94 protein-coding genes and 11 pseudogenes (1 of these 105 running past the window's edge) are annotated in these 115343 nt (G+C 58.5%); 37 read left to right on the top strand and 68 right to left on the bottom strand.

All coding sequences use genetic code 11. From position 1 onward, the window contains the following. Positions 1 to 79, bottom strand: a pseudogene (gene lysM, locus U3654_RS19890) (peptidoglycan-binding protein LysM); its annotated part reaches 290 nt to the left of the window's first position; the annotation flags it as partial. Between the two features lie 439 nt (positions 80 to 518). Between lysM and U3654_RS19885 the strand changes: the two are divergent. From U3654_RS19885 to U3654_RS19865, 5 genes are all read left to right on the top strand, one after another. Then, on the top strand, positions 519 to 1463 hold the full coding sequence (locus U3654_RS19885) for a glycosyltransferase family 2 protein (RefSeq protein ID WP_324753258.1): 945 nt from the start codon (positions 519 to 521) through the stop codon (positions 1461 to 1463). Continuing rightward, positions 1456 to 2061, top strand: coding sequence for a serine acetyltransferase (locus tag U3654_RS19880; RefSeq protein WP_324753257.1), 606 nt, complete (start codon positions 1456 to 1458; stop codon positions 2059 to 2061). The genes U3654_RS19885 and U3654_RS19880 overlap by 8 nt, the downstream gene beginning before the upstream one ends. A gap of 471 nt (positions 2062 to 2532) precedes the next feature. After that, positions 2533 to 3057, top strand: coding sequence for a flavodoxin domain-containing protein (locus tag U3654_RS19875; RefSeq protein WP_324753256.1), 525 nt, complete (start codon positions 2533 to 2535; stop codon positions 3055 to 3057). 486 nt (positions 3058 to 3543) lie between these two features. Further along, the gene (locus tag U3654_RS19870; RefSeq protein ID WP_324753255.1) at positions 3544 to 4494 is read left to right on the top strand and encodes a formate/nitrite transporter family protein; all 951 of its coding nucleotides are present in this window, start codon (positions 3544 to 3546) and stop codon (positions 4492 to 4494) included. Between the two features lie 477 nt (positions 4495 to 4971). Beyond that, a complete protein-coding gene (locus U3654_RS19865) occupies positions 4972 to 6414 on the top strand; it encodes an amidase (RefSeq protein WP_324753254.1) in 1443 nt (480 codons plus the stop codon). Positions 6415 to 6571: 157 nt separating this feature from the next. Here U3654_RS19865 and U3654_RS19860 read toward each other — a convergent pair whose 3' ends face one another. From U3654_RS19860 to U3654_RS19835, 6 genes are all read right to left on the bottom strand, one after another. Then, complete coding sequence (locus U3654_RS19860) at positions 6572 to 7702, bottom strand: M20 family metallopeptidase (RefSeq protein WP_324753253.1); 1131 nt, start codon at positions 7700 to 7702, stop codon at positions 6572 to 6574. An 18-nt stretch (positions 7703 to 7720) separates the two neighbouring features. Further along, complete coding sequence (locus U3654_RS19855; RefSeq protein WP_324753252.1) at positions 7721 to 8701, bottom strand: dipeptide ABC transporter ATP-binding protein; 981 nt, start codon at positions 8699 to 8701, stop codon at positions 7721 to 7723. Then, on the bottom strand, positions 8698 to 9747 hold the full coding sequence (locus U3654_RS19850; protein ID WP_324753251.1) for an ABC transporter ATP-binding protein: 1050 nt from the start codon (positions 9745 to 9747) through the stop codon (positions 8698 to 8700). Before U3654_RS19850 ends, U3654_RS19855 begins: the two co-directional genes overlap by 4 nt. Before the next feature lie 3 nt (positions 9748 to 9750). Further along, entirely contained in the window at positions 9751 to 10635 is an 885-nt protein-coding gene (locus U3654_RS19845) for an ABC transporter permease (protein WP_324753249.1), read from the bottom strand. Positions 10636 to 10666: 31 nt separating this feature from the next. After that, on the bottom strand, positions 10667 to 11608 hold the full coding sequence (locus U3654_RS19840; protein WP_324753248.1) for an ABC transporter permease: 942 nt from the start codon (positions 11606 to 11608) through the stop codon (positions 10667 to 10669). A gap of 71 nt (positions 11609 to 11679) precedes the next feature. Then, entirely contained in the window at positions 11680 to 13293 is a 1614-nt protein-coding gene (locus U3654_RS19835) for an ABC transporter substrate-binding protein (RefSeq protein ID WP_324753247.1), read from the bottom strand. Positions 13294 to 13528: 235 nt separating this feature from the next. On the opposite strand from U3654_RS19835, the gene U3654_RS19830 reads away from it, so the two are divergent. The 5 genes from U3654_RS19830 to U3654_RS19810 all read left to right on the top strand — a co-directional run bounded on the left by U3654_RS19830 (position 13529) and on the right by U3654_RS19810 (position 17106). Continuing rightward, on the top strand, positions 13529 to 14080 hold the full coding sequence (locus U3654_RS19830; protein ID WP_324753246.1) for a cupin domain-containing protein: 552 nt from the start codon (positions 13529 to 13531) through the stop codon (positions 14078 to 14080). 80 nt (positions 14081 to 14160) lie between these two features. Further along, positions 14161 to 14283: a hypothetical protein gene (locus U3654_RS19825; RefSeq protein ID WP_324753245.1), complete on the top strand. Its 123-nt coding sequence runs from the start codon at positions 14161 to 14163 to the stop codon at positions 14281 to 14283. A 273-nt stretch (positions 14284 to 14556) separates the two neighbouring features. Then, positions 14557 to 15990, top strand: coding sequence for a mechanosensitive ion channel family protein (locus U3654_RS19820; RefSeq protein WP_324753244.1), 1434 nt, complete (start codon positions 14557 to 14559; stop codon positions 15988 to 15990). A 410-nt stretch (positions 15991 to 16400) separates the two neighbouring features. Beyond that, positions 16401 to 16556: a hypothetical protein gene (locus tag U3654_RS19815; protein WP_324753243.1), complete on the top strand. Its 156-nt coding sequence runs from the start codon at positions 16401 to 16403 to the stop codon at positions 16554 to 16556. Between the two features lie 313 nt (positions 16557 to 16869). Beyond that, the gene (locus tag U3654_RS19810; protein ID WP_324753242.1) at positions 16870 to 17106 is read left to right on the top strand and encodes a hypothetical protein; all 237 of its coding nucleotides are present in this window, start codon (positions 16870 to 16872) and stop codon (positions 17104 to 17106) included. Between the two features lie 420 nt (positions 17107 to 17526). On the opposite strand, the gene U3654_RS19805 is transcribed toward U3654_RS19810, so the two are convergent. From U3654_RS19805 to U3654_RS19780, 6 genes are all read right to left on the bottom strand, one after another. Continuing rightward, entirely contained in the window at positions 17527 to 18486 is a 960-nt protein-coding gene (locus U3654_RS19805) for a D-glycerate dehydrogenase (RefSeq protein ID WP_324753241.1), read from the bottom strand. 4 nt (positions 18487 to 18490) lie between these two features. Further along, positions 18491 to 18652: a hypothetical protein gene (locus U3654_RS19800; protein WP_324753240.1), complete on the bottom strand. Its 162-nt coding sequence runs from the start codon at positions 18650 to 18652 to the stop codon at positions 18491 to 18493. Between the two features lie 13 nt (positions 18653 to 18665). Beyond that, the gene (locus tag U3654_RS19795) at positions 18666 to 20039 is read right to left on the bottom strand and encodes an amidase (RefSeq protein WP_324753239.1); all 1374 of its coding nucleotides are present in this window, start codon (positions 20037 to 20039) and stop codon (positions 18666 to 18668) included. Next, on the bottom strand, positions 20029 to 21447 hold the full coding sequence (locus U3654_RS19790) for a TRAP transporter large permease subunit (RefSeq protein ID WP_324753238.1): 1419 nt from the start codon (positions 21445 to 21447) through the stop codon (positions 20029 to 20031). The genes U3654_RS19795 and U3654_RS19790 overlap by 11 nt, the downstream gene beginning before the upstream one ends. Continuing rightward, a complete protein-coding gene (locus tag U3654_RS19785) occupies positions 21444 to 22028 on the bottom strand; it encodes a TRAP transporter small permease subunit (protein ID WP_324753237.1) in 585 nt (194 codons plus the stop codon). Before U3654_RS19785 ends, U3654_RS19790 begins: the two co-directional genes overlap by 4 nt. Before the next feature lie 74 nt (positions 22029 to 22102). After that, the gene (locus tag U3654_RS19780) at positions 22103 to 23233 is read right to left on the bottom strand and encodes a TRAP transporter substrate-binding protein (RefSeq protein ID WP_324753236.1); all 1131 of its coding nucleotides are present in this window, start codon (positions 23231 to 23233) and stop codon (positions 22103 to 22105) included. Positions 23234 to 23516: 283 nt separating this feature from the next. Between U3654_RS19780 and U3654_RS19775 the strand changes: the two genes are divergently transcribed. Together U3654_RS19775 and U3654_RS19770 are read left to right on the top strand one after the other, a co-directional pair. Further along, positions 23517 to 23945, top strand: a complete 429-nt coding sequence (locus U3654_RS19775) for an erythromycin esterase family protein (RefSeq protein ID WP_324753235.1) — start codon at positions 23517 to 23519, stop codon at positions 23943 to 23945. Between the two features lie 34 nt (positions 23946 to 23979). Continuing rightward, positions 23980 to 24315 carry a TraR/DksA family transcriptional regulator gene (locus U3654_RS19770; protein ID WP_324753234.1) on the top strand — a complete coding sequence of 112 codons (336 nt, stop codon included), beginning with the start codon at positions 23980 to 23982 and terminating at the stop codon, positions 24313 to 24315. A 163-nt stretch (positions 24316 to 24478) separates the two neighbouring features. Here the strand turns inward: U3654_RS19770 and U3654_RS19765 are convergent, their stop codons facing one another. From U3654_RS19765 to U3654_RS19750, 4 genes are all read right to left on the bottom strand, one after another. Then, positions 24479 to 25603, bottom strand: a complete 1125-nt coding sequence (locus U3654_RS19765; protein ID WP_324753233.1) for an ABC transporter permease — start codon at positions 25601 to 25603, stop codon at positions 24479 to 24481. Position 25604: 1 nt separating this feature from the next. Further along, positions 25605 to 28325, bottom strand: coding sequence for a ribosome-associated ATPase/putative transporter RbbA (rbbA, locus tag U3654_RS19760; protein WP_324753232.1), 2721 nt, complete (start codon positions 28323 to 28325; stop codon positions 25605 to 25607). Further along, entirely contained in the window at positions 28322 to 29305 is a 984-nt protein-coding gene (locus U3654_RS19755) for an HlyD family secretion protein (RefSeq protein WP_324753231.1), read from the bottom strand. Before U3654_RS19755 ends, rbbA begins: the two co-directional genes overlap by 4 nt. A gap of 276 nt (positions 29306 to 29581) precedes the next feature. Continuing rightward, positions 29582 to 30235, bottom strand: a complete 654-nt coding sequence (locus tag U3654_RS19750; protein ID WP_324753230.1) for a hypothetical protein — start codon at positions 30233 to 30235, stop codon at positions 29582 to 29584. 351 nt (positions 30236 to 30586) lie between these two features. Between U3654_RS19750 and U3654_RS19745 the strand changes: the two genes are divergently transcribed. Further along, positions 30587 to 31938, top strand: a protein-coding gene (locus tag U3654_RS19745) for an IS3 family transposase (protein ID WP_324751533.1) whose coding sequence is annotated in 2 segments (ribosomal slippage) — positions 30587 to 30923 and positions 30923 to 31938 — 1353 coding nt in all. Because the reading frame shifts where the segments join, the coding sequence is not laid out codon by codon here. A gap of 654 nt (positions 31939 to 32592) precedes the next feature. Here U3654_RS19745 and U3654_RS19740 read toward each other — a convergent pair. After that, a complete protein-coding gene (locus U3654_RS19740; RefSeq protein WP_324753229.1) occupies positions 32593 to 33723 on the bottom strand; it encodes an AI-2E family transporter in 1131 nt (376 codons plus the stop codon). 488 nt (positions 33724 to 34211) lie between these two features. On the opposite strand from U3654_RS19740, the gene U3654_RS19735 reads away from it, so the two are divergent. Next, positions 34212 to 37055 carry a peptidoglycan-binding domain-containing protein gene (locus U3654_RS19735; protein ID WP_324753228.1) on the top strand — a complete coding sequence of 948 codons (2844 nt, stop codon included), beginning with the start codon at positions 34212 to 34214 and terminating at the stop codon, positions 37053 to 37055. 209 nt (positions 37056 to 37264) lie between these two features. Here the strand turns inward: U3654_RS19735 and U3654_RS19730 are convergent, their stop codons facing one another. Continuing rightward, the gene (locus U3654_RS19730; RefSeq protein WP_324753227.1) at positions 37265 to 38044 is read right to left on the bottom strand and encodes a cyclase family protein; all 780 of its coding nucleotides are present in this window, start codon (positions 38042 to 38044) and stop codon (positions 37265 to 37267) included. 844 nt (positions 38045 to 38888) lie between these two features. On the opposite strand from U3654_RS19730, the pseudogene U3654_RS20525 reads away from it, so the two are divergent. Both U3654_RS20525 and U3654_RS19720 read left to right on the top strand, forming a co-directional pair. Continuing rightward, positions 38889 to 39182: pseudogene (locus U3654_RS20525) on the top strand (hypothetical protein); the annotation flags it as partial. Between the two features lie 26 nt (positions 39183 to 39208). Beyond that, a pseudogene (locus U3654_RS19720) lies at positions 39209 to 39322 on the top strand (IS5/IS1182 family transposase); the annotation flags it as partial. A gap of 10 nt (positions 39323 to 39332) precedes the next feature. Here the strand turns inward: U3654_RS19720 and U3654_RS19715 are convergent. The 11 genes and pseudogenes from U3654_RS19715 to torT all read right to left on the bottom strand — a co-directional run. Further along, positions 39333 to 39581 (bottom strand): annotated as a pseudogene (locus U3654_RS19715) (transposase); the annotation flags it as partial. Between the two features lie 215 nt (positions 39582 to 39796). Continuing rightward, a complete protein-coding gene (locus U3654_RS19710; RefSeq protein WP_324753225.1) occupies positions 39797 to 42142 on the bottom strand; it encodes a xanthine dehydrogenase family protein molybdopterin-binding subunit in 2346 nt (781 codons plus the stop codon). Beyond that, positions 42139 to 42609 carry a (2Fe-2S)-binding protein gene (locus tag U3654_RS19705; RefSeq protein ID WP_324753224.1) on the bottom strand — a complete coding sequence of 157 codons (471 nt, stop codon included), beginning with the start codon at positions 42607 to 42609 and terminating at the stop codon, positions 42139 to 42141. The genes U3654_RS19710 and U3654_RS19705 overlap by 4 nt, the downstream gene beginning before the upstream one ends. Then, positions 42610 to 43464: an FAD binding domain-containing protein gene (locus tag U3654_RS19700; RefSeq protein ID WP_324753223.1), complete on the bottom strand. Its 855-nt coding sequence runs from the start codon at positions 43462 to 43464 to the stop codon at positions 42610 to 42612. 83 nt (positions 43465 to 43547) lie between these two features. Beyond that, a complete protein-coding gene (locus tag U3654_RS19695) occupies positions 43548 to 45509 on the bottom strand; it encodes a hydantoinase B/oxoprolinase family protein (protein ID WP_324753222.1) in 1962 nt (653 codons plus the stop codon). 3 nt (positions 45510 to 45512) lie between these two features. Continuing rightward, positions 45513 to 47540 (bottom strand): hydantoinase/oxoprolinase family protein, encoded by a 2028-nt coding sequence (locus tag U3654_RS19690; RefSeq protein ID WP_324753221.1) that lies wholly within the window; start codon positions 47538 to 47540, stop codon positions 45513 to 45515. A 109-nt stretch (positions 47541 to 47649) separates the two neighbouring features. Next, positions 47650 to 48816 carry a helix-turn-helix domain-containing protein gene (locus U3654_RS19685; protein ID WP_324753220.1) on the bottom strand — a complete coding sequence of 389 codons (1167 nt, stop codon included), beginning with the start codon at positions 48814 to 48816 and terminating at the stop codon, positions 47650 to 47652. Further along, positions 48791 to 49774 (bottom strand): ABC transporter permease, encoded by a 984-nt coding sequence (locus U3654_RS19680; RefSeq protein WP_324753219.1) that lies wholly within the window; start codon positions 49772 to 49774, stop codon positions 48791 to 48793. The genes U3654_RS19685 and U3654_RS19680 overlap by 26 nt, the downstream gene beginning before the upstream one ends. Further along, positions 49767 to 50771: an ABC transporter permease gene (locus U3654_RS19675; protein WP_324753218.1), complete on the bottom strand. Its 1005-nt coding sequence runs from the start codon at positions 50769 to 50771 to the stop codon at positions 49767 to 49769. Before U3654_RS19675 ends, U3654_RS19680 begins: the two co-directional genes overlap by 8 nt. Continuing rightward, positions 50768 to 52348, bottom strand: coding sequence for a sugar ABC transporter ATP-binding protein (locus tag U3654_RS19670; protein ID WP_324753217.1), 1581 nt, complete (start codon positions 52346 to 52348; stop codon positions 50768 to 50770). Before U3654_RS19670 ends, U3654_RS19675 begins: the two co-directional genes overlap by 4 nt. A gap of 6 nt (positions 52349 to 52354) precedes the next feature. Continuing rightward, a complete protein-coding gene (torT, locus tag U3654_RS19665) occupies positions 52355 to 53377 on the bottom strand; it encodes a TMAO reductase system periplasmic protein TorT (protein WP_324753215.1) in 1023 nt (340 codons plus the stop codon). Positions 53378 to 53605: 228 nt separating this feature from the next. Here torT and U3654_RS19660 point away from each other — a divergent pair, with 228 nt between their 5' ends. Next, positions 53606 to 53752, top strand: a complete 147-nt coding sequence (locus U3654_RS19660) for a DDE-type integrase/transposase/recombinase (RefSeq protein WP_324753214.1) — start codon at positions 53606 to 53608, stop codon at positions 53750 to 53752. A gap of 256 nt (positions 53753 to 54008) precedes the next feature. Here the strand turns inward: U3654_RS19660 and U3654_RS19655 are convergent, their stop codons facing one another. The 5 genes from U3654_RS19655 to U3654_RS19635 form a co-directional block, all read right to left on the bottom strand. After that, positions 54009 to 55823 carry an amidohydrolase gene (locus U3654_RS19655; protein WP_324753213.1) on the bottom strand — a complete coding sequence of 605 codons (1815 nt, stop codon included), beginning with the start codon at positions 55821 to 55823 and terminating at the stop codon, positions 54009 to 54011. Between the two features lie 88 nt (positions 55824 to 55911). Beyond that, positions 55912 to 56703, bottom strand: coding sequence for an isochorismatase family protein (locus U3654_RS19650; RefSeq protein WP_324753212.1), 792 nt, complete (start codon positions 56701 to 56703; stop codon positions 55912 to 55914). Between the two features lie 243 nt (positions 56704 to 56946). Next, positions 56947 to 57549 (bottom strand): NAD(P)H:quinone oxidoreductase, encoded by a 603-nt coding sequence (gene wrbA / locus U3654_RS19645; protein ID WP_324753211.1) that lies wholly within the window; start codon positions 57547 to 57549, stop codon positions 56947 to 56949. A 121-nt stretch (positions 57550 to 57670) separates the two neighbouring features. Beyond that, on the bottom strand, positions 57671 to 58072 hold the full coding sequence (locus U3654_RS19640) for a DoxX family protein (protein WP_324753210.1): 402 nt from the start codon (positions 58070 to 58072) through the stop codon (positions 57671 to 57673). A gap of 68 nt (positions 58073 to 58140) precedes the next feature. Then, positions 58141 to 59073 (bottom strand): ring-cleaving dioxygenase, encoded by a 933-nt coding sequence (locus U3654_RS19635; RefSeq protein ID WP_324753209.1) that lies wholly within the window; start codon positions 59071 to 59073, stop codon positions 58141 to 58143. A 113-nt stretch (positions 59074 to 59186) separates the two neighbouring features. Between U3654_RS19635 and U3654_RS19630 the strand changes: the two genes are divergently transcribed. Beyond that, complete coding sequence (locus tag U3654_RS19630; RefSeq protein WP_324753208.1) at positions 59187 to 60086, top strand: LysR family transcriptional regulator; 900 nt, start codon at positions 59187 to 59189, stop codon at positions 60084 to 60086. Here the strand turns inward: U3654_RS19630 and U3654_RS19625 are convergent. Next, positions 60014 to 60256: a DUF5996 family protein gene (locus tag U3654_RS19625; protein WP_416384608.1), complete on the bottom strand. Its 243-nt coding sequence runs from the start codon at positions 60254 to 60256 to the stop codon at positions 60014 to 60016. The two genes, U3654_RS19630 and U3654_RS19625, sit on opposite strands and share 73 nt — an antisense overlap. Before the next feature lie 78 nt (positions 60257 to 60334). Here U3654_RS19625 and U3654_RS19620 point away from each other — a divergent pair. After that, a pseudogene (locus U3654_RS19620) lies at positions 60335 to 60610 on the top strand (MYG1 family protein); the annotation flags it as partial. 302 nt (positions 60611 to 60912) lie between these two features. Here the strand turns inward: U3654_RS19620 and U3654_RS19615 are convergent. Both U3654_RS19615 and U3654_RS19610 read right to left on the bottom strand, forming a co-directional pair. Next, positions 60913 to 61740 carry an NAD(P)-dependent oxidoreductase gene (locus U3654_RS19615; protein WP_324753206.1) on the bottom strand — a complete coding sequence of 276 codons (828 nt, stop codon included), beginning with the start codon at positions 61738 to 61740 and terminating at the stop codon, positions 60913 to 60915. Between the two features lie 188 nt (positions 61741 to 61928). After that, a complete protein-coding gene (locus U3654_RS19610) occupies positions 61929 to 62105 on the bottom strand; it encodes a hypothetical protein (protein ID WP_324753205.1) in 177 nt (58 codons plus the stop codon). 176 nt (positions 62106 to 62281) lie between these two features. Here U3654_RS19610 and U3654_RS19605 point away from each other — a divergent pair, with 176 nt between their 5' ends. Then, positions 62282 to 62611 carry an arsenate reductase family protein gene (locus U3654_RS19605; protein WP_324753204.1) on the top strand — a complete coding sequence of 110 codons (330 nt, stop codon included), beginning with the start codon at positions 62282 to 62284 and terminating at the stop codon, positions 62609 to 62611. Between the two features lie 255 nt (positions 62612 to 62866). Here U3654_RS19605 and U3654_RS19600 read toward each other — a convergent pair whose 3' ends face one another. Further along, complete coding sequence (locus tag U3654_RS19600) at positions 62867 to 63097, bottom strand: hypothetical protein (protein ID WP_324753203.1); 231 nt, start codon at positions 63095 to 63097, stop codon at positions 62867 to 62869. A 247-nt stretch (positions 63098 to 63344) separates the two neighbouring features. Here U3654_RS19600 and U3654_RS19595 point away from each other — a divergent pair, with 247 nt between their 5' ends. Genes U3654_RS19595 through U3654_RS19585 form a run of 3 tightly spaced genes read left to right on the top strand, consistent with a single transcriptional unit; the run spans position 63345 to position 65699 of the window. Continuing rightward, positions 63345 to 64874: a tetratricopeptide repeat protein gene (locus U3654_RS19595; RefSeq protein WP_324753202.1), complete on the top strand. Its 1530-nt coding sequence runs from the start codon at positions 63345 to 63347 to the stop codon at positions 64872 to 64874. A gap of 16 nt (positions 64875 to 64890) precedes the next feature. Further along, entirely contained in the window at positions 64891 to 65292 is a 402-nt protein-coding gene (locus tag U3654_RS19590; protein WP_324753201.1) for a GyrI-like domain-containing protein, read from the top strand. After that, positions 65289 to 65699 carry a DUF1801 domain-containing protein gene (locus tag U3654_RS19585; protein ID WP_324753200.1) on the top strand — a complete coding sequence of 137 codons (411 nt, stop codon included), beginning with the start codon at positions 65289 to 65291 and terminating at the stop codon, positions 65697 to 65699. Before U3654_RS19590 ends, U3654_RS19585 begins: the two co-directional genes overlap by 4 nt. A 461-nt stretch (positions 65700 to 66160) precedes the next feature. On the opposite strand, the gene U3654_RS19580 is transcribed toward U3654_RS19585, so the two are convergent. After that, positions 66161 to 66571 (bottom strand): hypothetical protein, encoded by a 411-nt coding sequence (locus U3654_RS19580; RefSeq protein ID WP_324753199.1) that lies wholly within the window; start codon positions 66569 to 66571, stop codon positions 66161 to 66163. A 520-nt stretch (positions 66572 to 67091) separates the two neighbouring features. Here U3654_RS19580 and U3654_RS19575 point away from each other — a divergent pair. Next, positions 67092 to 67274, top strand: a pseudogene (locus U3654_RS19575) (IS701 family transposase); the annotation flags it as partial. A gap of 258 nt (positions 67275 to 67532) precedes the next feature. Here U3654_RS19575 and U3654_RS19570 read toward each other — a convergent pair. Continuing rightward, positions 67533 to 68588: a substrate-binding periplasmic protein gene (locus U3654_RS19570; RefSeq protein WP_324753198.1), complete on the bottom strand. Its 1056-nt coding sequence runs from the start codon at positions 68586 to 68588 to the stop codon at positions 67533 to 67535. Between the two features lie 9 nt (positions 68589 to 68597). After that, positions 68598 to 70505 carry a hypothetical protein gene (locus U3654_RS19565; RefSeq protein ID WP_324753196.1) on the bottom strand — a complete coding sequence of 636 codons (1908 nt, stop codon included), beginning with the start codon at positions 70503 to 70505 and terminating at the stop codon, positions 68598 to 68600. A 771-nt stretch (positions 70506 to 71276) separates the two neighbouring features. Here U3654_RS19565 and U3654_RS19560 point away from each other — a divergent pair. Next, positions 71277 to 73493, top strand: coding sequence for a C1 family peptidase (locus U3654_RS19560; protein WP_324753195.1), 2217 nt, complete (start codon positions 71277 to 71279; stop codon positions 73491 to 73493). 25 nt (positions 73494 to 73518) lie between these two features. Beyond that, positions 73519 to 76905 carry a D-Ala-D-Ala carboxypeptidase family metallohydrolase gene (locus tag U3654_RS19555; protein ID WP_324753194.1) on the top strand — a complete coding sequence of 1129 codons (3387 nt, stop codon included), beginning with the start codon at positions 73519 to 73521 and terminating at the stop codon, positions 76903 to 76905. Here U3654_RS19555 and U3654_RS19550 read toward each other — a convergent pair. Next, complete coding sequence (locus U3654_RS19550; RefSeq protein ID WP_324753193.1) at positions 76855 to 77202, bottom strand: transposase; 348 nt, start codon at positions 77200 to 77202, stop codon at positions 76855 to 76857. The genes U3654_RS19555 and U3654_RS19550 overlap by 51 nt on opposite strands. A gap of 239 nt (positions 77203 to 77441) precedes the next feature. Between U3654_RS19550 and U3654_RS19545 the strand changes: the two genes are divergently transcribed. From U3654_RS19545 to U3654_RS19535, 3 genes are read left to right on the top strand one after another with little or no spacing between them, the layout of a single operon-like run. Continuing rightward, entirely contained in the window at positions 77442 to 79172 is a 1731-nt protein-coding gene (locus tag U3654_RS19545) for a thiamine pyrophosphate-binding protein (RefSeq protein ID WP_324753192.1), read from the top strand. 40 nt (positions 79173 to 79212) lie between these two features. Next, complete coding sequence (locus U3654_RS19540; protein WP_324753191.1) at positions 79213 to 82029, top strand: peroxidase family protein; 2817 nt, start codon at positions 79213 to 79215, stop codon at positions 82027 to 82029. 10 nt (positions 82030 to 82039) lie between these two features. Next, positions 82040 to 83422, top strand: coding sequence for a hypothetical protein (locus U3654_RS19535; RefSeq protein ID WP_324753190.1), 1383 nt, complete (start codon positions 82040 to 82042; stop codon positions 83420 to 83422). A 178-nt stretch (positions 83423 to 83600) separates the two neighbouring features. Here U3654_RS19535 and U3654_RS19530 read toward each other — a convergent pair. The 18 genes and pseudogenes from U3654_RS19530 to U3654_RS19445 form a co-directional block, all read right to left on the bottom strand. Further along, a pseudogene (locus U3654_RS19530) lies at positions 83601 to 83774 on the bottom strand (DDE-type integrase/transposase/recombinase); the annotation flags it as partial. 281 nt (positions 83775 to 84055) lie between these two features. Continuing rightward, positions 84056 to 84958 carry a permease gene (locus tag U3654_RS19525; protein WP_324753189.1) on the bottom strand — a complete coding sequence of 301 codons (903 nt, stop codon included), beginning with the start codon at positions 84956 to 84958 and terminating at the stop codon, positions 84056 to 84058. Between the two features lie 88 nt (positions 84959 to 85046). Then, positions 85047 to 85688 (bottom strand): annotated as a pseudogene (locus U3654_RS19520) (DDE-type integrase/transposase/recombinase); the annotation flags it as partial. Beyond that, complete coding sequence (locus tag U3654_RS19515) at positions 85670 to 86563, bottom strand: IS481 family transposase (RefSeq protein ID WP_324753188.1); 894 nt, start codon at positions 86561 to 86563, stop codon at positions 85670 to 85672. The pseudogene U3654_RS19520 and the gene U3654_RS19515, both read right to left, overlap by 19 nt. A 155-nt stretch (positions 86564 to 86718) precedes the next feature. Beyond that, positions 86719 to 87492, bottom strand: a complete 774-nt coding sequence (locus U3654_RS19510) for a crotonase/enoyl-CoA hydratase family protein (protein WP_324755338.1) — start codon at positions 87490 to 87492, stop codon at positions 86719 to 86721. Next, positions 87485 to 88345, bottom strand: a complete 861-nt coding sequence (locus U3654_RS19505) for a hydroxymethylglutaryl-CoA lyase (RefSeq protein WP_324753187.1) — start codon at positions 88343 to 88345, stop codon at positions 87485 to 87487. The genes U3654_RS19510 and U3654_RS19505 overlap by 8 nt, the downstream gene beginning before the upstream one ends. 23 nt (positions 88346 to 88368) lie before the next feature. Continuing rightward, positions 88369 to 90354, bottom strand: coding sequence for an acetyl/propionyl/methylcrotonyl-CoA carboxylase subunit alpha (locus tag U3654_RS19500; protein ID WP_324755337.1), 1986 nt, complete (start codon positions 90352 to 90354; stop codon positions 88369 to 88371). A 31-nt stretch (positions 90355 to 90385) separates the two neighbouring features. Continuing rightward, positions 90386 to 91984 carry a carboxyl transferase domain-containing protein gene (locus tag U3654_RS19495; protein WP_324753186.1) on the bottom strand — a complete coding sequence of 533 codons (1599 nt, stop codon included), beginning with the start codon at positions 91982 to 91984 and terminating at the stop codon, positions 90386 to 90388. Continuing rightward, the gene (locus tag U3654_RS19490) at positions 91981 to 93144 is read right to left on the bottom strand and encodes an isovaleryl-CoA dehydrogenase (protein ID WP_324753185.1); all 1164 of its coding nucleotides are present in this window, start codon (positions 93142 to 93144) and stop codon (positions 91981 to 91983) included. Before U3654_RS19490 ends, U3654_RS19495 begins: the two co-directional genes overlap by 4 nt. Positions 93145 to 93232: 88 nt before the next feature. Further along, positions 93233 to 93478 (bottom strand): annotated as a pseudogene (locus tag U3654_RS19485) (NAD-binding protein); the annotation flags it as partial. Between the two features lie 37 nt (positions 93479 to 93515). Continuing rightward, the gene (locus tag U3654_RS19480) at positions 93516 to 94547 is read right to left on the bottom strand and encodes an enoyl-CoA hydratase/isomerase family protein (RefSeq protein WP_324753184.1); all 1032 of its coding nucleotides are present in this window, start codon (positions 94545 to 94547) and stop codon (positions 93516 to 93518) included. Next, the gene (locus U3654_RS19475) at positions 94544 to 95683 is read right to left on the bottom strand and encodes an acyl-CoA dehydrogenase family protein (protein ID WP_324753183.1); all 1140 of its coding nucleotides are present in this window, start codon (positions 95681 to 95683) and stop codon (positions 94544 to 94546) included. Before U3654_RS19475 ends, U3654_RS19480 begins: the two co-directional genes overlap by 4 nt. 11 nt (positions 95684 to 95694) lie before the next feature. Beyond that, positions 95695 to 96873 (bottom strand): thiolase family protein, encoded by a 1179-nt coding sequence (locus U3654_RS19470; RefSeq protein WP_324755336.1) that lies wholly within the window; start codon positions 96871 to 96873, stop codon positions 95695 to 95697. Further along, complete coding sequence (locus tag U3654_RS19465) at positions 96870 to 97004, bottom strand: hypothetical protein (protein ID WP_324753182.1); 135 nt, start codon at positions 97002 to 97004, stop codon at positions 96870 to 96872. The genes U3654_RS19470 and U3654_RS19465 overlap by 4 nt, the downstream gene beginning before the upstream one ends. A 115-nt stretch (positions 97005 to 97119) precedes the next feature. After that, positions 97120 to 98565, bottom strand: a complete 1446-nt coding sequence (locus U3654_RS19460) for a dihydrolipoyl dehydrogenase (protein WP_324753181.1) — start codon at positions 98563 to 98565, stop codon at positions 97120 to 97122. Between the two features lie 2 nt (positions 98566 to 98567). Beyond that, positions 98568 to 99854 carry a dihydrolipoamide acetyltransferase family protein gene (locus tag U3654_RS19455; protein WP_324753180.1) on the bottom strand — a complete coding sequence of 429 codons (1287 nt, stop codon included), beginning with the start codon at positions 99852 to 99854 and terminating at the stop codon, positions 98568 to 98570. Beyond that, positions 99855 to 100859, bottom strand: coding sequence for an alpha-ketoacid dehydrogenase subunit beta (locus U3654_RS19450; protein WP_416384607.1), 1005 nt, complete (start codon positions 100857 to 100859; stop codon positions 99855 to 99857). A 10-nt stretch (positions 100860 to 100869) separates the two neighbouring features. After that, complete coding sequence (locus U3654_RS19445) at positions 100870 to 102102, bottom strand: thiamine pyrophosphate-dependent enzyme (RefSeq protein ID WP_324753178.1); 1233 nt, start codon at positions 102100 to 102102, stop codon at positions 100870 to 100872. Positions 102103 to 102347: 245 nt separating this feature from the next. Between U3654_RS19445 and U3654_RS19440 the strand changes: the two are divergent. Together U3654_RS19440 and U3654_RS19435 are read left to right on the top strand one after the other, a co-directional pair. Then, a pseudogene (locus U3654_RS19440) lies at positions 102348 to 102533 on the top strand (ISKra4 family transposase); the annotation flags it as partial. Positions 102534 to 102596: 63 nt separating this feature from the next. Next, a pseudogene (locus tag U3654_RS19435) lies at positions 102597 to 103342 on the top strand (IS3 family transposase); the annotation flags it as partial. 53 nt (positions 103343 to 103395) lie between these two features. On the opposite strand, the gene U3654_RS19430 reads toward U3654_RS19435, so the two are convergent. Next, positions 103396 to 103614: a helix-turn-helix transcriptional regulator gene (locus U3654_RS19430; protein WP_324755335.1), complete on the bottom strand. Its 219-nt coding sequence runs from the start codon at positions 103612 to 103614 to the stop codon at positions 103396 to 103398. A 128-nt stretch (positions 103615 to 103742) separates the two neighbouring features. Here U3654_RS19430 and U3654_RS19425 point away from each other — a divergent pair, with 128 nt between their 5' ends. The 5 genes from U3654_RS19425 (at position 103743) to U3654_RS19405 (ending at position 108621) form a co-directional block, all read left to right on the top strand. Continuing rightward, a complete protein-coding gene (locus tag U3654_RS19425) occupies positions 103743 to 103925 on the top strand; it encodes a hypothetical protein (RefSeq protein WP_324753177.1) in 183 nt (60 codons plus the stop codon). Positions 103926 to 103945: 20 nt separating this feature from the next. After that, entirely contained in the window at positions 103946 to 104365 is a 420-nt protein-coding gene (locus tag U3654_RS19420) for a hypothetical protein (RefSeq protein ID WP_324753176.1), read from the top strand. 112 nt (positions 104366 to 104477) lie between these two features. Next, positions 104478 to 105464 (top strand): GIY-YIG nuclease family protein, encoded by a 987-nt coding sequence (locus U3654_RS19415; protein ID WP_324753175.1) that lies wholly within the window; start codon positions 104478 to 104480, stop codon positions 105462 to 105464. A 130-nt stretch (positions 105465 to 105594) separates the two neighbouring features. Then, positions 105595 to 107847 (top strand): AAA family ATPase, encoded by a 2253-nt coding sequence (locus tag U3654_RS19410; protein WP_324753174.1) that lies wholly within the window; start codon positions 105595 to 105597, stop codon positions 107845 to 107847. 342 nt (positions 107848 to 108189) lie between these two features. After that, positions 108190 to 108621: a hypothetical protein gene (locus U3654_RS19405; protein ID WP_324753173.1), complete on the top strand. Its 432-nt coding sequence runs from the start codon at positions 108190 to 108192 to the stop codon at positions 108619 to 108621. A gap of 295 nt (positions 108622 to 108916) precedes the next feature. On the opposite strand, the gene U3654_RS19400 is transcribed toward U3654_RS19405, so the two are convergent. The 6 genes from U3654_RS19400 to U3654_RS19375 form a co-directional block, all read right to left on the bottom strand. Beyond that, positions 108917 to 109906 carry a glutathione S-transferase family protein gene (locus U3654_RS19400; protein WP_324755334.1) on the bottom strand — a complete coding sequence of 330 codons (990 nt, stop codon included), beginning with the start codon at positions 109904 to 109906 and terminating at the stop codon, positions 108917 to 108919. A gap of 10 nt (positions 109907 to 109916) precedes the next feature. After that, positions 109917 to 110780 carry a VOC family protein gene (locus tag U3654_RS19395; protein ID WP_324753172.1) on the bottom strand — a complete coding sequence of 288 codons (864 nt, stop codon included), beginning with the start codon at positions 110778 to 110780 and terminating at the stop codon, positions 109917 to 109919. Between the two features lie 61 nt (positions 110781 to 110841). Next, positions 110842 to 111285 carry a DoxX family protein gene (locus U3654_RS19390; protein WP_324753171.1) on the bottom strand — a complete coding sequence of 148 codons (444 nt, stop codon included), beginning with the start codon at positions 111283 to 111285 and terminating at the stop codon, positions 110842 to 110844. A 116-nt stretch (positions 111286 to 111401) separates the two neighbouring features. Further along, positions 111402 to 112313 carry a LysR family transcriptional regulator gene (locus U3654_RS19385; RefSeq protein WP_324753170.1) on the bottom strand — a complete coding sequence of 304 codons (912 nt, stop codon included), beginning with the start codon at positions 112311 to 112313 and terminating at the stop codon, positions 111402 to 111404. 360 nt (positions 112314 to 112673) lie between these two features. Beyond that, the gene (locus tag U3654_RS19380; RefSeq protein WP_324753169.1) at positions 112674 to 113036 is read right to left on the bottom strand and encodes a nuclear transport factor 2 family protein; all 363 of its coding nucleotides are present in this window, start codon (positions 113034 to 113036) and stop codon (positions 112674 to 112676) included. Positions 113037 to 113298: 262 nt separating this feature from the next. Next, a complete protein-coding gene (locus U3654_RS19375) occupies positions 113299 to 114093 on the bottom strand; it encodes a methyltransferase domain-containing protein (RefSeq protein ID WP_324753168.1) in 795 nt (264 codons plus the stop codon). 73 nt (positions 114094 to 114166) lie between these two features. Here U3654_RS19375 and U3654_RS19370 point away from each other — a divergent pair, with 73 nt between their 5' ends. Continuing rightward, positions 114167 to 115276 carry an AraC family transcriptional regulator gene (locus U3654_RS19370; protein ID WP_324753167.1) on the top strand — a complete coding sequence of 370 codons (1110 nt, stop codon included), beginning with the start codon at positions 114167 to 114169 and terminating at the stop codon, positions 115274 to 115276. The last annotated feature ends 67 nt before the right edge of the window (positions 115277 to 115343 follow it).

The raw sequence follows: 115343 nt of genomic DNA, 5'->3' as shown, positions 1-115343 counted from the left end.
CCTCGACCGAAATGTCGAGACTTTTGGCGTCCAGACCAAGATCCGCGACCTCCTTATTTAGAGCATCTGCTGTTGGGTGATCCGCAACATTCTTGCCGGATTTCTTTCAGAAATTAAACAGTCCCATTCGTCTCTCCTTTTGACGGCTAATCCATTAAATACAATCACTTTGGCGGGACGTATAGCATGTCTTGGGGGGAACCATTTTGCTGTGATGCCACCGATTCTTGGAAGCCGGTCCCTGTTGATCACGCAAAGGTAAAAGGAATCAGGCTTTCTGTTCTGGGAATGCATTTCCCCTCGACCGTAACGAACGCGAGAATCTGGACAGCGCCGCATATGGGACGTCCCGCAAACAGCTGGAACAAATCAGGTTGTCGCAGCCAGTCATCCTGCGGTACGCATCAACGAGCTCATGCCTTGGAACTTCTACAAGCCAGTTTTGTTGGATATGCGCGCGACGCTACCAGACAAATTTTGCAATTCTTCCGAGGTCGACAGACATGCCATCGACAGCTGTGATTATCATCAACTATGGAACTGCTGCGCTGGCGATTGCGGCTGTGCAAAGTGTCCTGAACTTGGCTTTGGACGATGTAACTGTGCATCTGCTTGATAACGCGTCACCCGGTGATGACGCTGACACACTCACACGCGCCCACAGCGATGAGGACTGGGCCGCGCATGTCATACTTCACCCAGAAACCCAGAACCATGGATTTGGACGCGGCAACAACCTTGTTCTGCAAAAGCTTGCCGCTCAAGATGTCCCTCCAGACAGAGTTTTGCTGCTGAATCCCGACGCGCAGCTTGAGAACGATGTGATCACGCGAATGGGGGCCTTTTTGGATTCCCACCACGATGTCGGCATGGTTGGCGCGGGTATCACCCAGCCAGACGGTAACCCTGTGACAGCCGCGTTCCGCTTTCCCAGTATCGCCGATACTTTCGCCACGCAGTGCAATTTCGGCCCAATCACCAGACTGTTGCACCGCTGGCAAGTGCCGCTGTCGCCCGATCACCCTACTGGCCAAGTCGATTGGGTTGCTGGAGCGGCGGTGATCTGTCGGATGAAGGCATTGCGCGATGTCGGTTTCTTTGACCCCGGTTTCTTTCTTTACTTCGAAGAGGTCGATCTGATGCGCCGGGCCCGGCGCATCGGATGGAAGACGTGGTATTTGCCCGAAGCCCGCGTGATCCATGTAGAGGGCGCCGCAACAGGCGTAAAAAGCGAAAACCGCAATCGCAGACCTGCATATTGGTATCACTCTTGGCAGTATTACCACATCAACGCGCATGGGCGGATAGGTGCGACTCTAGCGGCTTTGGCGTTTGTCGCGGGAACGGCAAGCGGCTACATAGTGGCGAAATTACGTGGTAGATCGAACAGTTCCACGGAAAATGTCATACCTGACTTCTGGCGCTACGCCGTTGGTCCACTGTTGCGAGCGCCCCGTGGCTAAAGATCTGATAAATACAAATGCGATCTTTGGTGAAGTAAGCCTTCAGAAACGAAATCCGGGCCGTCATAACGCGAACCCGGATGGGGTCGGGTTCTGGACACTGGTGCGCGAAGATTTCATCACCCATGATCGTGAATTTTTCGCCCAAGGGTTTTGGGCGCTGTTCTGGCACCGCTTTGGCAACTGGCGCATGTCGATAAAGCCACGGGTTGTACGGATGCCTCTAAGCCTGTTTTACAGGGTGATGTTCAAGGCTTGTCAGTGGTTCGCAGGTATCGAGCTGCCCTACACGACCTATGTTGGACGACGAGTGAAGCTTGAGCATTTCGGCGGTATGATACTGGTTGCACATAGAATTGGGGACGATGTCATCATCCGGCAGAACACTACCTTTGGCGTTGTCCGGACCAATAGCGAGGCTGGGCGACCGGTTATTGGCGACAGGGTCGATATTGGTGCCGGTGCCGTGCTGATCGGCAAAATCATCGTTGGTGACGACGTAACAATTGGGGCAAATGCAGTCGTGCTAGATGATGTCGAGGCCGGTTGCGTGGCGGTTGGTGTGCCAGCACGCGTCAGTAGACGGCAGAACGACTAAACCATACCCAAGATTTCTAGATAGCGTCCGTCCAAAGATTGCCTGACAATAATTAGACGCTGCCTTTGGCAAAGATATACGAAAGCCTCGCTGCGGCCATTCAGGCGCGCTCAACAAGCACTCAGGTCCGGAACGGCCACCTCTGGGTCAGATTTTTGCTATCATAAACCTCCGTTGGCACCTCTGGAGGGCCACCGCAAACACCCAACAATCGCACTGTTCGCTGATGCTTCGGCAAATGGAGACGTGTTGTTAACGCTGTTAAAGACGTTGGCCTTGCTGTTTGACCTAAGTCAACGACCCATGAACCCGTCCGCCATATGTGTAGACCAGATGCCAACTGCAAGTTCGGGCACTCACTGCGTGCGGAGCCATCGCGCAGGGCCAATTTCTTCTCGGCCCGCAGCGCCAAGCTCAGCCTCCGAGACCGGGCACGGAGTCCGGCTCTGATCCTGACAGGAGGAGGTCCAGATGAAGGTACTCATCATTTACGCAACGGTTGAGGGGCAAACATTCAAAATTGCCCGTTTCGCCGCCGAGCATATCAAAGAATTGGGGCATGAAGCTGTGCTGGCCAACGCTGATGATCCCACAAAACTTGATTTTGAGAGTATGGACGCCGTTATTCTCGCGGCACCAGTCCACCAACGGCGGCACCCCAAGACCTTCGAAGCACTTTTTGAAGCCTCGCGAAGCGCGCTGGAGCAGCGCAAAACACTTCTGATGTCGGTTAGCCTGAACGCCGCATTCCCCGAAGGCCTGAGCGAAGCCAAAAACTACGTAAGTGAACTTAAAATTAGCACGGGCTTTACACCTGATGTCGAAATGTTGGTAGCGGGCGCTGTTCGCATCGGCGAATACGACTACTTCGCCACGCAGGTTATCCAGCATGTTGTTCTCCGTGATCGGGACTACGACCTGAGTGCCGGAGAACACGAGTTCACCGACTGGCAAGCCGTGTCATCAGAGATTTCCAAGTTTTTAGAGAGTGAGTAGCGGGAACTCTGCGAGCCACTAACCGGCTATTCATTATCCCTGTCAACTGTTGCCCTGCAGTGGTTTGCTGGCGAACTACAAGAGAGACGTTGATCAGTCACCTGCCTGTCGCCCGGCAAGGCATGTTTACATGCGCGAGAGTAGCCTGCGTCTCTCAGCGAGGCGGCAACCATGCGATAGCCATAAACTGTCTCATCGCGTGGACAGCCCCCAGCTGAGGCAGTTTTCGGGTGTAGTTTGGCACGAATGGTTGCAGGACATACAACCGCCGTCAATTGCGGCAGATTGATGCGAAAAAGGACAGCGGCGGTGCCGAAAATTCAACTTGAAAAACAATGCTGACGCCCCATTTCAACGCGCTACTAGATGGACCGGCAAGCTTTAGACCGCAGGCGGACAGTCTTCTCGTTTTTCAATGGCAGGGCTACCGCGCGACTACATAAATCTGAAAGAGCTCTAGCTCTCCATCACTTGGCAAAATTCTCTATGAAAAAGGACAGCACTATCGTCGACAAGATCGAAAATAACGACACCTCGTCTGATGAACCCTCAAAGGATCGGAAGCGCGACGATGACACCCGTGCCAAGAAGGAAAGGCGGGAGTCTCGTGAGGAGATGCCGACGCAAACCGAAAAATCGCTGACCAAGGACGAACGAGAGGCTGTTGCCGACCACGGCAAACTGTCAGCGTTAAGTGTCTATTCGGTCATTCTGCGCGAAGGCGAAGAGGAGCTGGATCGTCCCAAAACGTCGCTTTGGTGGTCGGGTGTCGCGGCGGGTATCGGAATTTCGACGTCTGTCCTGACCGAGGGTGTCATCCGGTCCGGCGTGGGGGGCGACTCGCCTTATCTGACGGTCATCGAAAGCTTCGGCTACACATTCGGGTTCGTTTTGGTGATTATGTGCAGGCTTCAACTGTTCACTGAAAATACGATAACCGTCGTGCTACCTGTTCTGGCCAGCCCAACGCGACATCATTTTTACCGCACCGCGCGCCTGTGGGGTATTGTCTTTGCTGCAAACATGTTTGGAACGTTCTTTACGGCCGCCATCGCTGTGCATGGTGGCATTCTCACAGACGAAGTACTGTCTGCGATTTTCGAGATATCCCATCATCTTGCAGATTTGCCTCCATCAACAACGCTATTGCGTGGCATTCCAGCGGGCTTTTTCATCGCGGCATTAGTGTGGATGCTGCCCTCAACAAAAGGCTCTGAGGTGGTCGTTATCATCTTATTCACATGGCTGATCGCGGCGGGTGGATTTACCCATGTCGTTGCAGGATCAAATGAGATTTTCAATCTGGTGCTGATCGGCGAGATGAATATCTTTACCGCTTTTATCAACCATATATTCCCGATGCTCATCGGCAATATACTGGGTGGTACGGGGCTGTTTGCCCTGTTGGCCTATGGTCAAGTAAAGCAAGAGTTGTGAGATGACCCGTTCCATTTGAGCGGATTTCGCAACACGGCAAGGGCTGGACAAACTATACTTGGGCCTTGAAGAAGCATGGTTCGCTGTCGATCCGCTGCCCGGCAGAGCAGTGCGCAGCACTGTCGCGAGAGGGTGGCCTGACGCCGAGATGATTTGGAAGGGCAGACAACGGGTCTCGCGAGCGGCCGCACCTGACGCTTACAGCGATACACTCGATCCTTGAGTAAATTCACCATCCAAATTAGTGCGTTGCCAGCCAAAAAAATCATGTAGTGAGCCGGATAGTCCCGTCGGTCCGCGACCTACCCTGCTGGTCCACACTTGAGTACATTCGGCTGCTGGAGTGAAATGCTGAGTTGGCCTTACCTGCAAATCAAACCCTCGCTTGCCCTCACAACGCGCCCTTGCCCCCTGACACCTTCTCTGCCTACCTTGCTGCGATCGACGCCACAGCGCGCCGACAGCCAGGAGGATGCCATGAAATCGCCCGTAGCTCACCCTTTCAGCGGGCCGGATCTCTGCGCGTACGAGGCGCATCAGATCGTCGCCCTTTTGCGCAAGGGCGAGATCGCACCGCGCGATTTGCTGGACGCCGCGCGTGCCCGCACGCAAGCGGTCGAACCGCAGATCAACGCAATGCCGACGACCTGCTGGGACCGGGCCGATGCGGCAATTTCCGCTCTTGAAGGGGCCGGGCATGACACGCCCGGCTGGCTGGCCGGCCTGCCCATCGCCATCAAGGATCTGACCCCGGTCGCCGGCGTGCGCACGACCTTCGGCACGAAGGGCCTGGCTGACTACATCCCCGATGCCAGCGATCCACTGGTCGAGCGACTGGAGGCGCGCGGCGCGCTGGTGGTGGGCAAGACCAACACCCCCGAAATGGGCGCCGGGGCCAATACATTCAACAAGGTATTTGGCGCGACTGTGAATCCCTGGAACACGTCGATGAACGCGGGCGGCTCCTCCGGCGGGGCGGCGGCGGGTTTGGCGACGGGCGAAGTGTGGCTCAGCCACGGGTCCGATCACGGCGGCTCGCTACGCACGCCTGCGGCTTATTGCGGTGTCGTCGGGATGCGGCCCAGCCCCGGTCGGGCGGGCGGCGCATCGCTAAATGCAGGGTATCTGATCGAGAGCGTTCAGGGCCCGATGGCGCGCTCTGTCACAGACTGCGCGCTGTTCCTCGACGCGATGGCTGGGTTTGAGCCGCGCTTTCCCATTTCATATCCGGCGCCGGACAAGCCGTTTCAAGAGGCCGTGCGAAGGGCGGAGGGCAAGCTGCGCATCGGGTACGCACCCAATCTGGGCGGTTTTAGCCCAGTCGATGCCGAAATGGCTGATCATCTGAGCGGCGCGATGAAGCAGCTGGAGCGCAGCGGCGCGACCGTCGAAGAGGCCTGCCCCGATGTTACGGGATTGGAGCGGACCTATCATATCCTGCGCGGCATCAGCTGGGTCACGGCATCGCGGACGATGGACCCCGCGGTGCGCCAGCATTTCAAGCCGACGCTGGAAGAGAACACCCGCTTTGGCGAGGGCCTGACAATTCAGGACGTGGCCGAGGCAGAGGTGGGTCGCACGACGATCTTCAACGCAATGCTGACCTTCTTTGAGCGGTTCGATGTGTTGGCCCTACCAGTCGTCGGCTGTATGCCACACCCGCAATCCGAGGAATGGGTGCGCGAGATCGGCGGTCAGACGCTGACGGGCTACATGGATTGGCTGCGCTTTGCCTTTCTCGCTACAACGGCAGGCCTGCCCGCGATGTCCGTGCCGGTGGGCCTGGGTCCGCGCAACATGCCCGTCGGCCTGCAACTGGTCGGCAAGCCGCGAGGCGAGGCGGGATTGCTCGCTGCGGCGCGATTTGTCGAGATGGCGATGGGCGGGCCGCTGGGCCCGATTGATCCGGTGGCGGGCTAAAGCAGGATTGCCGCCAGCGCCGCTATTATCAGCGCGCCGACGAGGACCGCCAGACCGATGGTGCCACCCAGACGGCGCTGCGGCTGGACCGTGCCGCATGATTTGCAATAAGTCGCAGAGCGGCTGATCTTAGCGCCGCAAATCAGGCAATGCGCCATCAGGCGACGTGATCGCGGCCGAGGCGAGCAAAGACGTCGATGCAGGGATCGAGTAGATCGACCTCGCAATATTCATCCGTCTGATGCGCCATCGCCATTGTGCCCGGTCCCATGATCAGGGTCGGCGGATTGCCCATCGCAGGTTTCAGAACCGAGGCGTCGGTGAAATAAGTCGCCGTTGCAACTTCGGGCGCAGTGCCAAGGATTTCTTCGGTCGTGGCAAAGACCTGTTTCATCCAAGGATCGTCGAAATCGGTATAGACGTTGTCCATATCGGTCAGCGCCTCCAGCCGCACGTCAGCACCCAAAAGGCGCTGCAAATCCTCGCGAATTTCCGCGTTTGTCTGCCCCACGACCGAGCGGATATCGACGCCGACGCGCGCCAGATCCGGAACCGAATTGATGTTCAGCCCCGCCTGCATGTTGCCCACGTTCAGCGTCGGCCCGCCCATCACCTGATGCGGTTTGATCCCGAAATCATGACTGCGCAGCCTTTCGATGCTCTCGACTGCGGCGAAAATCGCGTTGCGCCCCTTTTCGGGCATGGAGCCATGTGCGGCCACGCCCTCATGCACCAAATTCATCCAGAGCGCGCCCTTGTGCCCACACAGCGCGCGGTTGTCCGTCGGCTCGGCGATGACCAGCGCGGCGCAATCGGACAAGAGGTCTGACTCGGCCAGTGCCAGCGCACCTTCACAGCCGGTTTCTTCGCCAGAGGTGATAATCAACTGGATCTCGGCATGACGCGTTTCGATCTTTGCCAGACGCAACGCGGCGACGACGAACGCAGCAACGCCCGCCTTCATGTCGGACGTCCCGCGCCCATACAGGCGACCATCCTTGATCTCGCCCGCGAAGGGATCGACGCTCCATTTTGCCTGCCCCAAAGGCACAGTATCGACATGACCCGAATAGACCAGCGGCGCACGTTTCGCAGGCTCGGTTGCGGGCAAACGCACAATCAGGTTGGGCCGGTTTGGGCGCCAATCGTGCCAAGTCAGCTCGTATCCGGCGGGCTCCAACAGGCTTGCCAGATACTTGAAACAATCCGCCTCGTTGCCCGGCGGGTTGATCGTGTCGAAGGCAATCAGGCGTTTGGTCAGCTCAACGCCGGTGATGGTGTCGCTCATGTGATAGCTCCGGTTAAATCAGGCGGCATCGCGCAGGTGGCAGGCGGCCATATGGCCCGGCGCGACCTCTTGCAGCTTTGGCTCGTCATGGAAGCAACGCTCAAACGCGAACGGGCAGCGGGTATTGAAGCTGCACCCCTTTGGCGGATTCAGCGGGCTTGGAACATCGCCTTTCAGCACGGTGCGCGCACGCCGTTTACGCGGGTCCGGCACGGGGACCGACTCTAGCAGCGCCTGCGTATAGGGGTGCTGCGGGTCACGAAAGAGGCTGCGTTTGTCGGTGATTTCCACCATCTTGCCTAGATACATCACGCCGATGCGGTGGCTGATATGCTGAACGATCGCCAGATCATGTGCGATGAAAAGATAGGACAGACCCATTTCCTCCTGCAGATCCATCATCAGGTTGATGACCTGCGCCTGAACCGACACATCCAGCGCCGACACGGGTTCATCCGCGATGATGATTTCAGGGTTCAGCGCGAGCGCCCGCGCGATACCAAGCCGCTGACGCTGCCCGCCCGAAAACTCGTAAGGAAAGCGGTGCATCGCATCGGGGCGCAGCCCGACGCGCGCAAAGAGGTCGGCGACCTTCTCCAGACGCGCGCGGCGTGATCCAGTGTCGAAATTACCCAAAGGCTCGGCCACGATATCCTGCGCGCGCATGCGTTGGTTGAGGGACGCGTAGGGATCTTGAAAAATCACCTGCATCTCGCGGCGGTGCTGCAACATCTTTTTGCGGCTGAGATGGGTGATGTCCTTGCCCTTGAGCAGGATTTGCCCCTCGGTGGGGTCCTCCAGCCTGAGGATCGTCTTGCCTACGGTGGACTTGCCACAGCCGGATTCGCCCACGATGCCCAGCGTTTCGCCCGCGCGGACGCTGAACGAAATGCCGTCGACGGCATAGACGCGCGCCTGCTCGCGGTTCAGCAATCCCCCCTTGATCGGGAAATGCTTGGCCAGATTCCTGACCTCCAGCAGTGGGGTGCCGTCGCTCATGCTGTCCACTCCGGCAGATTGGCGCTTTCCCAGCAGGCGGCCAGATGGCCCGGCTTCTTTGCCTCCAACGGGGGGTATTCGGCGCGGCATTGATCGGTCGCAAACTTGCACCGCGCAGCAAAGGTGCAGCCCGGTGGCAGGGCAGTCAGCGCCGGAACGATGCCGGGAATTTCCGACAGGCGCGCTCCGTGCTCGGGTGCCTCGTCGCCGGTGATGCGCGGCACCGAACGCATGAGGCCACGCGTATAGGGATGCTGCGGGCGCTCGAAAATCTCGATCACATCGGCCTCTTCGACCTTGCGCCCGGCATACATGACCAGCACGCGGTCACACATTTCGGCCACGACGCCTAGATCGTGTGTGATGAGGATAATCGCCGTCTTGGTCTTGTCACGGATATCTTCCATCAGCGCCAGAATCTGCGCCTGAATGGTCACGTCCAGCGCTGTCGTCGGCTCATCCGCGATCAGTACCGAGGGGTTGCACGACAGGGCCATCGCGATCATCACCCGCTGGCGCATTCCGCCCGATAGCTGGTGGGGATACTCACCCAGACGGCGGCGCGGTTCGGGGATCTGCACCAGTTCCATCATCTCCTGCGCGTGGTCCAGCGCCGGTTTGCGCGCGAGGCCCTGATGCAGCATGATCGCCTCGGTTAGCTGATCTCCAATGGTCAGCACCGGGTTCAACGACGACATCGGATCCTGAAAGATCATTGAGATTTCGTTGCCCCGAATACGCCGCATATCGGCCTCGCTAGCCTTGAGCAGATCGCGCCCCTTGTAGCGGATTTCACCGGACGCGTAGCGCGCTGGCGGACTTGGGACCAACTGCATTACGGATAGCGAGGTAATCGACTTGCCGCAGCCGGATTCGCCCACGATGCCTAGGATTTCGCCCGGGCGCACGGCAAAGCTGAGGCCATCAACGGCCTTGACCACGCCATCACGGGTGTCGAAATAGGTGCGCAGATCGTCCAGCTCCAGCACCGGATCGACGCTGCGGTCGATGATGCGGGGGGCGTCTATCGTTTCCGTATCGGCCATGGTTCAGACGCTCCTTTGCATACGCGGATCGAGCGAGTCGCGCAGACCATCGCCGAAGGTGTTGATCGCGAAAACGGTGATGGCGAGGAAAGCACCGGGATAGAGGATGATGCCCGGCGACTGAAAGAAAAACATGCGCCCTTCGGCCATGATGTTGCCCCAGCTGGGGATCTCGGGCGGCGTCCCGGCCCCGACAAAGCTGAGATACGCCTCAAAAATCACTGCCTGCGCGCAGATATATGTCGCCTGCACGATCAGCGGCGGAATGGTGTTCGGTAGGATGTGGCGGATCAAAATACGCGGGGTCGAGGTGCCAGCGGCGATAGCGGCCTGCACATAGAGCTGGTCGCGCAGCATCAGAACGACCGAGCGGACCAACCGCACGACACGCGGAATTTCGGGGATCGTGAGGGCAAGGATCACGTTCGGCACGCTGCTGCCCCAAAGAGCGACCAGCGCGATGGCCAAGAGGATCGAGGGGATCGACATCAGCGCATCCATGAAGCGCATGAGGATCGCATCGACCCGCCGCATGAACCCGGTAACGAGGCCGATAGCCAGCCCAAATCCGGTCGAGAGGGCGGCGACCGACAACCCCACCACCAGCGACACCTGACCGCCATGCAGCACACGGCTGAACAGATCGCGGCCATACATATCCGTGCCAAAGAACGCTTCGCCCGAGGGCGATTGCAGGCGGTTACGTGGCGATTGCTCCATCGGGCTGGGCAGGCCCAGCCACGGCGCAATGAACGACAGCAGCGCCATGACCACCAGCACGCTCAGGCCAAACAGCATCGTGGGATTGCGCCTCAGGCTTTCGCCGATTACGCCCGCGCGGTGGCGCAGCCGGGCGGATAGCGGCGGATCATTGATGGTGTCAGTCATGCAAATGGCCCCCTCAGGCAATCAAGCCGCATCAGTAACGAATGCGCGGATCGAACAGCACATAGCTGAGATCGACCAACAGATTCAAAAGGACGTAGGTGAACGAAAAGACGAGGATAACGCCCTGAATGACGGGGTAATCGGTGCGTAAAACGGCATCGACGGTCAGGCGCCCGAGGCCGGGAATGGCAAAGACCGTCTCGGTCACGACAACGCCTCCGATCAGCAGCGCGACGCCAAGGCCGATGGTCGTACTAATTGGCACCATGGCGTTTTTCAGCGCGTGTTTGACCAGCACCTTGCGCGTCGCCAACCCCTTGGCATAGGCGGTGCGCACGTAATCCTCGTTCAACACTTCAAGCATGGTCGCGCGGGTCATGCGCGCGATCAGGGCCATATAGACCGCGCCGAGCGCCAATGCTGGCAGTGTGATATGCGACACGAACCCGCCAAAATCCTCAAAAATGCTGGTGTAGCCTTGCACCGGGAACCAGCCCAGTTTGCGAGAGCCACCAAGAATAAGGAGGTAGCCAATCACAAACACCGGCACCGAAAAGCCGAAGACGGCCAGCGTCATCACCGTCCGGTCGATCCATGTGCCCACCTTCCACGCGGCGATCACGCCCAGCGGAATGGCCAGCACGATCGCGATCAACATGGTGCAAAGCGTCAGCATCAAGGTCGGCTCGACCCGCTGGCCGATGAGGGTGGTGACTGGCAGACCGGAATAGATCGATTTTCCCATATCGCCCTGTAGCAGATTGCCCGCCCAATGCAGGAATTGCTGGTAGAGCGGTGCATTCAGGCCCAGTTGCCGGCGGATTTCATCCACCTGTTCAGGCGTGGCAAAATCGCCTGCGATAATCAGCGCCGGATCGCTGGGGCTGAGATGCAGCAGCATAAAGACGAAGACGGCGACCAGCGCCATGATCGGGATCGTGGCCAGCAAACGGCGGATGATATAGGCGATCATGGCGGGATCCTATCCGATAAAAAAATGGCGGCACGTGCAGTATGCCCCGCGCCGCCAGTCTCAGGGAGAGTTTATTCGACCGAGATGTTCCAGAAGAACGGAACAGGCGCCTTCAACACGCCGCTGACATTGTCGCGATAGGCTGTCGGCTGGTAGTATTGACCGGTCGGGATGTAGGGGACAAAGTCATAGAGTTCGATCTGAAGCTCTTCGACGATGGCCTTTTGCTTTTCCAGATCGGTCTCCTTGGCAAAGGCGTTGCGCAGATCCTCAATCTTCTGGTTTTCGGGCCAGCCAAACCATGCGTTTTCACCTGATGCCGCGACCGAGATGTTGGTGATCGGGTTCAGCTGATCGGCTGCCAGCCACCATGTCGGAAAGATGTTCCAGCCACCGTTTTCCGGCGACTCCCGCACCGCGCGGCGCGAGGTCATAGTCGCCCAGTCCAGCGCGGATAGCTCGACATTCATGCCGATATCGCGCAGCGCCTGCGCCGTTACCAGCGCCTGACCATGCGCAACCGGCACATCGGTCGGGTCCAGGATCACGACGGGCGTGCCGTCGTAGCCAGCTTCGGCCAGAAGGGCTTTGGCCTTTTCGATGTCCTTCTCGCGCAGCAGTTCGCTGCCCACGTCGGTCTCGTAGGGGCCGCCGCACATGAAATAGGCGCCGCAGAATTCCTCGAAATACTGGGGGTCACCCATGATCGCGTACATGTAGTCGGCCTGCTGGACGGACCACATCGCGGCCTGACGCACCAGCTTGTTGTCGAAGGGCGGATACTTGAAGTTGAAGCGTATGACGCCTTGCGTTCCCAGCGGGTCCACCGTTTCGACCTTGATGCCGGGGTCCGACTGGATCATCGGCAGCAGATCGACGGCGGGCTGTTCGTAGTAGTCCACCTCACCGGCCATCAGCGCCTGACTGGCCGTCGCCGCGTCGGGGATATAGCGCCATTCGATGCGGTCGACATTTGCGACCTTGCCGCCCGCAGCATAGCTGGCAGGTTCGTCGCGCGGGACGTATTCGGCGAATTTTTCGTAGATCACCTGATTGCCGGGCTGCCATTCATCAGCCACGAATTTGAATGGGCCAGAGCCGATGATTTCCTCGATCTGAGCATTCGGATCGGTGTCGGCCAGCCGCTTGGGCATGATGAACGGCACGTTCGACGAAATTTTGCCGAGTGACGCCAGCACCAGGCCATAGGGCTCGGACAGGGTCAGTTTCAGGGTCTTGTCATCGACGGCCACGATGCTTTCGGTCACGCGCATCAGCTTTTGGCCCATACCGTCGCGCTGGCCCCAGCGTTTGATCGACGCGACCGCGTCCTCGGCCTTGACCGGCGCGCCATCGTGGAACAGCAGGCCGTCGCGCAGGGTGATGGTGTAGGTCAGGCCGTCTTCGCTGACCTCATAGCCTTCGGCCATCTGCGGCTGCACTTCGAGGTTTTCGTCCATCGCAAACAGCGTGTCGAACACCAGGTAGCCGTGGTTTCGGGTGATATAGGCAGTTGTCCAGATCGGGTCGATGTTACGCAGATCGGCATGCGGCACCATCTTCAACACGGATTCGGCCAGCGCGGGCGCGGCCATGCCCAGACCGGCGGCGGCGGCGACCGTGCCGGCCAGTGCCAGACGGCGCATCGGCGCAGCCAAATAATTGAAACCGTTATGTTTCGTCATTTTCATTCTCCCTGTTATCCGGACCATTTACGCACTGAATATATGCAGCGCCTGCCCCGTTTTGCGTCGCGCACCTCCTCAAGAGCGCGTCCTCCTGATTTCAGCCTATGCGCAACTTACCCGAGCATGCAAGTATCTTGCATGAGAATCGCGCAGCGGTCTGATATTGGGCTTGAAACGCTGACACAGCCTGTTTTTAACGCTATGCGGTAGGCCCAGCACGAAGGAACATCCGATGATCGGACCGCGGATCAAGTCGGCAAGACGGCTCAGGAACATGACGCTCAAGGAGTTGGCCGGAAGCAGCGGCATCTCTGAAGGCCACATGTCCAAGATCGAAAACGACAAGACCGAGGCGTCATTGGCGCTACTGCACCGGGTCGCTCAGACGTTGGGGATGAACCTCGATTTATTCTTTGACGAACCGGACGCGCCTGAACGATCGGTATCGCGCGCCGGCGAGCGCCCGGTGCTGGAGATCGACGCGGTGCGCCAAGGCACCGGTCTTAGCCTCGAACGGGTGATCCCCTGCACGCCTGATCACATGCTGCAATGCAACATCCACATCGTTGAGCCGGGCGGATCCAGCGACGGACAGATCGACCATGTGGGCGAAGAAATGGGCTTTGTCCTTGATGGGCAGATTGAGTTGCTGCTGGACGACGAGACGTTCCTCTTGGGTGCTGGCGACGCGTTTCATTTCAAGTCACACCGCAAACACGGCTATCGCAACCCCGGAAAGACGCGCGCGCGGATTCTGTGGGCGAACACGCCGCCGACCTTCTGAGCTCAAGCCGCGGTGCGAGAAATGGACCGCACGGGCGGCGACCTTGCCTCCTCAGCGGCAACATCGGGGGAGTGCGCGGTGTGACGTCTACGACCAAGCGATCGCGGCGGGAGTTCGGAACTGTCGGCATCTGCGCGACCGTCTTGGTAGAGGATGCGCAGCACACCCACAAACCGCTGGAACGTGTCGGCCCGAACGCCTGATCAACGTGATCGAACGGCACCGGATTTTCGGCGGCAAAGTGCAGGTCGAGATCGGATGCCGAATGGACTTGCTTGATGGGTTCGGGCACGATTGAAATTCGAGCTTGCTGATGGCCTCGAAATTTCGAGGGAATGGGTTTTAGCTAAGGCACTCCGACGGAGTTTTCACCAAGTAAGGATCCGTCCTTGCACAGTGCCAAATTGCTGAGTGATTGATGAGTTGCGATGGCGAGATGATGATTGATCGTCATCCACCAAAGGCTAGGAGATTTCATGAAGTCAGGTCACACACGCTGCAACGGCAATGTTTTGAAAACCATCCGTTGCTTGGCAATGACGGTCGCGCTTGCGCTTGTGTTTGCTGGTGGGCCTGCTCAAACGCAGACATCGCTCAACACTCTTGATTCAGTCGCGAGCGACCCGGAAAAAGCGATCTCAGTTGCGCCTGAGGTACGCGACTCAGAGATCGCGGATCGCCTCAGACGTATTCTGCTCGCCAGTGAATGGTTCAATCCCCTGACCGTCTCGGTGCGTGAAGGCATCGTATTTCTCGATGGTCAGGTCGAAACCGAAGAGCGAAAGGAGTGGGCACGTCAATTGGCGCTGAGAACCGAGTATGTTGTCGCAGTCGTCAACCGGATAGATGTGAAGCCGCAGATCAGCTGGGATTTGACACCGACTTGGCGCGAGATCGGAAAGCTGGCCGACCGTGTTCAGTGGTTTGCGCCGCTTTTGGTTGTTTCGCTACTGGTTCTTTTTCTGGCATGGATGCTGTCGCGCGGCGTAGCTGCCTTGGCGCGTCGTTGGCTACGCAAACGTATCGCATCGCCGCTGCTGCTCCAACTGGCAGCGCGCGCACTGGCGATACCCGTGATATTGATTGGCATTTACCTTGTCCTTCAGATTGCAGGCCTGACGCGACTGGCATTGACCGTTTTGGGTGGTACCGGACTCATCGGCATTGTCTTGGGCCTTGCGTTTCGAGAGATTGCAGAGAACTCTCTCGCCAGCATTCTTCTCAGCATCCGAAATCCATTCAGGGCGGGCGATTGGATAGAAGTGGGCGAGAACCAGGGCATCGTTCAGAACTTGAATATGCGCACGACGGTACTGCTTACCTTGGACGGCAACCATGTGCAGATCCCCAACGCGCTGGTTTTCAAAAGCATCATCAAGAATTTCTCGACCAATCCAAATCGCCGGACGGAGTTCCAAGTCGGTATAGGATACGACGATTCCGTGCTGAACGCGCAGACTGTCATCATCCAGGCACTTCGCGCTCATCCTGCCGTGCTGGACGACCCCGAGCCGAGCGCTCTGGTTGATGAACTTGGGTCTTCGACCGTAACCATTCGCGTGCAGTTCTGGTTCGACGGCAAATCCTACTCGATTTTCAAGGTCCGCTCGGCACTCATGCGGCAGGTCAAACGGGCGCTTCAGGATGCCGGAATCTCGATGCCCGACGAGGCGCGCGAGATCATTTTCCCGGACGGCGTACCCATTCGGCGGATTCGGACCGAAGAGCGTGAGGCAGGGGCTGATCTTCAGCGTCCTACCGCCGGCGAGGGCGACGCCGCCATTGCCACGGCCGGCGAAGGTGACCTGCTCTCTGAACAAGACGAGCTTGAGCGTCAAGCTGACGCCGCCGATCTGTCCGATGCAGGTGAAAACCTGCTGGCATCAGCGAAAAATGGGGAAACGACCTGACGTCAAAGTGCGCCATTCTCGAACGGATATCCTGGAAGACTCGGGGTTTGGCTTCATCAAAGAAGGCGCTAAGTGAAGTAAGCACGGGCTGCACCGCGCCTATCAGAACCGGGACAATATCCCGGAAATGTTTTCGATTCGTGATGATTCAGGCGGGCCTTCAACCAGCGGACGCCCGGAAGGTGAGAAAGCACAGGGCCGATGGTCAACCTGGAATGTCAACATGATCGGCTCGGGTCCATCACCACGATGACCGAGAAACTAGTCAATCACGGACAGAACTGACTCGGGAGTTTCGAGGATAGCCGGGCCTTCGCCTGATACCGGTGACCGCCGGGAACGAATTTCGTACGGGGGTGGTTCAAGCTAGAAAAAGTCACACATCCGTGCAGCAATCGGCGATAGATCCAATGAGCGGCGACAAACTCGACAAGGGCCGCGTGCCGCACCAGCCGACCACGGATCGTGAGCGTAGGATGACCACCGCGCAGGGCGGGCCCATCGCGGTGGATCAGAACTCGCTCACCGCAGGCCCGCGTAGTCCGGTACTGCGAAGCCCCTGCTAAAGGCAGCGGGCATGACGATGGACGATGGCATGTTCGATCTGACTGGAGAGGGAGCTGCTGATTTTGTGGCGCTGGGTCGCAAGCTGCCATCGGCCGCGTGAGACAGCGTAAAAGCACCGGCACGCACCATCGCCAACCCGCGCACCCGGCAATCAATCATCTATGACAAGCGGGCCGAGGTGACCCAGCAGCATAAGCCGCATTGGTGGTTTATTTGGAATCAAACGCGCAAGGCGCTGGGAATTCCTCTGGTCCGGCGCCAAGCGACAGCAACCGCGCGCGTTGGCCCAATCGTTTGATCTGGGAAACCGCCTTGGGCGAGATCAACACCGATTTGATTGAGATGTTCAAAGGGCCGGGCCCGAACCCTATCAAAGAGGTGCAGCGCGAGCATCACATCAGCACACTCTTGCAAAACATCAAGGGCAGCACGATCATACTGGCCGCGCTTGAAGGAATCGAAATAGACGATTTGCAATGGCTCTTCGGCGATACTGTCGATCATTTGGAGCGGGAGCTGCAGGCCAACCCGAAGCACACCGCCAAGTAACTGCGCGATTAGGGGGGATCGCTATGTTTTCATTATCCCGGCGAAAACAAACGCTCCGCCAGAACGGCAAGAGAATTAATCGCGCTATCAGGCCGGGCGGTAGGTGCTGTCGCACGGCTGTGCCGCGAGATGAACCAGACTGAAGACGTGCACTTGTCACAGGACATCTGCGTGACCATTTTCATCGGTCGCCCACCCCATCCAACGTCGGACTTAAAGGGCAGTTTCTGACATTCGCTGCAGGCGCACGATCGGCGACTTGATGTGATAAATCCGGACATTCCTGCATTGTAAAATGCCGTTATCGCCCACAATCGACTCGACCGGCGAGACACCTACGGCAGTTCATCCCTCCAAATACGTTCATAAAGCCGCTTCGATGCGCTTCGCTCGAAATGATCCCTGATCATGGTGCCCCGTTCAAAGCCGATCTGGTGGTTCGTCACCGCGAAAGAAGGCGTCGAGATTGTCGAGCGCCTTGAACCCCATAGCATCGCGGGTTTTGAGGGTTGCGCTGCCGACATGCGGCATCATTACAATATTTTCATGTGTCGCGAAGGCAGGGTTGCCGCCGGGCTCAGTTGCAAAACAGTCCAGACCCGCCGCGCCGACATGCGCGGTCTCGATCGCCGCCAGCAATGCCGTCTCGTCGATCAGATTGCCACGCGCGGTGTTCACGATCACGCAGCCCTTGGGCAGGCGGGCAAGGCGGTCATTGTTCATCAGGCCGATCGTCTCTGGCGTGGCGGGGCAGTGCAGCGACAGGAAGTCGGATATTGCCAGAAGATCGTCCAGACTCTCGTGATAGACAGCCCCGGCCTCATCCTCCGGAGGAAGCTGGTGGCGGTTGTGGTAGTGGATTTCCATATCGAAACCGCGCGCCTTGCGGGCCAAAGCGCGTCCAACGCCCCCCATGCCGATGATCCCCAAACGGGCCCCGGTCACCTGTTTCCCGACAAGAAATGCCGGAGACCAACTATCCCATTCGCCCGAGCGCACGATGCGATCGCCGGTCACTGCATGACGCGCCGCGCCCAGCATCAGCATCATCGCCAGCTCAGCCGTGGCATCGGACAAGACGCCGGGCGTATTGGTGACGGTTATGCCCTTGGATTTGAGCGCAGGCAAATCGCAATGATCCACGCCCACCGAATGGTTCGCCACGATCTGCAGGCGGGGGTCCAGCTGCGCCACCACATCTGCGGTGAAATGTTCAGAATGACAGGGTATGATCCCATCCACCTTTGCGCTCATCGCGATAATATCCTCGGCACTGCCGGGCGCATCGGCGGCATCCCAGATAACCTCGTAGTCACGCGCAGCCCGTTCAAGCGTCGCGTTAGACAGGGTGCGGGTGACCCAGATGACTGGTTTGGCCACCGGATCAGTCCTGCTTGTTGCGACTTGACGTGGCAAAGTCATAGGCCACGAATGCCAACGTGATAACGATTATGATCACCAGGTCGGGGCTGGGCACCTTGAACGCGAGGATCAACACGAATACCGCCAACGTGACGAAGGCAAAGAGCGCAAGTATCCGGTTCATGTTTCTCTACCCTTCATTGTGATGCACCATCTGCCCAGTCGAACAGCCATTGCGCGGTGCGCATCAGCCGTGCGTCATTGCCGCGCGCGCCGACCAGTTGGACACCCATGGGCAGCCCCTCTTGCGAGGTCAGCAACGGCAAGCTGATGCAGGGCGTGCCACAGAGCGTCCAAAGGCCATTGAAAATCGGATCGCCCGTTGTGTCCAGCCCCTTGGGGGCCGGGCCTGTCGCGGAAGGGCACAGGATCGCATCGCAGCGTGTCAGCATCTCGTCCAGTGCGGCATTCAGCAGCTTGGGCATATCAAGCGCCGACAGGTAGTCGCGGGCGAGCGTGGCGTTTCCCTGTTCGATCGCGTCGCTGGTCGCCTTGCCCAATTGGTCCGGCCCATCCCGCCAATAGGGATAAAAGTGATACGACATCTCGGCGAAATTAATCAGCTTGCGTTGCTCGGCGGCAGTATCAAAAAGGGCCGGGAGCGGCAATTCGAACGCCTGATCGCCCAGCGCTTCCAGCAACTCGTTGAACGCATCCCGAAGTTGTGGATCCGCGCCCTCCCATCCCGGGGGGCGCACAAAGCCGAAAACAGGCGTCAGCGGCGGCTTGGATGTGGCGGCGGCAAACAGCGCGGGTGCGGGTTCCGGATGGGTCGCCGTGTCTTCGGCGTCGTGGCCAAAGAGGACCTCTGCAAGCAAGGCGGCTCCGATCGGATCGCTTGCGAATACGCCGACAGTGTCCAGCGAGGATGATTGCGTCAGGATGCCCCGGCGCGGGATCGCGCCGAACGTCGGTTTGTAGCCCGTGACCCCGCAATACGAGGCTGGCCTGATTATGGAGCCGTTCGTCTGCGTGCCGATCGCCAGCGGCACCATGCCGTCGGCCACCGCTGCGGCCGAGCCTTGGGACGACCCGCCCGGCGTGTGGGCCAGATCATGAGGGTTGGCGGTCTTGCCCGGATGCATGAAGGCAAGCTCGGTCGTGACCGTCTTGCCCATGATGATCGCGCCCTCATTCTTGAGCCGCTCAACAACAAAGGCGTCCCGTAGTGGCACCCGCCCGGCATCCCGCACACAGCCATTCTCGGTCGGGACGCGGGCGGTGTCTATGATGTCCTTGAGGCCCACCGGCAGCCCATGCAAACGCCCCAATGGGCGGCCTGCGCGGCGGTGTGCATCCAGCGTGCGAGCCTGCGTGCGGACAAATTCGGGATCAAACCATGCCCATGCGCCCACATCTGGTTCGCGCGCTTCGATCCGCGAAATGTAGGCTTCTGCCAAGGTGATCGCGTCCAGCGCCCCGGATGCCAGCCTTTCTCGCAGCAGCGCAACACTGGGAGGCTTGCTGGGGGCCGGTGCAATAGCGCCTGAATGTCCTGCCTCAGCCCCCATAGAACAGCTCCGGCAAATAGAACACGATGGACGGGAAGATATACATCAGAACCATCGACACGATCACGCAGAACAGAAACGGCATCACGCCCTTAAAGATCTGCGTCAGGCGCAATTCCGGCGGTGCAATTCCCTTGAGATAGTAGGCCGACATGGCCATGGGCGGCGTTAAGAAACTGGTCTGCAGGTTGAGCGCCACGAGGATGCCGAAAAACAGCGGATCAATCTCAAAGATGGCCAGCAGCGGCAGGAATATCGGCACGAAGATGATGATAATCTCGGACCATTCCAGCGGCCAGCCCAGCAAGAAGATGATCAACTGCGCCAGGATCAGGAACATGATCGGTGACAGATCCAGCGACTGTACGAATTCCGAGATCACCTGCTCGCCGCCAAGATACGAAAATACTGCGGAAAACGTGTAGGAGCCGACAAACAGCCAACAAACCATCGCCGTGGTGCGCACCGTCAGATAGACGCTTTCGCGCATCCGCTGCCACGTCATTGCGCGGTAGACGAAGGCCAGAAATATCCCGCCCAATGCCCCGATCGAAGCCGCCTCGGTTGGGGTAGCAAGGCCAAACAGGATAGACCCCAGCACCGCAAAGATCAGGAAGGCGAGCGGCACAAAGGACGTGGCGATCATCAACAACAGCTTGCCCATCGGTATATCGGGCACCTCGTCATCGGTGGGGCGTGGGGCCGAGGACGGCTGAAGGATCGACCGGCCGATGATATAGACCAGATAAAGGCCAACCAGCGTCAGCCCCGGCAGCAAGGCCGCAGCATATAGCCGCACGATGGAAACATTGGTTGCCGCCGCATAGACGATCAGCATGATCGAGGGCGGTATCAGGATGCCCAGCGTACCGCCGGCACAGATGATGCCCGCAGCAAAAGAAGGATCATAGCGCGCCTTGAGCATCGCCGGCAGCGCCAGCAGACCCATCAGCGTCACCACTGCACCCACGATTCCCGTGGCCGTGGCAAAGAGCGCACAGGTGATCAAGGCGGCCACACCCATTGATCCGGGTACATTTTTGGAGGCGACATTAAGCGTCGAAAAGAGCCGGTCAACGATGTTCGCGCGTTCCACGATATAGCCCATGAACAGAAACAGGGGCACGGCTGTCAGCACTTCGTTAGACATCACCGTGAACGTCTGGTTTACAAAGAGATCGAATATTCGGTTGTTCAACAACCCCTCGAACCAGGTCGACCATTGCTCCCACTGCCCCGCGGTTTCATCCAGCCGGTCAAAGCTGCGCCACATGCGGCGCGCGTCAAAATAGGCGTAATAACCAAAGCCTATGCCCATCGCCATCAGCGTGAAGGCAATCGGAAAGCCAAGGAAAACGAAGACGATGAACAGCCCCAGCATCATCAAGGCGATTTGCGGATCTGTCATGTGATATGATCTTTCTCGGCCGTGTTGGCCGCCCGCATTATGAGGTCTTCGGTTTCGAAGACGTCCTCATCCGCTTCCAGCCAGTAATTGTCGCGCATCGCTAGGATGCATCGGCACACTTGCGCCATTCCCTGAATGAACAGCAAGATGCCCGCAGCTACAATCACCGCCTTGAACTGGTAGATTGGTACGCCTGCCGGGCTGTTGACCGACACTTCGCCGTATTGCCATGATCGGGCGGCATACTTCCAGCCTGATAGAATGAGTGCCGTCACGCCGGGAAAAAAGAAGATCAGATACAGCACCAAGTCGATCTTGGCCTGTGTCCTGGGTTGCAAAAGCCGGTAGAGAAAATCCCCCCGCACATGCCCGCCGCGCGACAGGGTATAGGCGCCGCCCATCATAAACAGCGTCCCATACATAATGAACGACACGTCCAGCGCCCAGGCAGTCGGGTTGTTCATCACGTAGCGGACGAAAACTTCGTAACCCGTCCCCAGAGACATCAAAAGGATCAGCCAAGCAAAAGCCTTTCCGAACCATGCGGAAAGATTATCGGCGAACCGAATGAATGATTCCATATTGCCCCTGTCTCTCGCAGGTGAACCCCGGCACGAATTGTGCCGAGAGTCGCTTCACATATCGCCCAGCAGGTTCAGAGTTTGACCTTGCCGGGGAAATAATGCTCGTAAGCCAGTCCGTAATCGGGTGCGTTCATCAGCTCGTAGTATGAAACACGGCTGACCCAGTCACGCTGGCTGTCGAGGCACTTTTTCATGAACGGATCAGCTTCCAGTTCCGGAATCACTTCGTCCCACGCCTTGAGCTGCGCATCGAGGATTTCCTTCGACGTGCGGTGAACAGTGACCCCGGCATCATTTTGCAGGAACTGAAGGTCCGCCGAATACCGATCCATCGCCTTGGCGGTGTTTGCTGTCGACACAGCTTCGACCCCGTACTTCAGGATGGCCTGAAGGTCCGGATCCAAATCTTCGAGGAAGGTCTTGGAGAACAGGAATTCGAAACTTTCGGAGGCCTGATGGTAGGATGAAAGATAGTAGTTCTTTGCCACATCCTGCGCGCCGAAATCCTTGTCCGACGACGGGTTGTTGAACTCGAACGCGTCAATCACGCCACGCTCCATCGCGGGCACGATCTCACCGCCCGGCAACTGCGCCACGGACATGCCCAGTTTTGCCATCAGATCGGCCGCAAGGCCCACGGTCCGGTATTTGAACCCCTGCAGGTCAGCAACGGTGTTCACCTCCTCCTTGAACCAGCCGAAAGGCTGCGCAAACATCGGAAAGCCCATGTAGCCAACCACATCAAGATCCATGATATCCTGGGTCAATTCGTTGTAGAGCGCCTGGCCTCCGCCTTCGTAAAACCACGACAGCATTGTCGTGGCAGAGCCGCCGAACACCGGGCCGGTGCCGAACAGCGACGCGGCCTTGTTCTTGCCGTACCAATAGACGGGAACCGAATGTGCCGCATCGATCAGTCCGTCATTCACGGCGTCCAGCACCTGAAACGCAGCAACCACAGCACCAGCGGGCAACACATCCACTTTGAGCCGTCCACCTGACATCTCTTCGATGCGAGTGGCATAATCACGCGCGAAATCCTGCCAGATATTGGCGTCGTTCCACGATGTCTGCATCTTGATGACAATCGGCGCCTGCGCAAGAACGGCAGGAGCGGCAAGCACACCCCCGGTTGCAACACCCCCGGCAAGGGCCGATTTAGTCAGAAACGATCGCCGGCTAAAATTATGATTATTCGACATGTTTTCTCCTCCCAGAGCGATCGCACGTTCATTTTTTTGCAAGGCAGTCAAGCGACGACGATCTAACATTTTATCCTAACGCCTCTATCATGCTTGGCAAGTAAACAGCCGCGAGAAGATGAAAAAAGCTCTGTAACGTTCACCTACTCTGCGTCTTGATCGCTGGCGGCTGAGGATCTGCTGGACGTATCCGCGCCGACGCTGCTGATCCTCGGCAGTCTGGATCATGACGTGATCGCCTTGAATGATCAGGCGCTGGTCGTCTTGAATGACGGACTGATCGATGCCGCATATTCGGTTCCGGTCTATTGGCTATGGCAAGCACACGACCGCCCTGATCAGTTTTGGCACTGCATCCGGCACGGTTGCGGCAGCCTCTGACTGGGACGCCCCGGTGGAGATTAAGACCCTGCGCCCGCCCCGGCCCGACAGTTTCGAGGCCTTGCTGCATGACGTCGATCAGCACCGTTTCCTGTTCGACTTTCGCAAGGCCAGCAACGAGGCGCTACGCCGCATATTGGCGCAACCGCGCCTGCAGCGCTACATTGGCGTCATCTACCGACCCGAAAGTGAACGGGCGAGCCATTACAGCCCGGCAAGCCTATCTGATCAATATGACGCGTTTGTCTGGTTTGACAAAACAAGCGCGGTAACCCTGTTGGCGACTATGGCCGGCAAAGGCGAAGACGAAACCTATCCTTTCGGACTTTGATCTCTCACCGCACCTTTCAACCTTGGAGAATAACATGCTGGATATCGAGCGACACAAACAACAAATCGAGGCCCGTCTGCAAGAACTCAACGAGCGCCTGAGGAACGTAGACGACGCGCTGGATGTAACGGCCGATCCGGATCTGGCAGATCAGGCGATCGAGTTGCAGGATGACGAGGTATTGGAAGGCCTCGGGCGTGCAGGGGAGCGGGAAATCCAACTTCTGGGCCGAGCTCTGGTGCGCATTTCGAATGGGACATACGGAATATGCAAAAAATGCGACGAAGAGATCGCCACAGAACGTCTTGATGTCATTCCCTATGCTGTCTTGTGCCGAGATTGCGCGGGCGCGGGGCCATCGAAATCATAACTGTTTCGAAAGGGTCTTTTGGTTGAGAATTACCAAGGCCGATCCACAAAATTTCTGAGCGCCGTCACACGCGAGGGCCGGAAACGGTGGTGATCTTCTGGTTGCAGGCAGGGCTGCGATCCCACCGCATCCGGTCCCGCTGCCGCCTCCGGTTTTGCGCCTGCTATGCGCTGGCCATCGTCTTTCTAAACCGCATCAGCGCAATGAGGAAGAAGACGGCGCTCAGCACGCCCATTGTCACGAGGCTGGGCCAGACTATCGCAATTCCGGCGCCGCGATAGAGGATCGCCTGCGCGAAGGCGACAAAGTGCGTGGAGGGTGCTGCCTGCATGACGATGCGCAGCCAGTCGGGGATGCTCTCGATCGGGGTCGTGCTGCCCGACAGAAGGTTCATGACGACAAGAACCGGCAGGGCCAGCAGGCCAAACTGCGGCATCGAGGTGGTGAAGGTTGCGAGCAGTATTCCCAAGCCGGTGACGGAGACCATGTAGATCACCGCGCCAACAACGAAAAGCAGGATGGAACCGGTGATCGGAACACCAAGCACCAGTTGCACGACGAGCAAAAGCGACAGGATCGCGGCCGCGACGATCGCAAGCCCATTGGCCCAGATTTTCGCGACCATGATCTCGGACGGGGTGACCGGCATCACCAATAGGTGCTCGATCGTGCCGTGTTCGCGTTCGCGGATCAGCGCGGCGCCGGTCAGAAGGACCGACAGGATCGTCACGTTGTTGATCACTTGCATGATGGATGAAAACCACGACGAATTCAGGTTCGGGTTGAACGCCGCACGGACGACCAGATTGATCGGCAGGACGGTCGCATCGTCGCTGCGGCTGATAAATTTCGCAACCTCCTCCTGAATGATGTGGCGCAGGAAGACTGCGCCATTACCGGCGTGTGCCATTGCGGTCGCATCGACGACAAGCTGAATTTCCGGCTGCCGCCCCGTAAGCACGTCGGCCTCGAAACGGGGCGGGAAGGTCAGGACAAAGACAAAGCGGCTGTTGTTGAGGGCCGCCTCGACCTCGTCGGCGTCGATTTCCTCAGGTTGCTCAAATTCCGGCGGCAGGACTGCCCCCAGAATACGCCCGCTCAGCTCTGAACGGTCCTCATCGACATAGCCAACGGCGGCGTTTTCAACTTCCAGCTTGGCGCCGGTTGCGACGGCATAGACCGCGTAGCTGAAGATATAGATGATGAGCAGCAGGATAACCGGATCGGCACCCAGACTGCGCAGCTCTTTCAGGCCCAGACGCCAGACATTTGCGAACCATTGGGTCACCTCACTTCTCCTGCTTTTTCAGCACGACGACCGCGAGGCCGATAAACAACAGCGCAAAGAAGGTAAGAGCCGCGAAGTTGTGCCACAGGTCGCCAAAGCCGAGGCCCTTGGTAAAGGCGCCAACGCTGATTTGTTGATACCAGGAGGACGGGAAGGCAAGGCCGGTAAGCCGCCCAATTCCCGAAAGCGACGACACCGGCACCAGCAAACCAGAGAAGCTGACCGACGGAACCAGCGCGATCACGATCGCCGCAAAAATCGCCGCAACCTGCGTTTGGGTAAAGGTCGACACCAGCAGCCCGAAACCCGTCGCCGCGAACAGATACAACAGGGAGCCGCTGATCAGCGCCGCCATTGAGCCGGTGACAGGCACGCCAAACATGAAATACGCCAGCGCCAGAAGCGTGAAGAAACTCAGGAAGAATATCGTCACATAGGGCAGTTGCTTGCCCAGCAGGAACTCTGTCCGCGTCACCGGGGTTGCGCGGAAATTGGCGATAGAGCCGGTTTCCTTTTCGCGCACGATCCCCATCGCGGTCATCGCCCCCGGGATCAGGATCAGCGTCAGCATGATCACCGACGGGACCACGGCAAAGACGCTTTTGAATGCCTGATTATAGCTGAACCGCGTGGCCAGCCCCGCTGCGGTCGGGTCAACCACCCGGCCCTGTTTGCGCTCGATCTGATCGAAAAAATAGCTGAGCGCGAGGCCCTGGACATACCCGCGCACCGTCTCGCCGCGAAACGGCATGGCGCCGTCTATGGTGATTTCCAGCTCAGGCTGTTCCTGCCGCAGCAGCGCCTTGCCAAAGCCGGGCGGCACTTCGATGGCAAGCGCCAACTCGCCACTTTTCAGTCGCGCATCCAGCTCCGAGCCACTAGAGGCCGGAAGGCGTTCCTGAAAGTATCGAGAGCCGGCAAACGCCTCAAGCAGCTCGCGGCTTTCGGCGGTCTGGTCGCGGTCCAGCGCCGCATAGGGCAGATCCTCGACATCGAATGAAATGCCGTAGCCCACCGTCAGCATCACCGAAATCGGGCCGATAAAGGCAAAGACCAGCCGCATGGGATCGCGCAGGATTTCGGTCGTTTCGCGGCGGGCGAACGCCCAGAGCCGCATAATGTCGAACCGGCGCTTGCGCCTTGGCGCCTTGGTGAATGTGGGCCGGGACGCGCCTTCGGAGGCATCTCCCGTGGCGTCAGTCGCCTCGCGAAGATAGCTGACAAATGCGGCCTCCAGAGTGCTTTCCCCCTTTGAGGCGATTAATTCATCGGGCGTTCCCACCGCCAGAACACGGCCTGCATGCATGAACGAAATCCGGTCGCAGCGTTCTCCCTCGATCATGAAGTGGGTCGAAAGAAAGATCGTTACGCCATCCTCGCGCGACAGCGCGATGAGGTACTGCCAAAAGGCATCACGCGCCACCGGATCGACGCCCGATGTCGGCTCGTCAAGGATAAGCACCTCGGGCTTGTGGATGACTGCCACGGCAAGTTGCAGGCGCTGGCGGATGCCAAGCGGCAGGTTGCCCGGGCGCTGGTCGGCCGCGTCTTGCAGATCGAAGGCCGCCAACATCTCGGCGACGCGCGGGGCGCGTTCGGCGATTGGCAGCCGGTAAAGCTCGGCGTGCAGGTCCAGGTTTTGGCGCACCGTCAGTTCGGAATACAGCGAGAAGGATTGGGACATGTAGCCGACGCGCAATCGCGTCGCCATGTCGTCCGGGTTCAGCGGCTGACCGAACAGCAGCGCGCGCCCCTCGGTTACAGGGATGAGTCCGGTCAGCATTTTCATAGTGACGCTTTTGCCGCATCCGTTCGAGCCCAGAAAGCCGAAGATTTCGCCGGGGGCGATCTGAAACTCGACATTGTCCACGGCGGTGAAGGTGCCGAACCGTTTGGTCAGGCCCTGCGCCTCGATCGCGGGCGGGCCATCCGTAGCCGTGCGCGGCGGCACAAACACCTCGACGTGACCCTTGCGCACGGCTTCGGGAAGCAGCGCGACGAACGCCTTTTCAAGCGATGTCTCGCCCGATGCTTCGCGGATTTCACTGGGCGATCCGGTCGTGATCACGCGCCCGTCCGTCATGGCAGCGATCCAGTCAAAGCGCTCGGCCTCATCCATATAGGCCGTGGCGACGATGACGCTCATCAAGGGCCGATCTTGGCGGATGCTGTCGATGAGATCCCAAAACTGCTCGCGCGCAAGCGCATCGACGCCGGTTGACGGCTCATCCAAGATTAACAGGTCTGGGTCATGGATCAACGCCGAGCAAAGCGAGAGCTTCTGTTTCATTCCGCCCGACAGCTTGCCTGCCGGGCGGTCTGCGAACGGGCTAAGGCCAGTGGCACCCAGAAGGTCGTCGATACGTGCTGCGCGCTCGGCCTCGCCCTGGCCAAACAGGCGCCCAAAGAAATCAAGGTTTTCATGGACCGACAGCGTCGGGTAGAGATTGCGCCCCAATCCCTGCGGCATGTAGGCGATCCGATGATTGCAGACCTGGCGATGCACGGCGTCGGCGATATCACCGCCAAGCACCTGCGCTGTGCCCTGCTGGATCTGGCGTACGCCCGCAACGATGGCAAGAAGCGTCGACTTGCCGACCCCGTCGGGCCCGATCAGCCCGGCCATGCAACCGGCAGGAATGTCCAGTGTCACGTCATCAAGCGCGGTGACCGCGCCGTATGACTGACAAAGACCCCTGAGACTGGCAACCGGGGCGGTCATTTCGGCAACGCCACGTCCAGTTCCGGTGGCCATTCGACAGACGGATCGGAGCGGACATAGCCAATACCGGCAACGCCCGCCTTCACGCGATCCTGGAACTTCACCAGCAGATCCTTGGGTAGTTGCAGCTTGACGCGGAACATCAACTTGTCACGTTCTTCGGTCGTCTCTACCGATTTTGGCGTAAACTGGGCGGAACTCGAGACGAACGTTACCGCCGCCGGGATCACGTAGTTGGGGATGGGATCAAGAATAATGCGCGCCTCGTCGCCCATCTGCAACAACCCCGCATCGCGTGCGGGCAGGAAGATCGTCATGTAGATATCCGTGAGATCGGTGATCGTCACGACCTTGCCGCCTGCTGGCAGCACCTCGCCTTCCTGTGCCAGACGGTATTGCACACGCCCGCCACGCGGCGCGAAAAGGTCAGCATCGGTCAGCGTCGCCTCAAGCTGGCGGACGACTGCCTGCGACGAAGAGATGACAGCGCCGGCCTGCGCGACAGCCGCCTCGGCGGCACCGACTGCGGCCTTCGCAATGTCGCGCGATGTACGGCGCCGATCGACCATATCCTGCGAAACGGCATCGCGCTCGACCAAAGTTGCAGCGCGGCTGTATTCCAGCTCAGCGAAGTCAAGCTCGGCCCGGCGCAACTCCAATTGCGCTTCGGCCTGCAATTTCCCCTGCTCGGCTTGGATCACCATCGCCTTGCCCTTATCCAATTGGGCCTGCAACTCCACTGCGTCCATCTGCGCGACGAGCTGGCCCGCCTCGACCATGTCACCTTCGGCGACAAGATTGGCCGCGACCCGGCCCGGCAGCTTGGTTGCGACATCAATCCGCTCGGCCTCAATCCGCCCATTTGCCGACGCTATTCCTGCTGGTAGCGCTGCTGGGGTGAACTTTTGCCATGCAAAATAGCCGACTACAGCCAAGACGGCAGCCAAGGCCGCCCCGATAAACAATTTCTTTGAATTCATTTTCTGTCCTTTGGTACAGATAAACCATGTGTACGCAGATATATATCCACGGAATGCCGTGACGACTGGTCGAGGTATATCGTGTTCGCGCTGACTGAAATTGACGCGGGTTAATCGCTCGTTCGAATGGTTCCACGCACTGTTGATCGTCGGCATCAGCTTGGTTGCCTGATATCCCCAGAAACGTACCACGCAGGATGGCCTGACGGGGCGATCCCCAGTCAGATGCTGGCAACGGCATCTACGTCGCGTTTGTCCATGAGTGTTATTTAAATGTTAACGGTCGAGCGATGGTTCCGCGATGAGGAGCGGTTCAGCAAGCAGGAAGTCTGCGTAAGATTGGTTCGGCAAGTACCTAAGACCGAGGTCGTCGACCGCTTGTGCGGCGGAACTTGGATCAGGATCTTCAACCGCTACGGTCATCCAAGACCGTTGGTCTAACCTCACATGGGTGATTTCGGCCACGCAGGTTCCGCGTCGAAACAACAGACGGGACTTCTGTACGATCCGCGCTTTAACTCTGTTGGGGGGCCGAAGAAGGTTGGCAACCAAGTGAGCCGGCGACAAACCTGCGCTAGAAGGTAGAGCCTCTGACAACGCAAATGTGGCTGCAAGCTGGTCAAGCGCACTTGGGACAAGCAGAAAGTCCTGCGACAAGGCAACCTGCCAGTATTGCAAGCCCATGTGATCGCGACCGCGTCGTTTGATTTCCAGCCGGGTCCCATTGCGCAGCTTGACCAGCTCGGGCATCGCATGGGCGCCAAGCAGGTAGATATCCGCACGTTTCTCAGCAAATTCGAGCGTCCAGTCGCGGTGTAAGTCCGAGATCGCCGGCAAAGCCCTACGCGGCCAAACGCGATACTCGTACCGACCGCCTGCGGACGGCATGCCCAAGCTTTCCTTGCGTAGTACAAATGCAAATGATGTCATGGTGCCGTCGCCTCCCTCTGGTGCGTCGATGGGTGTGTGGTCGTCGCGGCGACCGGACTGGGCCGAACCTGCGCAGCAATCAGTGCTGTGCAACAATCGCCATCAACCAACGCTGCAAGGTCTTTTGTGGCTTCCAGCAGACCCTGTCGGCGGGCGTCGGCGAGCGGCTTGTCGTCAGCAAAAGGGTTGTGTTTTGACCACGCCGCCTGCGTCTCGCGAAGGGAAATATCTGCCCTCATCTCGCTGATGCCGTTGCAAGCCCTCACTGTCTGACGTCAGCGCCTGTGGGACAGATTTGAGGAATTGAACAACGGAGGATTTCTGGTTCATCGTAACCTTCATGGAGTGAAGATGAACAAGAAATCCGGAACGTCTAAGGACGCAGCTGACAAGCTGGTCAAGAACATCCGCCGCAAGACCCGTCAGACCTATTCGGCTGAGGAGAAGATCCGCATCGTCTTGGCGGGTCTGCGAGGCGAAGAGAGCATTTCGGTGCTCTGTCGCCGTGAAGGCATCGCCGAAAGCCTATATTACAGCTGGTCGAAGGAATTCCTTGAGGCTGGCAAGCGGCGATTGTCCGGCGACACGGCCCGGCAGGCAACGTCGCCAGAAGTCAAAGATCTGCGCTCGGAGTCACTTGCCCTGAAGGAATGCGTGGCAGACCTGACCCTTGAGAACCGTCTGCTCAAAAAAAGCATGACAGGGGCTGGGGAGGCAGAGAAATGAGGTATCCCGCGTCCGAGAAGCTGGAAATCATCCGAACGGTTGAAGGCTCACATCTACCGGCCAGGCAGACCCTCGACATGCTGGGCATCCCGCGCGCGACCTTCTACCGTTGGTATGATCGTTATGTCGACGGCGGCCTTGATGCCCTGGCGGACCACGCACCCCGTCCAGGTTCTGTCTGGAACCGTATTCCACAGGATCGGCGCGATGATTTGATCGAGTTCGCGCTGGAATTTGAGGCCCTGACGACACGGGAGCTGGCGGTGAAATACACCGACGAGAAGCGGTATTTTATATCTGAATCATCAGCATATCGTATTCTGAAGGAAGCTGACCTGATCACGGCGCCCGCGCATGTGGTGATCAAGGCGGCCGACGAGTTTAAAGACAAAACCACGGCAATCAACCAGATGTGGCAGACCGATTTCACCTACTTCAAGATCATCGGGTGGGGCTGGTATTACCTCAGCACGATCCTGGACGATTACAGCCGCTACATCATTGCGTGGAAGCTCTGCAGCACCATGCGTGCTGCCGATGTGACCGACACTATCGAGTTGGCTCTGGCGGAATCGGGTTGCGACCAGGCGGTCGTGCGCCACAAGCCGCGGCTGCTCAGCGACAACGGCTCATGCTATATCTCTGGCGATCTGGCCGATTGGCTGGAGGATCACAAAATGACGCACGTCCGCGGGGCGCCATTCCACCCACAGACACAAGGCAAGATCGAACGCTGGCACCAAACTATGAAGAACCGGGTTCTGCTGGAGAATTACTACCTGCCCGGCGATCTCGAGCAGCAGATCGGGGCCTTCGTCGAATATTACAATAACCAACGATACCACGAGAGTCTGAACAACGTCACACCCGCCGACGTCTACTTCGGCCGCGATAAAGCCATTCTCAGGGAAAGGGAGAAGATCAAGAAACAGACAATCCGACAGCGCCGCTTGCAACACCAGAAACAAGCCGCATAATCAATCACACGAACGAGCCAGAGCCTCCAATGCTCAAGCCGCTCTGATGTCCCATTTTATTTGACGACGGACAATCGCCAAAGCCAAAGCCAAGGACTACCGCATTGATCGGCGTATCCTCGATCGTTTACATATCGCGCTCGAATACCTCAGTTGCGGTGCGCATACCGTGCAAAAGGTCTATACGCTGCGCAGCGCCCAGCCTGCTTATGGCGGTTGCCAGATAGCAAATTAATTGTGGCGGCTGCGGTGAATGCTGGTCGGCGGCGCCGAGCGCGCTTTACATGATGCGCTTTGGGGGTGCCGGCGCTGGACCGCCTCGTCAAGCTTGGCTATTCAATATTTGGGGGCGGGTGTTTGCGGATACACGATGCCCTAGTCCGATGCGCTGCCGAATCTGGGCACCAGCCGGATTCGGCTGAACCACCAACGTAAAATGCCACCTGGAGACGGCTGTTAACACATTGATGTTGCGTTCTTTTATTTGCTTTCAGGAGGACGCAACCGTCGTCAATTGCCAACTATTTGATGCTGATGTTCAAAGCAGACACTCTCGGCCCGTTGTCTGGTCTCATACTCCACTCCTCAGCGGCGACGATGAGCTGAGAAAGCTATCTTATCAGACGCGGATATTTCGACCACTAAGAGCTGACGTCAGACATCTGCTCTCTGCACCGCATCGTCTGCATCTAAGCCATGTGGCTCCTCCGATTCTTCAGGATTGACCACCTCGCCTGACAGAAAATTACCGATGGTGTGCAACGCTTCGAAGTTTTCACAGACCACCTTGAACACAACCAGAAACGGCACCGCAACAAGTGCGCCGGGGATGCCCCAGAGCCAGCCCCAGAACACCACCGTGAGAAAGACCGCGACCGTGTTCAATCTAAGCCGACGACCCACTAGCCAGGGCGTAATCAGCTGGCCTTCGATCCCGGTCAGTATCTGATACCCCAGCGGTGCCAGCAGCGCATAGCCCAGTGAATCGAAGGTCACGATGGAAAACGCGCCGACCAGCACGGCGCCGATGAAGCCACCAAGATAGGGAAGGAAATTTAACAAAAATGCCGCGATGCCCCAGATGTAGGCATTTGGCAGTCCCAGCGCCGCCAAATAAAGCCCGATAGCGAACCCCAGACCGGCGTTGATGATAGTGATCGTCAAAAGATACCGCGAGACGCGCCGCTCGACGTCGTAAACGGTGCTAAGCGCGCGTTTCTTTTCCGCCATTGTCGGCATTGCCTGCACCAGCTTGAGATAGAACAACTGGCCTGAGGACAGCAGGAACAACGCAAGGATCAAGGTAACTGCGAGGGTTGCACCAAACTGGGTGGCTGTGTCGAAAGCACTGCTGAGCAGGGTCGGTGCTTTTACGACCACCTCCTGTACTTCCTGCGTCTCGGCGCCGTTTCCTTCCTTTCCGATCTTCTCAACTTCGGCTGTGGCGGCGCGAACCTCCTCCACGGCGTCGGACATGCCGCGTAGCTTTTGCTGTATCTCGACACCCATCTTGGGGATTTCATCGCTCCATAGAGCAACGGTTCCGGCCGATCCGCCGATGATCCCAAGGATGAGAACGGCTGTCGCGGATATGAGCACGAAACCCGAAGCCGCATGTGGCACGCCCGCTCGGTATAACCCGCGTGAAACAGGGCTGAGCGTTAGCGCAAGGAGAAACCCAAGGACGATGGGCAGGATCAGGTCCCGTGCGAAATAGGCTGTCACGAACAAGGCTATCAGCACCAAAACCTGTAGAGATCGGCGAATGGATGGCAGGTCGTCCATGGCAAAGCCTCCGGGGCATGTGTTGGATATAGATCAAAGCATAACGCCTGGGATGGTGAAAGGTTCAAACACTAAACCACCTTCGAAAATCGCCGATATTGGTTATGATTTTATGATGTATTTGACGACCAAAGGTCAGCATTTCTCAAGCAGACGCAGCTTGGCTCGCTCTCGTTTAATCACGTTCGGAGAAGGTGATACGGCGTGAACCTGAAGGCCAGCTCTTAGCACCTCATGCTCTCCTCGCCGAGAACGATCTTCAGGCGGGATCGAGATTAGCCTGATAGGTCGAGTATGTATCAACATTCGCGCCTCGGACTTAGTCGGGGCTTGAGAAGCCAACCCTCGCGGCGATGGGCGGTGCTGCATGAACGGCCGACTGTAAACCTTGGGTGCGCCAATCACCGGATACCGTTATTGGCAGTAGCTGCCGCTAGGACATACGAGGCGCGGTTGACAGGTTCGGAAGTTTTATAGTCAATAATTGGATGAATATTTCACCACGCTCTTTTTCCAGCGCCAGCATGTTTCGATTTGCTTTCGTCATTTTGAATTTTGCTTTGCCAAGCGCTGTGGCGGCGCAGATCAACTTACTTGATGTCATTGGTAAGAAAATTGAGGACGAAATTGGGAGGCAAATTGAGCAAGGCAGCGCACAGCAACAGCAAAGCGCCACACCACAGCAGCCCGCGCTGCAACTTAACCGCAGCCAAAGGCAAGTCGCGCAATCGGCGCTTAATCTTTTGGGGTACAATGCTGGGGTTGAGGACGGTGTATTCGGCAAAGGCACTCGGTCGGCTATCGCCAGTTATCAGCGAAACACCGGCCAATCATCTTCTGGCAACCTAACTCAGCAGCAGTTTACCGCGCTTCAGAAAGTCTACAAAAACGCGGTCCAAACTGGGAATCCAAACCTTTCAAGGCCGCTGACCAAGGCAGAGTTAGTCCAGTTTCAACAGAACCTTAAAACGCTCGGCTACTACTCCGGCGCCATAGACGGGATTGCAGGGGGTGGGACATCTCAAGCAATAGTGGGGTTCTTGTCTGCAGAGGGCCGTGACGCAAATGCGATTTCTACGGCGGACGCTTTTGAACTCTCGAAAGCAGCAGTTGCAAGACAGACATTGGCTATCCCAAACGACAACACCATAGACCTTCTGCCCATACTGGAGCAGATTCTCGCAACTGGGATATCAGGAACAGTCACACAAAAACCGGCGACTGAATATCGTGTCGTAATTTCGTTCGTCCCGCGTAGATGGGTCATCAGCTATCCCGAACTAGGCTGCTCAGGCACCCTGCATATAGAAAGCGAAAGCAAGAATTCAGTACTCTTCAAAGAGGACTTATCAGAAGGCGTAAGCACTTGCGGCCGCGGCGGCTACGTCTCACTGCGCAGATCCCAGGATGTTGGCTATGCCTTTGAATGGAGACAAAGCGCCAATACGGGCCCGATCGTGGAGGGCGTGCTACTGGTTGGAATGGATCGCACAAGGGATGATCTTACTGTTCCTCAGACAGACACTCCAGCAAACCGCCTGTCGGAAGTTGATCCTGAACCCGCAAGAGAGCCGGAAGCCAGTAAAAAGGATATCGAGAGGGAGCTTTCGCGGAATGAAATTGCTCAACTGCAGCGCCTTTTGACGCGGCAGGGTATCACGGGAATTACACCCGACGGAGTTATGGATACCCAAACCCTGGCTGGGGCGAAAAAACTTGTAGAGGGCAAACGCAAGTTTCGAAGCGTAGGCGTTTCCATCGATAATGGAGAGGTGCTAGATGCTGGCTATGGCCCAGCATGGACCGCGTACGTACTTCTGGACGGGCCAAGCACTATTCCCCCTTCGATCGAAGCGAATAGCAGCAAAGATGTTACCGGCCCAACTGATCCTCTCGAAAAACTGACAATAAATAATCTTGGCGGCGTCTGGATCGAGGCTTCTGCGTCGGTGGACCGCTCAAACGCCCTTCAGCCCGGTCTTCGAAAGTCAATGAGCCGCGAGGAGGTTATCTTTATTCCGATAAGTGCAGGTCAATATCGAGTCGAAAAACGTAAGTCTGGCGTGGTAATTGCAAGTGCAGAAATGAAATCTAGCACTACAACTGCCGACGAATTTTTACTCAGGTTTAGTAGCAATGCACAAAATTATACCCAAGGCTTCCGGTTTCGCGCGCCTAGCCCGAAAGTTTCCAGGAATGGTGTTGATATCCTTGGGTCCAAGAACAATTTCCTCGTACGCTTTCGTCCGACAGAGGCTGCAGAGGAATTGGGAGTAAAAACGAAAATACCTACTGATTTTTGCTCTGGACCCGCGCGGGAGATTTCACGCAGTGCGTTGCGTGAAATTGGCATAGCCGAAAAATTACCGGAAAACGCGCCCGACATCCTGAGTAACTACGAGCCATCAGCAGGTTCGAAAATCGCATTGTTTGGTAGCCAGATCTTCGAGGAGTCATTTGGAAAGCCATTCAATGAGCTTTCCTTGTCCGCTAAGACCGAATTGTTTGAACGCCTGAGAACATGCGCATTGCTGGCAAACTCGCCGGAGGTTGACCGGGCGTTGGAAGCTACAATCCTGTCCGAGATTGACGTCGTAAGCGTAGATTCTGATCTGGGCTTTACTATTGGCCGCGCCAGAAACGCTGGGGTCATATTCATCACACGGCCGACAGAGGTCAGTAGCTTAGTTTTGGCGTCCAGAAATTCACTAAGACAACTACAAGCCCGAATTTCTGAAATTGACGCGAGTGAAGCGGACGAGAGCGCCAAGCTGTCCCAGAAGATTGGGGCGGTTCGCCGGAGCGCAGCGCAAATGCTACCTTCCGACGTCGAAGCCATTGCGATTTCTTTGCAAGACGCTTCGAAAAAATATCAAGATGCAAAACAGGCCGAGATGGAACGGAACTCCGCACCGTTGCCCGAAAACACGTTGCTTCTCAACGCCACGAATAAATTCTTTACTGACAATTGCAGCCGGGCATTTCTCGCGGTTCAAGCAATTAACGGCGGGGGAAACGGTCTCTCGACGCTACTTGCGCGGAGCTTTGAGGCGCGTGGGGATACGTGTGTGGTAAACCTAACGACGCACCTTTTCACATTTAATTTGGACCGTGTAGTGACGAGTTCTTGTGAAGGGGTGGAGTCCTACGAATGTTCTTTCGTCGGGAAGTTCTGGTGTAAATACGAACTTAATCCAGAATTTGGATTCTCATCCAGCACCGCTGACATTGATCCGGTGTGCCCAGCGGTCAGTGCCGTTCCACAGAGTTTCGAGGGTAATTTTGTTCTGGTTTCTCCGGTAAGATGGCAGGCAACTCGTATCGATTGGTGAGAACATCACACTTTCTGTGCGGCTGAAAGAAGTTTAAAAATCAACCTTTATACTTGAGAACTTGCCAGGTCAGCCGCGTGTGATCGAGGCTGTTCTCATTCACCGCATCGGGTTAGCCTCAGGCGCAGCCAGTATATAGCGACGCTCTCGGCTGGACGTCTTGAAACCTGTATCTGTTTCTTATCGGCGCTCTCAGATCTGACGTAATCTCAAGGTAAATGCGCTATTATGCGCAGGGGTCCTCCGGAACCACCTTCGATCTTCATGGGCATTGCGATGATCGTACTTCCAGTGCTCGGCAGTGCGCTCATGTCTGCCACATTCTCAAAGGCGGCGACGTTATTCGTCATAAGTTCTACGTGACTCGCGAAGTCCGTTGACTGCCCGTAGTCGATAGAGGGCGTATCGAGGCCCACCGCACCGATACCACGCTCCACGAGAAGTTTTGCGCCGTCGAGTCCAAGGCCCGGAAAATGCAGATCAGCAACTGCCTCCTGCCCGCGGGCAGCAGTGCCCATATAGGTCTCGCGATCGGGATAAAGCCCGGCCCGACCGGTATTCAGAAGAACAATAGCACCCTCTGGAATTTTGCCATGCTCGGCTTCGAAGGCTTCGATATCAGCCGCCGACACCAGATAGTCGACATCATCCCCAGACTGCTTGGTAACGTCGATGACGAACCCCGGCCCAATCAACTGTTCAACCGGAATCTCATCAGAGGAGTGCGCCCCTTCTGCGAAATGCACCGGCGCGTCCAGATGCGTCCCGCCATGCTCGGAAGATGCGAAATCGTAGGAAGAGTAGTAATAGCCGCCATCGGTGTGACCCGCAAAAACTTCGGTCAGCTCGAACATTTTCGCCGTGGGCCAATAGACTGATTCAGAATTAAACGAATGGGTCAGGTCGACCCAGGTCCCTTTGGTCAGGTCCTGCGCGCTGGCGGACGATGCAAGCAACGCGGCGATGAGGGTGATTGCTGGTCTAATCATGGGCTCAATCCTTTTTCAATTCATGGCTTTCGTCAAGGTTACGGACATGCACAGAGTGCGGCAACCTTTTTTAACTCTGCCCCCAGAACCACGCGACCTCAGCTTTTCAAGACGGGTTTCATCGGCGTTGCAATCGACGCGTCTGAGGTCTGTTGGGCAGCTACCCCCTTACGGTAAGGGTTGATTTTTGAGTGGTGTACGGCGTCGGATCGCACCGAAGGCATCCGAATTGCGGACGGATGAATTATTGGCCTTGGTCTGACGTGAAACACGCGCAGCACCGCCACCGTCGCCTCGGTTTCGGCATAGACCACGATGTGGTTGGGCCGTGTAGTTGGACCGGATAACCAACTCGCGTGTGCCTTCCACTCTACCTGAGCAGCAGCGTTTTGCGTGAGCAGGCAACTGCACGACCTTGCTCTAGATTACTTCCAACAGTGCAAGGGCTGCGTTCGGGTCTTCGCCGTGCTGGCGGAGACACAAGCGGGCCTCAAACAAAAGCTGCCCTCCGGACCTGCCCCTGAACAGGAACAGCTTCGCGGTGCGCCGTGTCTCCTCCTCGCCGCAGAGACGGGCGACCAATTAGAGGCGAGGTCGGTCCACGTAGCACTGCCGACGGAAGTGACAATTCGGCGTTCGGTAGCCACTTGATCTTCCCGCAGTTTTGAGGCGCTCTCTTGTCTCGTGAGGGCCTGGACCACTTGACGACGGCGTCCTTAAATCTGCCCAAGAGGTGCTGACGTCAGACAAGTCGGGGGGATGATCTGCTTAGGCTCAGGACCCATTGAATGGCTTGAGGCTGCCTCTCGCCTGCGTGAGTCAAGCTCCCGAACTGTGGGGCGTTATGAGCAATTTGTATCGGCTGACCGATGAGCAGATGGCCCGACTTCGGCCCTATCTCCCGAAGAACCATGGGAAGCCACGTGTCGATGATCCGTTACGCGGCAACGGTTTGCCTTCAGACCGCGAGAGGGTCAAAGCGCACAGCCCGCCCCAAGCCTGAGGTCAAAAAAGGGGAGAGTGGCCGTCTAATTGGGCGGACCAAAGGCGGCATGAAGCATTGCCCGGCAGGCGATTAGAACAATCGACGAGAGGGACGAAGTTACATGTCGTCACGGACACCAACGGCCGCCTGATAGGACAAGCGCCGCTACAATATCCGCGATCATGTTTGGCCGCCTGGAGGAGTGGCGACGTGTGGCCATACTATACGACCAGTGCCCCAAGGTGTTCCTGTGCTCCATCACCCTCGCAGCAGCCGTGATTTTCTGGTTATGAGTCCGGTGCCTAGGCCGGTAAGCCGCAACAGGCTTTCGACAAAGCCGGTCGTCTGGAGCAGCGCCGCCCCGAACAGCACTTTGATCGTCAGGCAGGTCTTGCATCGCAGCGTTGCTGTAACTCAGCTGTCGGCCACGCGCCGGTAGGCGTCGCGCCCCACACCATGTCATCGTCGAACCACATCGCCAGAGAGCCTAAGCGCTTCATTATGGGCTGGCCAATTCTTGGCCTTGTAGGTCGGAAGGGGTGGTTTGCTCATGATTTCCGGTTATCACCCTAGACTCATGACATGAATCACCTAAGCCGATTTGCGCAACAGAGCCGTGTGTGCCTGTCAATAAAGCAGCCCCAACAGTATCATGTCCAAGGATCACGTTATCTCAACCCACCCGGACACCCGCGACAGAACCGAGATCTGTGGTTTGTATCCAGAGAATTGCAAAAAATCTGGCAGCCCCGGTCATCAGGCCGGATCTATTTCCTGGCCCAGTTCAAGCTGACGTGGCTCATTTCAGGTGCCGACAATTTACCGTCGATCAGGTCGGCAACGCGCGGTGGCGTCAGGGGCAGCGAGTTGACCGGTTTGCCGGTCGCATTGGCCACGGCGCAGCCGATCGCCGCTGCGACGTTCAGTATTGGCACTTCTCCCGCGCCTTTGGTGCCCAACGGACCAATAGATGGTGCGCCTTCGTAAAGGTCGAATTCGATGGGTATCACGTCACCCGCCAAAGGCATGCGATAGTTTTCAAACCCGGTCTGATCGAACGCACCCTGTGCGTTGATCGTGATTTCTTCGGTCAGCGCATAACCAAGCCCTTGAACCACACCACCTTGAATCTGCCCATGGATCGCACGACGGTTCAGGGCGCGCCCGACGTCCTGCACCACCCGGTAGGACAGGATTTCGACATGGCCGGTGATCGCGTCGACCGCGACCTCACAATCATGCACTGCGAAAACCGGTACGTCGATCGCGTCAATGAAGTGTCCGGCGGCACATCCCGGCATCGCTGGCACGCCGGGGGCGGTAAATGCACCGCTGCCCGACACGGGACCAATGGCCAGCTCTGCCTGCTGCACGATCTTTTCAATCGTTGCCCCCGATCCGGGGCGACCCTTGATCTCGACCCGTCCACCTGCCAGCACCAGATCATCCGCAGGGGTCTGAAGGAGTTCACTTGCCACCCCCAGCAACTTGTCACGCACCTGCGCACAAGCGGCTTCGCTGGCGGCACCGATGGAAACAGTCGTGCGTCCGCCGCCGACCCCCAGATCACGACCCGCCGCATCGGTGTCTGCGGTTTTCACGATCACCTTATCGGGATGAATGCCCAGATTGGCAGCCACGATCTGCGGCAGCGATTGCATCATCGTGCCAGACCCGATCTCTACGCCCGCGGTCACCAGCGTGGCACTGCCGTCGGCATTGAGATTGACCGTGGCGGATGACGGCCCGACAAAGATGAACCAGGTTCCGACCGTCGTGGAGCGCCCAAACAACCGCCCATCCGGCAAGGTGGCACTGCGCGCCTCGATGGGGTGTTTTGCGATCATACGATCCAGCATCGGACCAAGGACGTCACCCTCAAACTTCTGCCCTGTTGCGCCTAGATCCTGATCTGCCACCACATTTCGGCGGCGAAAACTAAGCGGGTCCATCGCGATGGCCTTGCAGATTTCATCCGTGTGCCGTTCAAGCGCGAAAGTATTGTAAACACCGTTGCAGGCCCGGAATGCCCCGTTGGGTGGCGTGTTGGTGTAGACTGCCTTGGTACATAACCGGACCGCGCCCAGTCGGTAATTTCCACCCAATGTATGTGCCGTCATCGTGGTCAGGAACACTTGTTCACCGCCATAGGCCCCGCAATCCATCAGGACCGTTGCCTCGCGCCCGACAATATCACCGTCTTTGGTGACGGCAGACCTGATGCGGATGTCCGCATTCTCGCGGCACAAACAGGTCATCATCTCTTCCTTGCGGGAATTGATCAGTGACACGGACCTGCCGGTCTTGCGGGCAAGCACGGCAGCGTATGGTTCGAGCGAGCAGTCGAATTTCAGGCCAAAACCACCGCCCACCGCCGGTACGGTGACCCGGACGGCTGATTCCGGCACGCCCAGAACCTTGGCTGTGACACTTTTGACCGTCCAAGGTGCCTGCGTCGAAGTGTGGACATGATAGCGCCCATCCTCATAGGCGGCGATAACTGCGCGAGGTTCAAACGGCACTTGGTTCTGCCGCCCCACCTGATAGGTGCCTTCGACAATCGTTACGTCGTCGCGGGCGAACGCCTTATCCGTGTCGCCCCGTTCGATCGTCGCCTGCCAAGCCACGTTGCCACCGCGCTGAGCGCCTTCAAACAGGATTTCGTAGTCCCGCCAACCCGGATGGACCAACGGCGCGTCATTCGCTAGTGCCTCTGCCATAGTCAGGACGGCGGGCAGGGGATCATATTCCACCACAATTGCCGCTGCGGCGGCGCGAGCCTGCGCGACGGTTTCGGCAGCGATCGCCGCGATCGGTTCACCATGATAGCGGACCGTGTCATCGGCAAAGATCGGGTGATCCGCAATGCCAAGGCCATGCAGCCCCGGCGCATCCTTACAGGTGGCAATGCCCAGAACTCCGGGCATGTTCAACGCGGGTCCGACATCCATGTTCCTGATCCGCGCACTTGCCCTGTCCGAGCGCAGCAAAGCCGCGTGAATCACATCCGACCCACCCGCATCGACGGTGTATTTCGTCCGCCCTTGCAGCTTGTCGCGCGCATCGCGGCGCGGCAGGTCCATCACGGCTGGGTTTTGCGTCGGCTCGCTCATTCCAGGGGCTCCACGCTGTTGTGAAGCGACATCACCGCATCGATGATCCGTTCATATCCCGTACAGCGACAGATATTTCCGACCAGCGCCGATTTCACTTGGTCCCGGCTGGGGTGTGGATTGCCCCTCAGAAAATGCGTGAGCGTCATCACCATGCCCGGAAAACACATGCCACATTGAACAACGTCAAAATCGACAAATGCCTGCTGGACCGGGTTCAGCGTTTCAACGCTGCCAATCCCTTCGATTGTCGTGATTTCAGCCCCCTCCAGCGCGCCCACAGGTTGCAGGCAGGATACCTTTGGCGCGCCGTCCACATAGACGATACAGGCGCCACAGAACCCCTCACCACAAACGTCCTTGGCACCGGTCAGACGAAATTCATCCCGCAAAGCAACCAGCAAAGACGTTCGAGGATCGCCGGAATAACTGCGCTGCCTGTCATTGAGCGTAAAGGACACGGGCATCTAGGTTCCTTCCTGCATCTGTTTCGCTATGTCCGCAAATACATGTTCGGCCAGCCGAGGCAGAATACGCAGGCGGTACTTTCCTGGTGAATCGACACCGTCGCGGGGTGTGAAGTCGCCCAGATGGTCCAGCGCAATGTTGCCAAGGCAAACGGCGTCAATTGGCTGGCCGACCAACGCGTTTTCCAGGCTCTGCCATCGTCGCGGCACTGGTTCGACCGCGCCGACTGCGATGCGGGCCGAGTTTATCGTTCCGCCATCATCCGCGTCTATAAAAGCACTGACATTCGCGACCGGATACTCTCCGGCCTGCCGCAACAGCCCTCTGGCATGGGCAGACCAACCGGATTGCCGCGTAACCTGAATACCTGTCAGGATTTCATCTGACGGGCGCGTGGGGCGGGCCAACAGATAGTCCTCGATGTCCAGCGTTTCGGCCCCGACCTTTGATCGAACTTCGACCGTCGCGTTCAGCGCGATCAGCGCCGGAACCAGATCGGGTGCCGCGAACCCTTGGGCGCAAATGTTACCCCCCAAGGTCGCTACGCGACGAATGGCGGGGTTTGCCGACATTGCAGCCGCCTGCGCCAAAGCTCCCATTTCCGCCAATCCAGTTAGCGCTGCCCCAAGTCCGTCATGAGTGACGAGCGATCCAATACGCAGCACATTCTCATCGTGCTGAACCTCGCTCAATTCCGCAATTCGCGATAGCGAGACTAGGACGCGGTCGTTGCTTTCGTCGCGCAAGTTTGCGCGCATCACCCAAGTTGCCCCCGCAACCAACACCGCGTCACCAGTCAGCGCCGCGATTGCGGCGTCGACGCTTTGTGGAAGGTGGAAAGGACTAGTTGTCATCTAATGGCACCACACCCTGATCTTCAGATGCGTGAATACCGCCCCGCCAAACTGACGGGACGGGTTTCACGAACCGGTCGCTGTCATGCCCAGTGTGATACCGAGCGGCGCTCAAAGCTCTCACGGAACTGCTCGGTGGATTTCGGCATCAGTTCCCCGGTGCCCCAATCCATGATCACGGCGTATTTTCGCACGGCGTCCATCTCGTCGATTTCACCGTCTTTATACATTTGCGAAACCTTCTCGGGATTCATCCGCGCCCATTCGACACGGTTTGCCCGGATGTGCGCCCGTGCCTTGTCAGTCGCTGCCTTGTCGACCTCGTAATCCAGCATGTCGCGGTCAATCACCTTGATCACCACGCCATAGTCCTTTTCGGCGCGCCCGACCGAGACATAATCGTCGATCACGTCTTCCAAAACGTGATCGGGATCACGCTCCATCGGATCACCATAGCCGCCGCCGCCAGCGGTCGGGCGGGTGAATTTGTCACCGCTCTTGATCTTGTAGTTGGAAAACACCGATCCCAGCCATGTTTCCTCTCCGGTGTCAGCGTGCTTGACCAATAGCCCGTGCGGCATCGACGGCAGGCCACCCTCGACGCCCCAGACCACGGCCCTTTCGCGGTCGCAGATGTAGGACATCACCGTGTTGTCTGCCTCAAGCAGCGTGGATGCCTTGATGACGCCCGCCCCGCCCCGCCATTTGCCCGGTCCGGGGCTGTCTTGCTTGATCTCGAAAACATCGGCGCGTGTTGGGTTCACACGCTCATTACCCTCAGAAGGCTGTGACATCAGGCCGGTGCCGAAACATGCCGTCGTGACATCGCTGCCATCCTTGCCGTTGCGCCCGCCCCAGCCGCCGGGCAGCCATTCGTAGAACATGTAGATCGGCTTTTCCGGTTTGCGCAGGTCATTGCCACCGGCAAGCAGATATTCAAGGTTGAACGCACAGGCGATGGCGCGCTCGGGCATGATCTGTGACCACATCTCAAAAATCGCGTTCATGATCTTTTCGAACGGCATCAGGAAACCGGTAACGGCAATGGGCCATTCCGCACTGACGACACTGTTTTTCGGGGTCTTGATCTCGACCATGCGATAAAAGCCACTGTTCATCGGCAGATCCGGAAAGAACGTTTTCATCCCGGCGACAACAGCCGAGAACGTCGCCCCATGCGCGGAGTTATAGATCGAAGAGATCGTCGGATGGCTGCCCTCGAAATCATAAACGATCTGATCGCCTTTGATCGTCATCTTGATGTGGATCGGGATCATGCCCTCTCCAGCGCCGGGGTCACGGTCGATGTAGTCGACCGCTTCCCAGGTTCCATCTGGCAGGTCGGAAATCCGCTGGCGGACCGACCGTTCAACGTAGTCCTGCACTTCGTCCATGCCTTGAGTGACTTGATCGCGGCCATATTTGCCTACCAGCCGCTGTAGTTCCCGCTCTGCCACTTGGGTCGCCTGCGCTTGCGAATGAATGTCGCCGATGATGGACGCAGGATCGCGCGTATTGGCCGCAATCATGTTCGCCACGTCAGAGCAAAACTTGCCCTTGTGGAACAGGCGGATCGGCGTAATACGCACCGCCTCGCCAAACATCTCGTGAGCAGTCACGTTGAACGATCCGGGGACAGAGCCGCCCAAATCGGACCAGTGGCCATTTGACTGCGAAAACCCAATCAGCGTTTCCTCGTCAAAGATCGGGCGCACCAGGCGCACGTCACTAAAGTGGGTTCCCCCTGCGTAAGGGTCGTTGATGGCATACACATCGCCGGGATACATATCGTCTTTAAAGACGCGGATCACATCCTTGCAAGTGTAGTGCAGCGTGCCGACGTGGACGGCGATATCCGCGTTGCCCTGTGCCACGCAATTGCCCTCGGCATCATGCAAACCGTTGGAGAAGTCGCGATTGTAGATCACAAAGGAATAGCAGGTGCGCAGCATCTGTTCGGCCATCTGATCGACCGAGGTGATGAAAGAATTCTTGAGAACCTCGAAAGTGACCGGGTCCAGTTCCTGTTTTGTCGTGCTGTCCATGGCTCAGCCCTCCACGCGGATATGAATGTTCATGTATTGATCGACCCATGCAGTTGTGTTCGGCGGAACGACCACGGTTGAATCGACCTGCTCGACAATTGCCGGACCGGTGAATTCGGCACCTGCCTTGAAATCGATACGATGATAAACGTCGGTCTTGCATCGCTCACCGTCAAACCAGGCATCGCGTTGACCGGCGGGCTTTGGCGTATTCTTGACCACTTCATGCGACGGCAATTCGGCCTTTGGCACCACACCGGTCGCTTTGATGCCGACCCTAAAGATGCTTACGGGTGCGTCATCGCGGCGGAAATTATATTCCTGTTCGTGCTGGTTGTGAAAGCCATGGATCAGATCGTCTGTGCTGGTAATCTTGGCCGGTGCCGACACCGCAAGAGACCGCCACTGGCCCTGATACATCATCTCGACTGTGCGTTGCAGCACGGTGTTCTCGGGTGCCACGCCTTCGTGGCGCAATTGCTCGACCGCCTCGGCCTCGATTGTCTGAAATGCCGCCTCAAGGTCTTTGGGTTCGGTGGTTGCCGCATCCGCCATGAAGCTGTCGGAGAAATCATGCTGGATATCCACCAGCAGGCATCCCATAGCCGAGGTTACGCCGGGGTTGGGCGGCACTATGACGACCGGGATCGCCAGCTCCTTTGCCACTTCTGCCCCATGCAGCGCGCCTGCCCCGCCAAATGCGATCAGCGCGAAATCGCGAGGATCATGCCCGCGCGAGATCGACAGCAGCCGCACCGCATTCGCCATGTTCGCATTGGCCACGTCGATGATCGCTTCGGCCGCCTCGTGCAGCTCCATGTCAAAAGGCTCCGCGACCGTTTCGCGCACGGCCTTTTCCGCCAGCTTGGGATCAAGCGTGATGTCGCCGCCCGCAAGGCTGGTGCCCAGACGCCCCAGAACCACGTTGGCGTCGCTGTTCGTAGCAACCCCGTTACCGTTGGAATAGCACGCCGGCCCCGGATTGGCGCCCGCCGATTGCGGCCCGTTGCGCAGGCTACCGCCTTCGTCCTTCCATGCCAGTGAGCCGCCACCGGCCCCGATGGTCAGAACTTCGATGCTGGGGAACCGGATCGGATAGCCGAATTCAATATACCAGTCCTTCGTTACGATCGATTCACCCTGATAGGCCAAGGACACGTCGGTGCTGGTGCCGCCCATGTCGAATCCGATGGAATTCTCATAGCCGCACAGGTTGCCAATGAACCGGCTGGCGATCGCACCCGCCGCGATCCCCGATCCCGCTAGGCGAGCCGCGAAATCCTTGACGCTGGCCGGGGTCATCACACCGCCGCCTGTGTGCAACAACAGAAGGTCGCGGTTGTAGCCACCATCAGAGAGCTTGTCGCTCAACCGGGACACATAATCGACCACCACGGGCGACACCGCCGCGTTCACCATCGTTGTCGAAAACCGCTCGTGTTCAAAGATCTCGGGCATGATCTGGGACGAGATCGAGATATGCACATCTGGCATCGCCTCTTGCAGGATCTCTTTCATCCGCCGTTCGTTCTGGCCGTTGACGTAAGAGTTGATGAAGCAGACTGCGATGGCTTTGACGTCGCGCTTCTTGAGGATTTCGGCCACCTTGCGGGCCTCATCCTCGTCCAGTTCGTGAAGGATCTTTCCAGCCGCATCAATGCGTTCCTTGACCGTCAACCGATCCCGGCGCGGGATATAGGGCTTGGCGACATCCTTGTAGGTGTCCCAAAGATCCTCCTTGTTGGACCGACGAATTTCGACGACATCCCGAAACCCTTCGGTGCACACCATCGCCGTCCGGGGCAGCTTGCGGGTGATCAGAGCGTTGGTTGCCACGGTCGTTCCGTGCGAAAACATCGACACATCGCTCAGATCTACCTTCGCATCCGCGACGCCGATCATGATGGCGCGCATCGGATCATCAGGGGTCGATGGCGTCTTTTCGATGCGGATTTCGCCGGTATCCTCGTCCATGATGCAAACGTCGGTAAACGTACCGCCGACATCAACTGCAACTCTGGTTTTTGTCATTGTCTATTCCTGTTTTGAATGTCTTTGACCGGCTGCTGGGAGATCACAGCCGATCGCCAAAAAAGAGGCTGTCGAAGGGGTTCAGGGCCTCGTTGGTCAAAGGCCGGCTTTAGTTCCCAACAGCGGCCTCTAGCCTGCTTTTCTTGCGAGTATCCGTCGGCGTGCAGCCGAAACGATTGCGGTAGTGCCTGCAGAACTGCGCCTGGTCATAAAACCCCCATTTGTAGGCGATATTGGCTACGGTCGACGTGTCATTGACCATCTTCAACGCTTCGTCACACCGCGTCAGGCGTTTGTCGCGGATGTAGCCAACGATGGAATGGTCATTCTCTGCAAACAGCCGTTGCAGATACCTCAGGGAAATGCCGCAGGATTCAGCAACCAATTGCGAATTGAGGTTTGGGTTCGCCAAGCTATCGCGAATGAACTGTTCAGCCCGCTGCAGATGGGCCGAACGGATTGTCGAGGACGAGCAGTCAAGAATGCGGTCGTCGCTGCGCATGGTCAGGCAAAGCAAATCCAGCAGATGCTGCCCCGCCATATCCCGCGCGGCGTGGTTGATATTGTCGATACACTCGATCGCGTTGCGCACAGCGCCGACAAAAAACGAACCCACTCCGGTCGTCGCATCGAACGTCAACGCACCCAGCCGGTCAGTGGCGCCCAACCTGGACCGCACACTTGCCGTCGGCACCTTTAGCACCCACAATTTGTTGCGCTTGCCGTGCCAGAACTCATACGGCATATCGCCCCGTTCCACCAAAAATCCACCGGGGCCGCATTTTGTATCGCGCGACGCCTGGTGGAAGTTCACGTCCACTTTGTGTGGAATGGTGATCAAAAGGCTGTTGTCGTTCTCATTGGCAAAATGGTTATTCCGGCGACGGTAAAGCACCCCGTCGCATTCCATCTCTGACAATCCGATGACACCCAAAGACCAGGATTTCAGCTGTCCCTGGAACTCTGATGCATTGTGACATTCGGCAGCGAGGGGAAAGTAAGTCTCGGACAAGGTCTTGGCCCACACCTCGTTCTTGTCCAAACCCTCATGTTGGTTCGTCGAAAAATGCATATTCTCCCCCCTGTTTTCTACAATCCGCCGGATACAGTCTGACATCTTGGCGAATTGCGTATAAACCTTTGGATAGCACTGCCCCCTACACGCAACCGCCTTGGCCGATGCACCTTGCAGTTCCCGCACCCAACCCGGGCGCTCATTTCCCAAACCTCCCGTTCGGGTCTGCAAATATTCATCGCGCTTTCGTGCGATAGGCATCCAGTGCCGCCCCAAAGATCAGGATAGCACCAATGACCACAGGCTGCAGAGATCCGTTGATCTGTTGCAGATTCATGCCGATCGACAGGCACACAATCAGCAGGGAACCGTAGATCGGTGCCGAAATTCCACCGGTGCCGCCGCGCAGGGACGCCCCCCCGATCACAGCCGCCGCGATACTGTTCAGCACCAGCGAAGTTCCCAGGTTCGGCTCTCCCGATCCGGTCTGTGCCGTCATCAGTAACCCCGCCACCGACGCCAGCACGCCGCTGGTGATATAGGCCAAAAACAAATGTTCCTTGACGCGCCGCCCGCCGACATGCGCCACTTCGTTGCTATCACCAAGCACATAGAGCACCCGCCCATGCACCGTTCTGGTCAGTGAGAAATGAAGCCCGTAAGCAACCAAAGCGGCGATGATCAACGGAATTGGAAGCATCAGGACCGTCATTTGGTTCAAGGCAAAACTGAACGTTTCCGGCAGATTGAAAATCGGAAATCCACCCGAGATTGTGGTCGCCACACCGGTGAAAATGCTCATCGTGGCCAATGTGACGATGAACGGATTGATCCGGCCATAAGCGACCAGAACGCCATTCACCGCGCCGATAGACGCACCTATCAGCAGCCCAGCCATCACGCCAACAGCGATGCTGGTTCCAGGCCCCAGTACCGGAACCAGAGCGGTCATGATCATGGACGACGCCACCGAGACCAGCGACACATTGGCCCCCACAGATAGGTCAAACCCACGGGTGATGATGACGACCAGCTGCGCACAGGCTACGAAGAAAAACAGGGACGACTGCTTCATGATGTTCACGACATTGTCGCCTGACAACATGGCCGGTTGCAGCAGGGCAAAAATCAGAACGACTGCGACAATCGCGAAGGGCAGCAACAAATGTGGCCCCAATGCGCGGAAATTTATGCCTGCTGTCTCGGCGTTCTCAGACATGTGCGCCCCTCCGGCTTTCACGGTAGCTCTCTGCGGCGACCGCAATCACAATGACCAAACCAATGATGATGATGTGGTATTTGCTGTCGATCCGCGCCAGACTCATCCCGTTGCTCAGCACCGACAAGAAAATCGCACTGAGTGCGACCATCTGTATCCGCCCGACGCCCCCTTTTAGTGCGACACCACCGATGACGGCGACGGAAATGCTCTCGAGCATCAGGCTGCTGCCAAGTGTCGCCTCGCCTGATCCGACCCGCGCGGTTAGGAAAATGCCGACGATGCCGGCCAGCAGCGCGCTCAGAACATAGGCCAGCCAGATATATTTGCGCGTGTTCAGCCCCGATAGGCGCGACGCCTTTTCATTGCCACCGACGGCGTAGAAATAGCGCCCCAGCCGCGTTTCGGTCTGCATGTACCAAAGCACCAGCAGCACGATCGCCGCTGCATAGACGACATAAGGCAGCCCAAGGGCCTTGCCGCGCCCGATCTCACGGGTGAAAAGCTCGGGCATGTCATAGATCGGCGTGCCTCCCGTGACGTACCCGGCAATGCCTGCGGCGATAGTCATGGTGCCGATCGTCACCATGAACGGGGAAATCTTGAGCACGCTGACAAGAAACCCGTTGGCAACGCCCACGATCAGTGCGGGGATCAGCCCGGCCAGACAGCCAAGCAAAATGATCACTGGCGCAGACTCAAACCCCATTGAGGCAAGCCCGGCCATGGACAGCGCCGAACTCACACTGGTCAGGGCCACAATCGCACCGACGGAAATGTCAAAACCACCGACGATGATTACCAGCATCTGCCCCGCAGAGATTATCATCAGAAACGACGCATTGCGCAAAACGTTGACCAGATTGGATGTCCGCAGAAAACGCGGCTCGTAGAGCGCCAGTAGAACGCAGGTCAGCACCAACACAAACGGCAGGATACCGATGGCTTTCAAAATGTTGCTGGCGCGGCGCGGCTGGCTTGCGGCTGATACGTTCATGTTGCGCGTTGTCCTTGTTCGTGGTCCACGTCGACATGGTCAAAGAAATGCGACAGCACTGCATCTTCGGTAATGTCATCGCCATCCAGTTCACCGACAATCCGGCCCTCCCGCATGACGATCACGCGATGCGACATGTGCATGACCTCGGCCAGTTCGGACGACGCGATCACTACCGCTTTGCCGTCTTCCGTCAGCGTCTTGATAACGTCGTAAATTTCCAGCTTGGCCTGAATGTCGACGCCTACGGTCGGCTCATCGAACAGGAACACGTCGAATTCCCGTGACAGCCCGCGCGCGATCATAAGCTTTTGCTTGTTCCCGCCAGAAAGCTGATCGGCCTTTGCGTTCAATCCCGGTGTGCGGATCTTTAGCTTGTCGATCATCGTTTCGGTGAATCCGCGTTCCGCGCGCCGGTTGAGTAGGGTTTTCTTGCGCGAGAATACGGGATCATCCAGTGCGGCAATGGTGCTGTTGGAGATCAGACTTTGATGCATTGCCAACCCTTCGGTCGATCGATCAGACGGAAAGTAGCATATCCTGTTGCGCAGCGCCTTGCGCGGGTTGTGTTTGTCGAGCGTTGCACCGTTGGCAGTAATCGTGCCACTTCTGACCGCTTCCAGCCCAAAGGCTGCCCGCAATACTTCGGATTTGCCGCACCCAGCAAGTCCGGCAAAACCCAGCACCTCACCGCGTCGCACCGAAAAGCTCAGGTTTTCGGCCAGCCCGCTCTGCAATGTCACATCGTCGAATGACAATACAGTTTCGCCGGGATCACGATGAATTTGGGGGAAGAACTCGTCGAACGTCCGGCCGGTCATCAGCTGGACTAACTCCTTTTCGGACGTATCCGCGTTGTTCACCGTCGCGATGAACTTACCATCGCGCAGAACTGTGACACGGTCCGCCAGACGGGTAATTTCCGGCATGCGGTGCGAGACATAAATGATGCCCAGCCCTTCGCTGCGCAACTGCTCGATGATGTCGAATAGCTGTGCCGCTTCCTGATCTGTCAATGACGCGGTCGGCTCGTCCAGGATCAGAACCCGACAATCCCAGAGCAGCGCCTTGGCGATTTCAACCATCTGCTGATTTGCGCGTCGCAATGTGCTGACGCGTGCCGCGGGATCAAGCTGAAACCCCAGACGGTCCAGTACCGCCTGCACCTTCTTGCGCATTTGCGATTTCGCAAGACGCCCGCCACTGGTTATTTCATGCCCCAGAAACAGGTTTTCCTCGACCGTCATGTCGGGGATCAGGCTGAATTCCTGAAAGACGATGCTGACGCCCTTTTCATGGGCCACTGCTGGCGTCAGCCCTGTCAGCGTCTCGCCGAAAAGGCGATACTCGCCTTTGTCATAGCCCTGCACGCCGCAGATGATCTGGATCAGCGTCGATTTACCTGCACCGTTTTCTCCAAACAGCACGTGAACTTCGCCGGCGCGTAGCTCAAACTGCATGTCCTCCAGCGCCTTGAATGCGCCATAAGATTTGTCCAGATGCGCAATTTCGATCAGCGGTTCTGCGGAGGTGCCGGGCGCAAGCGATGCGCCCGGTCCTTTTGTCGTTCCGGTCATGTAAATCTACTCAACCGAATACACCGGGTCCCAATCCGCTGGCGCGAACGCACGGCTGAGGTCCAGACCGTCAATATTGTCCTTGGTCACCACGGTCATGGACGGGCGCAGATTGGACAGGTGGTCTTGACCTTCAAGGATGCGCACTGCCATGTCCATCGCGATGCGGGCCTCCATCACCGGAGATTCCGTCACGGTCGCCGTCACAACGCCGGATCTGACCAGATCAACCATGCCTTCGTTGGAATAATAGGCAGCGACAATAGCATCGTCGTTCCCCGCCTCTTCCAGTGCCTGTGCTGCAACTTCGGCGGTTACGGCGGTGCCGTAAACGATGTTCACATCGTCATAGGCCTGCAGGGCATCCTCGACCAGTTGGAGCTGGATGCTTTTGCCGGTGTCACCGTACTTGGCCTCGAGCAGTTCGATGCTACTACCTTCAATTCCGCGCTCGACGCCTTCGGTGGATGCTTCTGCCCAACCGGATCCTTGAGGGCCGGGAAAATGCACCATGCGCATCGGCGTGTCGCCCACCAGCTCCGTCAGGAACTTGGCACCGGCTTCGGCCGCGTCGTCATAATTGGCGAATATCCGGGCGTCGGCCACTTCGCTCATGGGGTTGATCACGCCAACCTGAACGATGCCCTTTTCCTTGCCTTCCGACATGCTCTTGGCAAGCCCGGCCTCGGAAATCGCGGCGATCACGATCGCATCGACGCCTAGGGCAAGACAGTCGTTATACTGTGACACCTGCTTGGCCGCTTCTGTATAACCACCCGCTTCGAAGATCGTCGCCTTGACGCCCAGCGTGCGGGCCTGATCGACGATGCCATAATTTACGCCAACCCAATAGCTATCCTTCATGTGGGGAAACAAAACGCAGATGTGCCACGGCTTTTCAGCCTTTTCCAGGCCGGTATAGGGCGTGATTTCCGCGTTGCCGTCCGCGGCGTTGACGACGTCGAACGGCCATAATGCGCCTTCTGCGGATACCATCGACGTCAGCGATGCAATAACGATTGCAGACATCGATACCCTTGTCATCAGCTTCTTCATAGTGAACCTCCCAGTTCGATTTGTTCTATTTTTTTTGTTTATTCTACGGTCACCTCGTAGAGACATTCAATCTGAACGCCGAGGATACCGATCCTACGCCGCACTATCTTGAGCACGCAAGCGACATTATTGGCTCTCAGCGGCCTATTTGGGCTGAAAGAACGAACATAGTACGAAGTTTATCGTAAGATCATCCAGGATATGAACCACCGCTACGATCCGCATTTCGACAGCATTGCGCATGTCGATCAAAAGTGGCGCAATAACCGCATCGAGAGCGATCATGCCGCTCTCAAACGCTACTCGGGACAACGCAGTCGTTCCGATCCATGCGCTCTGCCAAGGTGATGCTCGTGGCGATCGAGGCGTTCAGGAGCATCAAGAACGGCCACGTTGAAAACAAGCGGCCAAGCGTTCGCGGCGAGACCGCCTTTGTCCGTAATCTGTTCAGCTCGGCGACGTGAAGAACAACACAACGCGCTGAACTTGCCCAAGCGCTCAACAACGCAACAGTCCCCTCATCAGACGTCTGAAGGCTGGGTTGAACCGGGGAGTATGAACCGGCAAAGTGCCGCCGCGCCAGTATCGACGCGGCAGCGATATATCAGCGCGCTTCGAGCGCAGTCTGGTAGGTCACTACAGGCGACCATTCGGGGCTGACCGCGGGAAGAGCTTCGGGAGCATGCTCGGCAAAGCTGTCCGTGGCATAGACGATGTTGCCACCCGTCACGGTGAGTACCGCTTCCAGTGATTTGATGTCCTCCTCGGGAACCGAAAAGTAGTCGCCCGCCAGGATCGCAAAATCGGCATACATGCCCTCGGCGATCTTGCCTTTCACATCCTCTTCCTGAGAGAACCACGCACTGCCGGAGGTGAAAATATCCAGGGCCTCTTCACGGCTAAGTTTGTTCGCATCGTCCCAAAGCTGCAGGCCGCCGACGGTCTTGCCCGACACCAGCCAGTAGAGCGAAACCCACGGGTTGTAGCTGCTGACGCGGGTGCCATCGGTTCCGGCGCCGACCGGAATGCCCATGTCCAGCATCTTGCGCACCGGAGGTGCGGCCAATGCTGCCTCGGCCCCGTAGCGGTCGACGAAATATTCGCCCGCAAAGGCCATGCGGTTCTGAATCGCGATTCCTCCGCCAAGCGCCTTGATGCGCTCAAGTTCGGCATCCTCGACCGTTTCGGCATGGTCGATGGCCCATCGTGGGGCAAAGCCGCCCTGTTCTTCGTTCACACGCTCAAATACGTCCATGATCAGTTTGATGCTGGCGCCATAGGTTGCGTGCTGGCGCAGCGGCCATCCGGCTTCTACCAATTGGGTCGCGACCTTGTGCAAGTCCCCCTCGGGATCCTGCCCATTTGCTTTGCGCTCTTCGAGGTCCGGAGCCGGGGCCAGGAAATTTTCCCAGTCGCCGACGCTGTGGACCAGAAATTCGCCCGCGCCATCCAATTCATAGCCATGATCAAGATGGACGTCCTCGTTCACGCCCACTTCATTATTGGCGATCCATTCGCCAAAGTCCTCGGCTTCCTTGCCAGCCTCCTGTGCAAAGAGATAGTAACTCATCCGCAATGGCAGGCCATCATTGGTCGCGATGTTGCGCGAGCCGACGTAGTCCTTGGGAAATACATGCCCGCCGCCACCTGCGTCAACGGATGAGGTCAGGCCGAGGCGGTTAAGCTCGCGGTAGTACTGCTTGGTTGAGTTGATCTGGTCCTCTTCGGACATCTGCGGCAACGCACCGATGGTCTTATAAAGGATCGAGGGGTTCGGCTCTGCGTGCAGAATCGCGCCGCCGCCGTCCAGAAACTCGACGCGGCTGCCGTCGGCCGTCTCCATGCCCGGTTCATAGCCGAGCGCCTCTACTCCGGCTTGGTTCAGGAACCCTTGGCTGTAAAGAAACAGCACAAAGACGGGTGTGTCGGGGGCAGCCTCATTCAGCTCCTCGACGGTCGGCATGCGCCGTTCTTCAAACTGATAGGGCGACCACCCGCCGATAACGCGCACCCATTCGTCCTCAGGGGCGCGGCCGGCTTCGGTGCGGACCAGATCCAGCGCAGCTTTCAAAGAACGTATGCCGTCCCAGCGCGTCTCGAGGTTGAAGAAACGCCCGCCCCGGATCTGGTGGGAATGTGAGTCGTTGAGGCCGGGGATCACCGTACGGCCATCCGCGTCGATGACCTGCGTGTCGTCGCCGCGGAAGGTTTCGATATCGGCATCATTACCGATTTCGACGAACAGCCCGTCCTGAACGGCAAACGCCGTTGCCTCAGCCTGCTCGGGGTCTCCGGTAAAGACTTTTCCGGCATTCATGACGATAAGATCGGCAGGTTGCTGGTTCTGTGCGAGCGCGGGGGCGCCAGCCAGAAGGGCGGCAAGGGCAACCTGCGGCGCGAATTTCTTGAACGTTAACATCGTTTCCTCCTTTTCGGGTGGAGGTGACCGCGCCGCGGCGCGACCACCCTTGGTATCAAGTGAGCAATTGGCTGGGATAACCGGCGCCTTATTCTGCCTTGGTCGCGGCTTCTTGCGCGCGGTTGTAGCTTTCGGTCACTGCGCGGTACGCCGGCGAAACCTCGCCATAGAGGGCGCCCCATTCAGCGGCATCCGGACGGTTCCAAGTACGGTGCGTTTCGCTCAGGATGGTGTTGGTAGTGACCGGAACGATCCCCTCGGCGACCATTCGCTGAAGCGCCACATCCGAGGCCATTTTGCTGACATCACCCGACGCATCCATCACGACGAACACATCATAACCTTCGGCATGTGCTTGCAAAGCCGGGAAAGCGACGCAGACGCTTGTCCAGACACCCGCGATTACCAGAGTCTTGCGGCCGGTTGCTTCGACAGCGGCAACGAAATCGGCATTGTCCCACGAGCTGACCTCGCCCTGACGCGCGACGTATTGCGCGCTGGGCATGGCTGCGGGCAGCTCTTCCATGATCGGTCCGTTGGACCCATCAGGCTCGGACGCGGTGTAGATGATCGGAATATTCGCCTGTTCGGCGATCTTGGCAAGCGCGACCGTATTGCGGCGCAGCTCGGCGATTTCGATGTCGTTCACGGTCTGGAACAGGCCCGTCTGATGATCAAGCAGCAGAAGAACCGCGTCATTGGGATCAAACAGCGAATTGTTTGCAGCTTCGGTTGGTGTACGCGAAAGGCCATCGAGGTGAAGCGTCGAGGGTGCTTCTTGCGCGTGCGCAACGGTGGTAAACGCGACAGGCTGCATGACCATCGCGGCTCCTGCCGCAAAGGCGAGAAAGGTCTTTTTCATGGTCTTCAGGGGGTTCATAATAGTCTCCTTGGGAGGTTTGGGGATTTCCCTCGCGGCCCACCCGGTCGAGAGCCGCTGAGGAATGAACTTGCCGCTGGAAACATTCGTTCCGATTGCAACGATGTTTCTGACTGCAAGTTTCTTGCGCTGCCGGTTACCGGGTAGTGTCACTGGCAGGCGTTTCAGATGTTCAGGCCGCTAGGGCGTCACGCACCGACGGCGATCTCGAAGTCGGTGTTAGCGACGCCTGATCAAAGCGCATTAGGCATCGCTTCCGCTCAGCTTTCCCGCGATCTCTACCAGACGGCGTGCCTGATGGCCGATGGCCAATTTCACCTCGTCGGTGAACTTCGCGCCCTGCGTGTGGCTATAGCCATAGGGGTTGCCGCCGGTTTTGAAGATGACCTCATCGGTATAGCCGGGTGCGACGACGAACCCGCCCCAGTGCATGACGGTGGTATAAAGCGACAGCAAAGTGGACTCCTGCCCGCCATGCGTATTCTGGGCGGAGGTCATCGCCGATACCGGCTTGTTCGCCAGCCCGCCCTTGGACCAGACACCGCCGAGCGTATCGATGAAGGCACGCATCTGGCTGGCCATCACGCCAAAGCGGGTTCCGGCCGAGATCAAATAGGCGTTTGCCCACTCCATGTCTTCGGCGGTTGCCTCGGGGATTCCGGCCGTGCTTTCGGCATGCGCTTTCCAGGCATCGACGCTGGCGACGACATCGGCAGGGGCAGTCTCAGGCGCTTTCAACAGCCTCACTTCTGCACCTGCGGCCTTTGCCGTCTCGGCCGCGATGGTGGCCATCTCGTAGTTGGTGCCGTAGCTGGAATAATAGATGATTGCGAGTTTGACGGTCATGGTCTTTCTCCTGTCAGTTGGGTTAATTTATGGTGGTTTCGTGCTGAGGATTTACCGAGAGCGTCGCCGGTCGACGCCTGTGCAGCGCCCGGCCACATTCTGTGTCAGGTAGCCGCTCTGCTTACGCCGAACGCTGACGGCGCGTGGCGTCGACACTCCAAGGACCTGGACCAGCGAAGACGAGATAGAGGAACACAAAGCAGTAAAGGATCGCTGCATCCCCGCCGTTCAGGGCAGGGAAAAAACTCTGCGGCAAATGCGCGATGAAGTAGGCGACCGCCATCTGACCAGAGAGAACAAAGGCGACCGGGCGGGTGAACAAGCCAGCGACCAGCAGGGCGCCTCCGAACAGCTCCAGCACCCCCGCGATCCATCCCATCGTGAAGGGGTCAGGCATACCGTCTGACGCGGGAAAACCGAGTAGCTTTTGCGATCCGTGCGCGAGAAAGATCAGTGCAGTCACGATCCGCAAGACACTGAGCATACGTGGGGCCCAGACAGTTTCGAGTTCACGGGTGTTCATCTTGATTTCCTATTCTTTGTCAGTGGAAAGATTGGTATTCGCGACGGTGGTAGGTCCGGCTGCTTGGCCTAGCCTGCGATGACCGGCAGAGTTTTTTCCAGACGCGCGCGCAGATGGGCGTGCTGTTCGGGCAGCTTCAACGCCTCGCCCAGATGCGCTGCGTCCTCGTCCCGATCAAAACCTGGCTCGCTTGTTGCGATCTCGAACAGAATCCCGCCGGGGGTGCGGAAATAGATCGCCCAAAAGTAGTCGCGATCAATGACCGGCGTGACGTGCGCGCCAGCGTCAATCAGTGCCTTGCGGACCTCAGCCTGCATTGCGCGATTCTCGACCGCGAAGGCGACGTGATGGACCGACCCTGCGCCCTCGCGCGCCTGTGTTTCATCGGGGCGGACCTCAAGGTCGATCACGTCGGCACCATTGCCGCCCTCGATCGCCATACGGATCAGCGGGCCCTCTCGGTCTACCTCATGGTATCCCATAAACGTCAGAAGCTTGGCCGTGGCGGCCCCGTCGCGCAGGCGCATGGTCACGCCACGAAAGCCGTGGATGCCCTTGCTCGCTGGGACCGGACTGCCGTTGTAAGGAGCACGTGGATCCCCCGGAACCTCGACCAATGCAAAGCCATCGCCGTCAGGCCCGGCAAAGCGCAGGCGCTTTTCGTCGAACTGAACCAGTTCTTCGATGATACGGACCCCCGCAAGAGCAAGGCGGTCGCGCCAGTAATTGAGCGAGCCTTCTGGAACGGCAAACGCAGTCTCAGACACCTCGCCCGTGCCACGTCGACCCTTCACGATATGTGGGAAGGGAAAGTAGGTCATCACTGAGCCCGGCGTGCCGGTCTCGTCACCGTAATAGAGATGATAGACATCGGGTGCATCGAAGTTGACGGTCTTCTTTACCCGGCGCATGCCGAGGAGTTTGGTGAAGAAATCGTTGTTTTTCTGCGCATCCGCCGCCATCGACGTGACATGGTGCAGGCCTTTGATCTGGGTGAGCATGACGGGCTCCTTCGTGGCTGATCTTGCTTGATCCCGAACATAAGGCACGCGGTCATTCACTAGAACAGGTATAATCTTGCATTCACCATTGCGCTTGACGTAATAATAGCGGCATGGGTGAACTGGAATCTATTCGCGTCTTTCTTGCCGTGACCGAACTGGAAAGTTTCGCCGGGGCGGCCCGTCAGCTTGGCATGACGCCTGCCTCGGTCACGCGGACCATTGCGGCCCTTGAGGACAATCTGGGCTTGCAGCTTCTGGTGCGCACGACGCGGCGGGTGTCGCTGACATCTGCCGGTGCGCTTTATGCCGCAAGGGTGACGCCGTTGGCGCAGGGACTGGCAGAAGCAGTGGAGGAAACGCGCGAAGCACAGGGCATGACCGCGGGTCGCATCCGCATCAGCGCGCCCATGTCGCTGGGGTTGAAGGTGCTGCCTACCGTCCTGTCGCAGTTCGCAACGCTGCATCCGCAGACGCATGTCGCCGTCAACCTCTCGGACAGCTTCGTCGATATCGTCGAGGAGGATTACGACCTCGCCATCCGGGTTTCGGGGCCGCCAACCGACAAGTCCACGATCTGGCGCAAAATCTGCAAAGTGCCGCGGGTTCTGGTGGCGCCCCCCGATTACATCGCCGCCAAGGGCCGCCCGCAGACACCTGAAGACCTCGCGGGCTTTGCCTGCCTCAGTTACCAGTCAGACGCTCAGGAAGAGGTTTGGGAGCTTTCCAAAGGGGCAAATCACCTTAGCCATAAGGCCAAAGGCATCATCAGCGCCAACAACGGTGATTTTTTGGCGCAACTGGTGCTGAACGGTGAAGGCATCGCGCTTTTGCCGCGCTTTATCGTGGCGGGCGATCTGGACGCGGGGCGGTTGATCGAAATTCTGCCTGACTGGGCGATATCCGAAGTCTGGCTGACGCTATACTACCCGCCCTACAATCAACTTCCACTGCGGGTGGCAACATTCTCTGAGTTCTTCGAGACCCATGTCAAAGAAACATGCGCGCTTTGAGTACAACTGAAAGCATTCCTTCCTACTCCTGCGTATAGCGCGGGGGGCGCGCCCGGTTTGCCAAGCTCACACTCCAGTGCGGCGCGGTCCCAATTCCCGATCTTGGCCGCAGCCGCATAGGTAGATTGAAGGAATGACATCAACATTGCTTCGGGGTCATCGGTGGCGATGACAATAATGGAGTGCCCCCATCGGGTGGTCCAGATTGAAAGTTAGTGCATGATCGGCCTTTGGTCCATCGGTACGATGTGGAAAAGGCTGGCGCTGACCACCTGCTGTTCGTGATCCACCCGCGTGGCACCGATTGGGCGCTGACCACGATCCGCCTGGACGACGACACGTTCGACAACCGCGCTGATCTACCTGCCACGTGGGCGGGATTGACCGACGACCAACTTGGAGCTGTCAGCGGTGTCTCGGGGACGAAGCTTTGCCACAACGGGCGGTTCATCGCGGTAGCCAGCAGCCGGGAGGCTGTACTGAAAATGGCGGATATCGCGGTGGCTGAAGCTTTTGCTGGGTGAGCTTTGGGTCTGGCCTGGGCACTTGAAGGGCTGAACACGTTATCTCGTAGCTGTGCTGCTGGGACGATACCTCGATTGATCGTACGGGCGCGACTAGCCCCGCAGTCAGGGTTCAGCTTGAGCAGTTAGGGCGGGATGCCGCCATTCGCAGCAGAGATGAGATTTCTATCCAGTGGCTTTGGAATGAACATTCAAAAGATTCGAGTATTAACAACTCGTCCTTGCTTTCCAAACGCACGCAACACTCTTGTCGCGCGCTGCGTTTCGCGAAAAGCTGTGATACGGGTTTTTCGCGAAACGCTTTAGGTATCAATGTAAAGGTCAATCATGAGATCCTTACAGGCCGGGTCATTCTTGTAATGATCGAATTCTGTCATTCCGTGATCTCTGAGGAACGGCTCATCAACGAGGCATTCACCGCTCAGCTCCCGACTGTTAGTCGTCAAAATGGCATGTGCCGCATCGGCCATGATGGCCGGTGTTCGGGAGCGGGCCAACAGTGATTTGTCGAGGGCAAACTCGATCGCAGCCGTGGCAATCGTCGTTTTTGGCCATAGCGTGTTGGACGCAATACCGTCGCCGCGCAATTCTTCGGCCAAGCCCAGCGCCAACAGCGTCATCCCATACTTCGTGACAGTGTAGGGAATATAACCGCCAAGCCAGTTCTGACCCAAATTGATCGGGGGAGCCAGGGTCAGGATATGTGGGTTTTCACCCTCTTTCAGATAGGGGGCTGCGGTTTTTGAACATAGAAGTGTGCCGCGGGTATTGATCGAATGAATGAGATCAAAGCGTTTCATGTCCGTCTGCTGCACCGGGCCCAGAAAGATCGCGCTGGCATTGTTAACCAGAATGTCGATGCCACCGCAGGCATCCGCCGCATGTGCCATCGCTGCCTGCACGTTTTCATCGTCGCGTACGTCGAGTTTTATCGGGAAGGCCTTGCCGCCTGCGGCTTCGACCTCATCCGCGACCGTGTGGATCGTGCCGGGAAGCTTGGGATGCGGTTGATCGGATTTTGCGGCAATTACAACATTGGCCCCGTCACGCGCACAGCGCAGAGCGATCGCCCGCCCAATGCCGCGGCTTGCGCCGGTGATGAAAACTGTCTTTTCGGAAAGAGTCGGCATCAGTGTGATCTCCGGAAAACTCGCGTTGACTGACCCTGGTCGCTCGGGCTGTTTAACTGAACCGGTATTCTCCAGGTGGCTGGACGACCTGTAAGTTGCACTGCACTGTTTAACTCCCTTTCCGAGGTCGGGTGTGGGCCGGAAACGGCAGGGGTCTTCACGGAACGATCACGATCCACCTTGAACCATCACTTCTTATCGCGCGCGGCCTTTTGTTTTCTGGTCAGCTTGTTGTTCCATGCATTGTTACTCAAACCCAGCTCACTAGGAAGGGGTTTGGTCTTCCCGATGCTGACCTTGCCCCCATTGTTCAGGAACTCCTGAACAAGTGCATCATGTGCGGTTTCCTTGGGAATCTTTTTCATGGCCGCAACATACCAGATCGGGCGCATTGGTGTCTCGCACCATCTGGAAGTACATTGATCAGCTGCACATCTTTCGGCAGAACCAGTCGAATCCTGCCTCGGGCACGCACCGAATTGGTTGCGCCGTAGGCTTGGATGCATGAAGCTGCATGATTATCACCAGAGGAAATTGCGACATGAAGATCTACGGATTGAACACCTGCGCAATTTGTCAAAAGGCCCGCAAGGCGTTGGAGGCTGAGGGCAGGGATGTCAGTTTCCGCGATGTTCGGGCCGAGCCTTTGAGCGAGGTTGAATTGGCTGAGCTGATTGCAGAGTTTGGGGATCGGCTGGTGGATCGAAAAACGAACGACTACCGAGGGCTCAGTGATTGGCTGAAAAATTCAGAGGCAGAAGCGCAGATATCAGCTCAACCCAAGGTGATGGCGCGTCCGATAATACATGACAAGACTATGTTTTACATAGGATGGGATGAAGCAGTTCAAAAAGCTCTGCTATCTAGTTGACCTCCTGTCCCAAAAATTCAAAAATTAGCTGACTGAAACCCAAATGAAATACTGCGGGATCGGAGAATGGCAGCAACGCGAAAACTGCGTCGCAGCGATTGCCGGGACCGTCAGCGTCTCCTTTGGGCCGGAATTGTGGGATCTGCCCTCGACATTGCGGGCGGAAATTGGCCTTGCGGCGTAGCAGTATGTTCAAAGGCAATGACCGCGGTAACAAAACCGAACTAGACCATATACGAGCACTCAGCGACGATGTTACCATAGGTCAGCAGGTGGTAAGAGCCCAGCTTCTCCGCTTGTGCGCCGGTTAGCGTCGGTTGTCGCGGGAATGCCCATGTCGGCGAGGCGCTCGACAGGCAATCGCGAGAGAGTCTCGTGATCGCGGCGAGAAAGCTGGTTTTCGCGGCCGGCGGCAAGCCAACGGACAAGGAAATTGTCCCATGCGGTTGTGTGAGTAACGGTGCGGTTTGGGATGATTTTGGTCATGGTGAAAGTCCTCCGGTTGTGGATGTGAACAGTCCCAAGTCTGACCGATGCTCATAAGATCATCGTAAATTGGCTCGGTGCCCAGACCGCCTTTAATGCAATAATTTCGTCAAAACCAACTGACGCACCGTAAATTATCCCTTAGATTGAACACATGCCGAAGCTCATAGTGCATCTCAATGGCTCCTTTCGGACAACGGACTCGGACGGGCGGGCGCATGTCGGGCTTAGCCGCAGGGCGCAGGGTATGCTCGCCTATCTGGCCTGTCAGCCCGGCTTTCGTGCCGAACGCGCCCTGTTGGCTGATCTGCTCTGGTCAGACCGCAGCGAGAAACAGGCGCGCGCGTCGCTGCGGCAGGAATTATCGACGTTACGGCGGCTTTTGCCAGAGGGCCTTTTGTCCGCGGACCGTCAGGCAGTCTGGCTCGGTTCCGATCTATTGGCCTGTGAGCGCGGTGACGGGGACTTTCTTCAGGGCTTCGATCTTCCCTCTGAAGGATTCGAGGACTGGCTACGCACCGAACGAGCGCGCACGGACGTGCCCTCCAAGTCGGATCCAACTTCAGCCGCACATGATCGAACCGAACAGCCCGCGCTTGCAGTTATGCCCTTCGACGAACTGGGCGTGAAACAGGGAGACATGTTCGCGGAGGGCGTGGTTGAAGAGATCACGGGCGCGTTGAGTCGAATCCAAGCGTTTCATGTAATCGCGCGTCAATCGGTGTTCGCGCTGCCGAAATTTACGATTTCGGCTCCGGACGCGGCCTTGGCGCTGGGTGTCGACTATTTGCTGGAAGGAAGTGTGAGGCGGACCCGAGACAGGGTGCGTATCTCGATACAACTCGTAGATGGGAAAAGCGGTCATGCGCTCTGGTCAGGGCGATTCGACGACCGCATCGATGATCTGTTCGATCTTCAGGACCGGATAGCCGCACAGGTGGCCGGCCAAATTCTGCCAAATCTACGTTCCGCAGAAATAGCACGTGCTCGCAGGCATCTGCCTGAGGCGCGGTCCGCATACGAGCTTATGCTGACCGCTTTTCCACATTTTTGGGTTCACGACAGCCTTGAGAACGAGCGCGCGGTCACCTTGCTCGACGCAGCGGTAGAAAAGGCCCCGGATTTTGGCCCCGCGCTTGCGCAACGGGCATGGTGCCACTCTCACCGATGCTGCTATCTCTGGACCTTGCAGCCCGAGGCGGCGCGGCAATTGGCGCGCGCGGATTTTGACTCGGCGCTGCAGTTGGTCGACGATCACGCGCCGGCATTGACGGCGCTCAGTGCAACGGCCGCTCTTGCGCTGAAGGATTTCAGGTTGTCCGAGGAGCTTGCGCTGCGTGCCCTCGACATCGATCCAAATAATGCCTGGGGCTGGTTGAGGCTGGGATGGGTTACTTGCTACCTTGGTCGGCCCCACGCGGCACTCGAGCATTTCGACCGCGCCGAGGCCCTGAGTCCACTCGATCCGTTTCTATTCAACATTGAGTTCGGCCGCTCCGCCTGCCTCAGGGCGTTGAAGGACTACGATGGCTCAATAGCCCGGATTGAGAAGGGCCTGCGTGCCGCGCCGCGTGCGCAATGGGCATACCGGATGCTGTTCGGAACGTTGTGGCTGAAGGGCGACAAGAAGGGAGCCATCACAGCCGGAAAAAGGTGGCTCGCCGCCCATCCAGGACTGTCGAAACAGGTTCTGCTTGATGGTATTCCTTCTTGGAACCACGACCCGGACTATCTGGATGTGCTTACGCGGTTTGACGAAATTATCGCCGATGGCTGAGCCCGCATAGGGCTACATGGATGTCGATCATAATCAGCTTTCGTCAGGGAAGAAGTTAGGCCGCAACGTCGTCGCCATTAATAGGCTTCCGACAGACGTGACCGATACTGGCAGTAATCTTGTCGCTCAGGACGATCTGCGGTCTGCTGCATGCTCACCGTGCTCTGATAAGCTTGAGTTGCCTGAAGGAACTGAAGAACTTCGGCGTCCCGCAGGTATCTATGCAAAGCTGGAATACAAAGGCCCCTACGCAGATATGAAAGATACATACCGTTGGCTCTACGGCGTCTGGTTGCCAAAATCCGGCTTTGAAATTTCCGAACGCCCCGCCTCTGAAGCCTACCTCAACTCGCCGGTCGATACCAAGCCGGAAGATCTACGCAGCGACATGTTCCTGCCAGTGGAGAGCCAGTCATGAGCTATATGAAAACCATTCCGCCCAACGTCCTACAGGCGTTCCAAGAGGTCTCACCACCACACCGCAAAGCCCTGCTTGACGTCCGCCAGTTGATATTTGACGTTGCCGGCAATGACCCGCGCATCGGACCGATTGAAGAGACCCTACGTTGGGGCGAACCGGCCTACGTCACGACCAAGAACAAGACTGGAAGTACGATCCGACTTGGTATCGAAAAGATCTCTAGCATGCCTGCGCTGTTCTTCAACTGCAACACCACTTTGGTTGAGGAGTTTCGTCAACAATTCGGTGGGTCTCTGACATTCTCAAAGAACCGAGCGGTTATTCTTGACGGTGAACTGGGTCCGCTCAGTTGCGCCCTTAAAACATGTATCGCGGCGGCATTGACCTACCACCTACGAGACTAGCCCAAGCAGCGTTTACACAATGCCAAGGCCGGACCTTGGTTTCAAAAATTCGAAGGTCCTCTTGGTCCCGCTGTGCAGACCTTCATGGTCGGCGCAGCGAACGGCAGGATCGAGCTCGTTGTGTCCGTCGTCAGACTTTTGGAACCAATGGCTGCCTAAACCAAGAGAGCGTCTAGCTCACGCAGGCTTGCGCCGCAGTGCCACGCCGGGGACTTTCGCTATATCGCCTGTTGCGAGAAACTGAATGCCCTGCCCTTCAAGCGCTGAGCGCAGAGCGTCTGAAGAACGCATCTGCAGACCACCTTTGCCGCTTTCAAACCGGCTGATGGTTGCGGGGGCTACATCTGCCAATTCAGCCAATTCGCGGACGCCTAACGGCACCGGAACCCGTGAGTTGGGGCTCGTCACTCGCGCAGTATGTGCAATACTATATGAAGGAAACCCTTGAACCGGAGCGCCTGTCAGCGCCGTTTGTGCAATTCTTTATCAATAATTGCACCAGATTTGGGCGCGATGGCGTTCAGCAGTGCGCTTCGGAATCGCGCAGATATCCGATTCAACAGCGCGTCGTCTGGAAGGGTCGCAACCTGTGCCACCGAAAGATAGTTAAAACCCCGTCCCTGTGCCACCTTACGGACTGCCTCATATGCAACACGGGCATCGGCGGACCTCCCATCAACCTTGGCCTGCCAATGGTCAAGCTGCGCCTGCCAGACGCCAGCCGCCTTATCCCGTGCCAACCGATGAGAATCTGTTTCAAGTGAGATTGACACAATACGCTTACGGGTCTCAACCACTTCAAACCGCTTCGGGATGCGCCTCACAAGGTCCCAGACACCGCGCCGGTTCGTCAGGTCCAAGTCTTTTTGCATCGCGAAACCCGATCACATGGACTCCACATTTATGGACTGATGTCACACAAAATGTCATGCAATTGGTTAAAGCCAAAACACGGCAATCTCGAAATTTTTCTTTGAATTTAAAGATTTAAATGGATTTTAAGGGGGTCGTCTTGGCGGACCGAGGAGGATTCTCAATCATCAAGAATTTTACGTAACGTATTGATAATAAGTAATATTATAAATAAAAGTCATGCGAAATGTCATGCAAATTGTCATGCAAGACTTCGAGCTAACATCGCCCAACTTGGCACTCGAAGGCATCCCGTGGAGTATTTCCGTAAAGTGTGTTGGTTGCGGGAGCATGCAACAGCCGTCAATTGCCAATCATAAGATACTGGTAAAACACTGTAATATCTGTTCCCACAAGTCGCTTCAAGCGTTTGGCGCAAGAGTATTGGCGACGGCAATCAAGGTGCTGGACTGACGCCGACAGAGAAGTTCACTGAATTTGCTGCCGCGATCGTTTGAATTACGCTGAAACCGACCGCGGACGATCGAGGAATGCTTCCTGCGCGCCAAGGATGATCTGGGCCTCGATCATTGCGAGGCGCGCTCATGGCACGGATGGCATCGCCACATGAGCCTGGTGATGGCTGCAAGCGCGTTGCTTGTGAGGCTCAGCGCAAATCAGCGCCAAACGGCTTTCAGCAAACCGAACAAAACGAGTCCGTAGAACTAACCGGAAGTAGCATGATCGCCCAGCTCCGAAACACGCTGACCACATCGGAAATTCGCCACCTGACCACACGCCCCATGCCCCGACCGATGCTGACCGCCGCCTTCATCTGGGACTGGTCGCGATAGCGACGGAAACACCAAACTGTCGCCGCTGTCGCACATCGGAAATTTCGCCCCAATACGCACTCAATACGCAACTGTAGTACTAATAGGGTCGGCAACAGCGATCTTTGAATTAGGTCAGTGAGTCTCTTTAAGGTTGCTCCTGCGGCGTTCCGGGGGGCAGACTGTTGATGCGGAACAGGGTGTTCAGGAATTGCGATTTTCTTTTATCCGGGAAGTGCCCGTCGAAGAGCCGGTCGATCGAGCCATCACTGAACATCCCGTAAAGCGCGTGGTCAAACTCTTCGGGCAACGTCCGGAATCTGCTGCCCGACACTACGAAGGCATAAGGCTCATAACTGCCCCCTGCCGTTGGCTTGAAATCGGCCTCGCATTTGGTGCCGCCAGTTGCAGGGACCTCTTCGATGGCGGCCCGGACGATCTCGACGTCACCGTAATAACGGGCAAGCCGCCCGGCGCAGAACTCCCTTGCCGCCTCCGCGTGCGTAGCTAAGGGCCTGGGACAGATCGTGACTTGGTCGGCAGACCGTTTGATCGCCCTGTCAACGATGCCCTTGCTGGTCGTACCGTCGACATATCCCCATATTTCGTATTTGTTTTCCACGGAGGCCGGAGCGTTGTCCGGCGGCAACATCTGGATGGGAATCCTGCTGGCCAGCCTCTGAAGAAAGCCGGACTCTTCCGGGGGCTCGGGTGCGGTCGACTTTTTCTCTCCCGCGATCGCCTCGGCGCAGCCGACGATCCGCTCATCGAATTGGCCAAAGCCACCCGCCGTTGACGGGTGCTGGGCCGACAAGACGTAGGACCCGTTTGCCACAAAAACGATGGGTGAAAACCGCAGGCGTTTTCCATTATTCAGATCGATGAACTCCTTTATCCGGCTCAGCGTGATGGTCGTGGGATCGCAAAGCAGGTCGAAAATCCCTTCCCCGGTCTCCAGGAACTGCTTGCGCGTGGCGGCGTCGATCTGCTGCGCTTCGAACTTGTAGCCCGCGCGGGTGACAGCATCGGTGCAGATGTCCCAGAAGAAACCCAGATATTCTTTTGTCACCGCGTCTTGCCAGATAAAGGGGCGACCATCGATGCGTGCGCCGATCATGACCGTCGACCTTTCCCCGACTTGGGCTGTCTGCGCGGACAGTCCGGTCGGCAGCACCAGAATGATCGACCAGATGAGAAACATCATCCTCATATTTCATTCCCCCGCCGTAGGTGCAGTGTCGGCACTCGCTTTGGATCGCAAGCGTGTCGGGTTACGCAAGTCAGAACCGACGCGTGCGCTTCTGATCGCCTCAGCGAGGCAGAAGATCACGACAAAGCCGATGATAGCCGCGAGAATAGCTGCGTATGAGATGAGTCCATAATCAATCTCGTCCAGCTTGGGTCGCGAGCTGCGGGCCAGAGCGGCCAGCGACATTGCATAGCGGGTAATCATACCGCAAACTGCCATGATTGCCGCTGACCATGTGGCCCAACGAAAGCTCGACGCCATCCGATCGTCGTCATTCGATGCAGGCCAATCAAGAAGACACAGCGCGATCCAGGCCAGAATAGCGCCTCGGAAGGCGGACGGCGCATTGTACTCGAAGGTGGCCCGCAGAGTTTTCCACACGCGCTCGGAATTGGCTTCCCAGCTTTGATCGAGCGCGGACTGCCAAAGACCCAGGCCTATGATGATCAATGCGGCCACGGCCCAAGAGACGGATATGACGACTGCGGCCTGGGGCAAACCCGTCGTCCAGTGTGACGCCCAGATATTGTTCCATCGCTCAGATTGCAGGGCGCCGTCACGGATCATCAGCGCCACAAGCATCGGGATGCAATACTGATTGAAAGCGCCCAGAATATAGGTTGTCGCGCGGGAATAGCCGCTGCCCGGATTTCCGAACTGCAGCGCGGTTTCAAGTCTGCCGGGCAACATGCTCCAGAGCAGCGCGACGACGAGCACAACCGCCATAGTCCAGAACCAGACGGTCATGGTCGAGAGCGGAAGCCGACCGGACGCGGTCCGATCAGCAAGCATCGATCCCAGAAAATCCTGAAGCTTCTTACGGGCGAGGACGCGCTGGCGTGCGATGTCTTTCTGCCCGGCTTTGGCGGCTGGAGTCATCTCTTGGGTCGTGATGATCTCGTGCTCTACATAAAGCGCCAGAAGGATGTGGAGGTCGTTGGCAAGATCGGCGGTTTCGCCAGCTAGCCGGTCCCAGCTTTCACGCAGCAATTCGATGGGACCGTCATCGTCTTTTCGCACGCCGCCGAGGCCTTCTGCGCCCTCCGAGTCTTTCGCTACTGCAAACGGCGTGATGTGGCCCGGGCGGTAGCCCGTCTTTTCATCTAGATCTTGAATCAATGACGCGATGCGCTGTCGCAGGTTGTTTTCCAGCGCATCGAAATCCCGGCGCCCACTGGAATTGGCAAGCTTGAGCTTGCGGTCCAGAATCCAGGACGCGCTGGCGAAGATGATCTCAAGATCGTGGTGAAACTCATCCGGCGCGGTCAGCTTGCCCTTGGCGCCGATCTGATACTGCATCATCCTCTCCCAGGACCCCTGAGGGATCAGTAGCAGATCGGTGGGCATCTTGTTTTCGTCCAAAGGCAGTATGCCCAAGGCATTGCGGCTGAGATCCTCGCTGGCACCTATGACCCAGGTGGGAATGCCGGCCAACCTATGCGCGGTCAGACGGATCCAGTTCTCGACCCTTTGCAGGGCCGGAAAACTGGGGGCAAGCCCGACGATGATCAGGGCCACGGTCAAGGAAACAGCCGGATCGATGCCCAGGCGCTTGCCTTGCGCCTCGGGAATAGCCACGTCCGAGATTTGTTGATCCCCCGGCGTGTCCGACGGATTGAACCCGGTTGTCAGCTGAGACGTCACGTCGACGCCCGCAACGGGAATTCCGCTTGCTCCCATAGCCTCGCCATTCAGGGCAGGCCCGCCGACAAGCGGCAAAAGCTCGGCATAGGCACACATAAACAGGTAGATTATAAGAAGCGCGAGTGCATAAAAGACATACGCGCGCAATACAACACGCCGCGCGCGCATCTTATTGGGCGACAACAGGCTTACCACGCGCTCAAGCTGTCGACCGCCTTGATGGGTCACTCTATCAAAGCGGTCGTAAGAGAAAAACGCTATAATGGCAGCCCCTATAAAGAGGGCTAGACCATCGGGCATGTCATCGGCTTTTGGCTCTTGTCACGATCCATCAGCGACAGACCTGGACTTCAGGATTACAGGTCGCCTGAGCTAGCGCAACGTTGGTGGTCGAAAGAGAAATAGCAGCAGTAAAAATAATAACAAAAAATTTCATGACGATTCTCCAAATATGAAGACGCCGCTAATCTAGCATAAACGAACACAAAATTCAACGTTGAAGCGAAGTGCAGATTCTGGGCATAGGCCTCTCGAGGTATGCAAAAGCCCTGTTTCAAGGCCACTGACGAGCCTGAGCAAGGCCGCTTGAAAATAACATCTCCAAGCGTCCCGGCTGGCAACCTTGCCCATGTGTTTCGCAAAATTATGGTGCAGGAGACGGGACGACTCCCGACCCTGAACACCAACGGGAATCGCGACGCAAACGTCGACCGCACACGCTGAACCTTATGGTCGCGCCTTCATAGCCTGATCGTAATCAGGCAATGTATTCAGATTCGGTGACGCTCTTTTGCCCAGTCATTTCATGACCAATCTCTGGGTCGGACCAGAAAGGAAACTTCTACACGTCACGCGTCAACACCGCCAGAAATGCTGCCCTGGCTACGACCTTTCCCCATGGTTCACTCAGCTTTCTCTCCACTCACATTGCGATCCATGCTACGCTGCTACAAAAAAAATTCATTTTTATGATCAATTTCAAGTTTAGTGATCGCAACTATGGACTTTGAAAAATTCATAAAAAAAGGCTCTGTTCGTGCAGATTGGATCGATTTGCGCGATCAAAACTATATTCCGAATCTGTCAGTGCTGCGGGATGTCGTAACGATCGATCCGAAACTGGTTTCGCTTGATCCCGAAACCAATCTGCACATGCCTATATTTGGTGTCCGAAACCAAGGTCAGAGCGGACGTTGCGTTGGCTTTGCCCTTGCAAATTTGATCGACATCCAGCGCAATTTACAGTGGTTACGGCGCGCCGGAAAAACCTCTGCCGCCACGTTTGACGGGACCAAACCATTCCTGCCGGATATCGTTAGCGCAGATATGCTGTACCGGATGGCATTTTTTCACGACCGTTACCCTGATCTGGAAGACCAGGAAACCCAGTCTATCGAGGGCGTGCGTACGCTGCGCTCGGCAATCAAAGGGTTTTATCACCACGGCGTTTGCATGGACTGGCCACTGTGCGAGGACGCGATTGAACCAGATCGTTGGCAAAGCAGCTCTTACAACCAGACCAGCAAAGACGGCTCACGGCTGTTTCCGACCGTTGATCAGGCCAAAGCAGCCCGCAATGTGGGCTTGGGCGCCTATTTTCGGTTGGCTTCGGTTCTCAACCATTTTCATGCGGCCCTGAACGATGCCGAAGCGATCCTGACGACCGCCAACATTCATGATGGCTGGGCCGATCCCAACCCAGAGCAGGGCGGTGAGATCACATGGCCACCCAAACAAGGCGTCACCGGGACGCATGCGTTCGTGTTGACCGGGTATGACGAAAAGGGTTTTCATGTCCTGAACTCATGGGGTCCGAAATGGGGCGGCTACAATGGACTGGCAGGCATCGCCCTGTGGTCTTATGCCGATTGGGCGCAGAATGTGGTCGACAGCTGGATACTGCGGCTGGCTGTCTATGCGCCGACTGCTTTCGGTGCATCTGTTGGCGAGAAGGGGATCAAGGGCATACATGGCAAGATCCAGACAGGCTCGACGCCATGCTCGGAACTCGTCGGCCATTACATGCATCTCGATGACGGGTTTCAGGTCTCGACCGGGTCCTATCCGTCGTTTTCGGACGGCTGGACCCGGACCCGCCAATATCTGGAAAAGCAATTTGACCCCAAGGCAAGCCCAGAGGAAAAAGCCGGATCCTACAAGGGCGTTCTGGTCTGGATTCCGGGCAGCCTGGAAGGGACGAAGAAGGCCTTCGAGGCCGCCGTCCAGCGCAAGGCCCTCATCAAGGGTCTGGATCTGTATCCCTATTCGATTTTCTGGTGCAACAACTTCGTCGAGAAATCCATGGAGGTTCTTCAGGGGCTTTTCGACAGTTGCCAGGCGCAGGCGGGCGAGCATGCAACCCACCTTGACGACCTGATCGAAAACCGCGTGCGCGGGGTCGGGCGCGCCTTCTGGCGGGACATCGAAATGGGCGCGCGGCGGGCGATACGTGGCAGTGGGGAATTGCCGTTCGAGCCTGCCGAACTCGACAAGCTGCAGCGCATCAAACAGGGCTTTGCCAAGCTTTGCCTTGTTGATCTGATCAAGCTCAGACAAGACACGGGTTGCGAGATTCACATTGTTGCCGAAGGCGCCGGGGTCCTGATGGTCCATGAGATTCTTGCCGCGCTGGACGAGGATTCCAAGGCCCGGGATCGCGCCCATAGCGCAGTTGGAAACTGGCGCTCGAAGGATTTGTTCGACACGGTTCACCTGATCCACCCCGCCATCGGAATGCCGCGCGCCGAAAAATTACTGATTCCGTTCATCGAAAAAATGAACGGGCCCATTGAGGGCAGGACACGCCGCAAAAGCACTTCAAGGAAGCCGAAAGTAAGCCCGGTCATAGATAGCAACGCCGATCCACGCGCCCGCATCTATATCCCGGATCACGGTCTGGAAGGCAGGGTGCATTTCGGAATTTACGGGAAATCCATAATCCATCTTGTGTCGCGCGCCTTTGAAGATCGCTACCTCGCATCGTCCAGTTCCAAAGACAACGATGTGCCGATATTCAGCGCGGCCCGGCCGTTTCTGGGGATGGCGAAAATTGCCGATGACCCAAAATTCAGCGCGCGCGGCGCCTTGTTTCAGCTGAACGAAATTTCAATGCCCCGGCGCGAGAACGACCGCGTTTCACAGGTGGAATTAGCCGACGACCAAACCATCACCTCTGATATCTTCGAGACGATCAGACGCCATCGAGAAAACCAGTAAGTGAATAATCATCAAGGAGTTGATCATGTCGAAAATTACTGTTGAACAGCTGATGTCGAAGATGTCCAACCTTGGTGCCGAAGACGACGCATTGGCCAAGTACTTCATCGTCGACGTCGAAAATTCCGGGCCCTTCTCCCCGCGCCTCAAGTTCAATCCGGCAACTGTGCAGATTCCGCGCGGTGCAGGTGCCGCCGAACGCTCTGCGATGGCGATGAATTCCGCCAACTGGATGGCGCGCTGGAACCGCAAGGCTCTTTACCAACGGAAAATCGCAGCTGGTTATGACGGCCCGCTCATTGTCTCGGAAGGCGATAGCTGGTTCCAGTATCCGATCCTTTTGATAGATACGATCGACTATCTGATGAACCCCTACGCGATCTACTCGCTTGGGGCAGCGGGCGATTTGCTGAAGAATATGGCAGACAAGAAGGAGTACCTTCGTGCCCTGCGTGACACCGGCGCCGAGATTTTGCTGTTGTCGGGTGGCGGCAATGATCTGGTCGCAGGCGGCGCACTGGCGCCCCACCTTGAAGAGTTCGACCCCGATTTTGCGCCCGAGGACTATCTTCTGCCGTCGTTTCAGGCGTTGCTGGATGATGCGCTTACGCATTACAGCCGGATGTTTCGCCAGGTGCATCAACATTTTCCGCACGTCAACATTTTGTGTCACGGCTATGACTATCCGGTTCCCAACAAGGACCGCTGGCTGGGCAAACCGATGGAATCTCGCGGGATCCGCGACAAGTCGCTGCAAAAGGCTATTGCGCGCTGCATGATGGACCAGTTCAATCGCAGGCTGCGGCGTGCGGCCAAGGCCATGCCGAACGTGACCTATATCGATTGCCGCACGGTGGTTGGTGATGATCGCTGGCACGATGGCCTGCACCCCAACAACGCGGGTTACGCGGATGTCGCGCGCAAATTTGCTCGTGAAATTGCCAGGATCGCCAATGCGCGCAGCGGTCCGCGGCCGATCATCAGCGGCCCGTTCGGTTCCGCGTCCGAGCTTTCGCGCGCCATGCAATCGCCCGCCGTCATTGCCGGCGGCATGCCCAAAGGCATGTCGCTACACGTGGGTCTGAACGCGGTCGACCCCGGGCATTATGATGGCTGGGACGGCAAGCTGACCGCCTGCGAGGCGGACGCCCATTCCATGCTGGCACTTGCCAGTGGCGAAGGGCTTGCGCCAGACCTGCTGCTGACGCAGGACGCCACGCGACAAAACGTCGTGGAGCACATTCAAAAGGCGGCGCGCGATCTAAACGCTGGCGATATGTTCCTGTTCAGTGTCTCCGCCCACGGCGGTCGCCTGCCGGACTTCAATCAGGACGAGGACCATGACGGCGACATCAAGATGGACGAGACTCTGTGTCTTTATGACTTCCAGATTGCCGATGACGAACTTTACATGCTCTGGACCGAGTTCCGGGCGGGCGTGCGCGTCCTGATCGTACCCGACACCTGCCACTCGGGGTCTATGGCGCGGATGGGCAGCGCCCCGATGCCGATCCAATTATGGGGCCGCGAGATTCAAACGGGCCCGGCCACCCGCGCCATGCCGCACTATGTGGAAGACCGCGTCTGGCGCGCCAACGAGGCCGCCTATCGCACGGCCTCCAAGTCATACAGCGCCCTCAAGGAAAGCGTGATGACTGCGCCATTGTCATCGCCCATCCAGGCGTCAGTTCTCAACCTCGGGGCCTGTAAGGACGATCAATTCGCTATGGACGGGGCGCAAAACGGTGCGTTCACCGGCGCACTTCTGGATGTGTGGGACAACGGGCGATTCAACGGCGGCTATCGGGCTTTTCGCGCCGCCATCGAGGCGCGGATCGACAGCCCGTCGCAAACCCCGCAGCTCTTTGAAGTACTGGTGCGGGAGCCGGAATTCGTAAAGGAGCGGCCCTTCACCCTGCAACCTTATCTGCACAACGTTGCAAGCGTCGGCACAGCCGCGCCGCCCGTCAGACCGTCCAGTTCTCCTCAGATTGATGAAGGCGAAGGGGATGAAGACGACCCACTGCCTGACGCAGAGGTCTCGCGGATTTTCGAAGCTAAATCGCGCGGTGCGGGCATGCGATCATCCGCAGCGGCGCATTGGTCTGACTACGCAGATTTCGACGCGTTCATCAAATCCCTCGGCTTAAAAAACTTCGCCACCGACGAATTCCTGGTCCTCGGCGGTGGCCACAGTAGCCCGGGTAGCGCCTGTGCAGGCAAGAACACTTACCCCCCGCGCGGGCTTTGGACGAATATCGCCAAGACCGCTCAGGTGCTCGACCACCTCAGGGACCGCTTGAGCAAGCCGATTGCCATTACCAACTCCTATCGCGCGCCAGCTTACAATGCGTGTATTGGCGGTGCGACCGGCAGCCAGCACCTGAATTTCAACGCGTTGGATTTCCAAGTGTGCGGCATGGCGGCCCCTGACGTGGCGCAGGCGTTGCGTTGGTTGCGCGATAAAGAAGGCTTCTTTCAGGGTGGTGTCGGGCGCTACAACGGCTTTACCCATGTCGACACACGCGGACACAGCACGACCTGGCCCAAGGCCTTTGCAAATTCAGGCGGCCCGTCCAACTCACCACTTCTGGACCGCGCCCCACGTGATCTGACAGAGCGTCTGGCGATCATCAACTCAACAGAACTCGCCGCGCCGCGGGGTGGCCTTCCACGCAGCGCGACTGTGTCCTCGTCCTTTGCGACAGCATCGACACGCGCTGGCGACCCGTTCGACCCCACATCCCAGGTCGCGGCCCATCAACAAAGCTTGAAGGCCGCAGTCAGCGCCTCCAGCGTCATTTCCTTCGTGGAAAACCTGACACCGGGCCAAAAGGAAGACGTGCTGCTGTCCACCTTGTTCGCCCAACGAGCGGCAGACGCCAAGGCGGACCCGATTGGCGAGCGGGCGAACTGGTTTGATATCTACTCGAACGTGCTGTCGTCCCTTGGCTGGATTCGTGAAAACACGCCTTTTGAGGCGTCCCAGAAGATGCAGGCCAAGGGCAGCTTTGACAAAGTTATCCTGACCACCCTGGCTCAGGTCGCAACGGGCAATCAATTCAAGATCATAGAAAGCGCGATCAAAGCTCTGCGCGGGTTGACTGCGGATGACGGCAAGATTCGATTGTTCGACCTCGAGACATCCAGCACCACAGGCGGCAATTTTCAGATCGGTAGTGCCGAAGCAACCGGCGATGTGATTAGCATGGCCATCGGCGCTTTCAACTTTAACCATTCGGACAAAAAGCAGAATATCCTCTTCGTATCGTGGGGCAAGAACGAGCTCGATTACTGGCTGTCAGCCCAGCAAATGACGCTAAGCCCCGCGATCTACAACGATGTCCGCGAACTAGTGAAATCAAGGCTTGCGGACACAAGACGTGCGCTCATCGCTGATATCATAATCTGACAAGGTAAAGCTGCGCCTCAAGGGGGTGTGAACGGCGGAACAATACTCGGCCACCTTGGCCTGCAGCCGCGCGATCTCGTCATCACGCGCGTCACGCCCGCGCTCCCTCAGCGCGCTCTCCGCCCCCAGCAAGACCTTGTCACGCCACTCCGACACCTGATGAAACGGGACGTTCAGGTTCCGCGACACCGCTTCCAGGCTCTGCCCGCGCACCAGCCGCTGAACCGCCGCAAGCTTTCGCTTCGCAGAAAAGCGCTTCGTACTATCGCCAGATGTCGAGCTGTTCTGGTCGTCCATGTCCTATTCTCGTTCGATGGAAAAATAGCGCTATGAACTGTCTTAGGAAACCGTGCCCCAACCCACGTTCCCTTTGCAATCGATCCCGCCCGGCGACGGGCCGGATAAGTGCCGTTCTACTTTTCCGAGCATTTTTCATTCTCATAACAGGCGTTTCGTGGTATCAAGAGATATTATTGGGGAAGTATTTCTCGGCGCTTTGGCGCCGCCTTCTGTAGTCTCAATTTGTTGAGAACCCGATGCGAACATATGAAGCAATTGTTGCCGCCCTCGAGTCGCTCGGCGTGGATGCCGCCTTCGGAGGTGCGGGGGAAAACGCGGCAGGTCTGATGCTGGCGCTTGACGCCTCGGACAAGATCCGGCCGGTGATTGCCAAGAACGAACAAGGCGCGTCGTTCATGGCCTGCGGCTATGCAATGTTCACGGACAAGCTGGGTGTGTGTTTCGCAACTGCGGGACCGGGCGCGTTCAACCTGATTTCCGGGATGTCGGTCGCGTTGACGGACTCCTATCCGCTCTTGGCAATCAGCGGCTATTCGACGGTGGCGTGGACGGGGCGCGGCGGGTTGAATGAAACCTCGGGGCTGGCGCGGACACCGGATTCGTCGATGATCTTTGACGCGGTCTGCAAGAAAGATTCGGCGACGGGCAGGCCCGCAAACTATCTTGTGACCGATCCGGACGATGTCATCGGGACGCTGGAAAAGGCGCTGCGCGTGGCGTTCGAAGGGCGGCCCGGTCCGGTACACATCGCAATTGCCGAAGACATCACCGACCCAAAGATCGAGATCACCAATTATCGCCCGATCACGGTCCATTCGGACCCGTCGGCGCCCGATCCCGCCCGCATCGAGGCTGCGGCGGTGGACTTGGCCAATGCGATCAACGCGGGTAAGCGCGTGGTTGTTCTGTCGGGTTTCGGGGCAATCCGTAGTCAGGCTTATGTTGAAACCCGCGCTTTCATCGAACGATTTCAAATCCCGCTTCTGACGACGATGGATGGCAAAGGCATCGTGGCCGAGGAACACCCGCTGGCCATCGGCCTGTTCTGCGATTCCGGGCACAAGGCAGCGTGGGATCTGTTCAACAAGGCCGACATCGTCATCGCGGTGGGCAATTCCTTTGCCCAGCATGCCACATTCGATTTCGATGACGAGCTTTTCGTGGACAAGAAACTTGTGCACATCAACATCGACCCCGGCGAAATCGACAAGGTTTACCGCGTCGATCACGCGATTATCGGCGATGCAAGATTATCATTCACGGCCCTGCACGAAAGTATGGATGCGAAAATCGGGCCTATTCCCGCAAAGGACTATCGGCCCAAGGATTACGACGAACGGTTTATCATCGCGCCGCAGAAGAAGCTGCATCCGGGCGAGATGGTGCAGGCGATTTCGCGCAACCTGCCCGAACGCGGTGTCGTGCTGACCGACGCTGGCGCGCATGCGGCCTGGACAGGTTATTATATTGAACTCAAAGACGGCCAAAATTTCCGCAAGCCCGGCACTTACGGCCCGATGGGGATAGGGGTGTGCGGTGCGATGGGCGTCAAGTTCGGCGAGATGGATCGCCCGGTGGTCGCAGCCGTAGGCGACGGCTCCTACCTGATGACCGGTTTTGAATTGATGACGGCGGTTCAGTACGACATCCCGGTCATTTGGGTCATTTTCAACGACGCGGAATTCAAACTGATAAAGCTTTATCAACTGTCGGCATTCCTGAAGACGGGATTGGTCGAATTCGACAACCCGGACTATGCCGCATACGCGCGCGCATGCGGGGCTGGCGGATTTACCGTCGACCGGTTGGATGAATTTGAACCAGCATTCAAAGCGGCGTTGGTATCAGGTCGCCCAACACTCATCGACGCGCGGATTACCCGGCTCGCCCTGCCTCATTACAGCCCCGATCCCGAGGGCGTTTTGTCGGCAATTTGGGAAGGAATACGCAAACGCGTCGGAGTCTGATCACTTGTCATAGCATTGTAACGAGCGAGGTGGAGAGTTCGTGGCCAAGTGGAAAGAAATATATGCGGGCGGCTCGCCCGAGGCCGAGCGCGTCAGTTTTGGTGAACTTGCCGAATTGATGCTGGAGGCACAGCTTAAATCCAAGAAAGCTGCTGGGGCGAAAGCGGTCGATCGCGCCTTTCACGCCAAGTCCATTGCTGCTTTTGGTGGGGCAACTCTTCGAATCGTGGATGATCTGCCGCCGGATCTGCAGGTGGGATTTGCCCGGCCGGGGGCCGAGTATCCGGTCGAGGTCCGCTTTTCCAACGCGGCATCCACGTTGAAATCCGACGACGAAAAGGACCTGCGGGGTCTCGCTCTGCGGGTTGCCGTGTCGAAGGACGAACATCACGATCTTCTGGCCACGAATTTTGCCGTTCCACACGCCCGCGATGCCTATCAGTTCGTGACGTTCGCCCACGCGGTTGCAGGCGGCACGCTATCGCGCGGGCTTGGCATCGCGCGGCTGTTCTTTGTCTTCGGCCCCTCCGAAACCCTTAGGATCATCCGCAATCTGCGCGCGGCATTGCGGATCTGCGAGAGCCTCGCGCTCGAGACGTATTGGAGCCGTGGCGCAATACGATGGGGCGACGAAGCAGTCCGGTATTTTCTGCGACCGATCAACCCGAATTCAGTATTGGGCGAATTCACTGGTCCGGGCAGGTTGGAAGCGGAGTTCGCCGCACGACTGGCAATGGACGATGTTCAGTTCGAGCTTTGCGTGCAGCGTTTCGTCGATGAAACCAAGACGCCAATCGAGGATGCGGCGACCGAGTGGCGCGATGTCGACAGCCCGCCGGTTCGCGTCGCGGTCCTGACCCTGCCACAGCGCGATCTGAGCGACGCCGAGGCAATCGCTGAGCGGCGCAGGATCGAGGATACCGGGTTCAATCCCTGGAACACGACCGAGAAATTCCGACCGCTTGGCAATCTGAACCGGGCGCGCAAGGCGGCATATGACGCATCACTTGCGCATCGGCAGCGCAGGCGGTGGAAACAGCCGCCCGCTCCTGTCCACAACCGGCTGATCGGCGGCTCGGTCCGCGCCGTTCTGAGGCGCGCAAACCGGCGCGTTCCCTGGCATCGGCTGCCCTATCTGATCAGCCTGCTGAACCTCGATGCGCTGCGCCACGATCTGCGCAAGCATAACCTGATCGATACGCAGCCCCGCGAGGCACCACCCGCAGCGCGCGCGGTGCCGGGCAACGTCTCGGCCGAAAACCTATGTTTCCGAAGTTATTCCGGAGATTTCAACGACATGTCCGATACGGCCATGGGCGCGCGCGGTTCGACCTTTGGCCGCAACATGCCGCCCGAGCCCCAACCCGAGGACGATCCGAACCCGGTGTTGGTTGCCCGCGAGCTGATGGACCGAAAAAGCTTTATCCCTGCCCGAAGCCTCAATGTTCTGGCGGCAGCATGGATACAGTTTCAGGTCCATGACTGGGTCAGTCACGCACGCAAGAAGCTGGGCGAGAACGACACGCGCGTCACGATCCCCGACAGATACCCGGATTGGAAGAACGAACCCGGCGCAACCGCCGGACGGGACATGCGGATTGCCGGAAACATCCCCCACCCGTCATTGTCGGACGTGTGGTTGGCGGCAAACGACACGTCACACTGGTGGGATGGCTCGGAGGTCTACGGCACGAACCGGGCCAATGCCAACAAGCTGCGCGAGAGTAACGGCAAGGGAGAGATGGGCAGTCGCCTGCGGCTGGACGGCGAGGGATACTTGCCGACGAACGTGCATGGCTTCGAGGCGACCGGATTCAACGAAAGCTGGTGGCTGGGTCTGTCGGCCATGCACACATTGTTCGCACGCGAACACAACGTCATTTGCGCAGAGCTGGAGCGCGCCTACCCGCTTTGGTCACCGGAACGGGTCTACCAGACCGCGCGGCTGATCGTTTCGGCGCTGATTGCCAAGATCCACACAATCGAATGGACTCCCGCGATCCTCGGCACCAAGGCGCTCGAGATCGGCATGAGTACCAATTGGTACGGCCCGCCGTCCAATGCCTGGTTCACGCGCCTTGGTCTGTGGCTGACGGACACGCATGCGCTGAAAGGGATCCCGAAGACCTACCCGATACACCACTCTGCCCCCTATTCGCTGACCGAGGAATTCGCGACCGTTTACCGGATGCACCCACTGATCCCAGATGACTACGTCTTTTACAACTACGAGACGGGGGCGGAAACGGAACGGACCGATTTTCTCAGCATCCAGGGTGCTAGAACGGACGAGAAAATGCGCGCGCTTGGTCTGCGCAACACGCTTTATTCGCTTGGTATCGCGTATCCCGGCGCAATCACGCTGCACAATTTCCCGAAGGCGTTGCAGAACATGGAGCGCTCGGGCGAACTGATCGACCTTTCGGTTGTCGATATCGTGCGCACCCGCGCCCGCCACGTGCCCCGCTACAACGGGTTTCGCAAGGGTCTGCACATGCCGCCGATCACACGGTTTGAAGACATGACCGCGAGCCCGGAAACCAACCGCATCCTCAAGGATGTCTATGGCCATGTCGACAAGGTCGACACCGTGATCGGTCTGCTGGGCGAGACGCCCCCGGACGGGTTCGGCTTTAGCGACACAGCGTTCCGCATCTTTATCCTGATGGCATCACGGCGGCTGCAAAGCGATCGGTTCCTCAACGCCGATTTCCGCCCTGAAATCTATTCACCGCTGGGCATGGACTGGGTCGAGAACAACACCATGACGACCGTGCTGCTGCGCCATTGTCCCGAGCTGGGCGCGGTCCTGCCGACGTCAGCGTCTACCTTCGCGCCGTGGCGGCCAGTGAATTGAGGAGAACCCCATGGCAGATCACGATGGACTAAGCGCATTTCTGAAGGAGCCTCTGGCCGAAACGCTCTGGACCCGGCGCACGCGGCGGGTGAGCCGGGGAAGCTCGGTTTCTGCGGGTTCGATGAGCTATACATCGGACGCAGAACGCGAGCCGCTTGGACCGCTCGAAGAGGCAATCCTGATCGCGGCGACGGGCGCAACGGGATTGACCATGCCCGATCGTCCTTTCAACGACCCCGACAGCGGCGAGAAGATCATGGCAAAGCCCAATCTGCTGATGGAGGGACGTACCGCCGGCAGTCCCGACAACGCGCAGGGCACGCATTTTTTCATGATCAATGACGAGGGCACGTATTTCCTGCGCCGCCTGAAACCGCTTGAAGGCGGGATCGACGGCTGGACGCCCGATGTACTGATCGCACGGGCCAAGGAAGCCAAGGTGCGGGTGCTCGACCGACGCATCGACGTGCCGGGGGAAATGCGCGACTTTCCCGCATACCTCGATTCCAACAGGTTCCTGTCAAACCTTCCCGGCACCACGATCTTCTTTCCGGTGGTCGACCTGTCGCATCAATATATCAACGGGTTAATGTATCTTCTGACGCAGCCCCGCAACGCCCGGCCCGTCTTCGTCGATGACCGCAATTTCTATCAACCCGCGGGAGTGAAGAAGTGGATCAAGAGCGGCTTCTTGAATAAAGACATCAAGGTCCCGCTTGGCGTCATTCAGCAGATGCGAACGCAGATAGAGGCTGACCTGCTGGTTCAGAATTTGTTTCTAGTGACAGAGGCCATGGGGCTTGGCGCTTGGATTCACGGTTCTATTTCGCCACCGGTCCTTATGGGCGATCCGAAATTCCGGGACGCCTATGGCAATATGCTGGGCTTCGATTATGTGTCGCCGAAGTGGAAGTTCATGGACCTTTTGCGTTGGCACACGCTGCCGATTACGGCGATGAAACATGTCCGTTCTCATGCTATCGGATTGCGCCATCACGGCGAATATCTGATCAAGGCGAAGTGTCCGCCCAACTATCCCACGATGTCCGATGCAGTTGATGCCGTTATCGCCGGTAAGTTCGGCGCTGGCGGGGTTTACAAGGACAGCGAGGTTTTCAAGCGCATCTACAAGGCAGATTTCGCCGATCGCTATTTGGCGGAGGCTGCTGAATACGACAGCGAAGTCATCGAATGCGCACGGGCGATCTGCACGTATATTCATGACACGCACGGCCGCTTCCCCGCCCACTGCGAAGCCATCCAGGCGCCAGGCATCTGGCTGCAGGCCCATCATATCGACAACGCGTATTACGAGCGATTCTTTCAGAATGGAATGACGCGCAGACAGGCGTCGCACGATGCGGTGTGGCATATTCAGACAAAGAGCCAGTGACGCGGCAGGCGGAATGGCCGCGCGAGGGATATGACGAAGATTTAATCAAGCTTTGTGCAAGCTCTTGGCTGGGTGCTGTCAGACCAATGCGAACACGTCTCTGCAAGGGCAGTATAGCTGTCGCTTATGCCGCACCAAGATCGCGCCACTCGGCCAGAGCGGCGACGCGGTTGAGCTTCTAGTTGTCGCGTGAATAGAGGTGGCGTTCCTGATTGAAATAGTTGTGAACGGAAGAATGAACAGAGGCAAATTTCTGCAAACTTCGCATCCCTTTGAAGCGCAGCATGGCTCGCTCTCGTCGTCGGAATGGCAGGTGGTCAATCTCCGCTCGATTGTTTAGCCAGCGACCGGAACAAAATGGTCACCTTCCCGGTGTAAAGCTGCGCCTCTTTGTTTGATTTCGGTTTGTCCATGGCAAAACAACGTTCAATTTCGTCATAGCACAAGCGCGGGCCCGGCTGGGATCGACCCATCCCAGACCTTCGCCACACCGTCAAGCGCTGCGGCGTAGCTTCACGAGACCGGCCATTCGTCCATCGTGCAGCATTTCCATTGGCCGGATGACGGCAGTGCCGGACTCTTTTATCATTCGCTGCGGGTGCGATAGTGGCCGTTCTTGATTGCCTCAGCCCTCTAAACTACCCACTCAAATATATACCCCGCTGCCAACGAGCCCAGAACCGCTAGGGCGAGATACAGCAAAAAGGGCTTCAATTTAAGAATCGGCGCAATGGCCATCGCTCCCCAAATGCTGACCACACCACCCGAGACCAGAAAGGCCATGGCAGCGCCCTCGGACATGCCGTTGTCAATCAGCCCGCGCGTAAGTGGGAGCGCGGCATAACCGTCGATATAAGCCGGTGCGCCGACAAAGACGGCGGCGGGTATGGCCCACCATTGATCTTCGCCAACATATGCTGCAAGCGCCCCAGGGGTCAGAGCAGCGTTCAAAGCATATTCGGCAGCGAATGCGGGAATCAAGCAAATCAGGATGAGCCGCGCCGTTGCCCAAAATTGGGTGCCAAATGACCGCCGACGAGACTTGGTCCTCCAGACCCATGGGTCGAAGGTCAGGGCCGCTCCACAACGCGCGGCGCTCAGTTGGCGTACCAAACCGTTGTCGCGCAGCGCGTTCAGCGCCCACGGCGTCTTGGCGAACAGTCCGGTGACCGCACCACCGAACAGGCCCAATCCGAACGCCGCGAGCGTTTTGCCAATCGCAAAGCTCAGACCAAGAGTCGCGGCTGTTGTCGCGAGCATCGCTGGATCTGTGATCGGAGATGACAACCAGAAAGCCATGATCGGAGCCAGCGGCAAGCCCGCAGCCAACAGCCCAGCCATCAATGGCAACACGGTGACGCCGCAGACCGGTGTAATGGCCCCAATTAGCGATGCAACCAATACCGTTCGCAGCGTCCTACCCTCGAACGCGGCAGCAATGTGCGTATCCGCTCCACTGGCGATGATCCATGCCGCAAGAAGAATGCCCGGAATAACGATAGGGGCGACGGCAACCAGGCCCCACACGACGAACATGGCGGCATTTGCAGCGTGTACTGGCCAAGCCAGAACAATGCCTACCAACAGGAAAAGGCATAGGCCCCACACGATAGTTTTCTTGTTTGCTTGCCAGAGCCAGTTTTATCGTGTCTGTGACGTCATCAGCCCGCATGTTCGTACAGAGCTTCCAAGCGATGATATAACGGCTGTAATCATCCAGGATCGTGCTGAGATAATACCACCTCCAGCCGATGATCTTGAAGTAGGTGAAGTCAGTCTGCCACATCTGGTTGACTGCCGTGGTTTTGTCGGTGAACTCCTCGGCGGCTTTGATCACCACATGCGCGGGCGCCGTGATCAGATCAGCTTCCTTCAGAATGCCCCTCTCGGGATATTGCTGCGCAATACCCGGCCGGGCAGCGGATATGCTGATGATTCAGATATAAAATACCGCTTCTCGTCGGTGTATTTTACCGCCAGTTCCCGTGTCTTCAGGACTTCGTGTTCCAGCGCGAACTCGATTAGATCATCGCGCCGATCCTGTGGAATACGGTTCCAGACAGACCCTGGACGGGGTGCGCGGTCCGCCAGGGCATCAAGGCCGCCGTCGACATAACGATCATATCCCGTTGACCGGCAGGTGAATGCTGGCATTCACCGAGAGGGGGCGGTAGAAGGTCGTGCGCGGGATGCCCAGCATGTCGAGGGTGTAAGGTGCGGCTGCTCGTGAGACATGAAATCTGTTGATTATAGCTTTTCTCTGAGAGCTTCGTAAGGTGTCTTTCCATTGTGCGCGCCATGCGGCCTGTGGAAGTTGTAGAAGCGCTCCCATTCACCCAGCTTGGTTTCGAGATCCACGTCGCCTTTGTAACTAAGCAACTGGTAGAACTCCTGCCCGTCAGAGCGGTGAGATCGCTCTACTTTGCCATTGAGCTGGGGCGTGCCGCGTTTGATGTAAGCGTGACGGATTCCCAGATCCTCGACGTGCCAATGGAACTTCGCCTGGAACTCATGGCCGTTGTCGGTCCTGATTTCCCGGATGCGAAATGGGAACTTGTCGATGACATGGTCAACGAAGTCTATCGCATTGGCCTGTGTGTGTCTCTCATAGACCTTCAGGGCTCGAACCCGCGTTGCGTCATCGATCGCTGTGTATTGGAACCGGCGGATCTTTTCGCCCTTTTGCCCAATGAAAGTCAGGAACTTGACGTCCATCTGGATATGGTGGCCCGGAACTTGTTTCTGATAACGCTTGGTATGGACCTTACGCATGCGGGTTCCGCGAGGAAGCCGGTTCAGGCCATGCCGACGCAAGATGCGTGAAACCGTGGCATCAGACATCCGAATGCCGTGATAGCGCTCGAGATACCAAACGATCCGCATCGGCCCGAGGTGGTATTTGCGACGAAGATGCAGCACCTTTTCCTCGCGCTCAGGCGGTGTCCTGTTGGCGTGCCACTTGGGGATGGGAGGTGCATTGATCAGGCCAGCCTCTCCGCGTTCGGCATAGGCCTTGCGCCAGCGGTAGAAACTGGCGCGGCCGATCCCAAAGTAACGACAGGTCTTGGCGACATGGCCGGTCTCTTCAGCGTATCGCAGTATCCGCAACTTACGCCTAATCTCGCGTTGATCCTTCGACATAAACATCTCCTTCTTCCCAGGTCCGGGAGGCTAAAGGAAATGTCTCGCGAGTAACGGCATATCTACAGACCGCATGATGGTGACGCCGGTCTTGCTCACGTCGCTATAGAACAAGCTGACAAAGCCGTATGGAATTCTCGCGAAGCGACAAGACATCAGCGTGCTCGCCCCTCGGAGTTGCTTAGAAACTCAGCGATTCCTTCAGCGGCAGCTTCGGTTTCCCACGTATCTGCCAATGCTTCGATGCAGGCATCAATCACTGCGCTGTCGATCCTCGGCCCGATCGAGCGCGCGAGCGTTTTGGCGCGCGCGACGGCCTGCGGGTAGGTCTTGAGATAGGGCGCTACTTCGCACTCTACCGCTGCGTCCAAGGCATCGGCATCGACTGGCCGCGTGCAAATACCCAGTGTTGCTGCCTCCGTTGCGCCAAACACCCGCGCTGACATAAACACCCGACGGGCATTCCCCTCGCCCAAACGCGCCAGCACATATGGCCCTATGGTTGCGGGAATTAGGCCAAGCCGCGTTTCAGTCAGCCCGAATTTGCAATCGGTGGCCGCCACAGCCACATCGCACACGCAAGCCATCCCCACTCCGCCGCCAAAGGCACCACCGTGAATGCGCCCGATCAACGGGGCGGGCAACGTGTTGAGAGCGTCCAGCATCATCGCCAGCTTGCGGGCTTCGGCCATGCGTGTCGCCCGATCCGCATTTATCTGATCCTGCATCCAGTCCAAATCACCGCCGGCACAAAACACCGATCCCTCACCAGACAACACCACTGCGCGGGTGCCGGTTGGAACGGATTTTGCCATATCAGTCAGGTCGGCAATCATCTGCGCTGACAGAGCGTTGCGTTTTGCGGGGCGATTCATCGCAACATACTGAACATCGCGGTCGTCGCGGTGAATTGTCAAAGTCTCATACATCATCTTGTCCTGCCCTGAGATTGCGGGCGAACACTGCGGCCTGCGCTAATTTGGCGGCGTCGATGCCCGTGTCAAACCCTTGTGCCGTCAGCATTTGAACGACGGCCTCTGTTGCCACGTTCCCCTTGGCCCCGGGCGCATATGGGCAGCCGCCAAGTCCGCCAACAGCTGCATCGAAAACCCGCAGTCCGTGGCCCAATGCGACTGCGATATTTTCAAGGGCGCGCCCGTTCGTGTCATGAAAATGTCCTGCGAGCCGCCCGCTGAGTGGCACGACCGCGTCCAGCATCAACCTTATACGGTCCGGTGTAGCCTGCCCGATCGTGTCGCCAAGCGAAACTTCATAGCATCCCATTTCCCTCAGAGCCGCCACAACGCGCGCCACGCTTTCGGGCAAAACGGCACCGTCGTAGGGGCAATCCGTGACGCAAGACACATAGCCACGTACCGGGATTTTGGCCGCTTGCGCTGCGGCGATCACGGGAGCAAACCGCGCGAAGCTTTCGTCAATGCTGCAATTTATGTTGGCCTGACTGAAACCTTCGGACGCGCTGGCAAACACCGCTATTTCATCGACACCCGCCGCAATAGCACCTTTAAATCCACGCATATTAGGTGTCAGCGCAGAATAGACGACGTCGGCCTTTCGTGTAATTCCCGCTAATACCTCAGCGGCATCAGCCATTTGCGGCACCCGCTTCGGGCTCACGAAACTGGTCACTTCGATCTTGCGCAACCCAGTCGCTGACAACATGTCCACCAGCCTTATCTTGTCGGCAGTCGCGACAAACTCAGGCTCGTTTTGCAGACCATCACGCGGGCCCATTTCAAATATGGTGACTTTGTCCGTCATGGCGTATCCTCATTTCCCATGCCCTATTCCTCAGACACGAGCGCGAGCAAAACTTGCCCGTCAATGACCTGATCACCTCGCGCGACCAACACTTCGGCAATGACGCCATCACGGGGCGCGCGTAGGGTGTGTTCCATCTTCATGGCTTCCAGCACAATGAGCGGCGTGTCTTTTACCACCGACGTCCCCGCCACGGCGGATACTTGCGTTACACTACCCGGCATCGGGGCCACGATGCTGTCGCTGTCAGCACCTGTGTGTTGTGCCGCCAGCAACGGATCAATCCGCGAATACCGGTGCGTTCGGCCGCCCTCGAAAACGGTAATATCAGACCCTGTGACAACGGCGTGCATTTGTCGCTGCAACCCGTTTTGTGTCACGCCGTAGGCGGTGTCGCCGCATCGTTTGATGGACAATTCCGCGTCGCCGATTGCGAATACACCGTCACCGCAGTGAGTAATTGACAGGTCCAGAACTTCATCGTCCAGCATCAGTTGAACATACTCCTGTGCAGAGCCCCAATGACGCCAGCCCGATAAATTGGACCACGGTCCAGCCCCGTGTTTGTCCAGCAGACCGGCCGCGACAACCGCGGCCAAACCCGTCACGCAAGGCGACACCTCTGCCTGCGCTATCAGTGTCTCAAGCTGGCGTTCGATCAACGTGGTATCCATCTGCCCAGCCACAAAGCTAGGCTCATCTGCCAAGGCATGCAGGAATTCCAGATTGGTCACGGACCCCGCCACATGGCAATCCGCCAAAGCGTTCCGAAGTTGCCTCAAGGCAGCGTCGCGGGTCGGGCCATGCACGATCAGTTTTGCAATCATCGGATCATACCAAGGGCCGATCTCGTCGCCCCGGCGCACGCCGCTGTCGACGCGCACACTGCTTCGCGCAAATGTCAGACCCGCAGGGAAATCGAGATGTTGCAGCACGCCCGTGGCGGGCCTGAAGCCCCGAGCGACGTCTTCTGCATAGATACGTGCTTCAAAGGCGTGGCCCGTCATGGTCAGATCGTCCTGCGTGACGGGCAACGGCTCTCCCGCGGCGACGCGCAGTTGCAGCTCTACAAAATCGAGGCCGGTAATTGCCTCGGAGACGGGGTGTTCGACTTGCAGGCGCGTGTTCATTTCCATGAACCAGAACCCATCCGTGCGCAGGCCGCCGGACCCATCCACGATGAATTCAACCGTACCTGCGCCTTGATATCCAATGGCACGGGCAGCCTCCACTGCGGCAGCCCCCATCGCGCCGCGCACGGCGTCGGTCATACCGGGCGCCGGGGCCTCCTCGATCACCTTTTGGTGGCGGCGCTGCAGCGAACAATCTCGTTCGAACAGATGCACAACGTTGCCATGGCTGTCGCCAAAAACTTGCATTTCAATGTGACGCGGGCTTTGGATGTATTTCTCGATCAGGCAGACCGGATCGCCAAAGTTTGCCTGCCCTTCACGCCGCGCGCCTTCCAGTGCAACCGCGAAGTCCTGCGCTTGCTGGACAAGACGCATCCCCTTGCCGCCGCCACCTGCCCGCGCCTTGATCATCACCGGATAGCCGATGCGCGCGGCCTCCTGCGCCATGACTACAGGGTCTTGATCGGCCCCGGTGTAGCCGGGCACGACAGGAACATTTGCCTTTGCCATCAGATCTTTGGCGGCATCCTTGAGCCCCATTGCGCGGATCGCACTGGCGGTCGGGCCGATAAAGACCAGCCCAGCGGCCGCAACCGCATCTACAAAATCGGGATTCTCGGACAAAAACCCGTAGCCCGGATGAATGGCCTGCGCACCTGTTGCCAGCGCCGCCTCAATAATCCGCTCGCTCAACAGATAGCTTTCGGCAACGGGTGGCGGGCCGATGCGAACCGCCTCATCAGCCATTGCAACGTGTTTTGCGCCGACATCCGCATCAGAATACACCGCGACCGTGCGCACACCCATCCGGCGCGCTGTTGCGATCACACGGCATGCAATTTCGCCCCGATTGGCGATGAGTATCTTGCTGAACATCATAGCCCCCAACGCATTTGATGCATCGCCATCACATCCGAAACACGCCGAACTGCGTGTCCTCTATCGGGGCGTTCAGGCTGACGGCCAATGATAATCCCAACACATCACGGGTCTTGCGCGGGTCCACGATTCCGTCGTCCCAGAGCCGCGCGGTGGCATAAAGCGGGTGTGATTGTTCTTCGAACATATCAATCGTCGGCTGTTTGAATGCGGCTTCGTCCTCGGCGGACCAGCTTTCGCCCTTCCGCTCCAACGCGTCGCGACGCACGGTGGCCAAAACGCTCGCAGCCTGTTCTCCGCCCATGACCGAAATGCGACTGTTAGGCCACGTCCACAAGAACCGAGGGAAATATGCGCGCCCACACATGCCGTAATTGCCCGCACCAAAAGACCCACCGATGAGCATCGTAATCTTGGGCACCGACGAGGTTGCGACCGCCGTGACCAGCTTGGCCCCGTCTTTGGCAATGCCGCCGCTTTCGTACTTTTGGCCGACCATAAAGCCAGTGATGTTCTGCAAGAACACCAACGGGATCTTGCGTAGCGAACACAACTGCACAAAATGCGCGCCCTTCGTGGCGCTTTCGGAAAACAGCACGCCGTTGTTGCCGATGATGCCGACATCCATGCCCCAGATGCGGGCAAAACCACAGACCAGCGTAGCGCCATAGCGGGCCTTGAATTCATCAAATTCGCTGCCATCCACAACGCGGGCGATCACTTCGCGTACGTCATAGGGTGTGCGCAGATCAGTCGGCACAACGCCCAGAATTTCATCGGGATCATAGAGCGGCTTTGCCCCCGTCAACGCGGCCTTCGGCGCGGCGCCACCGATCGACCCAACCGCCCGGCGCGCCAGTGCCAGCGCGTGCGCGTCGTCATCGGCCAGATAATCAGCCACACCGGACAATCGTGTATGCACGTCGCCGCCGCCCAAATCCTCTGCACTCACAACCTCGCCCGTGGCGGCCTTGACCAGCGGTGGTCCCGCCAGAAAAATCGTACCTTGATCTTTGACGATGATGGTCACGTCCGACATTGCAGGAACGTAGGCGCCACCAGCCGTACAGGACCCCATCACAACGGCAATCTGCGCGATCCCCTTGGCGCTCATCTGGGCCTGATTGTAAAATATCCGGCCAAAGTGATCGCGGTCGGGGAACACCTCGTCCTGATTGGGCAGGTTCGCGCCGCCACTGTCGACAAGGTAGACGCAAGGTAAATGGTTTGCCTCTGCGATCTCTTGCGCGCGCAAATGTTTCTTGACCGACATGGGGAAATACGTGCCGCCCTTGACGGTGGCGTCATTGCACAGGACCATCACTTCGCGCCCTGCGATGCGGCCAATTCCAGCAATCAGACCCGCAGCAGGACAGGCCCCATCGTAAAGCCCGTGCGCGGCCAAAGCGCCAACCTCAAGAAATGGCGAGCCCGGGTCAAGCAGGCGCGCAACCCGGTCACGGGGGAGCAGTTTTCCGCGTGAGAGGTGCCGTTCGCGTGCGCGATCCCCGCCACCCAATGCCGCACTTTCCTGCGCCGCACGAATGGCATCCATCGCCGCCCGATGGGCGGCAACATTCGCTTTGAACTCCGCAGATTGCGGCGATATCTGCGACGTCAGCCTCACGACATGGACCCCATCATTTCGCGCCCGATCAGCATACGACGGATTTCAGAAGTGCCTGCGCCAATTTCCATCAACTTGGCATCGCGGAAAATACGCGACACCGCCGTGTCGTTCATGAACCCCGCCCCGCCCATCGCCTGCACCGCCTGATGAGCAACCACCATCGCCTCTTCCGAAGCGAGCAGCACGCAGGCCGCAGCGTCTTGTCGGATCACCTGTCCAAGATCGCAGGCGCGGGCGACGGCATAGACGTAGGCGCGACAGCTGTTCATCTTTGTGTACATGTCGGCAATCTTTCCCTGCATCAATTGGAAGTTACCAACCGGCTGGCCGAACTGCTTGCGTTGGCTGATATAGGGCATCACCTCGTCAAGGCAGGCGGCCATTATGCCAGTCCCGATGCCAGACAAGACCACGCGTTCGTAATCAAGGCCGGACATCAAGATACGCACGCCTTTGCCCTCTTCGCCAATCACGTTTTCAAATGGAACTTCGACGTTCTTGAACACCAGCTCGGCAGTGTTGGATCCGCGCATTCCAAGCTTGTCAAAATGCGCGCTCGTGCTGAAGCCAGCCATGGATTTTTCGATCAGGAACGCGGTGATCCCCCCGGACCCTGCGCCGGGATCTGTCTTGGCGTATACCACCAAAACGTCTGCCTCCGGGCCATTGGTGATCCAGTACTTCGTGCCGTTCAACACATAGAGATCATTACGCCTCTCGGCCCGCAACTTCATTCCAACTACGTCAGACCCAGCCCCCGCTTCGGACATGGCCAGCGCGCCGACGTGATCCCCTGAACACAGTTTAGGCAGATATTTCGCCCTTTGTTCGGGCGTTCCGTTCAGTGCAATCTGATTGACGCAAAGGTTTGAATGCGCGCCGTAAGACAGCGCAACAGAAGCACTGGCGCGGGCGATTTCCTCAACCGCAATCGTGTGCGCCAAGTAACCCATTTCGACGCCACCATAAGCCTCGGGCACGGTGATACCTAGCAGCCCAAGTTCACCCATTTCTTTCCAAAGCTCGGACGGAAAGATGTTCTTGGCGTCAACGTCAGCCGCCATTGGTTTGACGCGATCCTGCGCCCAGCGGTGGACCATATCACGCAGGGCTTCGATCTCGTCGCCCAAGGTGAAATTCATGCTTGCGGTAAACATTGCTAACGATCCCTATGTGTGTGCGCCGAGCTTGGCCAAATATGGCAACATCGCCGAAAAATCGCTTCCATTCTGCCGCCGCCTAATATCTGGATGCCTTCAGCATTAATTTGGCAGCAACCCCCCGCTTGCAATCTTTGTCCGAGGGTGAATTCGGCCCGACACCACTGGCCGGACAATAGGTTGTCATGCTCCAGCTTTGGCCATTTGATGTGCTGGCCACGGCATACATCGCTTGCCGATCTGGCCCAAGCTTGTAAGCCGATGCAAAGGCGTCGCAGTTTCTGATCATCGTAATACCAAGGATCACGTTGTTGCAAATCTTGGCCACCATCGGCGCGACCATTTTGCCCAAACCTATGATCCGACCTTCATGTCGTTTCCTCCCAAGCCAGAGCATCAACGCCCAAAGGCATCAGCATCTTGTCCACATCATCAATCGATAGATCCGAAATGGTCGCATGTGCCCAGTTGGGGCTGCGATCCTTATCGATTATGGCAGCGCGAATCCCCTCGATGAAATCGCCCTGCGCGACAGCGCGGTAAGCAAAGCGGTATTCCAGATCTAACGCAGGCCGAATGTTGACCTCCCCGCGCAGGCGGCGAACAATTTGCAGGCAACATCCCATCGCCAATGGCGCATGACGACGAAGGGTCTTGAGCGTCTGCGCCGCAAAATCGGATGTATCAGCAAGAAGCCCGCGTTCAATTTCGCCGAGCGTCTTTCCTGCAAAATGTCGGTCAATATCGGCCTGCATCGCCAGCAATCGTCCGTTGGGCGGTGTCTGGTATTCTATTGCGTCAATGTCACCTTCAACCAACCGGGCCTTGACAGTTTCCCATTCAGCCTCGCGGATGAACCCATCCGCAAAACCCGCGTAGATCGCATCTCCTGCGCCCATACGTGTGCCCGTCAGACCCAAATACTCGCCCAAATGGCCGGGACACGACGCCAAAATCAACGATCCGCCGACATCAGGAACCAATCCGATGCCACATTCAGGCATCGCAATACGGCTGCTTTCACCGACGATCCGGTGGCTGCCGTGACACCCGATCCCAACACCGCCGCCCATCGTAAAGCCCTGCATAAAGCTGACGACCGGTTTGGGAAATTCAAACAGCTTTGCATTCAGTCGATATTCGTCGCGCCAGAACTGACGCCCGTAGGTCAGATCATTGGCTTGGCCGCTGCGATACATATCAGCGATATCCCCGCCCGCGCAGAATGCACGCGTGCCGACCGCATCGATCATCACCAGGCCAATGTCCGCCTCGCGCCATTCATCGATGACGGATTCAATCCCAAGTACCATGTCATATGTCAGCGCATTCAACGCAGCGGGTCGGTTCAGTGTAATGCGTCCCGCGTGCCCTTCGATACGTATGTCGATGTCACTCATTTTGAAATCATCCCGCGACTGACGATCAGGCGCATAATCTCGTTTGTGCCTTCTAGGATTTCATGCACACGCAAGTCGCGCACCAGTTTTTCGATGCCGTAGTCAGCCAGATAGCCGTAGCCACCATGCAGTTGCAGGCAATCGTTGGCCACGCGGCTGCCTGCCTCGGTCACGAACTTTTTTGCCATTGCACAATGCGCCACGGCATCCGGCGCCCCTGTATCGAGCTTCCAGGCCGCTTGGCGCAGAAACACACGCGCGGCTTGTAGTTCAGTTTCCATATCGGCCAGCCGGAACTGCAACGCCTGAAACTGATCTATGGATTTGCCGAATGCCTTGCGCCCGGCCATGTAAGTGACGGTTTGGGTCAAGGCCGCTTGTGCAGCGCCCAGCGAGCAGGCAGAGATGTTCAAACGGCCGCCGTCTAATCCTGCCATCGCATAAAGGAAACCTTTGCCCTCCTGCCCCACCAAATTAGCGGCGGGGATATTGCAATTGTCTAAATGCACTTGTCGCGTCGGCTGCGCACGCCAGCCCATCTTATCCTCAAGCCTACCAAACGACAGCCCGCCAGTCTTGTCCTCGACAATCACCGTTGAAATGCCTTTGGGTCCCGCATCACCGGTACGGCACATGACGATATATGCATCAGAATACCCACCACCCGAAATGAACGCCTTGGTGCCTGTCAGGGAATACCCCACGTCCGAGCGCTCTGCACGGGTCTTGAGGGCAGCAGCGTCAGACCCGCAGCCCGGCTCTGTCAGGCAATATGACAGGATCATATCCATGGTCAGGGCGCGCGGCAGAAACCGCTCCCGCAACTGGCTGGACCCAAATTTATCGATCATCGCAGCACACATGTTATGGATAGACAAGAAAGCCGCAACGGAAGGGCACGCCATGCTCAGTGCTTCGAACACCAGCGTCGCATCCAGCCGGGACAGCCCCGATCCGCCGCTTTCTTCGCGCACATACAAACCACCGAACCCCAATTCAGCCAGCTTGGGCCACAGGTCTTTGGGGATGTCCCCAGCCTTTTCCCACGCCAACGCGTTGGGGGCGATGTGTTCGTCGCCAAACGCCTTGGCCGTATCAAAAATCAAAGTCTGTTCTTCGCTCAGCGCAAAATCCATATTTTACCTCATTATGGGCGCTCGACCGCAATCGCAGTCCCCTCACCGCCACCAATACAAATCGCAGCAATCCCGCGTTTCAGGTCACGCTTTTCCAGCGCATTCAGCAAGGTCACGATGATCCGCGTGCCAGAGGCCCCGATCGGGTGGCCCAATGCGCAAGCGCCGCCATTCACGTTGATCCTGTTGCGAGGTATCCCGAGGTCTTGCATGAAGGCCATTGGCACGATCGCAAAGGCTTCGTTGACCTCCCACAGGTCGACATCATCGACCGTCCAGCCGATCCGTTTCAGCAGCTTTTGCGTCGCCGGAACGGGCGCGGTTGTAAACCATGCGGGATCCTGTGCATGGCTGGCGTGGCCCACGATTCGGGCCCTTACCGTCAACCGACGCGCCTGCGCCTCAGCACCGCTGCACAGCACGATCGCCGCCGCTCCGTCCGAGATCGAGGACGCATTTGCGGGCGTCACCGTGCCGTCTTTCTTGAACGCCGGACGCAAGGTGGGGATTTTATCGGGTTGCGCTTTGCCCGGTTGTTCATCTTCGGACACGGTCACGTCGCCCTTGCGTGACGTTACGGTTAAGCCCGTGATCTCGCCCTCGAACGCGCCGGATTTCTGTGCCGCGAGCGCGTTGGACAAGGACCCCAATGCATAGTCGTCCTGCGCTTCACGACTAAACTGGTATTGCCCTGCGCACAGCTCGGCGAAGGTGCCCATCAACGTGCCGCGCGCGTATGCGTCCTCCAAGCCGTCGAGGAACATGTGGTCTTTCAATTCCGCATGACCTAATCGCGCACCACCGCGCGTTTTCATCGACAGATACGGTGCGCCCGACATGCTTTCCATGCCACCCGCGACCATCAGGGTCTGGCTGCCCGCAATGATCTGATCATGCGCAGCCATGACCGTTTTCATGCCCGATCCGCAGACCTTGTTCACTGTTGTGCAGGGAACCGATTGCGGCATCCCTGCGCCCAATGCAGCCTGACGTGCGGGCGCCTGGCCCAATCCGGCAGGCAAGACACAGCCCATCAGAACCTCGTCCACGGCATCCGGCGACACGGCGCCGTTCTCCAGCGCGCCGCGAATGGCCGCTGCCCCAAGATCGGTCGCCGCGACGTTCGACAAGGCTCCTTGAAACCCGCCGATTGGCGTGCGGGCTGCACTGATTATCACCACCGACATCAGCCCACCTCCCGCAGATCGGCTATTTCAACACGGCCGCGTGGAAGCCCACAAAGCGAGGCTGTTTCACCATCACAGCGCAATCTTGAAACTTCGTAAATGGTGCTCTGTTCGTCTGTTTGTGTAATATCCATGATTTCAGCCTTTCGGTTGGTTCAGGTTTGCGGTGAGACATTCGGTAAAAGACCCGGCTCCGCGACCTGCAATGTTGGTGAGTTTGGCCAGAACATTGATTTCTTCTCTCCGGTTTCAGATGTGGGTGGCATGACGCAACGCCTTCTGTGCAGCCTGCTGAAAGGCTTCGCCTTGGGTTGGATGTGCAAGGATCGTGCCTGCAATGTCTTCGAGGCGCCCCCCCATTTCCAAGGTCAGCGCAAACACCGCCGCCAGTTCGGAAATGCCGCCGCCCGTGGCCTGGATACCCAAGACCACATGATCCTTCGCGCGGGCGACGATGCGCACGAAGCCACTGTCGTTCTGCGTCGTCATGGCGCGGCCATTGGCGGCAAAGGGGAACTTCCCGATGGTAACCCCGCCGCTCTGCGCCATGCCTTCCGCCGGTGTGAAGCCCTGTGTCACGATGTCATCCCCAAGGGCGCGCGCCCCTTCGGGCGAAAGACCTACGGTGACGATCTCGGGATCGGTAAAGCAGACCGCCGGGATGCATTGTTTGTCCCAAGCGCGCGGCTCACCGGCGACGATCTCGGCGGTCATTTCGCCCTGCGCAATCGCGCGGTGCGCCAGCATCGGTTCTCCGGTCACATCACCGACGGCATAGACGCCGTGCATCGATGTCTGGCAGCGGTCGTCGATCTGGATGAATTGGCCATTCATCTTCAGTGCCAACTCCTCCAGTCCGCAATCCCCTGTCCGCGCCTTACGCCCGACGGCGACCAGCACCTTGTCGAACGGCAGCTCCGTGATTTCACCATTTTCCAGTGTGATCCGCAGCTTATCTTTGCCGTCAGACAGCCCTTCTGCCTTGGCGTTCAGCAGCACTGTGATGCCAAGTGCGATCAGTCGATCGGCCACGGGTTTGGTCAGCTCGTTGTCATATTGCGGCAAGATGCGTGAGGCGCATTCCACAACCGTCACCTCGGCGCCAAGCTTCGCCATTGCAGTACCTATCTCCAGCCCGATATATCCGCCGCCGACCACGATCAGCCGTTTGGGCACCCTTGTCAGCGCCAGGACTTCGGTGGACGATATCACGTCGCCACTAAAGGGCAGCGAGGGAATTTCAAGCGGCACCGATCCAGTTGCGATGACGATCTTGTCTGCATGGATCAGCTGTTCGCCCAGATCGGTCTTGACGATCACCGACTTGCCGTCGCGGAACCGCGCGTGCCCGATGATTGCCCGCGCCCCGGCGTGTTTCAGCAAAGCGCCGATGCCGCCATTCAGCCGCGCGACGATGCCGTCCTTCCACGCGACGGTCTTTGACAGGTCGATTGTCGGCTTCTGCACCGAAATCCCGAGCACGTTGTCGCCGGTGAAACGCGTTGCATGCGAGAATTCCTCGGCCGCGTGGATCAGCGCCTTGGACGGGATACAGCCGACGTTCAGGCAGGTGCCGCCATGCGCCTTGTCTTCGACGATGATCGTATCGACGCCCAGTTGGCCCGCCCGGATGGCGCAGGCATAGCCGCCCGGACCCGAGCCGATCACCAGCAGTTTGCAGTTCATTTCTTTCATGATCAATCCTCCAGTAGCAGTAGGGCGGGCGCTTCGAGCAGTGACTTGAGTTTCTGGACAAAGATCGCCGCATCCCAACCGTCGATGACACGGTGGTCAAAGCTGCATGAGATGTTCATCTTCCTGCGTGGCACAAAATGCGCGCCGTCCCAATGCGGGCGCACTTCCATCTTGTTGATGCCGATGATCGCCACCTCCGGGTAGTTGATGATTGGTGTGGTGGCCAACGCACCAAGCGGCCCGAGCGAGGTGATGGTGATGGTCGATCCGCTCAACGCGTCCGTGTTGGTCTTTGCGTCGCGGGCGTCACCCGCCAGACGGCGCAGTTCGGTTGCGCTGTCCCACAGATTCATTGCCTCGGCATGGCGAATGACGGGGACGATCAGGCCACGGGGCGTCTGGGTTGCGATGCCGACATGCACGCCTTCGAACTTGCGGAGGATGTTGTCCTCGTCTTCGAAATGCGCGTTCATGATGGGCTGATCGGCCACAGCATCTACAATGGCGCGGATGACGAAAGGCAGCACGGTCAGCTTGCCCTGGGTTTCGGCGCGGGCCTTGTTGATTTGGCGGCGCAGGTCCTCCAGGTAGGTGACATCGACCTCCTCGACGATGGTGATGTGCGGGATGCGCGATTTCGACAACGCCATGCGCTCGGCAATCTTGCGGCGCAGCCCGATTACTCTCTCCTCGGTCTCCCCGGTCCGTTGTGTGCGTCTGGCAACACCAGCAGCAACCCGCCCCCCGGTCTGATGGTAATGGGTCAGGTCTTCGTGGGTGATCCGCCCGGCAGGACCGCTGCCCGTGATCCGGCGCAGATCGACGCCCAGATCGCGGGCGCGTTTGCGCACCGACGGCGTCGTCAGGGGGTTTTCGCCCTCGGCCCGCTGCTGCGTGGGCGCAGCGCCGGAAACCTCTGGCTTGGCTTTCGGTGCCGGTGCGGCGGGCCTTGCCTTGGCAACAGGGGCCGCAGATGGTGCCGCCGCAGCGGCAGGCGCGGACGAGGCCAGCTTTTTGACGGAGGCTTCGGCCGCCGTGTTGCCCGCGCCGTCAACTTCCAATCGGATCAGATCGGCACCGATAGACACGGTGTCACCCGCCTCGCCGCCCAGCCAGACGACCTTCCCCGACACCGACGACGGGATTTCGACCGCAGCTTTGTCAGTCAATATTTCGGTCAGAATATCGTCTTCCCTGACGATCTGTCCTATCGCGACCTTCCATACGCCCAGTTCTGCCTCTGCGATGCCTTCCCCGACATCGGGTAACTTGATGGTGTATAGTCCCACTTACGCCTCCATCAGTTTTTTCATGTTGCGACCCACCCGATCCGGCCCCGGAAAGTATGCCCATTCCTGTGCGTGCGGATAGGGCGTGTCCCATCCCGCGATGCGCAGCACGGGCGCTTCGAGGTGGTAGAAACATTCCGCCTGTATTTGCGCAGCAAGCTCTGCGCCAAAGCCGGATGTCAGCGTCGCTTCGTGCAGCACAATGCAGCGTCCGGTCTTCTGGACCGAGGCCATTACCGTTTCCACGTCAAGCGGGATCAGCGTACGCAAATCGATCACCTCCGCATCGATGCCCATTGCCTCTGCCGCCGCGATCGCCACGTGCATCATAGTGCCGTAGGTTACGACGGTCAGGCTCTGACCCTCGCGGGCAATTGCGGCCTTGCCCAGCGGAGTTTCATAATACTCGGGGTCGACCTCACCCAAAGGGTGCATTTTCCAGGGTTGTATGGGGCGGTCGTGATACCCCTCGAACGGACCGCTATAGAGCCGCTTGGGTTCAAGAAAAATCACGGGATCGGGGTCGGCGATTGCCGCCAGAAGCAGCCCCTTGGCATCCTGCGGGTTGGACGGAATAACGGTCTTGAGGCCCGCAACATGAGTAAACAGCGCCTCTGGGCTCTGGCTGTGGGTCTGCCCACCCCAGATGCCGCCGCCGGTGGGCATGCGTACCACCAAAGGACAGGTGAACTCGCCGCCCGAACGATAGCGCAGGCGCGCCGCCTCGGACACGATCTGGTCATAGGCCGGGTACATGTAATCGGCGAATTGCACCTCGACCACCGGTTTCAGCCCGTAGGCCGCCATGCCGACCGCGGCTCCCACGATCCCAAGCTCACTTATCGGCGCATCAAAGCAGCGCGAGGGGCCGTATTTCTCTTGAAGACCAGCGGTGCAGCGGAACACGCCGCCGAAATAGCCAACATCCTCACCAAACACGACGACATTCTCATCGCGTCCCATGGCAAGATCGTGGGCGTTCTGAATCGCAGCGACCATCGTCATCTTTGCCACTTCAATACCCCACTTCGTGACGTTGGCGCACCAGATGCGGCGGCATTTCCGCATAGACGTCTTCGAACATGTCGCGCGGCGACGGCGCGTGGCCCGAAATCAACGTGCCGATTGCTTCGGCCCGCTTCTGGTGCTCGATCACCATATCGGTAATCTCGGCTTCGGCCTGTTTGTGGCGCTCGTCCGACCAAAGGCCCCTGTTGATCAGGTATGTCTTGACCCGGTGGATAGGGTCACCCAGCGGCCAGGCTTCGCTTTCGGATTCCGGGCGATAGGCGCTTGGGTCATCCGATGTGGAGTGCCCCCCAACCCGGTAGGTGACATATTCGATCAGGGTCGGCCCCAGATTGCGCCGCGCGCGTTCGGTCGCCCATTTCGCGGCTGCGTGTACCGCCAGATAGTCATTGCCATCCACCCGCAGTGACGGGATGCCGAACCCGTGACCGCGTGCCGCAAAGGTATGCGAGCCACCGCGGGCAAGACCCTGAAAGGTTGAGATGGCCCATTGGTTGTTGACCACATTCAGTACCACCGGCGCCGTATAGGCAGATGCAAAAACCATTGCGGCGTGAAAGTCGCTTTCCGAGGTCGAGCCGTCGCCGATCCAGCCAGCCGCGATCTTGGTGTCGCCCTTGATCGCCGAGGCCATGCCCCAGCCGACAGCCTGAATGAATTGGGTGGCAAGATTGCCTGAGATCGTGAAGAATCCGTGGTCCTTTGACGAATACATCACCGGTAATTGGCGCCCATGCAGCGGATCGGCCTCGTTGGAGAACACCTGACACATCATGGTCTCTAACGGGTAATCCGACGCGATCAACAGCCCGGCCTGACGATAGGTTGGAAAGTTCATGTCGCCTTTCACCAAGGCGCGCTGAAACGCGCAGCTCACCGCCTCCTCACCCAGATGCTGCACGTAGAACGAAGTCTTGCCCTGTCGCTGCGCGGTCATCATCCGTCTGTCGAAGGTGCGAAGTGTCATCATGTCCCGCAGCCCGCGGACGATTTCTTCGTCGGTGAGGCTTCCGGCCCACTCGCCCACGGCATCTCCATCGTCGTTCAGCACGCGAATAATGGTAAAGGCCAGATCCCTTATATTGTCGGCATGCTCATCCACCTTCGGCCGCTGAACAGATCCAGCTGGCGGAACGTCGATTCCTGAAAAATCCGGGGTGTCGCCGGGTCTGCATTCAGGCTGTGGAACCCTTAGCGAAAGCGGTGGCATTTCAATCATGGCATCCTCGGAGTTGACTGGGTTTACGGGGCATTGATGGTGCCGCCTCCCCCGACGGCATTGATGTGCCAAGGTGGGTCTGCAATGATCCACAAAAGAGAGCGGTCATGTCGGATCTTATCACTGTCGGGCTCGATCTGGCGAAGAATCTGTTCCAGATGCATGGATCGGGAGTGGACAAAACATGGGCGTCCTCGTCGATGCTGTCGCCCATGCTAAGGTGAGTTCTTTGGAAGGGGGCTGCCATGGACGTCCGAATTACGGTTGAAACGACCTTCGACAATGGGGAGACGCGCACTCACGAGCTTGATGACATATCTCGACCGTACCGGATCACCTGCCCAGAGGGGTTCGGGCTGCGCCTCGAGGATGGGAAGAGGATCGTCGGGCAAATTCAGAAGGCCATCCTCAGCGATCAGGTCGACGAGATCTGGACCTGTCGCGGTTTGATGCCGCTCCTTTGATAGCATTTAGTGCAACAAAGGAGATGAACTATGGGACTGAAACGGACGGACGAATTCCGCAAAGATGCAGTGCGTATTGCACTGACCATCGGGCTGACGCGCAAGCAGGTGGCTGATGATCTTGGTGTCGGAATGTCAACGCTGAACAAGTGGATCACAGCACACCGGGACACGGATGTAGTGTCGCAAGAAGATTTGAGCCTTGCCCAAGAGAATGACCGGCTTCGACGCGAGAACCGCATTCTCAAGGAGGAGAGGGAGATCTTAAAAAAGCAACGCAGTTCTTCGCGGGCCAAAAGCTATGAGGTTTAGGTTCATCCACTGCCCGGCAGTGCATGTTTACATGCACGAGAGGGGAAGAACACCGTGACTCTTTCCAAACGGAACTCCTTTGTCGGATCATGGATGTCAGCCCGCGTGGCTTACGGGCTTTCCGCAGCCGTCCTGCCAGTCGCAGGCAGCGCATCGATCTGGTCACGCTCGCGCACATCAAAGAACAGTCGCGTCTAAGCCTGGGAAGTTATGGCCGTCCGCGCATGACCGAAGAGCTAAAAGAGATCGGCTTGAATGTCGGGCATCGGCGTGTGGGTCGTTTGATGCGCCAGAACGGCATATCCGTTGTGCGGACCCGCAAACACAAGGTCACGACGGATAGTGACCACAAGTTTAACATCGCACCGAACCTGCTGGATCGGAACTTCGCAGCTGATCAATCCAATCAAAAATGGGCCGGCGACATCAGCTATGTCTGGACGCGTGAGGGGTGGCAATATGTACGTCGTCAGGCTTTTTGGAACTATTGGCTGCCTAAACCAAGAGAGCGTCTAGCTCACGCAGGCTTGCCCTGCAGTGCCACGCCAGGGGCCTTCGCTATATCGCCTGTTGAGAGAAACTGAATGCCCTGCCCTTCAAGCGCTGAGCGCAGAGCGTCTGCAGAACGCATCTGCAGACCACCTTTGCCACTTTCAAACCGGCTGATGGTTGCGGGAGCTACATCTGCCAATTCAGCCAATTCTCGGACGCCTAAACGAACAGCGTTCCTCGCCATCCTCAGTTGCTCTGGTGTCAAAGTCATACCCCTGTGCTGAAAAGTTGTTACATGGCGTTGATTATATCGGCACCACGTGCTAAATACTTATCACAAGGTAACAACAACGCAAGATGGAGAGTTCAGACATGACCACAACTATCGATGACCGCAACGCAACCATGACTGCCGCATGGAACCGCGGCAGCCAGGCACGTGCCGCCCCCTCTGGCTTCAAGACCATCATGGGCCACGGGCTGAAGCCCACGCCCATCCGGGCGACTGAAGACCTTCGCGTCTTCACTCCCTCCATCATCGCCCGCCTGTTTTGAAGCTCAACGGCGCACTCGCCGTGGCGATCAAGGCAGAGCGCGATATCACCCATATCGACGTGTGGGATCCGGCAATCAATGCATGGCTGCGCGAGGCAGAGCGGGCCTGGCGCACCGTGATTGATATCCAGACGGCCTTGCGCGACGCTCCGGTTCTCCATGCGTCGGACGCGCCGCTTCTGGCAATGTTGGACAGGGCCGTTGCGCTGATGACCTCGGACACCACGCATGACTTCCTTGTGGCTCATGATCGTCTGCGCCTCGTCGCGTTTTTCCGGCGTTCAGCGGCGCCAGGCCGGATGCCTAACCATGTCAGCGCGATGCTGGATCAGTGCCATGTGCATCTCTCGGCCGTTGCCCAGCTGGACCTCTACCAGCCGGTCTGTGATCTTGACGATCTTTCCTTCGAACTGAGCGAGGCTTGGCCCGAGGCCTGCTGACCCCCCATCACCTGTAAACCTGACCGCCGCGCGTCTGCGCGGTGCTCTCCAGCATTTTGCCGCCCCGCCCGGGCGCGGCCTCTCTCAACCTGTCTGCAAAGGATGTCCTCTCATGACCAACAATAACACAAAGCCGTTGCACCTCCCCCGCCGCTCCCGTGACGTCGACGAGAGCGAATGGACGGAACAGAAGCGCCGCATCCCGGCAGCGTGGCACACTATCGCTGAGCGCAAGGGATACCGGATCGACCGCCGTGTCCGCGACAAGGACCATGTCGCGCTCGAGTGCCACAGCTGCGGTGCGCACACCGCGCATAAGGTCTTCACGCTGCGCAGCGCCCGGCCGGCCTGCGGCGGATGCCGCGAGGCGCAGATGCGCGGCAACGCCGCCAAGGCCGGGTTTATCCTTGTCGCGCGGGACGAGGAGGATCGCCACTACGCCACCTACCGGCTGCCCTGCGGTCACGAGGCGCGGTTGCAGTTGGGTCGGCTCCAGTTGTTGGCGACGGAGGGGCCTGCACCGGATCACGATGGGTTTCACTGCGAGACGTGCCATCAGGAAAGGCTGCAGCAGACCGCCGCGAAATGGGGCTGGCGCGTGGTCGGCCCGGATCTCGACGGTAGCGCCAATTACCGGCAGCTCGCGCATGAGGCCTGCGGTTTTGACCAGCGGGTCGCCATCGCCAATCTGGAAACCGGGCGGTTTGGCTGCGGCGGCTGCGGTGAGTCGTGGATGACAGCCGAGAGCTGGGTCTACCTGATGCGCTTCGGCGTGCCGGGGCTGGGCGGGTTCATCAAGCTCGGCTACAGCCGCAATCCGCAGAGCCGCCTGCGCTACCAGCTGAGGCTGCGCAGCGATGTCGAGGCCGAGCTGATCGACGAGGTGCCGATGCCGAGCGGGCATGTGGCGCTGCGGCTTGAGAAGGCCCTGCATCGCCAGTTGAAGGCGGACCACGCGGACAAGGTGATCCCCCGTGCCGAGCTGACGGGCTGGATCAACGTGACGTCGGAGATCTACGCGGCAGAGGCCGAACCCGTCATCCGGCGCATGCTTGACGCGATCGAGCGCCCGCGCTGGCCGCGGCGTGCCGAGCCGTGAGCACGGCTGTCTCGACTGACACCGCCCGTCTGTTCGGGATCACTCCTCGACTCTGACCACATGCAAATCCCACTCCTCCCGCGCCGTGTCCGGCGCGGGTCGCCTCTCTACACCTCAAAAGGAGACAGCCATGAGCTACAAACCTCCCGCCTGGGCCCCTCTGGCCGCCACCGCTCTTATCCGCTTGCGTGCCGACCATGCCGAACTCGCGGCAAACCGGCCTGGCGACGGACGGCGTCCGTGGCAGCCCGAGGAACTTCCCGAGCGCAAGATGTCCGACCGCAACTCCGAGCCGCTCGGTTGGCCTCGCCCCGCACCGGCGGCACCGCAGATCCCGCCCGAGGAGCAGGACGCCAGGCCCGCGGCGATCCATGTGCCAACCGGTAACCTGTCGCTGATGCTGCGGCTTTGTGCGACGATCGGCAGTGAGAAACGCATCAAGGCCATGCTGGAACCCGGGGCGGTGACCGTCCTTGAGATCGGACCCGACAAAGGCGGCATGTCGCCCGCCGATGTGCGCAGGATGCTCGAGTCGGCAATTCTGCCGGACGAGGCGGTGGTCTGGCCCGCCACTCTGCTGAAAGATGCGGACCCGACAGTCGATGGCACCCCGGATCTCTGCGTTGTCGAGATCGCCGTTGAGGACCGCGACAAGCTGCGCATCAAGGGCGCCGCGCTGCATGACGTGGTGAGGGCGCTGGATGCGCCATACCCGGTCTTGATCCTCGCCGAGACCCTGGCGCCATTGCCGCAGGATCTGCGGCGCGCGCTGCCCGAACCGCTGCGCCTTGCGCCGCTGTCGCGCGATATCCTGATGGTGATGATCGCCGCCATCCGCAGCGTCAGCGGCAAGATCGATCCGGCACTTCATGCCGCCCTTCCCGAGGAGCGCGCCCTGGCGCGCCTGTCGGATGCCGCCGTGTCGCTGGCGCTTCGCGGTACGACCCCGGGCGGCGTCGTCGCGCGGCTCTCGGAAATCACCCGGCCGAGCGCGGAGCTCGGTTTGAGCCTCGACGATATCGAAGGCTATGGCGACGCCGAGGCGGCGGCACGCCATATGGTGGCGGATCTGCAGGGCTGGGCGGCGGGGCGCATCGCCTGGGCCGACGTGCAGCGCTCGGTGCTGCTCTACGGTCCGCCCGGCACCGGAAGATCGCATCTGGCGCGCGCCATGGCCGGAAGTGCAGGCGTCGCTCTGGTACGTGGCAGCTTCGCGGCGTGGCAATCCAAAGGCCATCTCGGGGATATGCTGCGCGCCATGCGCACCAGCTTTGCCGAGGCGGCCGCCGCGCACCCCGCGATTCTGGTGATCGACGAGATCGATGCCGTCGGGGATCGGGCGAGCAACGACACGCATGGCGCCGGCTACCGGCAGCAGGTCGTCAACGGCTTCCTGGAAGAGCTTGATGCCTTGCGACATCTGGAAGGCGTGCTGTTGGTCGGCACCTGTAACTATCCCGATAAGATCGACGCCGCGGTACTCAGGCCGGGCCGCATCGATGTCAAAGTGCAGGTGCCGCTGCCGGGCGCGCCCGCGCTGGCGCGAATGCTGAAGGACGGGCTGGGTCCGGATATTCCAACCAAGGAGATGGCGCGCCTGACCCGCGCCGCCACCGGCCGGAGCGCGGCGGATGTCGACGGTGCGCTGCGCCAGGCGCGCAGTGCCGCGCGCCATGACGGCCGCGCACTCGCAGCGCGCGACGTGCTGACCGCGCTCAGCCCGGAGGCCGAGGAGCATCATCCCGCCCGCGAGCGCCGCATCGCGCTGCACGAATGCGGCCATGCCATCGTCGGCACCTGTCTCGGTCTCGGCCAGATCAAGCGCGTGGTCATCACGCAGCAGGGTGGCCAGGCCTGGATGGCCTATGCCACCGGCCAACTGATGCTCGACGATATCGAGGCCGAGCTCACCTACGCGCTCGCGGGCCGCGCCGCCGAGTGCCTGGTCCTCGGCGCGGCGGCCGCCGGCGCGGGCGGCAATGCGATGTCGGATCTCGCGCACGCGACGCAGGTCGCCACCGGTATCGACACGCGCATAGGGCTGGGTGCCGAGGGTCCGGTCTGGCTCGATATCTCCTCTGCGGCCTACCTGCGCGATCCCGAAAACGCCGCCCGCATCAGCGCCCGGCTCGAGGCCGCCGAGACCCGCGCGATGCGGCTCCTTGAAGCGCGCAGAGGGCTCCTGATCGAGATGGCAGCAGACCTCGTCGCGGTCGGGCTCCTGGAAGGAGCGCGGCTGGAGGAATGGCTCGCGCAGGCATCTGGTGCATCGGCGCATGACATCGGGAGCCAGGATAACAACCGGGCGCTCGCCCCTCCGGATGAGGCCGGGAGCCCCGGCGCGACGCACGCGACAATCGCTCAAGGCCAAGGGGTCTCCTGACACGCGAAGCGCTCCCTGAAGGAGCTTGGCGGATACCGGCTAAACGGCTTGTTGTTGATCACGCCGGCTCTGCTTTTCCCCTCCTACCGCCCCTTCGTGACGCCGAGAAGCTGCCTCAGCAGCGCCGAGAAGTCTCCAATCCCGGGCCAAGAAGCCACTCGTCAGGGGTGGCGCCGCAGGTGTGGGCAGGAAGGGGTGCTTGCGCGTCCCGGGGGGACAGCCTGCCGTCCCCATACCCTGCTAGCTAGAGAAATTTGACCGTCGCCAAAATTGCCTTGTCGAATATAAATCAGAGACTCATATGAAAGTCAGTATGATACTCTGTGAGGATAGATGCGCGACATGACCGTTACAAAGAAAACCTTGGATGATATCCGGAAAGAACTCAAAAGGTCCGGAACAGAAGATCGGGAATTTACCTCTAAAGAGATCGTATTGGAACTTGCGCCGGTCATCCATGAGCAGATGCTCGCGGGCGCCAAGCTGATGAACCTCTACGCGATAGTGAAGGCCAAGCTGCCTCCCGAGGCAAGACTTTCGGAAGCGACATTCAAGAAATACTGGCGGGATGCACGAGAAGAACTCGGGCTTGCGCCGATCAAAGCGAGCGGCCGGAAAGGCCCACGCCGACCCGCTGCCGATGGCCCGGAAAAAAATCTCGAAGCATTGCTCAAGACCATCGCCGACGACACCTCGTCCGATGGTGACGTCGACCCGGATGTCTTCTGGCCTGATGAGCCCGATGATCCGCGGATAACTCTTCCTCCATCGTGAGGCAAGAAGGCCATGATGGGTTTCACAGCTCACCGCAACAATCCTCCGGCAAGCCAATCTAGCCGTCGCGCTCATCGACGGGGCGCAACGCCTTCCGGATTGCACCATTGCTGCGACGGCGCAGCCGTACCCATTCAGTGCGAGGCGATCCGCGCACACGCCCCATTGCGGTCATCGACCGTGGCAAACCACTGCCGCGCTGCGGCCCATCGTTGCAGACTTTCGCTGCGACAGCGAAATCAGGCAGCAATCGAATTCTGGTATTGCGCGACGAAGCCTCCGTTGCCGATGTCTCCTATCGACGGTCTTCAGCGGATAAATTTCGATCCGCGTGCAGATGGGGCAGTTCCGGGCCTACCGGCACGATGCCCGACGGGTTCAAAGCCTTGATCGAGTAATAGCCGCGCTTGATATGGTCGATACTGACCGTCTCGGAGACGCCGGGAATGGCCAGAATACGGGCCTGATAGGCGCTGAGGCCGGGGTAATCGGCGATGCGTTTGCGGTTGGTCTTGAATAGGCCGTGATAGGCCACATCGAAGCGGACCAGCGTCACGAAAAGCCGGATATCGGCCTCGGTGAAACGGTCGCCCAGCAGAAAGTCACGCCCGTCGCCAAGCTGCGATTCCAGCGCCTCCAGCATGTCGAAGACCTCCGCGCACGCCTCCTCATAGGCGATCTGCGTGGTCGCGAAGCCTGCCTGATAGACGCCGTTGTTCAACGCCGGATAGATGCGGGCATTCAGCGCGTCGATTTCCACGGCAAGGTGAGCGGGATAGAAATCGACCGATGGGTCGGCCAGATCGCCGAGGCCCGAGTTCAGCATGCGCAGGATGTCGGCGGATTCGTTGTTGACGATGGTGCCCCGCTGCTTGTCCCACAAGACCGGCACGGTTGCCCTGCCGCTGAACACGGGGTCGGCGCGTGGATAGATCTCGTGCATGTAGGTGGCACCGTTCAGTTCATCCCGGTCCGCGCCGGGATAGTCGCCGAAGCGCCAGCCTTGTTCGGTGAGCGCGGGCTCGACCACCGAGACCGAGATCACGTCTTCGAGCTTCTTGAGTTTGCGCCCGATCAGGGTGCGCGACGCCCAGGGGCAGGTCAGCGCGACGTAGAGGTGATAGCGTCCGGCTTCAGCCTTGAAACCGCCTTCACCGGTCGGACCTGCGCTGCCATCTGGCGTGACCCAGTTCCGGAAGCTCGAGGTCTGGCGGACAAAGCCGCCCTTTTCGTCCTTGGCCTGAACCGGCTGCCAGTCGGTCGTCCATTTTCCATTTACAAGCACGGTCGTCTCCTCAAGCATTCAGTGTGATTGCAGTGCCCCAGGGGTCGTGCAGGGTGATGCCGTTGATGTCTCTGGTGATTGCAACGCCAGCCCGTTCAGCACGCCTCGCGATCTGCGCCAGATTTTCGGAGGCGCCCAGGATGATCTCGACCGCTTCAAGGCCTGCCATGCCGTCGGGGCGCGGTCCGGCGCGGCGGCTGTTCCAGATGTTGCCCGCAAGCTGGTGGTGATAGCCGCCGCTGCCATAGAAGCTGGCGCCGGGATAGGTCGCGGTGATGGCGAAGCCGAGAACGTCACGATAGAACCGGTCCGCGGCCTTGGTATCGCCCACCTGCAAATGCACATGACCGATACTGCCATCCTCCGGGAAACCCGACCACTGCGTGTCGCCAGCCGCGCGCAGCAGGGCCTGCAAGTCGAGCGGATCGGTGGCCATCCGGATCTCGCCGTCCGCGCCGCGCCAATCGGCAACCGGGTGGTCGACATAGACCTCGATGCCGTTGCCCTCGGGGTCGGCGAGGTAGATCGCCTCGCTGACGATGTGGTCGGACGCGCCTTGCAGCGGCACGTTGGTCGCCATCGCATGGGCAAGCCAGCGGGCGAGATCGCCTCGCATGGGCATCAGGAAGGCGGTGTGAAACAGACCGGCCTGACGTGGGTCATGGCGCGCAAGCGCAGGATCACCCAGCAATTCAAGAAGCACCGTCGCACGCGTTCCAAGGGTAACCCGACGGTCGTCGGACTGGATCACATTGAGGCCGAGAACAGACTGATAAAAGGCGGAGACCGCGTTGAGGTCGCGCACCTTCAGACGCACCTGGCCGATCCGCATCGGCGCAGTCTTGATGTCAAAATACACGGCTACAGGTGTCATGGCGAAACTCCTTGGCATGGGCGCGACCGCGGGACGAGGCCCCGCGGTGCGATCTGACAGGTCAGGTGTCGGCGCGCTTCAGGGCATAGGCGCCGTCACCAAGAAGGGCCTGCACGACAAGGGCCACCGCCCAGAATGCCGGGAATTCCCAGCCGCCGCCTTCGTTCGAAAAGAAGAAGCCCGCAGCACCGTGGGGCACATAGATCGAGCCCAGCAGGATCGGCACCAGCGCCAGCGACACCCAGCGGCTGTAGACGCCGAGGATCAGGGCGATGCCGCCCATCAGTTCCGCCGCGATGACGAGATAGGCCAGCGGTCCGGGCAGGCCGAGGCTGGCAAAATAGCCTGCCGTTCCGGCCGGGGTGAAGACAAAAAGCTTCAGTCCGGCATGCGCGAGAAACAGCACACCCATCGCGACGCGCAGCAGCGTCGCCGCAAGATCGGCATTGGTGACACGGACATCAAGTTCGGTCCGGCTGGTGGTCTGAAGGGTTGCGTCGGTCATGGTCATTCTCCTTGTGGGGGACGCAGGCTTGCGTCTTCGCGAACAACATGGCGCAAATCGGCACTGGCGATAATCCAGCCAATGGGAAGATGATTACTTCTATTACGGAAGCAATCTTACCAGCCAGCTTCCCATCCGGGCCGTCCCCGGTAGCGCTCGGCCAGCATGTCGACGAGCAGCCGCACCTTTGTCGAGAGGTGTCGGGAAGGGGGATAGAGGACATGAACGTCATAAGGCTCCGGTTCGAAGGCCTGCAAAACCGGCGTGATCCGACCAGCACGGATCGCCTCGCCCGCCACGAAGCCGGGGACGCAGGCCAGGCCCAGCCCCGCCTCGGCGGCCACAAGACAGGCCTCGGCATTGGAAAACCGGAAACGGCCTTGAACGCGCGCGCCCCCCGCCTGGCCGGTTGCAGACCGGAAGGGCCATTTGCCAAGTTCGGCGAAGTTGGTGTCGATGATGCAGCTGTGGTGCCCCAGGTCTTCGGGGGCCTCCGGTGTGCCGTGCCGCTCCAGATACCCCGGCGCTGCGACAACCACGAGGCGGACGGCGCAGAGTTTGCGCATGACAAGGCTGGAATCCCCTGGCCGTCCGACCCGAACTGCCATGTCAAAGCCCTCGTCCACCACATGCGCGACCCGATCGGAAAAGCTCACATCAAGCTCGATATCGGGATACAGGGCAGCAAACTCGGTCAGCGCCGGCGCAAGTTCCACGATCCCGAAGGTAAGCGGCGCGGTGATGCGCAGTCGTCCGCGCGGCGATTGCGCGATATTGCGAATGTCGAGATCGAGCGCCTCAAGCTCATCAATCAAGGGCCGCAGCCGCTCGTAATAGGCCCTCCCTGCCTCGGTGGGCGAAACCGAGCGCGTCGTGCGCTTCAACAGCTGCACGCCAAGATCGCTCTCCAGCCGCGATACCAGCTTGGAAGCCTGGCCCGAACTGGTCTTCAACTGATCGGCGGCCCCGACAAAGCTGCTCGTCTCGATGACGGCAATGAACATCCGATCACACTCAAGCCGGTCCATTTTTCCTCCGGTGGGGTCTTCAATGAGCGCGGACGCTCGGTTTCGACGGCACTATCCTGTGCCAATGTAGCGTTCGACTGAAGATCGTCATAGAAGGAGATTATCGCCCGCACGCAGGATGTCACGAACCGGCCATAGCTGCCATTGACCCGGAATGCCGCCGCTGCAGCGCAGCGTCACCAAACCGGCCATTCATGCATCGTGCAGCATTTGAGTTGGCGAGTGACGGCAGAGCGGGACTTTGCTGCCGTTGGCATTTCGCGAGCGAACGGCAGCTTATGTGATGCTTCCTGCGAGGAATGGTCAGCCGCGTGCGGCTAAAACACTTCGAGCCCAAAGCGGGCTCTCTCTGTCTCTGCATTATCCGAGTCCGTCAAATGCTTTGAACACAATCTGCCAGCGTCCATTGTCCTTGAGCATCGTGAGGCTATCGCGGAATCTCCGGCTGCCCCATTTGTCGTTAACAACCGCAACTGCCGTCGTTCCCGAGACGACTAGCGTCTCGATCTCCCAATTCGGAACTGGACCGTCCGGATCAGGCGCTACTCTCTCGCAAAAATCAGCAAACTCCTCGGCGCTATCCCACTGAAGTTTGCCATCAACGAATCCTGACGAGACAAATCTCGGGTGGAATGCATCCAGCAGTAGTTTTTTGCTTCCTCGGTTGAAGCCGGTCACATACATCTCCACGACTGCGCGGATTTCTTGCTCTTCATCGTCCATCTTCCACCTCCGACAGATCGTCTTGAGCCCTGCCATGGACTCATCTCTGAACCGGCCATCCAAACGCCCGATTGGAGAAGCGCCCGTTCAGATGGGCGATCGGTATGGCGCGTCCGACCCTTCATCGCCCTACGCTTGAAAGGGCTCGACGGCAAATCCTGGTTTCTTTGCCGACCTTCCCGACAAGCGACATACAGATGTGGAGTGGCCCGACCTCCAACCTGTCATGAAGAATGCCGTCCCATTCCATCCTGGACCTCGACTAGGATTCCCGTGCCTTAATAATGAGCGATGGCATGTCGAATTCGATCGTTCCTCCGCGGACGGTGAAGGGCTTGAGCACGGTCTCCGCCTCGTCGAGGAGCCGCTCGAACTGTTCGTCGGTCAGCACGCCCCCGAGCGTCCAAACGCAGGCGCGTTCCGTTGACACCAGCGCATCGATCGATTTGAAGCGAACCTTTCCGTTGCGCCGGACGACCTCCGCATCCGCGAGACCTGCTTCCCTGGAGATTTCGCGCAACCTTCCGGCATCGCCGAGGCTGAAGGGTGCGCGGAAAGCATCCCCCACCTTCTTGCCGAACAGCCGGTCGAGCAACAGCGCGAAGGCGCTGTAGCCTGACGAGTTCTCGACCGCATCGCATACCGCAACCGCCAGGCGGCCATTCGGTTTCAGGACCCGCATCATCTCGGATAGTGCCTTCGGTTTGTCCTCGAAGAACATGAATCCGAACTGGCTGACGACGGCGTCGAAACTGTTGTCCGGAAAAGGCAGAGCCTCGGCCGTTCCCTCCAGCCACTCGATCTGCACCGGCTTGCGGCGCGCGACCGCCAGCATTTCCGGATTGATATCAAGCCCGACCACCGACCCCGATGGACCAGCGATCTCGGCGGCGGCGAGCGTCAGTGCCCCCGTCCCGCAGGCCACGTCAAGAACACGGTCGCCCTTCTGCACCCCGGCTTCCGCACAAACGACCGGCCCCCATTGCGCAAAAAGGGCTGGCACGAACTGCGCATCATAGACCTCCGCCGGTTGGCGCGCTTCTTCTCGAACATTCATTGTCTTCCTCCTTGCGCCGGAGCGCCGAGGCACAACGGCTGGTTTTGTGACTCCACTCAGGCTATCTTGCGCCATGGCACAAACCCATGACCGGAAGTCTCTGTCGCTTGCCGGATCGTCCATGATGCGGCTCCAGCCGCGCCCCGTAGCTGGGCAAGGTATGGCTGCGCAGCCGGTGCTCTGCCAGGACTCTGCAACCGATCCCCTGTCGGACGTCCTGCGGATGGTCAAGCTTACCGGCGCGGTGTTCCACCTCGTGGACGCTTCCTTCCCCTGGGGCGTGGATATCCCGCGGGCGCGTGACTATGCCTCTATCATCCTGCCGCGTGCTCAGCATGTGATCTCCTACCATATCATCCTGAAGGGCTCGGGTTGGGTGGAAATCCCGGATGTCGCATCGACATGGTTCGAGGCCGGCGACATCCTGGTTCTTGCGCATGGCGACCAGTATTCTCTGCTCAGCACGCCGGGGCAGGCGCCCGAATACGACCGGAAGGCGACCATCGCTTTCTTCCGCGAGTGGATGGCGGGCAAGCTTCCCTTCGTCACCCGCGAAGGTGGCGGCGGCGGCGGTGGCGCTGAATACATGTGTGGGTTCCTTGGCTGCGACATGCGCCCCTTCAATCCGGTGCTCTCCGCGCTTCCGCGCCTGTTGCGCGTCGGGTGGTCCAGAAACGATCAGCAAGACCTGCTGGGCCGCCTGATCGACCTGACGCTCACCGACGCACGCCTTCCGCGCCTGGGTGACGAATCCATCCGCCTGAGGCTGAGTGAGTTGATCTTTGTCGAGGTGATCCGCCTGTGCCTGGAATCCCTGCCCGTGCATGAGATGGGCTGGCTGTCAGGCCTGCGGGATCCGGCGATCGGCAGAGTTCTGACCATACTCCATGAAAGTCCCGCACATCCCTGGACTCTCAACCTGCTGGCCGAACAGGCCGGCATGTCGCGTGCGGCGATGACGGCGCGGTTTACCCACCTGATCGGTTACCCTCCCATGCAATACCTGGCGCTCTGGCGCATGCAGATTGCCGCGCGCCTTCTTGCCGACAGCACAATGAAAGTGGCGGCTGTAGGACAGGAGATCGGTTATCGATCAGAATCGGCTTTCAGCCGGGCGTTCAAGAAAATTGTCGGAGTATCTCCTGCCGGATGGCGCAGCAGAACCACTGATTTCAGCGGCTGATCGCGAGTCTCCCTCATTGTTTCCTGAATGCTTGGAAACAGGCCTGTTGCGTCGTTACTTCGTCGGT

The organism is Roseovarius sp. Pro17 (assembly GCF_035599575.1).
Classification (GTDB): Bacteria; Pseudomonadota; Alphaproteobacteria; order Rhodobacterales; family Rhodobacteraceae; genus Roseovarius.
Note: the sequence above shows the minus strand (reverse complement) of the source record. Positions and strands in the feature narration are given on the sequence as shown.

Excerpts from the sequence above, each read along its gene's own strand:
- U3654_RS19875 (WP_324753256.1), top strand. The coding sequence starts at position 2,533 with ATGAAGGTACTCATCATTTACGCAACGGTTGAGGGGCAAACATTCAAA.
- U3654_RS19870 (WP_324753255.1), top strand. The coding sequence starts at position 3,544 with ATGAAAAAGGACAGCACTATCGTCGACAAGATCGAAAATAACGACACC.
- U3654_RS19865 (WP_324753254.1), top strand. The coding sequence starts at position 4,972 with ATGAAATCGCCCGTAGCTCACCCTTTCAGCGGGCCGGATCTCTGCGCG.
- U3654_RS19860 (WP_324753253.1), bottom strand. The coding sequence starts at position 7,702 with ATGAGCGACACCATCACCGGCGTTGAGCTGACCAAACGCCTGATTGCC.
- U3654_RS19855 (WP_324753252.1), bottom strand. The coding sequence starts at position 8,701 with ATGAGCGACGGCACCCCACTGCTGGAGGTCAGGAATCTGGCCAAGCAT.
- U3654_RS19850 (WP_324753251.1), bottom strand. The coding sequence starts at position 9,747 with ATGGCCGATACGGAAACGATAGACGCCCCCCGCATCATCGACCGCAGC.
- U3654_RS19845 (WP_324753249.1), bottom strand. The coding sequence starts at position 10,635 with ATGACTGACACCATCAATGATCCGCCGCTATCCGCCCGGCTGCGCCAC.
- U3654_RS19840 (WP_324753248.1), bottom strand. The coding sequence starts at position 11,608 with ATGATCGCCTATATCATCCGCCGTTTGCTGGCCACGATCCCGATCATG.
- U3654_RS19835 (WP_324753247.1), bottom strand. The coding sequence starts at position 13,293 with ATGACGAAACATAACGGTTTCAATTATTTGGCTGCGCCGATGCGCCGT.
- U3654_RS19830 (WP_324753246.1), top strand. The coding sequence starts at position 13,529 with ATGATCGGACCGCGGATCAAGTCGGCAAGACGGCTCAGGAACATGACG.
- U3654_RS19820 (WP_324753244.1), top strand. The coding sequence starts at position 14,557 with ATGAAGTCAGGTCACACACGCTGCAACGGCAATGTTTTGAAAACCATC.
- U3654_RS19815 (WP_324753243.1), top strand. The coding sequence starts at position 16,401 with ATGAGCGGCGACAAACTCGACAAGGGCCGCGTGCCGCACCAGCCGACC.
- U3654_RS19800 (WP_324753240.1), bottom strand. The coding sequence starts at position 18,652 with ATGAACCGGATACTTGCGCTCTTTGCCTTCGTCACGTTGGCGGTATTC.
- U3654_RS19795 (WP_324753239.1), bottom strand. The coding sequence starts at position 20,039 with ATGGGGGCTGAGGCAGGACATTCAGGCGCTATTGCACCGGCCCCCAGC.
- U3654_RS19790 (WP_324753238.1), bottom strand. The coding sequence starts at position 21,447 with ATGACAGATCCGCAAATCGCCTTGATGATGCTGGGGCTGTTCATCGTC.
- U3654_RS19785 (WP_324753237.1), bottom strand. The coding sequence starts at position 22,028 with ATGGAATCATTCATTCGGTTCGCCGATAATCTTTCCGCATGGTTCGGA.
- U3654_RS19780 (WP_324753236.1), bottom strand. The coding sequence starts at position 23,233 with ATGTCGAATAATCATAATTTTAGCCGGCGATCGTTTCTGACTAAATCG.
- U3654_RS19775 (WP_324753235.1), top strand. The coding sequence starts at position 23,517 with ATGCCGCATATTCGGTTCCGGTCTATTGGCTATGGCAAGCACACGACC.
- U3654_RS19770 (WP_324753234.1), top strand. The coding sequence starts at position 23,980 with ATGCTGGATATCGAGCGACACAAACAACAAATCGAGGCCCGTCTGCAA.
- rbbA (WP_324753232.1), bottom strand. The coding sequence starts at position 28,325 with ATGACCGCCCCGGTTGCCAGTCTCAGGGGTCTTTGTCAGTCATACGGC.
- U3654_RS19755 (WP_324753231.1), bottom strand. The coding sequence starts at position 29,305 with ATGAATTCAAAGAAATTGTTTATCGGGGCGGCCTTGGCTGCCGTCTTG.
- U3654_RS19750 (WP_324753230.1), bottom strand. The coding sequence starts at position 30,235 with ATGACATCATTTGCATTTGTACTACGCAAGGAAAGCTTGGGCATGCCG.
- U3654_RS19740 (WP_324753229.1), bottom strand. The coding sequence starts at position 33,723 with ATGGACGACCTGCCATCCATTCGCCGATCTCTACAGGTTTTGGTGCTG.
- U3654_RS19735 (WP_324753228.1), top strand. The coding sequence starts at position 34,212 with ATGAATATTTCACCACGCTCTTTTTCCAGCGCCAGCATGTTTCGATTT.
- U3654_RS19730 (WP_324753227.1), bottom strand. The coding sequence starts at position 38,044 with ATGATTAGACCAGCAATCACCCTCATCGCCGCGTTGCTTGCATCGTCC.
- U3654_RS19710 (WP_324753225.1), bottom strand. The coding sequence starts at position 42,142 with ATGAGCGAGCCGACGCAAAACCCAGCCGTGATGGACCTGCCGCGCCGC.
- U3654_RS19705 (WP_324753224.1), bottom strand. The coding sequence starts at position 42,609 with ATGCCCGTGTCCTTTACGCTCAATGACAGGCAGCGCAGTTATTCCGGC.
- U3654_RS19700 (WP_324753223.1), bottom strand. The coding sequence starts at position 43,464 with ATGACAACTAGTCCTTTCCACCTTCCACAAAGCGTCGACGCCGCAATC.
- U3654_RS19695 (WP_324753222.1), bottom strand. The coding sequence starts at position 45,509 with ATGGACAGCACGACAAAACAGGAACTGGACCCGGTCACTTTCGAGGTT.
- U3654_RS19690 (WP_324753221.1), bottom strand. The coding sequence starts at position 47,540 with ATGACAAAAACCAGAGTTGCAGTTGATGTCGGCGGTACGTTTACCGAC.
- U3654_RS19685 (WP_324753220.1), bottom strand. The coding sequence starts at position 48,816 with ATGCCTATCGCACGAAAGCGCGATGAATATTTGCAGACCCGAACGGGA.
- U3654_RS19680 (WP_324753219.1), bottom strand. The coding sequence starts at position 49,774 with ATGTCTGAGAACGCCGAGACAGCAGGCATAAATTTCCGCGCATTGGGG.
- U3654_RS19675 (WP_324753218.1), bottom strand. The coding sequence starts at position 50,771 with ATGAACGTATCAGCCGCAAGCCAGCCGCGCCGCGCCAGCAACATTTTG.
- U3654_RS19670 (WP_324753217.1), bottom strand. The coding sequence starts at position 52,348 with ATGACCGGAACGACAAAAGGACCGGGCGCATCGCTTGCGCCCGGCACC.
- torT (WP_324753215.1), bottom strand. The coding sequence starts at position 53,377 with ATGTCTGCAATCGTTATTGCATCGCTGACGTCGATGGTATCCGCAGAA.
- U3654_RS19660 (WP_324753214.1), top strand. The coding sequence starts at position 53,606 with ATGAACCACCGCTACGATCCGCATTTCGACAGCATTGCGCATGTCGAT.
- U3654_RS19655 (WP_324753213.1), bottom strand. The coding sequence starts at position 55,823 with ATGTTAACGTTCAAGAAATTCGCGCCGCAGGTTGCCCTTGCCGCCCTT.
- U3654_RS19650 (WP_324753212.1), bottom strand. The coding sequence starts at position 56,703 with ATGAACCCCCTGAAGACCATGAAAAAGACCTTTCTCGCCTTTGCGGCA.
- wrbA (WP_324753211.1), bottom strand. The coding sequence starts at position 57,549 with ATGACCGTCAAACTCGCAATCATCTATTATTCCAGCTACGGCACCAAC.
- U3654_RS19640 (WP_324753210.1), bottom strand. The coding sequence starts at position 58,072 with ATGAACACCCGTGAACTCGAAACTGTCTGGGCCCCACGTATGCTCAGT.
- U3654_RS19635 (WP_324753209.1), bottom strand. The coding sequence starts at position 59,073 with ATGCTCACCCAGATCAAAGGCCTGCACCATGTCACGTCGATGGCGGCG.
- U3654_RS19630 (WP_324753208.1), top strand. The coding sequence starts at position 59,187 with ATGGGTGAACTGGAATCTATTCGCGTCTTTCTTGCCGTGACCGAACTG.
- U3654_RS19615 (WP_324753206.1), bottom strand. The coding sequence starts at position 61,740 with ATGCCGACTCTTTCCGAAAAGACAGTTTTCATCACCGGCGCAAGCCGC.
- U3654_RS19610 (WP_324753205.1), bottom strand. The coding sequence starts at position 62,105 with ATGAAAAAGATTCCCAAGGAAACCGCACATGATGCACTTGTTCAGGAG.
- U3654_RS19605 (WP_324753204.1), top strand. The coding sequence starts at position 62,282 with ATGAAGATCTACGGATTGAACACCTGCGCAATTTGTCAAAAGGCCCGC.
- U3654_RS19600 (WP_324753203.1), bottom strand. The coding sequence starts at position 63,097 with ATGACCAAAATCATCCCAAACCGCACCGTTACTCACACAACCGCATGG.
- U3654_RS19595 (WP_324753202.1), top strand. The coding sequence starts at position 63,345 with ATGCTCGCCTATCTGGCCTGTCAGCCCGGCTTTCGTGCCGAACGCGCC.
- U3654_RS19590 (WP_324753201.1), top strand. The coding sequence starts at position 64,891 with ATGGATGTCGATCATAATCAGCTTTCGTCAGGGAAGAAGTTAGGCCGC.
- U3654_RS19585 (WP_324753200.1), top strand. The coding sequence starts at position 65,289 with ATGAGCTATATGAAAACCATTCCGCCCAACGTCCTACAGGCGTTCCAA.
- U3654_RS19580 (WP_324753199.1), bottom strand. The coding sequence starts at position 66,571 with ATGCAAAAAGACTTGGACCTGACGAACCGGCGCGGTGTCTGGGACCTT.
- U3654_RS19570 (WP_324753198.1), bottom strand. The coding sequence starts at position 68,588 with ATGATGTTTCTCATCTGGTCGATCATTCTGGTGCTGCCGACCGGACTG.
- U3654_RS19560 (WP_324753195.1), top strand. The coding sequence starts at position 71,277 with ATGGACTTTGAAAAATTCATAAAAAAAGGCTCTGTTCGTGCAGATTGG.
- U3654_RS19555 (WP_324753194.1), top strand. The coding sequence starts at position 73,519 with ATGTCGAAAATTACTGTTGAACAGCTGATGTCGAAGATGTCCAACCTT.
- U3654_RS19550 (WP_324753193.1), bottom strand. The coding sequence starts at position 77,202 with ATGGACGACCAGAACAGCTCGACATCTGGCGATAGTACGAAGCGCTTT.
- U3654_RS19545 (WP_324753192.1), top strand. The coding sequence starts at position 77,442 with ATGCGAACATATGAAGCAATTGTTGCCGCCCTCGAGTCGCTCGGCGTG.
- U3654_RS19535 (WP_324753190.1), top strand. The coding sequence starts at position 82,040 with ATGGCAGATCACGATGGACTAAGCGCATTTCTGAAGGAGCCTCTGGCC.
- U3654_RS19525 (WP_324753189.1), bottom strand. The coding sequence starts at position 84,958 with ATGTTCGTCGTGTGGGGCCTGGTTGCCGTCGCCCCTATCGTTATTCCG.
- U3654_RS19515 (WP_324753188.1), bottom strand. The coding sequence starts at position 86,563 with ATGTCGAAGGATCAACGCGAGATTAGGCGTAAGTTGCGGATACTGCGA.
- U3654_RS19510 (WP_324755338.1), bottom strand. The coding sequence starts at position 87,492 with ATGTATGAGACTTTGACAATTCACCGCGACGACCGCGATGTTCAGTAT.
- U3654_RS19505 (WP_324753187.1), bottom strand. The coding sequence starts at position 88,345 with ATGACGGACAAAGTCACCATATTTGAAATGGGCCCGCGTGATGGTCTG.
- U3654_RS19500 (WP_324755337.1), bottom strand. The coding sequence starts at position 90,354 with ATGTTCAGCAAGATACTCATCGCCAATCGGGGCGAAATTGCATGCCGT.
- U3654_RS19490 (WP_324753185.1), bottom strand. The coding sequence starts at position 93,144 with ATGTTTACCGCAAGCATGAATTTCACCTTGGGCGACGAGATCGAAGCC.
- U3654_RS19480 (WP_324753184.1), bottom strand. The coding sequence starts at position 94,547 with ATGAGTGACATCGACATACGTATCGAAGGGCACGCGGGACGCATTACA.
- U3654_RS19475 (WP_324753183.1), bottom strand. The coding sequence starts at position 95,683 with ATGGATTTTGCGCTGAGCGAAGAACAGACTTTGATTTTTGATACGGCC.
- U3654_RS19465 (WP_324753182.1), bottom strand. The coding sequence starts at position 97,004 with ATGGATATTACACAAACAGACGAACAGAGCACCATTTACGAAGTTTCA.
- U3654_RS19460 (WP_324753181.1), bottom strand. The coding sequence starts at position 98,565 with ATGAAAGAAATGAACTGCAAACTGCTGGTGATCGGCTCGGGTCCGGGC.
- U3654_RS19450 (WP_416384607.1), bottom strand. The coding sequence starts at position 100,859 with ATGACGATGGTCGCTGCGATTCAGAACGCCCACGATCTTGCCATGGGA.
- U3654_RS19445 (WP_324753178.1), bottom strand. The coding sequence starts at position 102,102 with ATGATTGAAATGCCACCGCTTTCGCTAAGGGTTCCACAGCCTGAATGC.
- U3654_RS19430 (WP_324755335.1), bottom strand. The coding sequence starts at position 103,614 with ATGGCGAGGAACGCTGTTCGTTTAGGCGTCCGAGAATTGGCTGAATTG.
- U3654_RS19425 (WP_324753177.1), top strand. The coding sequence starts at position 103,743 with ATGACCACAACTATCGATGACCGCAACGCAACCATGACTGCCGCATGG.
- U3654_RS19415 (WP_324753175.1), top strand. The coding sequence starts at position 104,478 with ATGACCAACAATAACACAAAGCCGTTGCACCTCCCCCGCCGCTCCCGT.
- U3654_RS19410 (WP_324753174.1), top strand. The coding sequence starts at position 105,595 with ATGAGCTACAAACCTCCCGCCTGGGCCCCTCTGGCCGCCACCGCTCTT.
- U3654_RS19405 (WP_324753173.1), top strand. The coding sequence starts at position 108,190 with ATGACCGTTACAAAGAAAACCTTGGATGATATCCGGAAAGAACTCAAA.
- U3654_RS19395 (WP_324753172.1), bottom strand. The coding sequence starts at position 110,780 with ATGACACCTGTAGCCGTGTATTTTGACATCAAGACTGCGCCGATGCGG.
- U3654_RS19390 (WP_324753171.1), bottom strand. The coding sequence starts at position 111,285 with ATGACCGACGCAACCCTTCAGACCACCAGCCGGACCGAACTTGATGTC.
- U3654_RS19385 (WP_324753170.1), bottom strand. The coding sequence starts at position 112,313 with ATGGACCGGCTTGAGTGTGATCGGATGTTCATTGCCGTCATCGAGACG.
- U3654_RS19380 (WP_324753169.1), bottom strand. The coding sequence starts at position 113,036 with ATGGACGATGAAGAGCAAGAAATCCGCGCAGTCGTGGAGATGTATGTG.
- U3654_RS19375 (WP_324753168.1), bottom strand. The coding sequence starts at position 114,093 with ATGAATGTTCGAGAAGAAGCGCGCCAACCGGCGGAGGTCTATGATGCG.
- U3654_RS19370 (WP_324753167.1), top strand. The coding sequence starts at position 114,167 with ATGGCACAAACCCATGACCGGAAGTCTCTGTCGCTTGCCGGATCGTCC.